The organism is Serratia marcescens subsp. marcescens ATCC 13880 (assembly GCF_017299535.1).
GTDB lineage: Bacteria > Pseudomonadota > Gammaproteobacteria > Enterobacterales > Enterobacteriaceae > Serratia > Serratia marcescens.
On sequence record NZ_CP071238.1, the window covers coordinates 4,085,636 to 4,199,092 of the forward strand.

Below are 113,457 nucleotides of genomic sequence, written 5' to 3' on the forward strand. Positions count from 1 at the left end.
ACGTTGGCGACGTGCATCAAAACCACATAACCAAATCTGTACTCGCCGGGATCTTCGCCAATGTGGCGGCCCGAAACACGGCGGGTATATGCCTGTACGTTATGTAAGACCGGGAATCACCCCAATGGTTGAATATAACCTTCGTTATTTTTACCACCTCCCGCCGTACAGCACCACCGGCGGATTGTTACCCCAGGTTATGCCGCGCCACCGGCAGCAGATAACGCTCTGTTTCGGCCAGTATTTGCGCTAAGTATTCATTATCCAATTGGCGGAACACGCGCTGCACGTAGGGATCTTCCCCTTCTCCGGGAATGCGCTGATCGCCCTGCCAAGCCTGCAGCAATTTGGCGCGTGCCTTAATTTGCGCTTCTTCCTCCCAGTCTATTTGCTGCGTTTCCGGCTGATAGCACTGACTCAGCCACGCCCAGCCGCTCTTGTTCAGCAACAGCAGCGGCTGACACAAACCGCGCTGATAGCCCGCCAGCAGTTCCGCCAGCTGCGCCTGCGCCTCTTCAGGCGCCAGCGCGGCAAAGCGCCAGGCGGAGTTCTTGCGACCGTAGATGCGGCTCTCGCCGGTGCCGCCGGCGCAGCAGTACACTAGGTGCTCCAGCCACAGCAATATGCCGTCCACCGCCGACAACGTGGCGGGCCGCCAGCGCAACAGGCCGTCATCCTGCACCTGATGCAGCCAGCCGCTGAGACGTACGCCGGCGATATCGATATCCAGCTCCAGGCTATGGCTCTCTGCGCGTTCCGCACGCACCTGCTCGGCCAGTTCGCTCATCTCTTCCTGCTGCTTTTGCCAATAGATCTCGCCGAAGGCGCCATAGGGCAAGCCGCCGGCGGCACGCACCCGTTGGAACAACCGTTCGGGATCGTCGCCGTCGATCAGGGTATTCAGCAGTTGGCTGTTGAACTGGTAGCGGCTGAGGTTATCCAGCGTGAAGGGCTCTTCGTCCGGCAACTCAGTCTCTTCCAGGATAAAACTGACGCCCAGCCGCAGCTGGAAGAAGGCGCGGATAGGATGGCGGTAAAACCGCAGCAGCTCATCCAACGATATTTGCTGCAGCGCTTCGGCGGGCAGCGGTTGGTTGAAGGCCGGGTGCGCCGCACCGCGACCATCGGCGGCGGGCAGCCACTCGGCGGCATAACTTTGCTCCTCCGAGCCCGGCAAGAAATTCTCGGCGGCGAACGGCATGCGCGCGTGCCACTTAAGCAAATGCTCACCAACCCGCCGAGCACTGTCGTCTGCGCTGAGTTCTTCATCTCCCGGCAGGCAATAGCTTTGTTCCAGGTACTCCAACAGCTCGGTGACCAGCACCGAAGGGTAGCGCGGGCTGTTGTCCTGAATGGAACGGCCGATGAAACTGATATACAACCGCTGTTGCGCGGACAAAATCGCTTCCAGGAACAGATAGCGGTCGTCATCGCGCCGGCTGCGGTCGCCGCGTTTGACCTGCTGCGCCATCAGATCGAAACCCAGCGGCGGCAGCGTGCGCGGATACACGCCGTCGTTCATGCCCAGCAGGCACACCACCTTGAACGGAATGGAGCGCATCGGCATCAGCGTGCAGAAGTTGATTTGCCCGGCAAGGAAGCGCTGGCTGATGCGCTCCTGATCGAGGCGCGCCGCCAGATCGTCGCGCAGAATGGTCAACGGCACCTCATCGGGATAGCGCGCCGCCAGGCCAAAATTGATGGCCTGCTGCCACTGCTGCTCGATCAATGCCAGCACCACTTCGGTGTCGCTCTCCGCTTCGAAGAAGGCATCCAGCAGTTGCCGGCACAGCGGTAGCCACGCCTCGAGCGGGCGCGCTTCGCTCAAAATTTGCCGCCAGTGGCTGAGCTGCGCCAGCAGGTCTGCCAACTGCCCCGCCAGTTCGGCGACCAACCCGCTCGATTCGTCGTAAGGTAAAATGCCCTGCCAATCGCCGGCATTGCTGTCCATCGCGTAGCCGAGCAGCATGCGCGTAATACCGAAGCGCCAGGTATGCTGACCGGTGGCGGGCAGATCCAGTTCGCGCACGTTATCGTCGTCCAGGCCCCAGCGCACGCCGGATTCACCGACCCAGTGGCGCAACAGACGCAGCCCCTCTTCGCCAATGGCGAAACGGGCGGCCAGGGCCGGCACCTCCAGCAGCGCCAGCACCTGTTCCGAGGTAAAGCGGCTTTGCGGCAGATCGAGCAGTGAAATGAACGCCTGCAGCGCCGGATGCGCCTGCCGCGCTTTGCGGTCAGAAATGGCGAACGGCAGGTAGCGCTCGGCGGGGGCATTGCCGAACACCGCCTGAATATAAGGCGTGTAGCTGTCGATATCCGCCACCATTACGATGATATCGCGCGGCGTCAACGCGGGATCCTGCGCCAGCATGGTCAGCAGTTGATCGTGCAGCACCTCCACTTCCCGCTGCGGGCTGTGGCAGGCGTGCAGGCTGAGGGAGCGGTCGTTCTCATCAAGCGGGCGTTTGCTGAAGCTGCTTTCCAGCGTTTCCGCGGTAATACCGATCACCGCATGATCCTCCAACTCCAGCATGTCGCGCTGAACGGCGTGCAGCATGGTATCCGCCGGGATATCGACAAAGGCGTCGACCTCTTGCGCCCCTTCCATCTGCGACAGCAAATAGAGGTGATCGCGCCCCAGCTTGCCCCAAGAGGCCAGCAGCGGGTTGCTGAGTTGCTGCTGCCCTTCGGCGTCAAACAGGCGCGCCGCGTCGGCCGGCTCGCGAAACAGCCCTTGCTCGCGAGCCTGGTGGTAATGACGACGCTTGCGGCTCTGCAAGCGGGCCAGGAAAGCGTAATCCTGAATGTCGCCCCAATAGTAGCGACAGGGGTTGGTGAACATCAGGTGGATGTCGATATGCCGCCCCAGCGCCTGCAACGCTTCCAGATAGACCGGCGGCAACGCCGAGATGCCGCAGATAAACACCCGCGGCGGCAAACCGGGCGGGCACGTTGTTGCCTGCTCGAGCGCGTGGATAAAGCGGCTGTACAGATTGGCGCGGTGCCATTCCGGCTGCCCCAATTCGCGCGTGTACTCCACCAGCCGCGCCCAGAGCGGCGCCTGCCACTGCTGAGCTTCGGGCAGACCGTCGATGCGCTCGCCGCGCTGCCAGCTCTCCAGCCACTGCGGGCGATAAACCAAATACTGGTCGAACAGGTCGGCAACCCGGCCGGCCAATTGGTGGATTTTGCGCTTGTCGCCGTCATCGGTGAGATAGTGCTGCAGTGGCGCAAACGCAGGCTGAGTCAGCATCTCCGGCAACAACCACATCAGCTTCCATGTCATGGCATCCTTGCTGAAGGCGCTCTCTTTCGGAATATCCGGCAACACCCGGGTGAACATGTCCCAAATGAAGGTCGCCGGCAGCGGAAACGCGACATTGGCTGCGATACCAAACTGTTCCGCCAGCTGCATCTGCAGCCATTGCGCCATGCCGGGGCTTTGCACCAGCACCACCTCCTGTTGAAAAGGATCGGTCAACGGATCTCTGGCTATCAGCGCGCTGGTCAGCGTTTTCAACAAATCCAGCTGATTGGAATGATAAACAGTGAACATGAAGACTCCTTTAAAACAAAAGACATACGGCTCAAAAACGGGCGCAATACCAGCGGCTCAGCGTTGCCCACTGCCGCTGCGGCGTTTGGATCCTGACCGTCAATCGGCGACAATCGCTCCCCGCATCGTCAAGTGCCGTCTCGCGCCGCCACCCTTCCGGCAGCGGTTCAGCCTCGAGCCGGCCGATGACGGCGAACGCCTCCAACTGCTGGTGCGCCAGCCCCCAGGCTTGCCGGTAGTGCCACTGGCGCTGGAACGACTGCAACAGCACCTGATGATACTGTAACAAGCCAAGCAGCGACACCGAGAACAGCAAGGCCGCCACCAACACTTCCGGCAGACTGAAGCCGTTGCGGGATATCCACGCTGCCCGAGCGTTAGCCGTCACAGTCGGCCAACCTTTTCTCGGGACAAAAATCCAGCCGACCGCCCGGCTGTGCTTGCAACTTGCCAGCAGCCTCAGCGCCGTTAAAGGTGCCCCATTGATACAGCCATACCGGTTCACCGCCGCTCATCTCACCAAGGCCGCGTACCGTCACCACCCCCGCTCTGGCTGACAGCCGAGCGCAAGCCGTCAGTTCCACGCGCTGCCTGCATAGCCAGGCCGCTGCACTCAGTTCGGCGCGCGGCCAACGCTGGCTCATGCCCCAACTCAGCGCCGAAGCGGCCTGATTGTAAGCCTGAAGGTAACGCTGCTGATCGGCGGCCAGTAACAGCGCGTTATCCAATTGCCGCTGTTGCGCATTGAGCAACATCAGCCCCAGCGCCAGCAGCAACATCACCGCCGCCAGGGTGCTGCCGCCTCGTTGGGAGTACCGCTTCATGGCAGCGCCGCCATTTCGACGCTCCCGCTCAGACTGCGCCTGATACGCGTATCGCTGGCGGAGCGCCCCGTCAGCGTCAGGCGAGCCAATGCCGCGCCGTGATCGCCCCGCTCTATCGCCACATGAAACCGCTCAATGCGCACTTCGTCATGATCGAGTAGCCGCTCCCAGCCACCGCCCTCGCATTGGCTCACGCCGCGCTGCCCTTCCAAGCCGCCATTACGTAGCCGATAACCGAAATAGCCTGCATCCTCACCCGAAGTGAGCCATTGCCCGCTGCGAGCAATGTCGTAGGCAACGATAACGCAGCTGCCAGCCGTTTCTCCCGATGCCTGGCCTATCAGCAGCGGCCGGCCAGCGCACTGCCCGGCGCAAAACCCGGCGCGGCGCAGATCTTTCTCAATGCCGAACGCCAACTGTCGCAGCGTTGACTCCAGCCGAAAGTGCTGACCGACGGCAACGTTCTGCTGGCGTAACAGCGGGTAAGTTTTCGCCGCGCCGAGCGCGATCATGCTGCCGAACACCAGCGCCAACATCACCTCCGGCAAGGTAAAACCGCGTTCGACAGTCAGCATGGCGCGATCCCCCTTATCCGGAGCCCTTCGCTGCACAAACGCAGCCGCCCACGGGCGGACAGCACCAGCCGCAGGCTGCCTGCGTCGTTGCTGAGAAGGATGTGCCCCGCCTGCGCAGTATTGCGCAAACCATAAAACCCAATCTCTTTGCCGGAGTAGCCGCTCAGCACAACGTCGCGATAAGGCGGCAAGAAAACGGAGCCTTCGGCGGAAACGCAATCCGTCGGTGGCACACCGCCGCCCAGGCACCAGGGCGTGCCATTCTTGAACCACAGCAGCGCCGTGCGGTTACGCCAGTTGGCGTCCGCCTGTAATCGCAGCAAAAACGCCAGCAGTTGTTGGGCCGTGTGTTCCAGCCGCAGCGCTTGCTGATGATAGCGCCATTGCCCGACGCCCCAGCCGGTGAGCATGGCGGCGATCAGGATCGCCGCCATTAGCTCAATCAGCGTCATGCCCCGTTGGCGATCATCGATGTTCGAGAGAGTATTGTCGTTCATGCCGCCAGTGTAAGGGCCGTAACAACGCGGTAAAGCCGCATGCGCAAGCGCTGCGGCAAGCTGCGCAATGTTTTCTCTACGATGGCGGACGGCGACAAAAAAATGCGGCGCGGTACGCAATGCGGATAAAAAAAGGGGCGCAATCGCTGCGCCCCTGGTGTGATGCGGTTAAGGTCAGATCGCGACCGGCGCCTTGATGGCCGGGTGCGGATCGTAACCTTCGATCTCGAAGTCTTCGAAACGGTAATCGAACAGTGAAGCCGGTTTGCGTTTGATCACCAGTTTCGGCAACGGACGCGGTTCACGCGTCAGCTGCAGCTGAGTCTGTTCCATGTGGTTGCTGTACAGGTGGGTATCGCCGCCGGTCCAGACGAAGTCGCCCACTTCCAGATCGCACTGCTGCGCCATCATGTGCACCAACAGCGCGTAGCTGGCGATGTTGAACGGCAGGCCGAGGAAAACGTCGCAGGAACGCTGGTACAGCTGGCAAGAGAGCTTGCCGTCCGCCACGTAGAACTGGAAGAACGCGTGGCACGGCGCCAACGCCATCTGATCCAGCTCGCCGACGTTCCAGGCGGAAACAATGATGCGACGCGAATCCGGATCTTGCTTCAGCTGTTGGAGCACGTTGCTCAGCTGATCGATCTGACGGCCGTCCGCTGCGCCCCAGGCGCGCCACTGTTTGCCGTACACCGGGCCGAGATCGCCGTTTTCATCGGCCCACTCGTCCCAAATGGTGACCTTGTTGTCACGCAGGTAGGCGATGTTGGTATCGCCGTTCAGGAACCATAACAGCTCATGAATGATCGAACGCAGATGACATTTCTTGGTGGTCACCAACGGGAAACCTTCCTGCAAGTTGAAACGCATCTGGTGGCCGAAAATCGACAATGTGCCAGTGCCGGTACGGTCGGCTTTAGGGGTGCCCTCGGCGAGCACCTTATTCATCAAATCCAGATACTGTTTCATTTGTTCCTCACGACAGTTGTTGCTGTGGGCGACGACGGTACGCCCAAATCATCATAATAATACCGGCCACCACCATCGGGATGGACAGGATCTGCCCCATGCTGATCACGCCGTCGAACAGGCCGAGCTGGGCATCCGGCTGGCGGAACGCTTCAACGATGATGCGGAATGCGCCATACCCAATCAGGAACAGGCCTGATACGGCGCCCATCGGCCGCGGCTTGCGAATAAACAGGTTCAGAATGATAAACAGCACCACGCCTTCCAGCAGCAGTTCATACAGCTGCGACGGGTGGCGCGGCAGTACGCCGTACTGATTCAGCAACGGCAACAAAGAGGGATCGGCGGCGGCGAGGGCCACGTCTTCGCTGCGCGAACTTGGGAACAACATCGCCCAAGGGGTATCGGTGGTCACGCGGCCCCACAGTTCGCCGTTGATAAAGTTGCCGAGGCGGCCGGCGCCCAGGCCGAATGGGATCAATGGCGCGATAAAATCGGAAACCTGGAAGAAGGTGCGTTTGGTGCGGCGAGCGAACCAGAACATCACCAGAATCACCCCCATCAAGCCGCCGTGGAACGACATGCCGCCATCCCAGACCTTGAACAGATAGAGCGGGTTATCCAGGAACAGCGGCAGGTTGTAGAACAGCACATAGCCGACGCGGCCGCCGACGAATACGCCCAGGAAGCCGGCGTAGAGCAGGTTTTCCACTTCGTCTTTGGTCCAGCCGCTGCCCGGCTTGTTGGCGCGACGCACCGCCAGCCACATGGCAAAAACGAAGCCGACCAGGTACATCAGGCCGTACCAATGCAGAGAAACCGGGCCAATGGAGAAAATGACCGGATCAAATTTAGGAAACGCCAGATAGCTATTGCTCATCTATCACCACAACATGTCTGTTATTTTTCCCCATGCGGGGGCGGCAGGTGCCAAGCGGCGACGGAGATTATCCCGCGCCTTGCAAACGGCGGCATTGGCCGCTGCGGTCTGCAAGGCGACGAGCATGCGCCGCGCTGAGGTTGCGCATCATAACATAGGCTTAGCGCAGTCCGGTCCGGCAGGGCGGGAAAAGTTCTGTAAAAAAATCACACCGCGCGGCGGTTATCGGCCCCCGCGGATCAGCCCGCCCATGCCGCGCCGCTCCATAAACGCCGCCACCAGATGGCGCACTTCGGTGGTCATCTGGGTGTTCAACACCCGGTGAGCCAGCATTTCGGCGTCGGCCAGGTCGATATGTCGCAGCAGGTATTTGATGCGCGCCACGCTGCGGCCATTCATGCTCAGATTGCGATAGCCCATGCCCACCAGCAACAGCGCGCCCATGGGATCGCCGGCCAACTCACCGCAGAGGCTAAGCTGCAGCCCGGCCGCTTTCCCCTGCTCGGCGATCAAGTTCAGCACCTGCAACATCGCGGGATGCAAACTGTCATACAGCGCGGCGACCCGCGTGTTATTGCGATCCACCGCCAGCAGGTACTGGGTCAAGTCGTTGGTGCCGACCGAAATGAAATCAACGCGCCCGGCCAAATGCGGGATCAGGAAAATCATCGATGGCACTTCCAGCATCACGCCGATTTTCGGTTTCGGGATCGCGTAGCCGAGCACCTCTTCCACCTCGCGCCCGGCTCGGTCAATCAGGCGTTTAGCTTCGTCGACCTCTTCAAGGCTGGTGATCATCGGCAGCAAAATACCCAGGTTGCCGGTGCCGGCATTGGCGCGCAGCATGGCGCGTACCTGAATCAAAAAGATCTCCGGCTGATCTAGAGTGATGCGGATGCCGCGCCACCCCAGGCAAGGGTTCTCTTCGCTGATCGGCATATAGGGCAGTTGCTTGTCGGCGCCGATATCCAGGGTGCGCAGCGTAACCGGCTTGCTCGGATAAAGCTGCAGCATGCCTTGATACTGCGCGACCTGTTCTTCTTCGGAGGGGAAACCGCTTTGCAACATGAACGGGATTTCGGTGCGGTACAACCCCACGCCATCCACTCGGCCGCCCAACAGTTGTTCATGTTCCGGGCTGAGGCCGGCGTTCAGCATCACCTGGATACGCTCGCCGCTTTTCAGCTGCGCCGGTTGCTCGACGTCGTCTTCCGCCAGCTTGCTCAACTCCAGCTCTTCGCTGATCAGCCGTTGATATTCCTGCACCAGCACCGGTTCAGGATCGACCAACAGTTCACCGCGATACCCATCAACGATCAGCAACCGCTGGCTGAGCAGAGAAGGCTGGATGTCGGCGCCCATCACCGTCGGCACCCCCATCGCCCGCACCAAAATCGCCGCATGCGAGTTGGCGGCGCCGTCGCGCACCACCACGCCGACCAGGCGATCCTGCGGCACTTCGGCCAGCAATGTCGCGGTCAGCTCATCCGCCACCAGCACAAAACGCGCCGGCCACTGGGTGGCGCCCTGGGTGGTGTCATCGAGGTGGAACAGCAGGCGCTGGCCCAGCGCGCGCAGATCGCTGCCGCGCTCGCGCATGTAGGTGTCCTGCAGTTTGGCGAACTGTTCGGCAAAGGCTTCTATCACCTGTTTCACCGCCCACTCCGCCACCGAGCCGTTGTCGATTTCGGCGAACAGTTCGCGCTTGAGGCGGGCGTCGTTTAACAGGTGAGAATAAAGATCGAAGATCGCCGCGCTCTCTTTTTGCGAGCTGGCGGCAAAACGCTTGCTGAAGCGGCGAAACTCCGCGCCGGCCTCTTCCAGCGCCAGCGTCAGGCGCTCGCGCTCGCTGGCGGTGTCCAGCGTCGACGCGCGGTAAACCTGATCGAGCGAAGGCTGGCTACTGTCCTGCCACCCTTCAGCCACCGCCACGCCGGGCGAGGCCGCCAGCGCGCGCACGCGCGTTTGGCGATACTGGCCGAAAATGGCGTTGAGCTGCGACTGTGACAAGATCCCGGCCATCTGCGTGGCCAGGGTGACCATGAAAGACTCTTCGCTTTCATCGAACTGGCGCAGCTCGCGCTGCTGCACCACCAGCACCCCCAGCAGTTGGCGCCGATGAATGATCGGCACCCCGAGGAAGGATCGGAAACGATCCTCTTTCACCTGCGGAACGTATTTGAAACTGGGGTGGCTTTGGGCATCGGCCAGGTTGATAGGCTCGGCTCGGCGGCCGACCAACCCGACGACGCCCTCGTCAAACGCCAATGCGATAGTGCGCCCACGCGGCTTTTTCAGCCCGCGCGTGGCCATCAGGTAGTAGCAGCGGCGATCGTTGTCCGCCAGGTAGATGGAACACACTTCGGTGTCCATCGCCAGACAGGTTTCATTGACCAGCAGATCCAGCGCATCCGTCAGACTGGCCGCCGCGGCCACCTTCTCTACAATTTCTCGCAAGCGCGTGAGCATAGTCGGCTTAACTTAACCTCTCTTTCGGCGATAAGCGGGAGCCTGCCGCGGCGCCGCCTGCTCTTGCATCGGCATCACGGTCACGGCGAATTCTTTCATCACCCGGCGGTAGACGTCGCGTTTGAACGACACCACCTGGCGCACCGGATACCAGAAGCTCACCCAGCGCCAACCGTCGAACTCCGGCGTGCTGCTGCGCTGCATATTGATATCAGCGTCATTGCACAGTAGCTGCAACAAAAACCATTTTTGCTTTTGGCCGATACAAACCGGCTTTGTGTCCCAACGCACCAAACGTTTCGGCAATTTATAGCGCAACCAGTTGCGGGTCGAAGCCAGGATGCGCACATCCTTTTTACTCAGCCCCACTTCTTCGAACAGCTCACGGTACATCGCCTGCTCCGCAGTTTCGCCAGGGTTAATCCCACCTTGGGGAAACTGCCAGGAGTGCTGACCGTAACGGCGGGCCCATAAGACCTGCCCCTGACGATTACAGATTACGATACCAACATTCGGGCGGTAGCCATCATCATCGATCACCGGACTACCTCGATAAGCTTAAATTCGCATAGATGTCCTGATTGTTTCACACAAGCTACAGGCGGTAAACCACTGCTTTACGGCGCTGCGGGCCGGATAACATTGGGATAACTCACAGATATTGGCAAAGTTATAAACATACCCCAGCCTTTCAGACCGGTTTTATTCACTTTTTCTGTGGATAGGTGTGTGCAGAACTCGAGGGATAAGCCGGTAAAACTCTCGTCCCCTAAAATCCGCCCTCATACCTAAAAACAAATATTAAGACTAAAAACATATAGTTAAGTAATATCTCGCAGTGATACACAGGACAAAAATGTGATCTATGCACGGTAAGGATCTTACCCTGGCGAAAGATCCACCAACGCCGTTTTTATCCACAGATTATCCGGGCAAGTTACGCACAAAACGGACAAGTTCGTAAAAACCCGCCTGAGTCAAGGCTGTAAATTGAACCAGTGATCGGTAAAAATTTGGGTTATCCCATAAATCTGTGGATAAATAGGTGTAAGATCCTGTTTATTGTCGGTGGCTTCAGGTGAACAAGCCCCGCGAGTGCATTGTCGCCCGCGTAAAGAAAGAAAAAAAGTCATGTAAAATCATGCTACTATTATTCTTTTCCCCAGGCGATAGCGGTTATCGCTCGCCGTGTATAATTGCAGTACGTTTTTCAACCAAATTCGACAGGCTTGATTTATGGCATTTTTATCCCCTTTGCCGCCCCCGCCGGAAAATGAACGGCAGCTGTTCGAGCGCGCTCAGGCGCTGGCCGGCTTCAGCTTTGGCGAACTGGCCGCCCGTGCGCAATTGCCGATCCCCAAGGATCTGAAACGCGATAAAGGCTGGGTGGGCATGCTGCTGGAGCTGTACCTCGGCGCCATGGCCGGCAGCAAACCGGAACAGGATTTTCCCGAGTTGGGCATTGAGCTGAAAACCATTCCTGTCGACGCCGCCGGCAAACCGCTGGAAACCACTTTCGTCTGCGTCGCCCCGCTCACCGGCAACAGCGGCGTCACCTGGGCCAGCAGCCACGTTCGCCACAAGCTGGCACGCGTGTTGTGGATACCGGTAGAAGGCGAACGGCAAATCCCGCTGGCCCAGCGCCGCGTCGGTTCGCCGCTGCTGTGGAGCCCGAGCCTTGCAGAAGAAGAGAGGTTGCGCCGCGATTGGGAAGAACTGATGGATCTGATCGTGCTCGGTCACGTAGAACGCATCACCGCACGCCACGGCGAAGTGCTGCAACTGCGCCCCAAAGCGGCCAACAACAAGGCGCTCACCGAAGCCATCGGCGAACAGGGGCAACCTATCATGACGCTGCCGCGCGGTTTCTATCTGAAAAAGGGCTTTACCGGCGCGCTGCTGGCAAGACATTTCTCAATCTAAGCGATTTCGTTTAACTCTGGTTTAGCTAACCCTGTCAGCGCCGCGATAAACGCGTATAATTCACGCTTTGCATTTATTAAGGTGTGTCGGGCAATGTTCGAATGGATTATGGATCCCAATGCCTGGTTAGCGTTAGGTACGCTAACCATTCTTGAGATCGTACTGGGTATTGATAACATCATTTTTCTGTCGCTGGTGGTAGCCAAGCTGCCCAAAGCGCAACAGAACAAAGCTCGCCGGCTCGGGCTGGCCGCCGCCATGCTGATGCGCCTGGCGCTGCTGGCCTCCATCGCCTGGGTGATCCGCTTGACGCACCCGCTGTTCACCGTGCTGGATCACGCCATTTCCGCCCGCGATTTAATCCTGCTGCTGGGGGGATTGTTCCTGATCTGGAAAGCCAGCAAAGAGATCCACGAAACCATCGAAGGTTCGGAAGAAGAGCACCACACCAAGGTGCACAGCTTCTTCGGCGCGATAGTGCAAATCATGCTGTTGGATATCATCTTCAGTCTGGATTCGGTGATTACCGCCGTGGGCCTTTCCGACCATCTGTTCATCATGATGGCGGCGGTGGTGATCGCCGTCGGCGTGATGATGTTCGCCGCCCGGCCGATCGGCGAGTTCGTCAACCGCCATCCGTCGGTAAAAATGCTGGCGCTGGCGTTCCTGATCCTGGTGGGCTTCACGCTGATGCTGGAAAGCTTCCAAGTGCACGTGCCGAAAGGCTACATCTATTTCGCCATGTTCTTCTCCATGTCGGTAGAAGCGCTCAATCTGATGCGCAGCAAAAAAAATCACGCGCCGGAATAACGCGATATGGAAGCCGCCACCGGCGGCTTCCGCCGTTTCATTGCCCCCTCATTTCACTTTTTCTTATCAGATAAAGACTTATCTGAGACGCCCCCGGCCAAGAGTTTGCTAATCTTGAAAGAACATTGTTTTCTGCATAATCGAGGATCCGCAGGATGAAAAAGTGGGTAATGGCAGTGTCTGCGCTGGTTATGGCCGCCGGTTTGGCGGGATGTTCCAGCGACTACGTCATGGCGACTAAAGACGGCAACATGATCCTGACGCAAGGCAAACCGGAGATCGACACAGACACCGGACTCATCAGTTATAAAGACGAGAAAGGCAACCACCGCCAGATCAACGGCGATCAGGTTTCCCAGGTTATCGAACGCTAATCACCGCTCGCTGGCTATCGCCCGTTCAAGCGCGGTAGCCCTCATTCGCCTGCGCACTGAATCCGCTTCCCCCATCTTCACCGCTTGGTTATAGTCAGGAAAGGCGACATCGCCGCCCGACGGACTTTGCGCCGTCTTCTGAATTGGGCTCCTGTTTCACCGGGCCGCGCGGCCCGTCAGCGCTAACAAGAAAGGAAGGCCGTTAATGCAATACCACCGTATTCCCCACAGTTCTTTAGAAGTGAGCGTGCTGGGACTGGGCACCATGACCTTTGGCGAACAGAACAGCGAAGCCGACGCCCATGCGCAACTGGACTATGCATTGGCCGCAGGCGTGAACCTGATAGACACCGCCGAACTGTACCCGGTGCCGCCCCGCCCGGAAACCCAGGGCCTGACCGAGAGCTATATCGGCAGTTGGATCAAGGCGCGCGGCAATCGCGAAAAAATCGTCCTGGCCAGCAAAGTTTCGGGGCCGGTGCGCGGCACCGACAGCAGCATCCGCCCGCAGCAGGCGCTCGATCGCAAGAACATCCGCGCCGCGCTGGACGCCAGCCTCAAACGGCTGAACACCGATTATCTCGATCTTTATCAATTGCACTGGCCGCAGCGCGCCACCAACTGCTTTGGCAAACTCAACTATCAATACACCGACGACAAAGCCACGGTCACGCTGTTGGAAACGCTGGAGGCGCTGACCGAGCAGGTGCGCGCCGGCAAGATCCGCTATATCGGGGTTTCCAATGAAACGCCCTGGGGCGTGATGCGCTACCTGCAGCTGGCGGAGAAACATGAGCTGCCGCGCATCGTGTCGATTCAAAACCCGTACAGCCTGCTGAACCGCAGCTTTGAGATTGGCCTGGCCGAGATCAGCCAGCACGAAGGGGTGGAACTGCTGGCCTATTCCAGCCTGGCGTTCGGCACCCTGAGCGGTAAATACCTCAACGGCGCAAAACCGGCCGGCGCGCGCAATACGCTGTTCACCCGCTTCAACCGTTATTCAGGGCAGCAAACCCAGTTGGCGATCGCCGAATACGTGGCGCTGGCCAAAAAACACGGACTGGATCCTTCGCAGATGGCCTTGGCCTTCGTGCGTCAGCAGCCGTTCGTCGCCAGCACCCTGTTGGGCGCCACCTCGGTGGATCAGTTGAAAATCAACCTCGACAGCCTTGACGTCATTCTGGATGAGGACGTGCTGCAGGCGCTCGAAGAAATCCACACCCGGTTTACCATTCCGGCGCCTTAATTCCTCTGAGGGCGCAGCCAGGCTGCGCCCCGTTTCACCGCCGCTGAGACCACCACAATGCGCTAATCGCCAGCGCAAACACCACGCCAAACCCTACGCCGACGCCCACCACCGGCACGCCCAGCTTCACGACTAAAGAATACAGGCCCAGCATCAGCAACATGGCGGCGTTTTCACCCAGGTTTTGCACCGCGATCGCATTGCCGGCGCCGACCGAATGCTTGCCCCGCTCCTGCAGCAACGCATTGAGCGGCACCACGAAGAAGCCCCCCAGCATGCCGATGATCGCCAGCAAGACGTAGGCATTGAGCATGGTCGTTTGCAACGCAAACACCGCGACCGCGACGCCGATCAGGATCCCGGCCGGCATGCAGCGCTTCACCGTCTTCAGCGTGACGAAGCGCGCGGCGGCGCCGGCGCCGACCACGATGCCGACGGCCACCATGGCGTTCAGCAGCGTCGGCGTGGCGTTATCGGCGATGCCAAGCGCCACCGGCACCCACAGCACCAACAGAAAACGCAGCGTCACGCCGGCCCCCCAAAACAGGCTGGTGCCGATCAAAGAGAAACGCGTCTGCCCATCGCGCCATAATGTGACGCAGGCGGTAAGGAAGCTGTTCGTCATGGCCCGCGGCCGCCATGAAGCCCCTGGGCGCGCCGCCGCCAGACGTGGAATATACAGGTTGGCGACCACCGCCCCTGCGTAAACCAACGCGCAGGCCGCCAGCGCCGCTACCACGTGCCAGTCCGCCAGAATACCGCCGGCCACCGAACCGGTGAGAATGGCGGCGATGGTCGAGGCCTCCATCAGGCCGTTAGCCTTGACCAGCTTCTCGCCGCTGGTGATCTCGCCCAGAATGCCGTATTTGGCTGGAGAATACGCGGCGGCACCCACGCCGACCAGGCTGTAACCCCAAAACGGGTTCCCCCCAAAACAGATCACCAACGCCCCCGCCAGCTTCAGGGCGTTGGCGAACATCATCACCCGCCCTTTGGCGAAGCTGTCGGCCACCTGGCCGACAAACGGCGCCAGGATGATGTAGGTGGCGACAAAGGCCATCTGCAGGATCGGCTGGCTCCAGTCCGGATACAGCTGCTGCTTGATCAGCGCCAGCGTGGCGAACAGCAACGCATTGTCGCCGAACGCCGAGAGGAACTGCGCGCTGATCACGGCGATCATGCCGCGTGACAACAAAGGGGATTCGGTCGAAGGATTCATCAGGCACTCTCCGGCTGTTCGGCCATATGACGCAGGGTGACGAAATCAGGTTTGCCGCTGCCGAGCACCGGCAGCGTTTTCAACAGGCGAATATCGCGCGGCACCGCCAGCTCCGGGCTGCCCAGCTCGCGCGCCACCCGCAGCAATGCCTCGCGGGTAATGGCGGGATCGGTGGTGAACAGCACCAGCGCCTCGCCTTTGCTGCTGTCGCTTTTGACCGTGGCGGCATGCAGCTTTTCCGGCGACAGCCGTTGCGCCAGCAATTCGACGCTCTCCAGCGACACCATCTCGCCCGCCAGCTTGGCGAAGCGCTTCACGCGCCCGCGAATGGTGCAGTAACCCTGCTCATCCAGGCTGACGATATCGCCGGTATCATACCAACCCGGCTGCAGCACGCCGTTCGCATCTTCCGCCGCCGGCGGTTCCAGCTCGCCGGGACGTTCAACCCGCAGATAGCCTTTCATGATATTCGGCCCCTTCAGCTGCAGACGGCCGCCGTTATCGATGCCCGGCACCGCGATCAAGCGCGCCTCCATCTGCGGCATGATGCGGCCGACGGTGCCCACCTTGGTCGCCAGCGGCACGTTGATCGACACTACCGGCGCGCACTCGGTCACGCCATAGCCTTCCAGAATGCGGATGCCGTATTTATCCTGATAGATCTGCTTGGTGCTGTCCGCCAGTTTCTCCGCGCCGGCCACCACATAGCGCAGGCGGGCGAAATCATACGGATGCGCGAAGCGCGCATAGTTGTTGAGGAAGGTCGCCGTGCCGAACAGCACCGTGCAGTTACGGTCATACACCAACTCCGGCACCACGCGATAGTGCAGCGGGCTGGGGTAGAGAAAAATGCGGCTACCGGTGATCAGCGGCGTAAGCAGCCCCACCGTCAGGCCGAACGAGTGAAACAATGGCAGCGATGACATGAAACGGTCGCGCGGCGTGAAATCGGCGATGGTGCGAATTTGTTCTACGTTGGCCAGCAGGCTGGCATGCGAATGCACCACGCCCTTGGGGTGGCCTTCGGAGCCGGAAGTGAACAAGATCAGCGCCGCGTCCTCCGGGCGTTGCGGCAACGCCGCGCGCTGCGGTTGCAGCAAGTGCCGCAGGATCCACAGCTTGTCCGCCAGCGTAACGGTGTCTTTCAGATCCTCCAGATACACCCAGTTGGCCTGCGTCACCTGCTCCGGCAGGTGGGTCAGTTTGCCCTTCTCCAGGAACTGGCGCGAGGTGACGATGGTCTTGATGCCGGCGGCGGTCATCGCGCTGTTCAGGCCGTTGGCGCCGGCGGTGTAGTTGAGCATCGCCGGAATGCGGTTGCGCAGCGAAGCGCCGAAGATCGCCGCCGCGGTGATGGTGGCGTTCGGCAACAGCAGCCCGACGTGTTCCCCTTCGGCGGTAAAGCGCTGCAGAATGCGGCTGACGCCCAGCGATTTCTTGATCAGCGTTTGGTAGCTGTCCTCTTTGAAAGCGATGTCTTCGATACACGGCTTGCGACGCCCATAGCGGCGCTGCGCCGCCAGCAAGGCATGGAACAGCGTCTGCGGTTCGCGCGTCTCCATGCGCGCCCGCATCATGATCTGCATCAGCCGATCGCCCGCCAGCGCCCGACGCTCGCGCGCACGCGGCGCCTCCGGCATCGGCAGCGTGGTCGGCGGCAAGATGCGGATGCTGATTTGCGGAAACCAGCGGATCTTGAACACCCCGGCCATGCGGCCGAACGGACTGAATTCGGGGCCGTCGATCCGCACCGGCACCACGGTGGCGCCCGATTTGGCGGCGATAAACGCCGCGCCGTCGTAGATTTTCATCAGCGCGCCGGTCACGGTGATGCGCCCTTCAGGGAACACGACGATCGGCCGCCCCTGTTCGACCATGCGCACCAGCTGCTTGATGGCCATCGGCTTGGTGGGATCGAGCGAGACGAAATCGATGTAGGGCCGAAGCCAGCGCATGAACCAGCTCTCGCCGATGCTGGCGTAAACCGCAAACACCGGTTTTATCGGCAGGAACAGCGCCAACAGCACGCCGTCGAGGAAAGAGACGTGGTTCGGCGTAATCAGCAGTTTTTGCCGTTCGAAGTGCTGGACGCCCCCTTCGACCCGAACCCGAAACAACAGGCGAAACAGCGCGCGCAGCAGTGAAAAGATCATGCCCTTCTCCCTTGGCCATGGAGGCGTAAATCGTTGTAGGGAAAAGAATACTATATGGCAGGCAAAAAAAAACCTACGCATCCGCGTAGGTTGGTGCAATTGAAAATGGCTTCAACATACAGAGTATGCTGATTTCTCACCAATCAATACCTCTGGGATCACCTACTCTAGAGAGATGGCGTGCAGGAAACTACCGCCGAATCGCAAGAGTTCTGCTCCAAATGCAACCAGCTGTAAATTTCCCGCGATCTGCTGTAATAACTCAATGAAACTTAAACCTTCCCGCAGCGACGAAAATAAATATAACAACGACGAGCCAGTGACCCAGACGTGAAATCTTCACTCATCGCGCGCTGACCTCGACCAGGCAGCTCATGGCGTTCGGCCCCTGCGTCAGCGGCGAGGTGCCAATATCCAGCGTCAGCACATTCGGGTTGCCCGCCTGCTCGAGCGGCCGGCGCTGCGCGTCGAAACCCGGCTCGAACCAGGCGCCGGTCGCCATCAACACCACGCCGCGCGTCACGCCATCGGTGAGCGATACCCCCGCCAGACAGCTGCCGCGCGCATTGCTGACCAGCACTTCGGCGCCGTCCGCCACCCCGCGCGGCGCCGCATCGTCCGGATGCATATACAGGGTTTCGCGCCCGGCGGTCTTGTTGCCCTGCGCCAGCGGCGCCGGATCCATCTGGCTATGCAGGCGATCGCTCGGTTGAATGGAGATCAGGTGCAGCGGCCAATTCTTGGCCTGCGGCGCGCCCAGCCACTCCACCGGCGGCCGCCACTGCGGATGCGGAGCGAAATCTTCGTAGCGATAGCCGGCGATCCGCTCGCTGAACAACTCGATCTTGCCGCTGGGCGTTTGCAGCGGGTTAACCTGGGGATCGGCGCGGAACGCGTCAAAAAATACAAACTCTTTGGCCGGCGCGGGCAGCTCGACATAGCCCCGTTGCCAGAACGCCTCAAACTCGGGCCAGGCGACGCCGGCGCGGCGCTGCGCAGCGCCGCATTGCCGGTAGATAGCTTCGATCCAGGCCCGCTCGTCGCGGTTTTCGGTAAAGCGCTCGCGATAGCCCAGGCGCTCCGCCAGATCGGCGAAGATATCGAAATCGTTGCGCGCCTGATGCTGCGGCGCAATCGCCTGATGCATCGCCAGCACGTAACGATCGCGCGACGAGCCGCCGATGTCGTTGCGCTCCAGCGAACTGGTGACCGGCAACACGATATCCGCCATTTTGGCTGCCGCCGTCCACCAGATATCTTGGACGATCACCGTATCCGGCTTCTGCCAGCCTTCCACCAGTCGGTTCAACTGCTGATGGTGATGGAACGGGTTGCCGCCGGCCCAGTGCACCAAATGGATATCCGGATAATGCCGCGTCTCGCCGCAAAATTGATAGGCTTCGCCAGGGTGCAGCAGCATGTCGCAGATGCGCGCCACCGGGATCGCCAGCCCGGCCGGGTTATCGCCTACCGGCATGGTCGGCGCGGGGGTATCCACGCGCGGGTTGCCGACGCCGTTCATTGAGCCGTGGCCGAACGAGAACCCGCCGCCCGGCAGCCCCACCTGGCCCAGCATCGCCGACAGCGCGATCATCATCCAGTACGGTTGCTCGCCACGATGCGCGCGCTGCACGGAGTAGGAACAGGTGATAAAACTGCGCACGCCGATCAGCTGCCGCGCCAGCAGCGCGATGCGCGCCGTCGGAATGCCGGTAATGTCGCTGGCCCAGGCCGGCGTTTTCGCCACGCCGTCGCTCACGCCGTTCAGGTAATCCGCCAACTGTTGATAACCCACGCAGTGGCTGTGCAGGAAGGCTTCATCCTGCGCGCCCAGCCGCTGGATTTCGTAAGCCAGCGCCAACATCAGCGCCACGTCGGTATTCGGCCGGATCGGGATCCATTCCGCATTGACGAACTCGGGGCAGTCGTCGCGCATCGGGCTGATGTTGATCACCGGCGTGCCCTTGCGCGCCAGCTTTTGCAGCCAGGGCTTGAGCGCATGCTCCGCCGCGCCGCCGGAAGACACTTGGGCGTTTTTCAGCGCCAACCCGCCAAACGCCACAAACAGTTCGCAGTGCTCCACCACGCTTGGCCAACTGGTGACGCGCCCGGTCAACGGCGAGAAAGTGCCGATCACATACGGCAGGAAAAACTGCGCCGCGCCCCAGCTGTAGTTGCCCTGCTGATCGACGCCGCCGCCGCCGCTGAAGTAGAACCGCCGCACCAGCGAGCGGGCATGGTGCAGCCGCCCGGCCGACGACCAGCCATAAGAGCCGGTAAACAGCCCGGAGGCACCGTAGCGATCGCGCACCCGGCGATTCTCCTGCGCCACCAAATCGAGCGCGAACTCCCAATCCACCTCGACGAAATCTTCCCTGCCGCGCAGCGTACGGTCGCTGCCCTCGCGCTTTTGCAGCCACGAGCGGCGCACCGCCGGCTTGCGGATGCGTTTGTCGGAGTAGACCATCGGGACGATGGAATCGAGCAGCGGCGAAGGATCGGGATCGTCGACGAAGGGTTCACAACGGATAAGCCGGCCGTCTTCAACCACGGCGGTATAAGCGCCCCAATGGGCGAGCTGCGGATAGCGTTTAATGGACATGGCGTTCTCGGCGCAAATCGGAATGCACAGACGTTACCTCAGCCCGCCGCCAGTGCCAACGTACAAATTGCGCTATCGTTCGGTCGTCGATGGTTATGCGTACAGACTCGAAGAGATTCTGCAACGGCCGCCACAAGTTGCGCACGAGACCGCTTGCAGCCCCGGTTTTTTTCCGCAAAACTGGGGGATGTAAGCGATTACCCAGGATGTGTTGACTGATATGGCTACGATAAAGGATGTTGCCAGGCTGGCGGGGGTTTCCGTGGCCACGGTATCCCGCGTGATAAACAATTCCCCCAAGGCCAGCGAAGGGTCGCGCACCGCGGTGCAGGCCGCCATGGAACAGCTGCAGTATCACCCTAACGCCAACGCACGAGCGCTGGCGCAGCAATCCACCGAGACGCTGGGCCTGATCGTCTCCGACGTTTCCGATCCCTTCTTCGGCGCGATGGTCAAGGCGGTCGAGCAGGTGGCCTACGCCACCCACAATTTTCTGCTGATTGGCAACGGTTACCACGACGCCGAAAAAGAGCGTCAGGCGATTGAACAGCTGGTGCGGCACCGCTGCGAAGCGCTGGTGGTGCACGCCAAAAGGCTGAGCGATCAGGAACTTTGCGGCTGGATGCAACAGATCCCGGGCATGGTGCTGATCAACCGCACGCTGCCGGGCTTCGAAACGCGCTGCGTGGCGCTCGACGATCGCTACGGCGCCTGGCTGGCGACCCGTCATCTGATCCAGCAAGGGCATCAGCGCATTGCCATCATCTGCTCCACCCACCAGATTTCCGACGCCACCGACCGGCTGCAGGGCTATCTCGACGCGCTGCGTGAACACGGCATCGCGGTGGATGAAAAGCTGATCGCCTATGGCGAACCGGACGAGATCGGCGGCGAACAGGCGATGACAGAATTGCTCGGCCGCGGCCGTTCGTTCTCCGCCATTACCTGCTACAACGATCCGATGGCCGCCGGCGCGCTGTCGGTGCTGAGCGATAACAGCGTCGACGTACCGGGGGAGATTTCGCTGATCGGTTTCGACGACGTGCTGATTTCGCGCTATCTTCGGCCGCGCCTGACCACCATTCGCTACCCGATTGTGGCGATGGCGACCCAGGCGGCGGAGCTGGCCCTGGCCTTGGCCAATCGCCAACCGCTGCCGGAAATCACCAACATGTTCAGCCCGACGCTGGTGCGCCGCCACTCGGTCGCCACCCTCAACAACGCGCACGAACAGCCGTAATCATGCCGCCGCATAACGCTGTGAAGCGGGCGCCAGGCGCCCGCCCGCTGATCAGATAAGTTCCAGCGCGATCAGTTCTTCGATGGTTTGGCGGCGGCGGATCAATCGCGGCTCGCCGTTTTCGAACAGCACTTCAGGCAACAGCGGACGGCTGTTGTAGTTGGAGGACATCGACGCGCCGTAGGCGCCGGTATCGTGAAACACCAGATAATCGCCGATCTGCACCGGCGGCAGCTCTCGGGTTTCCACGCCGCCGCCCGCCTGCTGGGTGAACACGTCGCCGGATTCGCACAGCGGCCCGGCGATCACCGTTTCGCGCAGCGCTTGCCCCGAGGTATCGCGCCCATCGGCCGGCAACAGCGAAATATGGTGGTAACTGCCGTACATCGCCGGGCGCATCAGATCGTTAAAACCGGCGTCCACCAGCACGAAGTGGCGGCTGCCCATGTCTTTCACCGCCCGCACCTCGGCCACCAAGACGCCCGCTTCCGCCATCAGGAAACGCCCGGGTTCAATCTCCAACTGCACCGGATGCCCCAGATGCGCGGCGATGCGTTCACGCGCCCGATTCCACAAACCGAAATAATGTTCGGTATCGATCGCCTCTTCGCCGTACTGATACGGGATAGACAGGCCGCCGCCGGCGGAAATGGCGCTGATGTCATGACCGAGATCGATCACCTGCTGCACCATCGCATCGCAGACGCGCTCCAGATGCTGGTAATCGACGCCGGAACCGATGTGCATGTGCACGCCGATCAGTTGCAGGCCATAGCGGCGGATCCTCTCCACCGCCTGCGGCAGGTCGGCATACCAGATGCCGTGCTTGCTGTTCTCGCCGCCGGTGTTGGTTTTCTGGCTGTGGCCGTGGCCAAATCCCGGGTTAACGCGCAGCCACACCGGATGCCCTGCGGAAACCTGGCCGAGCTGATCCAGCATGTCGATGGAACCGGCGTTAACCGGGATCTTCAATGCGCTGACGCGCGCCAGCGTGGCGTGATCCAACACGTCCGCGGTAAACACGATCTCGCTCGGTTCGCCGCCCGGCTGAAAACCGGCCTGCAGCGCCCGTTCGATCTCGCCCAGCGACACCGAATCCACCTTCACGCCCTGCTCGCGCATCAAGCGCAAAATATGAATGTTCGAACAGGCCTTCTGCGCGAAACGAATGGTGTCGAAATGGCGCAGCTGAGCGATGCGCTGGCTGATGATGTCCGCATCATAAGCCCAGACCGGGCAGCCGAAACGCTGCGGCAAAGCCAGCAGGTTAGCGGCGTTCAACGCGGTGGAGGTGTCGTGCAACGGGCGTGGCATGGCGAGATTCCCAATTCGAAAATGACGGCAGATAAAGCCATAGTGCCGCACGCTGAATCGAGTGGAAAATATCTATTTAGCCGTAGTCTATTCATTTATGATATGGCTTTCTCTACAGTCGAGCGGCCTCGCCATGCACAGTATCTCTTTGCGGCAAATCGAAATCTTTCGGGCGGTGATGACCACCGGCAACCTGACCGAGGCGGCGGCCCTGCTGCAAACCTCGCAACCGACCGTCAGCCGCGAGCTGGCGCGCTTTGAAAAGCTGATTCGGCTGCAGCTGTTCGACCGGGTGCGCGGGCGTTTGTCCCCTACCGTGCAAGGGTTACGGTTGTTCGAAGAGGTGCAACGCTCCTATTACGGTCTCGATCGCATCGTCAACGCCGCCGCCGGCATCCGCCAGTTTCAGCAGGCGCAGCTGTCGATCGTGTGCCTGCCGGTATTTTCCCAATCGCTGCTGCCGGCGGTGTGCCAGCCCTTTATCGAACGTTATCCGGAAGTCAGCTTCAGCGTGATCCCGCAAGAGTCGCCGCTGCTGGAAGAGTGGCTGTCTGCCCAGCGCCACGATCTTGGGCTGACGGAAACCACCCTCACGCCGGCGGGCACCGAACGGGTGACGCTGATGACGTTGAACGAAGTGTGCGTGCTGCCGACGGGCCACCCGCTGCTGGTAAAAGACCAGCTGACGCCGCAGGACTTCGCCGGGCAGAACTTCATCAGCCTGTCGAGCACCGACAGCTATCGTCACTTGCTGGATGCGCTGTTCGCCGAGCAAGGCGTCGAGCGCCGCATGGTGATGGAAACGCACAGTGCGGCGTCAGTGTGCGCCATGGTGAGAGCCGGCGTGGGGGTGTCGATCGTTAACCCGCTGACGGCGCTCGACTATGCCGGCAACGGCGTGCACGTGCGGCCCTTCAGCATCGACGTGCCGTTCACCGTCAGCCTGATCCGGCCGCTGCACCGCCCTTCATCGGCGCTGGTCACGGCCTTTATCGACCATTTGCATCAGCAGGCGGCACGCTTCTCCGCCCGGCTGGCCGCCGCTGTCAGGCGCTGAAAGCGGCGTGGGAATATTGCCGAGGCCTTAGCGCAGCGTCGCCTGCCACTGCGGATCGGTGGCAAACCACTCCACCAGAAAGTCCAGCATGGTGCGCAAGGTGGCGGGCATCTGGCGACGCGAGGTGTAGATGCCGTAGATGCCCATCGACTGCGGCCGGTAATCCGGCAACAATTCGACCAGTTCGCCGCTGGCCAGCAGCGGGGCCGCCGAATAGTAGGGCTGCATGGAAATGCCCGCGCCCTGCACCGTGCCGGCCATCAACACCACCGACTCATTGGCGCTCAGGTTGCCGCTGACCGCCACCGCCGATTTCACTCCCTGAGCATCGAAGTGCCACAGGCTTTTGCCGAAATAGGAGTAGGTCAGGCAGTTGTGCAACGCCAGATCCTGCGGTTGGCGCGGGGTGCCGTGTGCCGCCAGATACGCCGGCGCGGCGCACACCACCGATGCGCAGGTGGACAGCGGACGGGCGATCAGGTTGGGATCCAGCTCGTTGGTGATGCGCAGCGCCAGATCGATGCGCTCTTCCACCAGGTTCACCGCCCGGTTGTTCATCTGCAGATCGACCGCCACCTGCGGGTGACGCTTCAGATACTGAGCGACCGCCCCCACCAGCGCCGTTTGCCCGAGCGACTGCGAACAGGTGATGCGCAGCAGGCCGCGCAGTTCGTCGCTCTGCCCTTCCTCCACCAGATCGATTTCCCCCGCCAGCGCCAACATTTGTCGGCAACGTTCCAGAGTACGCTCACCGGCGTCGGTCAGACTAAGCTTACGGGTAGTGCGGTGCAGTAAACGCGCCCCGGCCCATTGCTCCATCTGCGCCAGGTAGCGCGTCACCATCGCGCGCGACATCTCCAGCGTTTCCGCGGCGGCGATCATGCTGCCGCGATCGACGATGGTGACAAAAACCTCAGCGGCGGTAATGCGATCCATGATTAGTCCGATTTATGCAACGAATAATTGCTTATTATCCGGTTTTTCTATCGCTTTATGCAACCTAACATCGTTACAACATTAACCGATACCTAAGGACCTCTGCCCATGTTTAAGAAATCACTGTTAACTCTGGCCTTCACCGGCGTCGCCACACTGAGCACTTACGCCACCGCTGCCGATACCCTGACCATGGAAGTGTATAACCCGGGCGAGAAAAGCGTGTTCCCGGTGTCTTCCGAAATCGTCAGCGGCCAACACGAAGTGGCGCTGATTGACGCTCAGTTCCAGCGTAACGATGCCGAAGAGCTGGTGAAAAAGATCAAGGCGACCGGCAAGAAGCTGACCACCGTCTACATCAGCCACTCAGACCCGGATTTCTATTTCGGTCTGGACGTGATTAAGGCGGCCTTCCCGGAGGCGAAAATCATCGCTTCGCCAGGCACCATCAAGGACATCAACGCCACCAAAGACGGCAAAGTCGCCTATTGGGGCCCGATCCTGAAAGACAACGCGCCGAAAACCGTGATCGTGCCGCAGCCGCTGCAGGGCGACAGCTTCACCATCGACGGCCAGAAAGTGGAAGTGAAAGGCCTGAACGGCCCGACCCCCGATCGCACCTTCGTCTGGATCCCGGCGCTGAAAGCGGTCGTGGGCGGCGTCGCGGTCGCCGGTGACAATATCCATCCGTGGATCGCCGACAACCAGACCGAGGAATCGCGCCAGCACTGGCAGCAGACGCTGAAAAACATCGAAGCGCTGAAGCCGCAGGTCGTCGTGCCGGGCCACTTCCTGCCAGGCGCCGCGCAAACGCTGGCATCGGTGCACTTTACCCAGAAATACCTGACCACGCTGGAAGCCGAACTGCCGAAGGCCAAGGACTCCGCCGCGCTGATTGAAGCGATGAAAAAGCACTACCCGACGCTGAAAGACGAATCGAGCCTGGAACTGAGCGCAAAAGTGCTGAAAGGCGAGATGAAGTGGCCGCAATAAGCGCCCCTGCGTGATTGAACCAGCCCCGGCGCCGCGGCGAGTTGCCGCGCGCCAAGCGAGGAGTAAAGATGACCGAAACCACGTTACATTACATTTTCGATCCGCTGTGTGGCTGGTGCTATGGCGCCGCGCCGCTGGTGAAAGCGGCTCAGAGCCTCCCCGGGCTGAAGATCGTGCCGCACGCCGGCGGCATGATGACCGGCAACAATCGCCGCCAGATCACCGACGAGTGGCGCAACTATGTCATTCCGCACGACAAACGCATCGCCGAAATGACGGGCCAGCCGTTCGGCGAAGCCTATTTCAACGGCCTGCTGCGCGACACCACGGCGGTGATGGATTCCGAACCGCCGATCACCGCTATCCTGGCGGCGGAAAAGCTGTCTGGACGCGGGCTGGACATGTTGCACCGCATTCAGCAGGCGCACTATAAGGAAGGTCGGCGCATCGCCGACACGCCGGTGCTGGAAGCGTTGGCGAAAGAGCTGGGGTTGCCTTCGGCGGCGTTTATCGCCGAAATGCGCTTCAACAGCGGCGCACCGACCGCGCAACACATCGCGGAAAGCCGGGCGCTGCTCGCCAAAGTGCAAGGCCAGGGCTTCCCGACCTTTGCGCTGCAGGACAGCGAAGGCCGCCTGCATCTGCTGCCGGCCGGGAACTATCTGGGCAATGTGGAAGCCTGGAAGAACCTGCTGGGCGCCGCCGCGCTGGCGTAACCCTTCTCGCCCCGCTCGCCGGGGCGAGTCATTCGACCCGCACGAACCGCCCTTCCGCCCGCACGTTGTGACCGAACCCGCAATCCCCCCGCGTATGCATCTCCAGCGCTTGTTCGCCAAACGCCATCGTCACGTCGCAGACCTGCGCGCTTTCCGCTTCATGCTGGTGGTAGACAGCCTTGCCGTGTTCGATCGGCAGCTCGGCGGTGAAGTCGCCCATGTTCGGCCCGTAATACAGTCCCATCTGCGGCATGGCGTAGCCGGAAAACGCGATCAACCAGCGCTCGCCCTGCGGCTTCACCGCCACTTCGCTCCACACGCCGCGCCCGGCGTATTGCCAATACACGCCGCCCGGCCCCTTGGGCTGCGGCTGCTGCGCCAGGCGTTGGCGCAACAGGCTCATGTTGTGCTGCGATTTGTCGTCGTGCGGCGCCAGCGCCAGATAGGCCTGCGCCTTGAGCAATTCCCCGGCGTGCATCAGCGACAGCGCCACGTTGTTGTAAGCCGTGGCGACAGCCTGCTCGCTCAGGCCGCAAAACTCGCTCCAGGCCGCCTGATCGCGAAAGATGTCGGCGGCTTTGGCGTAATCCTGCCGCTGATAGGCCTTTTTTCCCAGTTCGGCGTAGCTCGCCACCTTTTGACAGTCGGCGGCGATGTCCGGCTCGTCAATGTGCGCCCAGGCCCGGGCGCTGGCGAAGACGCCGCAGGTCAGCAACAGGGGAAACCAAGCCTTCATCGTTTATCCTTTCTGCAAAAATTCAGCGCCAGTATAACCGCCCTGCGCCGGAGTGTATGCCGCAATTGCGCCCGCCAGCGCGCCGCTGACGATTCAGCCGCCTTATTTCAAACGGTTAGCGGAGTCAAAACTGCTTACAGTCGCGGTTTGTTTGTTACCGGCCCGCAGCCCATGCTGAACAAAACATCGCAATTATCGAGCCGTTATGAACGCAACCCCCTTGCAGAAACACGCCGTGTGGCAGTTGATCAAACCCTTTTGGGTGTCTGAGGAGCGGTGGCGCGCCTGGATGATGCTAACAGCCATCGTCGTCCTGTCGCTTGGTCTGGTCTATATCAGCGTGCAGATCAACCAGTGGAACCAGGTGTTCTACGATGCGTTGCAGAACAAAAACTACCCGGTGTTCAAGGCGCAGCTGTGGCGCTTCACCTATCTGGCGCTGATCTTCATCGTGCTGGCGGTCTACAAGATCTACCTGACTCAGGGGCTGCAGATGCGCTGGCGGCGCTGGATGACGGAAAAGTTCATGGGAAAATGGCTGGCGCACCAGGCGTATTACCATACCGAGCAGCAGCAGATCGTCGATAACCCCGATCAGCGTATCGCTGAAGATCTCAACGTACTGACCCAATATACCCTGTCACTGTCGCTCGGGCTGCTCTCCAGCCTGGTGACGCTGTTTTCCTTTATCGACATTTTATGGCACGTCAGCGGGCCGATGACCTTCGCGCTCGGTCAACACGCCATCACCTTGCCCGGCTATATGGTGTGGTTCGCGCTGCTGTATGCGGTGCTGGGATCGCTGCTGATCTGGTGGGTCGGCAAACCGCTGGTCATGCTGGGCTTTAACCAGGAGCGGTATGAGGCGAACTTCCGTTTCGGCCTGATCCGCATCCGCGAAAACAACGACGCCATTGCGCTATACCACGGCGAACCGCGCGAGGCGCAACAGTTGGGTGACCGTTTCGACACCATTCGCAGCAACTGGTGGGCGATCATGCGCATCACCCGGCGGCTGAACATCGCCACCAACTTCTACGGCCAGTTCGCCATCGTGTTTCCCCTGCTGGTGGCGGCGCCGCGCTACTTCTCCGACGCCATTCAGATGGGCGGCCTGATGCAGATCGCCTCGGCCTTCGGCCAGGTGCAGGGTGCGCTGTCGTGGTTTATCGACGCGTTTAACGACTTGGCGACCTGGAAAGCCTGCGTTAACCGTTTGGCCGGCTTCAACGCCGCCGTCGATCAGGTTCACCATCAGCCGCGCGGCATTCAGCTGCGGGAAGAGACCGCCCATCCGTTGACGCTGGATAACCTCAGCCTGAACTTGCCCGACGGCCAACCGCTGCTGGCCGGCGCAGAGATGACGCTGCAACGCGGCGATCGCCTGCTGATCGTCGGCCCTTCCGGCTGCGGCAAGTCGACGCTGCTGCGGGCCATCGCCGGTATCTGGCCTTACGGCGCGGGCGCCATCGGGGTGGCGGCCAACGCCAACACGCTGTTCCTGCCCCAGCGCAGCTACATTCCGATCGGCACGCTGCGCGAGGCGCTGAGCTACCCGAGCCTGGCGTCAGAATACAGCGACGAACAGCTGATACGGGTGCTGGAAAACTGCCGTCTGAAACACCTGCAGCGCTGGCTGGATACCTCCGCCAACTGGAGCCATCGCCTGTCGCCGGGAGAGCAACAGCGGCTGGCGTTCGCCCGCGCCCTGTTGATTCGCCCGAGCATCCTGTTCCTCGACGAGGCCACCAGCGCGCTGGACGACGAAACCGAGCAGCTGATGTACTGCCTGCTGGTGGATGAACTGCCGGACATGACGCTGATCAGCGTAGCGCACCGCAACAGCGTGGCGAAGTACCATCAGACCTGCTGGCGCTTCAGCCGCGGCGAAGACCAACCGGCGCGCCTGGCGCTTAGCCCGTTGCCGGCATAACTCACGAAGCCGGGCGCGGGCGCGCCCGGTTTTCGTTCAGATGCCATCGGCCTGCGCGTCTTCGCACTTCACCCGGCGGCGTTCATGCCACAGGCTGGTCAGGCCGCGTTTACCGCACGCCAAAGCCATCTCGCGAAATTCATCCAGATTCAGCCCATCGCGCTCCAGCATCATTTCCGCCGCCAACTGCATGTTGACGCCGGTGAGCACTTCGCAATCGCCCTGCGCATCCGCCAGTTCGCAGGCGCTGCGAAACGGCGAACCGCCGAGCATATCGGTCAGGAACACCACACCGTCCGGCTGCGCCACCGCCGCCAGCGCCGAGCGTAGGGCGTCGTTGAGTTGCGCGGTGCTCATCTGTTCGGGGAAATCGACCGCCGCACAGTGCCGCTGCGGCCCCACCACCTGTTCCACCGCCTGCAACAGCCCGGTGGCAAAGCCGCCGTGGCCGGTAATCACAATGCCTGGCATAGCCCGCTCCTCACAAAATACCGATAAATTTGCCCGCCACGCCGATCGCTACGGTGACGCCAATCAGCTTCACCGGCGAGAAACCGCGCTTCATCAGGAAGAAAATGAGCAGCGTGAAGCACAGCGGCAACAAGTTGGGCATCAGCTTGTCCAGCACGTCGGTCTGCAGCGCCACGCTGGCCTTGCCGGCGTGCATCACCAGCGGCGTGGACAGGTGCACATACGAGGCCACCAGCGCGCCGATCACCGTCATGCCGACGATCGACGCGGCGTGAGAAATGCGCCGGGTGTGGGTCTTCAGCAGCGCCAGCGCGCTGGTGCCGGCCTGATAACCGTAGTGCGCCAGCCCAAAACGCAGGCCGAAGTGGAACAGATTGAACAGCAGCAGGAAGACGATCGGCCCGAACAGGCTGCCCTCCAATGCCAGCGAAGCGCCTATGCCGGCGCAGATCGGCAACAGCGTCAGCCAAAACAGCGCGTCGCCGATGCCGCCGAGCGGCCCCATCAGCGCCACTTTCACCGCGCGAATGGTGGAGATCTTCTCCTTGTTCTGCTCCATCGCCAGCACCAAACCAGACAGGAAGGTGACGTCGAACGGGTGCACGTTGATAAATTCCATGTGCATCTTCATCGAGTTGGCCAGATCCTGCGGGTTGCGGTGGATCTTGCGCAGCCCGGGGATCAACTGATACAGCCAGCCGCCCGCCTGCATGCGCTCGTAGTTGAACGACGCCTGCAACAGCAGCGAACGCCAGGCCATGCGGTTGATGTCGCCGCGCGTCAGCGCTTCGGCGGGCTGGCTGTCCAGATAATCGTCCTGCTCCACCTGGCTGGTGGCCAGCGCCTGCGCCATGCGCTGCTCGGCCTTTTGCGCCAGCAGATCGTCGGAATCGTTAAATGCCATCTTCGGCGTCCTCCTGCGGAGCGGGCCGGGCGGTCGCCTCTGCCGTGCCGCGTTGCGTGTTGAAGAAATCGATCAGGGCGATCGCCAGGGCGCCCAGCGCCACCGCCAGGATCGGCAGCTTGAGGAACGTGACCGAGATGAAACCGAGGATAAAATAGGCCACGTAGGTTTTTTTCATCATCACTTTCATCAGCAGCGAGAAGCCGATCGCCGGCATCATGCCGCCCGCCACCGCCAGCCCGTCCAGCAGCCAGCCCGGCGCCTTCTGCACCATGGCGCTGGCCGCATCGGCGCCGAAGTAAATCGGCAGGAACGCCACCACGAAATAGAAGATGAACAGAATGCTGATGCCCAGGTAATTCACCCGTTCGATGCCGCGCCAGTTCAGCGCTTTCACCATGCGATCGCAGCGGTGCATCATCGGTGAGTACAGCGTAAACAGCAGCGTGATGCAGCCCTGCACCGCAATCGAGAACGGCACCGCCACGCCGATCGCCACTTTAGGGTCGGCCTTGGTCAGAATGGCGAACGCGGTGCCGATCACTCCGCCGATCACCACGTTCGGCGGTTGGGCGCCCGCCAGCGGCACCATGCCCATCCACACCAGCTCCAGCGTGCCGCCCACCAGCAACCCGGTGTAGACGTCGCCCAAAATCAGCCCCACCAGCGGCCCCATCACCACCGGCCGGTGGAAATGGGTCAGACCGTCGAACAGGTCAACCCCGGCCAATCCGGCCAACAACGCAATCAATAGCGCATCCGTCAACATGCTTCCCCCCTGGCTCAAAAGAGCAGTTTGCCGATCGCCTCGCCCGCTTCATCCGGCACCCGGCGCACTTCGCACTCCACGCCCAGTTCCGCCAGCGCGCGGAACGCGGCCACGTCGCCGTCGTCCAGCGACACCGTTTTGTGCACCTGCCGCTTCCCCTCGGCGAAGTGCATGTTGCCGACGTTGACGAAACGGATCGGCACCCCGCCGCGCACCAGCGTCAACACATCCTGCGGCGTTTTGCACACCAGGAAGATCTTCTGCCGATCCGCCGCCTTGTGGATCACGTCGATGGTTTTCTGCAGCGTGAAATAACGGGTCTGCACCCCTTCCGCCACCACCATGTCCATCAGGTTCTGCTGCACCGGATCGGCGGCGGCCTCGTCGTTGGCCACCACTACCAGGTTGGCGCCGAGGGTATTGGTCCAGGTCACGCCCACCTGGCCGTGCACCAGACGATTGTCGATGCGAGTCATTAAAATGTTCGGCATGTCAGCGGCCCTCCGGGTAACAGGCGGCGTGGTAATCGTCGAGCACCTGCGTCACTTTATGCAGCACCCACTCCTGCGGATCGGCGCTCAATTCGCCGGCGTTCAGCGCCCGCGCCTGATCCGGCAGGTACTGGCTGAGCAGCGCCAGCGGCGCCGGGCTGCGGCGCAGGTTGTCCAGCAAACCGTCGACCGCCTGCTGCACCTGCGGCTGCGGCCAGTAGTAACGCACCCGATCGCTCAGGCTGTAGTGGCGATCGAGATACTGTTGGTGCGGCGTGCCGTGGTAATAGCGGCTCCATTGCTGCGGCTGCTCGCGCATCACCTGCTCCAGCGTGGCGCACAGCTGCGCCGACTGGCGTTCCCCCAACCATTCGCGTTCGATGCGATCGAGGGCGAACAGCGCTTCGCGCAGCGCGAAGGTCAGCGCCGGCCCCACCTTCAGGATGGCGAAGTGATCGCGCACCAGTTGGCGGTAGGCCTGCGGCGGTTGGTAATCCGTAGAGTGCGCTTCATAGATCATGCCCGGCTGCCGTTCGATGAAATGGCTCAATGCGTCGGCGCGCTGCGGTTGGTAATGCTCAACGCTGTGGTGATCGAACTCGACGCCCGGCTGCACCACCAGCGCGATAGTTCGCAGCCAGGCATCGTTCAGCTCGGCTTTTTGCCAGGCGATACGATGCGTTTCCAGCGTTTGCGCCACCGCCTGCGGCGTGGTGACCTGCAGACCCGCCAGCGCCTCCTGCGCGCCGCCCGGCACCGGCACCTCGGTGCCGATCACATAGACCGGCGCTTCGCCGCCGCTCTGCGCCCAGGCGCGTTCCGCCACCGCGCACAAACGCGCCGCCCGCTCGGCAACCGTGGCATCCCCCAGGGGCGAGGGATCATCGGCGCACGACATGGAACAATCGAGGTGAATTTTGCGAAATCCGGCGCGAACGTAATCGTCTATCAAGGTTTCCGCCAGCGCCATCGCTTCCTGAGCCGGGCGATCTTGCCAGGCGTTTGGCCCCAGATGATCGCCACCCAGCCACACGCGCTCGCGCGCCAGGCCCACTTCATCCGCCAGACGCCACAACCCATCGCGGAACTGGGCCGCCGTTTGGCCGGTATAGCCGCCGAATTGATTGACCTGGTTGGACGTCGCCTCCACCAACACCGGCGTGCCGCGGGCTTTGGCCTGCCGCAGCGCGGCCTTCAGAACCCAGGGATGGGCAGAACAGACGGAAAAGATCCCGACCGGCATACCGGCCTTGTGCTGCTCGACAAGCTGTAACAACTGCTGCATGAAGCCCCCATGCAGGCGCCCTGCTACCGATCGGCGATGATGACCTCCACGCCCAACTCGGTTAACGCCCGCTCGTAATCGTCCGGAAGACGGCTGTCGGTGATCAGCCGATGGATTTGTCCGGCTTCGCGAATCATGCAAAAGCTCTTGCGACCAAATTTGCTGGCATCCGCCACCGCGATAATCTCGCGCGCCACCTCGCACATCACACGATTGAGGTGCGCTTCACCGGGGTGAGGCGTGGTGATGCCGGCGCTCAGGTCGAACCCGTCGACGCCCAAAAACAGCTTGTCGAAGCGGTACTGACGCAATTGCTGCTCGGCAGCCGGACCGTAGAGCGAGTAAGAGTTGCGGCGTACGCTGCCCCCCAGCACCATGACTTCCACCCCGTCGTTTCCCGAAAGCTCGTAGGCAATGTTCAGCGCATTGGTCATCACCACCAGATCGCGCCGCCCCTTCAGGAACGGCACGATCTGCGCGGTGGTTGAACCGGAATCGAGGATCAGCGCATCGCCGTCGCGCACATAGCCGGCCGCCGCGTTGGCGATCAGCGTTTTGACGTCGCGATTCAACCGCCCTTTGTCCCGCAGCGGCCGATCGAAAGCGAATTGCTGATTGAGCATCGCGCCGCCGTAAGCGCGCAGCGCACACCCTTTTCGTTCCAGAAAGCGCAGATCGTTGCGGATCGTCACCGTGGATACCGCAAACTGTTTGCTGAGCTGTTCCACGCGCACGCTGCCGTGCTCGCATAACAGATCGATAATGTGTTCACGTCGCTTTGCGGTATTCACTGGCATGAGCTGCGGTCCTCAGGTTTCCGGCTTCGCCGGGGAGAAGATGGCTTTCGCTCTACTGCGCAGGCATTACAGCAAAGCGAAAGCAATGAAATTGTGATCGGGATTACAGCCCCGTTTTAGCAAAAAAACCGCCAAAAAACCTTTCGAATCGAAACGGATCGAAAAGCCCAAAAGCGGAAGGGGGAAAAAGTGAAATGCCATGACGGGCGATACCCCCGGAGCGCTGAGGCGTGGGCTGCACGGAAAGCGAAAGCGGCGCATGGTGCGCTCCGCGCCATGACTTTTAGTTCACTCAGTGACCAAGATCACATAATGGCAATTATCCGGCGGCCGGCGGGGATTAACCGCCGCCATCCCGCCGGGCCGTACCCTTGTCAGCACGAGCCATCTTCCCTACACTGGCGATCGGATACCGTCGATTTTCGGTACGTAAGCGTTAACGTCAATCAACGCATCACGCCATGCAGCACTGATTGACTGCATGCCTTGGTGCGAGGAACCCATGCCGCAACCCGCTTCACCCCCAGCGTCCACCGCGACCCCGCGTCGCCGGTTACACCGCCCTATTCTGCTTATCGTCGGCATTATGCTGATCGCGGCCAATTTGCGCGCCGCCCTGACCAGCGTCGGCCCGCTGCTGGAACAGATCCAGCAACAGCTGGCGTTGTCCGCCACCGCCGCCGGCCTGATCAATTCGCTGCCGCTGATCCTGTTCGCCATCCTCTCGCCGTTGACCCCGGCGCTGGCGAAACGCATCGGTATCGAGCGCACCCTGGGCCTCGCCCTCGCGCTGCTGATCTGCGGCATCGCCCTGCGCTCCCTGCCGCAAGACGCCATGCTATGGCCGGGCAGCATCCTGATCGGCGCCGCCATCGCCTTCGCCAACGTGGTGCTGCCGACGCTGGTGAAAAGAGATTTCCCACATCGCGCCGCCGCGATGATCGCCGCCTATGCGGCGGTGATGTCGCTGGTTGCCGCCATCGCTTCCGGTCTGGCCGTGCCGCTGGCTTCGCTGGCCGACCTTGGCTGGCGGTTCTCCTTGTTATGCTGGGGCTTGCCTGCGCTGTTGGCGCTGCTGGTGTGGTTGCCGCAACTGCGGCGCTCCGCCACTCCCGCCACTAAAGAGCCGCAGCCGACGGAGCCGCAACGCTATCGCTCTCCCTGGGGCAGCGCGCTGGGCTGGCAAGTGGCGATGTTCATGGGGCTGCAATCGATCGCCTTCTACACCATCATCGGCTGGTTCAGCGCTTTTGCCGCCAGCCACGGCACCTCCGCTCAGCAGGCGGGTTTCGAACTGTTCGTTTACCAGGTGGTAGCGATCGTCGCCAACTTTGTCATGGTGGTGATTTTGCCGCGGGCGCGCGATCAGCGGGCGATAGCGTTGGGCAGCTCACTGCTGATCTTCATCGGCGTCGGGGGATTATTGGTGCAACCCGCCAGTTCACTGGTGTGGCTGACGTTTGCCGGGTTGGGGGCGGGGAGTTCGCTGGTGCTGGCGCTGTCGTTCTTTGGATTGCGCAGTCAGCATCATCATCAGGCGACGCTGCTGTCGGGTATGGCGCAATCCGTCGGTTATCTGTTGGCGGCGCTGGGGCCCACCCTATTCGGCCTGCTGCACGATCTGACGGAAGGCTGGCGCTTGCCGTTGATCGCCCTGCTGGGCCTGACCGTCTTGCAAATGCTGTTCGGCGCGCTGGCCGGCCGCAGCCGCGTGATCAGCTAACGCTGCGGCGCAATGGGGGACGCGCCGGCTCAGAGTCGGTGTCCTGCCATAAATCTTCAATAAAGGCGCGCTGCTCATCGCTCAGCACCCATGACGGCGGAATTTTGGACTGTGCGCGACGCTCAGCGCCCTCACGGTTTTTAGCCTGCTTTTTGTTCACGAATCGCCTTCCTGCTTAACCTGCTAACTCAGTAACCAATAAATCACGGCGGCGGTTAACAGCCAGAACAGCCCGCTACCGATAAACACACACAGCCATGCTCTACGTTTGATATCAGATCCATCCTTGCTCACCACAGCGCCCTCAACCAATAGATTAAACCATTCAAACGACAATTATCGATCTGTTTTAACGATCGATAAAGTCGTTTTTTCCTATGGAAATTTAAAAAACAGCTGCTAGCCATAGACCTGCATCACCGCCTCAGTAAGAACGGCACCGTGGATATCACTGTTATCGGCAGGCGATAACTTGAATTGATAGGCGAACGAACGTGCAGTGTGCCATATCTTTAAAGGTCAAAATTAAACCACTAGTAAATAATTCAACTATCAATTACTTGACTGGCCATAAGCCAAATCGGCAACAGACAGCGCTGAAGGCGGGGGATAAAATGAAGCGACGTACTGGGATCATGCGGAGAGAAGCGCCGGCCCGCTTTAGTCTCGCTCGGGCCGGTGTGAGTTAACCGATTCTGCTGACGGAATCCCGACTGGCGTGTTCACGCTCGCTGCCGGTCAGCTCACGTAAATGACCCGAGCGCATCTCAAGCAGCCGATCGGCGTGTTCGAAATAGTGATCGTCATGGCTGATGGCAAACACCGTTTTGCCCAGCGCGCGCAGTTCTGGCAACAGCTCGCGATAGAAAATGCGCCGGAATTGCGGATCCTGATCCGCGGCCCATTCATCCAACAGCAAGATATCGCGCTGTTCCGCCACGGCCAGCAGCAAAGCCAGACGCTTGCGCTGCCCCTGCGACAGTTGCGGGTTGGTCACCCTGGCGCCGTCGAACTGCAGTTTGCTTTTCATATTCAACCGCTCGAGCCAGCCGGCGACCAGTTCCGCATCGGGCTCGCCGCCTTCCGGCCCTTGCAAACGATCGAACTGATGAAAATCGGTGAAAATCGCCGAAAACAGCCGACGATAGCCCGGCATATCCGCCGCGCTCTGTGCGACGCCATCCAGAACGATGTGCCCGCTCACCGGCCGGTACAACCCGGTCAACAGCATCGCCAGCGTTGACTTGCCGCTGCCGTTGCCGCCGATCAAAAAGACCAGCTCGCCACGCCGCAGCGTCAGATTAAGCGGCCCGACGGCAAAACCGGGCTGTTGCTCCGTATCGGCATAGTGAAAAACCACGTCGCGCAGCTCCAGCGTCTGCCAGGAACGGCCTGCGGCGGCAGGAAACGCCGGTTGGTACTCGGCCAGGCGCAGCATCTTCAGCTTGTTGAAGGCGACTTCGGCGCTGACCAGCGTCGGAAACGCCCCGACCGCCTGCAGTAATGGCGTGCGCAAGAACAGCAGCGTCAGGGAATACGTGGCGGCCACCGCCGAGTCCGCCCATCCCAGGCTGTTAGCCATAAAGAACACCAGTCCGATCGCCCCCAACATCATGATATTTGACCAGTTGAGCGCACTCAAATGGAAGGTATCGGCGCGAATGATATGGTGGCGGTAAGCTTGCGCATCGGGTTGATAGGTCTGTTCGTACAGCGCCTGCGCTCGCTTGCGGTTTAACGTCAGCTCCTTGCGACCGTCAATCACCGATTCGTAATGATGATAGAGGCGCTCTTCCGACTCGCGCAAACTGGCCATATGGCGATAAACCCGCGAGACCAGGCAGCCGCTGCCCACCACGGTGACGGCGACCCACACCGCCGTCACCGCCAGCATTTTCGGCGATAGCCACCCCAGATAGGCCGCCGACCCCAGGGTTAAAATCACCCCTTGCACCAGTTCGGGCAAGCGCACGAAGGCGACGGTGATATTGCGGACATCGCTGGAGAGGCTGGCCAACAATGAGGCGCTGCCTAACTGTTCAAGGCGTTCAATATCGGTATCCAGGATGCGCTTCACTAACTGCCCGCGCAGACGGTAGACGAAGTAATGGCCCAATGTCGTCAGCGCCAATTGCGATCCCAGCGTGACCGCCATCAGCAATGCCAGCAGGGCGAGAAACATCGGCAGCACAGCCAATGCATCGCCGCCGGCCTCCATCAGGTATTGATTGATAAACGCAATGATACCGATGCCCAAGCCGGCGCTGGTCATGGTCAATGCCATAACCGCCAGAAATGACCAACGATACTGGTGATAAACCACCCGTAGCAGTTCCATGAAAAAACCTCTGAAGTCGCGATCTGGCAGGCATTGTAAGCGGCGCGAGAATGAGATCAAGACGAATTCTCATTGTTCGCGCAGCCTCTGATTTCGACGCCAAGGGCATTTTGATGATTGCTTATTGAAACGAGAGACTTACACTGGCGCCACTTGCCGCTGAAGGGAACAGCCGATTATGCTCGCCACTCACGAATACGCCAACGACCTGATTCTGTTTGCCCTGATTGTCGACTGCGGCTCGTTCAGCAAAGCCGCGGAGAGCGCCGGCATCACCAGCTCGGTGGTCAGCAAACGCATCGGGCGGTTGGAAAAATCGCTGGGCGCCCGCCTGTTGTACCGCACCACCCGCAGCCTGACGCTGACCGAAAGCGGCCAGGCGCTCTACCAGCAGGCCAAAGAGATCGGCGCCAAAGTGCAGGAGGCGCTGTACGCCGTCAGCGAAAAGAGCGAAGAGTTGACCGGCACCATCCGCATGTCGGTGCCGACCATTTCGGGCGAGCTGCTGCTGAGCGAAAGCGTGGCGGAATTTTGCGCCCTGCATCCCAGCCTGAAGGTCGAAATGCGGCTGGAAAACCGCTTCGTCGATCTGGTGGAAGAAGGCATCGATCTGGCGATCCGTACCGGGACAATGCCGGACTCCAGCCTGATTGCCCGGCCGATCTTCGATTCCCGCTGGGTGATCGTCTGCTCGCCGGGCTACCTGGAAAGCCACCCGGAACCGCGCAGCGCCGACGATCTGCTGAGCCACAACTGCCTGACCTACACCTACCAAGAGAGCGGCACCGCCAACTGGCTGATGAAGCGGCCGGGCCGCAACGGCATCTACGAGCTGCAGGTTAACGGCAACCTGTCGGCCAACAATGCGCGGGCGATCCGCAAAGCGGTGATCGGCGGCCACGGCATCGCCATGGTGCCGCGCTGCATGGTGTATGAAGATTTGCAGGACGGTAAACTGACGGAGATCCTGGCCGGCCACTGCGGCAAAGTGCTGGGCATTTACGCCGTTTATCCTTATACCCGCAATCTGCCGTTAAAAACCCGTCTGCTGATCGAACATATCATCGGTTCCTACCAAAATATCAGCCATTATTTTTGAGTTTTCCTCTCGGATTATTTCCCCGCTACCGCAAAAGACCGCGGGGATTACGGCATTTTTGGACATAATCTATTGAACATTACCGCCTAATTAATGTGAGCTCGCGCACTTACCGCACATCCATAATCCCTATCATACTGATTTTAAATCAATTAATTTAACCTCTTCTACCGGCGTTTTTCCCTGCGCCGACGCCGTTCGCCGATGTTAAAAAATTACCGCATGGCATCATCGCCAACGTTGTGATTAGAATGAAAATGTTGCGGTAATTAACCTTTCAGCTACATCTCTCTGCCCATAAAAATAATAACCCTGAGGATCTTATGCCCCTGCTTTTCAGTATTGCGCCCATCATCCTGCTGATTTGGATGATGACCAAAAGGAATGGCGTGCCCTCTTACCTCGCCCTGCCGCTGACGGCCGCCGTGGTGTATGCCGTACAGCTCCTGTGGTTCGATGCCTCGCTGCGGCTGCTGCATGCCAATATCATCACCGCGCTGGTGTCGACGCTGACGCCGATCACCATCATTGCCGGCGCCATCCTGCTCAACAAACTGATGCAGGTAAGCGGCGCGGAAAACGTGGTGCGCCGCTGGCTGGAAACCATCAGCCCCAATCCCGTGGCCCAACTGATGATTATCGGCTGGGCATTCGCCTTTATGATCGAGGGCGCCAGCGGCTTCGGCACACCGGCCGCCATCGCCGCGCCGATTCTGGTCGGGCTGGGCTTCAACCCGCTGCGCGTCGCCCTGCTGACGCTGGTGATGAACTCGGTGCCGGTCTCCTTCGGCGCCGTAGGCACCCCCACCTGGTTCGGCTTTGCCAACCTCGGCCTGTCGGACGCCAGCCTGCTGGAGATCGGCCGGCAAACCGCGCTGATCCACGTTGTCGCCGGCTTCGTCATTCCTCTGCTGGCGCTGCGCTTTATCGTTTCCTGGCAGGATATCCGCCGCAACCTGCCGTTTATCCTGCTCAGCGTGCTGAGCTGCACCCTGCCCTATCTGCTGCTGGCCCAGGTGAACTATGAGTTCCCGGCGCTGGTCGGCGGCGCGATCGGCCTGGCGCTGTCGGTGCTGCTGGCGCGCGGTGGCATCGGCCTCGCCCGCGGCGACAAACCGCAGAGCGCCGCGCAGGCGGTGCCGTTCATGCAGGTGGTCAAGGCCATGACCCCGACCCTGCTGCTGATTGCTATTCTGATAGTGACGCGCGTCCACCAGTTGGGCCTCAAGGCGCTGCTCAACAACACCGCGCTGCTGTGGCAGGAAAACCTCGGCTGGCTCGGGGAGCTGCGCATCAGCCGGGCGCTGATCGTCGAACTGCAGCAGGTGCTGGGCACCGCCGCCGCCGCCGGCTACAAAACGCTGTATGTCCCGGCGCTGATCCCGTTCCTGTTGGTGGTGCTGCTGTGTATTCCGCTGTTCCGTCTGAATGGCGGCCAGGTGCGGCAAATGTTCAGCGAAACCGGCGGGCGCATCGCGCGGCCCTTTATCGCCCTGTTCGGCGCGCTGGTGATGGTTAACCTGATGATGCAGGGCGACGACAACGCGCCGGTGATCCTGATCGGTAAAGCGCTGGCGGCGCTGACCGGCGACAGCTGGCTGCTGTTCTCGTCGTTCCTCGGCGCGTTGGGCTCGTTCTTCTCCGGCTCCAATACCGTTTCGAACCTGACGTTCGGCGGCATTCAGCAGTCGATCGCCCAGAGCAGCGGTCTTGATGTCAACCTGACGCTGGCATTGCAGTCCGTCGGCGGCGCCATGGGCAACATGGTGTGCCTGAACAACATTATCGCGGTCTGTTCGATCCTCGGGATCGGCAACGCCGAAGGCAAAATCATCAGAAGGACCGTACTGCCGATGCTGGCGTACGGCGGGATTGCGGCCGGTATGGCAACGATCCTCACGCTCTGACCGAACACTCGTTATCGCAAGCAAGACAAGAAGGTAAACACTATGATCATCTCCGCGTCAACCGACTACCGGGCCGCCGCCCAGGCCAAACTGCCGCCGTTTCTGTTTCACTATATCGACGGCGGGGCCTACGCGGAGCATACGCTGAAGCGCAATACCGCAGATCTGGCCGATATTGCCTTGCGCCAGCGCGTGCTGCGCAATATGTCCGAACTCAGCCTGGAGACTACGTTGTTCGGCGAGCAGCTGGCGATGCCGGTGGCGCTGGGGCCGGTGGGGCTGACCGGCATGTACGCCCGCCGCGGCGAAGTGCAGGCCGCGCGCGCCGCGGCCAAAAAAGGCATCCCGTTCACGCTGTCCACCGTGTCGGTCTGCCCGATCGAAGAGGTGGCGCCGGCGATCGATCGGCCGATGTGGTTCCAGCTCTACGTGCTGAAAGATCGCGGCTTTATGCGCAACGCGCTGGAGCGCGCCAAAGCCGCCGGCGTGAAAACGCTGGTGTTTACCGTCGACATGCCGGTGCCCGGCGCCCGTTACCGCGACGCCCACTCGGGGATGAGCGGCCCCAACGCCGCCCTGCGCCGCGTGCTGCAGGCGTTTACCCATCCGCAGTGGGCCTGGGATGTCGGCCTGTTCGGCAAGCCGCACGATCTGGGCAACGTCTCGGCCTACCGCGGTAAACCGACCAGCCTGGAAGATTACATCGGCTGGCTGGGCGCCAACTTCGATCCGTCGATTTCCTGGAAAGATCTGGAGTGGATCCGCGAGTTCTGGGACGGCCCGATGATCATCAAAGGCATTCTGGATCCGGAAGACGCCAAAGACGCGGTGCGCTTCGGCGCCGATGGCATCATCGTCTCCAACCACGGCGGCCGCCAACTGGACGGCGTGCTGTCGACCGCGCGCGCCATGCCGGCGATCGCCGACGCGGTGAAAGGCGACATCACCCTGCTGGCCGACTCCGGCATCCGCAGTGGCCTGGACGTGGTGCGCATGATCGCGCTGGGCGCCGACAGCGTGCTGCTGGGGCGCGCCTTCGTCTATGCGCTGGCGGCGGCCGGCGAAGCCGGGGTGGCTAACTTGCTGGATCTGATCGACAAAGAGATGCGCGTCGCCATGACGCTCACCGGCGCGAAAACCATTGCGGAGATCAACGCCGGATCGCTGGTCAGAAACGCCTGAATCAAAGCGGCTGTACCCCTTCCGGGTAGGCGTTGTAGCTCATCTTGCTGATGAACGCCCCGGCCGGTGACACCAACACCCGGCCGGCGGCGTCCAACCCGAGGAAGGTGCCGGTGCAGCGCCCGGAGACAAAGTCGAAGAAGAACACCGAGCACACCGGGATAATCTTTTCCCGGAAGGTGAACAGGAACATCTCGTCCTCAAACTTGTAGTAAGTGGCGTAGTCCATGTCGCCGTGGCCGAATTGTTCGCCGCGCAGGTTTTGCCAGGCGTAGCGCTCGGTGTTGACGTAGAAGTGTTCGTAATAGTGGTTGGGGCTGTAGACATTCAGCGTGCGATAACCGATCAGCTCGCGGGTCAGATGCGGCGCGACGCCGCCCGGCGTGACGCCGGCAATCTGCCCAACGTGGAAGCTTTGCTTGAGGCGGGATCCCTTTTCCACCGTTTGCTCGGGCAGCAACGTGCTGCGCACCAGCAGCGCCCGGCCGCTGTCGCGGTTGAGCACCAGCGTCAGGCATTCGTTGCCCGGCGTCTGCAGCGGAATATTGAAGAAATAGCGCGCGGCGGAGGTTTGCACCTCTTCGTAAGCGTCCTCGCCGCTCTCCCCGCCCCAGGCCCACAGCACCCGCTGCCGATCGGCGCTGAAACGCAGCGTGATTTCCCCGCCGCCTTCAAAGGCGATCTGCAACGTTTTGCCGCGCCAGTCCTGAGTGCCCGGCAGCCGGTTGGTGTCGATGCCGCGCGCGAAATCGTCGTAATTCTTCCAGTCCGGTTCGGCATTTTGATTCAGTACGGATGGTTCTGCTGACATCTTCGCTCTCCTTGATTGAATGGGATGAAAATCGCCTCAGACGTCAGCGACGCCCGCCGGTTTCACCGCTCGGCGGTTCACCACGGCAGGGGCGGTTTCATCGAGAAAACAACTCAGTACCCCGGCGCACACGGCGCCGGCGGCCGCGAGCCACATCACGCTGACCAGCCCGTAGCGATCGGCGATCAGCCCGGCGATAAACGGCGCCAGGCAGCCGCCAATCACCTCGCCAATCCCCATCACCAGCCCCAACGCGGTAGCGATGCGGGCCGGCGACACCGTTTCAGACGGGATGGTGGCCATAAACAGCGTGAAACAGCCAAGGCCGGTATAAGACAGGAACACCAGCACGCCCAGCAGCCACGGATTATCGACGTAGCTCAGAAACAGCGGGCAGCACACCGCCAGCAGCGAAAAGAAGATCAGCGTCGGCTTGCGGCCGAAGCGATCGGAGATCGCCGGCACCGCCACGCCCCAGAATACCCAAGCGGCGCCGATGGCGCTCATGATGCCGCCCATCGTGCCTTCGCCGAAGCCGCGGTCGGTCACCAAAAAGTTGGGGGTGAAGGTAATGATGATCATGAACCAGGTGACGAACACACAGGAGATTAGAATGCACAGCGCCACGTTCTTGATTTTGAACAGCTCGCCGTAAGCACCTTTGTTCGCCGCCTTGTCGGCCGCCGGCGCGGCGCTGAAAGCGGGATCCTTCTTGCCGTTCACATAGCGATAGATCAGCCACGCCAGAATGACGCCCGGCACGGCGGTCAGGTGAAACGCCATGCTCCAGCCCCACTTCTGCGCCAGATAGATGATCAGCGGCGGCGCGATAATGCCGCCCAGCAGCCCCGGCGCCGCGCCCTGAATCAATCCCATGTTGAAACCGCGGCGCTGCGGCTGCGATTTTTCCACCATCAACGACTGTGCGATCGGCAATACCGGCCCTTCGGCGATCCCCATCAACGCTCGGAAGATCAATAGCATGGCAAAGCCGCTGACCAACCCCGACAGCGCGGAGAACAGCGAAAACACCAGGATCGACAAGATCAGCATCGGTTTACGGATATTAAAACGATCGGCTATCGCCCCCAGCCCGGCGCCAGACAGCGCCCAGGTTAACGCCAGCACCGCCGACAGGGTGCCGAGATGCACGTTGCTGAGCTTGAGGTCGGCGGCAATCATCGGAAACAGAAACGAGATGGTCAGACGATCGACGAACACGCAGCCGAAAACGAAAAATAAAATAATCAGCAACCGGTTCTCTTCACTTAATGCGCTGCGAGTCTCTGGCGATGTATTCATAGCGTCATGTGTCCATAAGTTAACTTATGAATGGCAAGCCGCCATGGCATAAGTGTGTTAAGCGCACGGCCAAGAGAGATATTGGCCCTCCGTCACGACAACAACTCATTAACATGTTAATGACATAAAATTATCGTAAGCCGGCGGTCTGTCAACCGGCGCTTTCTTAGAGACGAATGAAGTTTTTATTCGGTACTATTTCAAAATCGCATTATCACAAAAATATATTTTACCCCTCTGTTTTTACAGACAATAAAATAATAACGGGTATTTTTCTTCGGTTAAAAATGCCTATTCCCACGCCATTTGCGAATAATCTCAACGATCACTCTTCAGGCTTATTAATTTTTTATCCGTATTGAATGAACGCTGGGGAATATTCAGTTTTACTTTTATCTATTGAATCATTTCGTTTTATTTTATTGCCGCACAACAAACTAACTCTTATGAGGGAAAGGCTATTGGCAGGGTTACATAATTTTATCTGGACAATAGCAAAAGCGCAGAGCGTGACGTAAATCACGGCAATCATGCCGTATCCTGCAAAGCAATTATGCTCGCAACAGCAATTATCTATTGCGATTAGGGCTGTTTATCTCAATTTAGCGCCATGCAACACTTCGGGCCATCGTTCGACACCGCGCCGCAAGGCCTGAGACGGAGTGACACATGAGCATCGAAAGACTAACCCGGGAGCCGCTTTCCATCGGCATCGAGTTGCCGCTGGACAACGATTGGTCCACCAGCGGGCAGCTGAAACGCCAGCAGGACGGGCGACCGTTCGGCGTGCCGGACATGAGCGAACACGCTGCGCGCATCAAGCTGGCCGATGAGCTCGGCTTTCGCGCCGCCTGGGTTCGCGACGTGCCGCTGTACGATCCGGACTTCGGCGACGCCGCGCAGGTGTTTGAGACCTTTACCTACCTCGGCTACCTGTCCAGCCTGACGCGCAATATTCTGCTGGGCACCGCGGCCGTGGTGCTGCCGCTGCGCCAGCCGTGGCTGGTGCGCAAAGCGGCTTCCACGCTGCAAACGCTGAGCGGCGATCGTCTGCTGCTCGGCGTCGCCAGCGGCGATCGCCCCGTGGAGTACCCGCTGTTCGGCGCCGATTACGCCGCGCGCGGTGAAAACTTCCGCACCAGCGTCGGCATTCTCAAAGGGGAAGCCGACAGCGCGCTCCAGCCTGGATTGCGCCTGCTGCCGGCCACGCCGCCGCCGCCGCTGCTGGTCGCCGGGTTGGCGCAGCAAACGCCCGAGTGGGTGGGCAAAAATATGGATGGCTGGCTGTCGTATCCCGGCACGCCTGCGGACCACGTTTCGCGAGTCAAACTCTGGCGCAACGTAGCCGGTGACAAGCCTTACGTCAGCTTTATTCATCTCGACCTCACCGATAACGCCGACGCGCCGATTCAGCGCCATCGCTTCGGCATCAAGAGCGGCCGTAATGGATTGATTCAGGAACTGAGCGCCATGCGTGACGCCGGAGTCAACCACATCGGCCTGCATTTCCGCCGCAACCAGCGGCCGCTGGAAGAGACGATGCAGGAGATCGGTCAACTGGTGTTGCCGGAATTCCATCGCGCCTGACGCCCGCTTTAGCCCGCTATTCCGACCTGAGCTGGTCTTTGCCCCGTTACCGGGGCTTTTTTATTTCCGCCGCTGCTATTTCATAGCAACTCAGTCTAATCCCTGCAGCCAAACGGCGGCATGATGACGGGGAAACGAGCCACCATGAGGAATGAGCAATGACGGCAAAACTGACAGAAGCAGGCTTTTGGCGCAAAACCGCCGACTCTTCATCGCTGCGCGAGCCGCGCGTGCTGATCCGGGTCTACGTCAACGAAGGTGAAATTGACCGCGCCATCGCGTTTTACGAGCAGCTGCACGGCGTGGAAGCGGATATGCGTTTCGACTTTCCCGCGCATCGGCTGGTGCTGGCGGCGGTGGGGCCGTTTCTGATCCTGGAAGGCTCGGAAGAAAGCCTGCGCCCTTTCCGCAGCACCGTCGGCACGCTGCTGGTCGATGACATTTATCCCTACCATCAGCGGCTGCTGGCCGCCGGAGCCGATATCTTCTTTGGCCCGGTGGAAGTGCCCACCGGCGCCTGTTTCAATGCCCGCCTGCCGGACGGCACGATTATCGAATACGTGCATCACCGGCCGCGCACGGACGAATAAACCGCCTCAGGGGAGCGCCGGCGTCATGGCGTAACCGCGCAGATCCTTGCGCAGGCTGACCATGTACAACACGATCACCGCCGAGAACGGCAGGCCGCACAGCACCACCGCAGTCTGCATCGCGCTGAAACTGCCGGCGTACAGCAACCCGGCGCAGATCAACGTGGTGACCGCCGCCCAAAATACCCGCAGCCAGGCCGGCGCGTCATCGTGGGCGGAACCGCCCTGGCAGGAGAGGTTCGCTATCATCAGCGTGCCGGAATCGACCGGCGTCAGGAACAGCACGAAACTGATCGCCACCACAAAACCGGCGGTCAGCTGGGTATAGGGCAGGTATTCGAACAGCTTGAACACCGCCATCGGCGGATCGCTTTGCGCCACCTGCCCGAGGATCGCCTGCCCGCCTTCCAACACCAGGCTGATGGCGGTATTGCCGAAGATCGACAGCCACGCCAGCGTGAAGCCCAACGGGATCAGCAACACGCCGAAGATCAGTTCACGAATGGTGCGCCCTTTGGAGATGCGCGCGATGAACAGCCCGACAAACGGCGCCCACGCCACCCACCAGGCCCAATAGAATAACGTCCAGGCGCCCTGCCACTGGCGCGCCTTGCCGTACAAATACATATCGAAGCTGCGGCTGACCAGCGAAGTGAGATAATCACCGAGGTTCTGCAACATGCCGTTGAGCAGATTCAGCGTCGGGCCGGCCAGAAACACGAACAGCAGCAACAGGCACAGGAAGCCGACGTTGATGTTCGACAGCATGGCAATGCCCTTCTCGACGCCGGTGACCGCCGCCAGCGTGGCCACCACCATCATCACCACGATCAGCGCCAGCAGCACGCCGGTGCTTTGCGGAATGTCGAACAGATAAAACAGCCCCGAGTTCACCAGCAGCGCGCCGATCCCCAGGTTGGTCACCATCGAAATCACCGTCACCAGAATGCCGAAACTGTCCACCAGATGGCCGGCGCCGCCGTGGATGCGCTCGCCGAAGATCGGGTATAACGCAGAGCGCAGCGCCAACGGCAGGCCGCGGCAATAGGCGAAATAGGCCAGCGCGGTGGCGATCAGCGCATACAGCGCCCAACCGTGCAGCCCCCAGTGCAAAAAGGTGAGCGCCATCGCCTGCCGCGCCGCCTGCACGGTGCCGCCGCTGCCTTCCGGTGGCGACAGGAAGTGATCCAGCGGTTCGTAGGCGCCGTAGTACACCAGCGCAATGCCGATGCCCGACGAGAACAGCATCGCCACCCACGAGGGATAGCTGAACTGCGGCGGTTCGTCATCCTGGCTGAGGCGAATATGGCCGAAGCGCGACAGCGCCAGCCAGAAGACGAACACCATGCAGGCGACCATCAACAGCATGTAGTACCAGCCGAACACGTCGGCGACCCAGCTTTGCGCGGCGTTCAACCACTGTTTGCTGGCAGCGGGAAACAGCACGACCAGCGATCCCAGCAGCAGGATCACCGCCGCCGAGCCGAAAAATACCGGAACATTCAATCTGACAGGTTCTTCGTCAAGCGATGGAGGAGTTTTTGTTGTCATTGGCAGGCTTCCATGATGCGAAAGACAGACGATTTAAATGCAACTTTTAATTAACATTCTATCGTCATTTATTTGACATTTTCGCAGCATATAGAGTATTGATTGACCGTTCAATCAATCAAATTCAAAGTGTGATTTGCCTATCAGTTGGGGAAAATATGTACCGCAGAGACATTCCTGAGCAGCGTAAGGAGCAGTTGATTAACGCCGCCTTCGAGACCATAAACGTCGTCGGGCTGGCCGGCGTCACTCTCTCTCAGGTCGCGAAAGAAGCCGGGCTGTCGACCGGCATCGTCAGCCACTATTTTGGCGATAAAGAGGGGTTGCTGAGCGCCACCATGCGCAAGATCCTGCGCGATCTGCGCGACGCGGTGGCCGAGTGCCGCGCGCAAGCGGCGAGCGACAGCCAGTCACAGCTGTTCGCCATTATCCAGGGCAACTTCCACCCCAGCCAAACCAACGCCGTGTCCATGCGCGCCTGGCTCGACTTCTGGGCCGCCAGCATGCATCAGCCGGTGCTGCGCCGCCTGCAGCGCGCCAACGATCGGCGGCTCTATTCCAATATTTGCAGCCAGTTCCGCCGCGAGCTGCCGCTGCAGCAGGCGCGCGACGCGGCGCGCGGGCTGGCGGCGATGATCGATGGGCTTTGGCTGCGCGGCAGCCTGGCCGGCGACGAGACAGACCTAAAACAGGACTGCCGCATCGCCTGCGACTACGTGGCGCAGCGGCTCAACGCCGCCCAGCAGCAGGGGTGAACGTGAACGGCGGCTCCATCAGTGCGGTTCCTGCTCTTCACTGTACTGGGTTTGCCACATGGCGGCGTAGCGGCCGTTCGCGGCCAGCAACGCCTCGTGCCCCCCGCGCTCGACGATCTCCCCCGCCTCCAGCACGATAATTTCATCGGCGTCCACCACGGTGGAGAGCCGATGAGCGATCACCAGCGTGGTGTGGTTGCGGCTCACCTCGCGCAGGTGCCCCTGGATTTCGCGCTCGGTCTGGGTATCCAACGCGCTGGTCGCCTCGTCAAACACCAGGATGGCCGGATTTTTCAGAATGGTGCGAGCAATCGCCACCCGCTGCTTTTCCCCGCCCGACAGCTTCAGCCCGCGCTCACCCACCCGGGTGTCGTAACCGTCGGGCAGACCGACGATAAAATCATGGATATGCGCCAGCCGCGCCGCCCGCTCGATTTCTTCATCGCTGGAGCCGGTTTTGCCGTAACCGATGTTATAACGCAACGTATCGTTGAACAGCACCGTATCCTGCGGCACGATGCCGATCGCCTGCCGCAGGCTGGCCTGGGTCAGTTGGCGAATGTCCTGGCCGTCGAGGGTAATGGCGCCCCCCTGCACGTCGTAAAAGCGAAACAGCAGGCGCGACAGCGTGGACTTGCCCGCGCCGGAGGCGCCGACCACCGCCACCGTGTGGCCCGCCGGAATGGTAAAGCTCACCTGCTTGAGGATCGGCCGACGCGTGTCGTAACCGAAGCTGACCGCGTCGAACTTCACTTCGCCGCGATCGAGGCGCAGCGGCTGCGCATCCGGGCTATCGACGATCTCACGCGGTTCCTGCAGCAGATCGAACATGTTCTCCATGTCGATCAGCGCCTGGCGCACCTCGGAATAAATAAAGCCGAAGAAGTTCAGCGGCTGATACAGCTGCAGCAGATAGGCATTGACCAGCACGAAGTCGCCGACCGTCATCGTCCCCTGCGTAATGCCCTGCGCCGCCATGGTCATCATCACGATCAGTCCGATCGAAATAATGGCGGTTTGCCCCAGGTTGATCGCCGTAAAACTGAATTGGTTCTTGATGGCGGCGTATTCGTACAGCCGGCGCGAGAGGTCGAAACGCTCGGCCTCGAACTCTTCATTGCCGAAGTACTTCACGGTCTCATAGTTCAGCAGGCTGTCGATGGATTTGCTGTTGGCGTCGGCGTTGGCCTTGTTGAGCTCGCGGCGAAAGCGGGTGCGCCAGCTGACCGCCAACACGGTGAACAGGATGTAGCAGCCGACCGTCGTCAGGATCGCCAGCGCGAACCAGCCGTTCAGCATATGCCACATGATCGCCGTGACCAGCGTCAGCTCGAACAGGATCGGCACGATGGAGAACAGCAGCCGCGACAGCACCGTGGACACCGCCTGAGTGCCGCGCTCGATGGACAGCGACAATCCGCCGGTCTGGCGCTCCAGATGGAAACGCAGGCTCAGCGCATGCAGCTGGCGGAACACCCGCACGCCCAACAGGCGCGTGGCGTTCTGGCTGACGTGGATAAACATCACGTTGCGCAGTTCCTCAAACAGCGCGCCGCCCACCCGCGCCACGCCGTAGGCGACGATCAGCCCAAGCGGCACCGCCAGCATTTTCGCCGTCTCGCCGCTCAGCGCATCGACCATCGCTTTATAAGCCAGCGGCACCAGCGTGGTGCTGACCTTGGCCGCCACCATGAACACGAAGGCCACTACCAGATACCCCCGCAGCCGCGGGTTGTCTTTCGGCCACAGATAGGGCAGCAGGAATTTCAGCAAACGGGAACGATCCATCATGTAATATTCATCTTCTCGATCGGGATCGCGGCGCACAGCCGCGCGGGGTTATGAGTTTGGCCTGGCCGACGGCGAACGCCGCCCCCTCCCATTTTCCTGCGGCGACAACTCAGCATCATCCGTCAGGAGAAGCGGCGGCGGCTCGGGCAAAGTTCAGGCATGGAGGAGACAATCACATGACCCAGACGTATGCAAAGCGCTTTGCGCTGGTCTTTGACTATATCGACCGCCACCTGGACGAGGCGCTCACCGTCGAAAAACTGAGCGAAGTGGCCCACTTTTCGCGCTTTCACTTTCAACGCCAGTTTAGCGCGTATTGTGGCATCTCGGTGTGGCGTTATATCCAGTGGATGAGGCTCAAACGCGCCTCGTACCGCCTGGCGTATAACCCGCTGGAGCCGGTGATTGACATCGCGCTGGACGCCGGTTTTCAAAACCCGGAGTCCTTCAGCCGCGCCTTCAAACAGGCGTTCAGCCAAACGCCAAGCCAGTTTCGCAAACGGCCGGCCTGGATCGATTGGCAGCAGCGCTTTCCCGAGCCGAAACACAAAAGGAAACAACCCATGAAAGTAGACATTGTCGACTTCCCGGCCACGCCGGTGGCGATGATCGAACATCGCGGCCCGTCCGCGCTGGTCAACGAAACCGCCGCACGCTTTATCGAGTGGCGCAAAACCAGTGGCCTGTCGCCGGTCAGAAGCAGCCGCACTTACGGTATCGCACCGCACGATCCGGCCACCACCGAAGCGCAGGACTTCCGCTTCTTCATTTGCGGCGAGGTCACTGTGCCGATCCCGGAGGACAACGCCTTCGGCGTGGTGAACGGCACGCTGCCGGCCGGGCGCTGTGCGGTGCTGCGCCATCTCGGATCGCTGGATGGGCTCTCGGAAAGCGCCCGCTATCTTTACAGCGAGTGGTTGCCGGCCAGCGGCGAGGAGCTGCGCGATTTTCCGCTCTATTTCCACTACCACAACTTCGTGCACGAGGTGGCGGAATATGAACTGGTGACCGATCTTTATCTGCCGCTGAAATAGCTGACATCCGGCTCCGCAAGGAGCCGGATTGACGTTAACAGGACGGCGACGATCCCTGCGGCGGCAGATAGCGCTGCGGATCGAGCGCGGTGGCGCGATAGCGGATCTGGAAATGCAGGAACACCGAATCGGTGCCGGTGCTGCCCATAGTGCCAATCTTCTGCCCCGCTTTCACATCCTGGCCGTTGCGCACCAATGTAGTGTCGTTGTGCGCGTAGGCGGTAATAAAGTCTTCGCCGTGCTTAATCATGATCAGGTTGCCGTAGCCACGCAGTTGGTTGCCGACGTACACCACTTTGCCCTTGGCGGAAGCATAGATCGGCTGGCCGCGTTTACCGGCGATGTCGATGCCCTTGTTGCCGCCATCGGCATTGGAGTACGCCTGCGCGATCCGGCCGCTGGCCGGCCAGCGCCAACAGCGGGCGGCGCCCGGCGGCGGCGTTTGCTTGGCGATCGCGGAGGAAGACGTTTTACGGCGCGTGGCGGCGGTTTTGGTCGGCGCGCTGCCGCTCAGCCGCAGCTTTTGCCCCACTTCCAGGCTATAAGGCGGGCGTATCTTGTTGATTCTGGCCAGATCGCTGACTTCGCTGTCGGTGATCCAGGCGATGTAGTACAGCGTATCGCCCCGTTTGACGGTGTAGGACTTGCCGGTGTAGCTGCCCTTCGGCAGTTTGTCGTAGTCGCGGTTGTAGGTATTTTTACCCGAACACCCGGCCAACAATAGCCCCAATGTCAGACACACCGCGATGCGGCGCCACCTCGCCAGCTTGCTTCCTGTGCTCAAATCCTGTCCCCAATCGTCTTTTCGGTTCTGATACGCCTCAGCCGCACAGTGTAACATTTGCGCCGGGTCAGTCAAAAAGCGGGAAAGAGGCAACTATCGGAAAACAGCGGGCACGGAGGCCGCTGCGGCGCGATCGGCGGGAGGAAAATGGCGCCATAAGGCGCCAAACCATGCAGCGATGCCGGGATTACTGTTTACCTGAGGTCAGCAAACTGAAGCTGGTCATCAGATTGCGATAGTCAGGAATATGTTGAGAGAACAGGTTCCCCAACCCTTCGATATCATTTCGCCAATCGCGGTGCAATTCGCACGCCGCGCCAAACCAACTCATCAGCTGCGCGCCGGCCTGGGACATGCGATCCCAAGCCGCATCGCGCGTAATCGCATTGAACGTGCCGGATGCGTCGGTGATGACGAAAACCTCATACCCCTCTTCCAGCGCAGAGAGCGCAGGAAACGCCACGCAAACCTCGGTCACCACGCCGGCGATGATCAGTTGTTTCTTGCCCGTGGCCTTTACCGCCTTGACGAAATCTTCATTATCCCAGGCATTGATGTTGCCGGGACGAGCAATATAGGGGGCGTCAGGGAAAGTTTGCTTTAGCTCTGGCACCAAAGGGCCGTTCGGTCCGTTTTCAAAACTCGTGGTCAGTATCGTCGGTAAATTGAAGTATTTAGCCAGATCGGCCAGCGCCAAAACATTATTTTTGAATTTATCCGGATCCTGATCTCTAACCAGGGACAGTAGCCCCGTCTGATGATCGACTAATAAAACGGCGGCCTGTGTCTTATCTAATCGGTTATATTTAAAAGTCATTCCCTTCTCCTTTATCATCAAAATCATCAAATTCCGATCGCCCCATGCATTCCAAGCATGTAGCATGCTTTCAAACGCTCCGACATCAGGCTAGCAATGAACCAGCCGGGTAAATAGCACGATTATTGGGAATGAGTGTTTCACCACTGGGAAGGTTAATTTTATATGATAGATTTCAATGAGATGGTTATGTTTGCCAGAGTAGTTGAATGCGGTGGGTTTCTTTCCGCCAGTAAGAAATTTGGTATACCCAAATCGACGCTATCAAGACGAATATCCAATTTGGAAAAAAGGCTTAATGTCAGGCTTATTCAGCGCTCAACGCGAAACCTTATGGTCACCGATATAGGAAAAGAATATTTTCAGTACTGCCTGCAGATGATTAGCACCGCAGAGAAAGCGGAATGCCTTATTATTAACAAAAGCGAAAAACCCACTGGAAAAATAAAACTGACCTGTTCAAACATTCTCCTGGATCTTGGCCTAACGGAAGTGCTGGCGAGATTCATGCTGCAATATCCCAAGGTCAATTTGCATGTAAAAATATTTAATCGCAACGTGGATATTATTTCTGAAGGGTATGACCTCTCATTAAAACTCATCGCCGATGAGCCCAAAAACAGCAATTTGGTGATGCGTCGAATTTGCGCTGTGCCCACCGCATTTATGATCGCCCCCTCTGCAGCTATTCAGTACCAAAGTATAAATACGCCCGAAGATCTCTCCAGTTTGCCAACGGTCGGGTGGTTATCGACCCATCTTCAGGCCGCCTGGACGTTTCAACAAGCCGATCGCGAAGTCAAAATAAACAACGAGTCGCGCATGGTGTGCGATGACATTCGCCTGATCAAGGAATCGATCGTAAAAGGCGTCGGCGTTGGCTGCCTGCCGCTGAAATTAGCCCGCCAGGAACTGCTCGACGGCAGCCTGAAAACGCTGCTCGACGACTGGACATTGGAACAACACAAGATTGTCGCGTTTTACCCTTCCAGACAAGGACTCCCCCCTTCGGTAAGGGCGCTGATTGATTTCATCGTTGATGAACTGGCCGAATAACACACCGCTTCCAAGCATAAACGCCACGCCGGATTTACCGCAGCGATTAAAAAGTGACTACTATAATAGAGCGCTCGGAAAAATAGAGTGCCCCCGAGGATCGCAACAAAGAGAATGGAGCTGTAACATGCTAAACCTTGATCGCAATAATCTGCCCCTCCTGAGCGAAGAACTGCTCAAAAAGCAACGCACCACCCTGCTGATCATCGCCTTCCTGCTGCTGGCGGGCGGCATACTGTGCCTGGTCAACCCTTTCGCCTCCGGCGCGGCGCTGAGCATCGTGGTCGGCGTCCTGCTGCTGTTGAGCGGCGCCGGGCTGATTATCGCCATGATCGCCAACCGGGCGCAGAATACCTGGCCGATGATCGGCGGCATTCTGCTGGGCGTGGCTTACCTGATTATCGGCTATGTGTTCATCACCAGCCCGCTGGCGGGCATTCTGGCGCTGGCGGTGTACCTTGCCGTGCTGTTCGCGCTCGGCGGCATCGCGCGCCTGGCGGCCGGCTATATGCGCCGCGGATTGCCGGGCAACTGGCTGCAGTTCGTTATCGGCGTGCTCGATTTGATCATCGCCTGGATGCTGATCGGTTCAGGCCCGGCGGCGTCGGTCACGCTGGTGACGGCGATCGTCGGCATCGAAATGCTGGTCAGCTCCTTTGCGCTGTTCCAGGCGGCGAATCTGTTTAAACGCGCCTGACTCTACCGGCCCGCCATCGCGGGCCTCATCGATTTCGTCGCTTCCAGACACAACAAGGCGATACCCCCTCGGCTTGTCCGTGGTTATCTTCATCGGTAAGTGCCAATATAGGCGCAGACAAGGGAGCTGAAACCGATGACAACCCATTCCAACCCGTTGAACTCGCGGGAAGTCTGCCTGCAATTACGCCATTTCAATCAGGTAATCGGGCAACAATGCCGCAATATGGCGCGCCAAAATACCACCTGCCCGTGCTGCCTGACGGACATCGCCACCGGTTGCGACGCCGGTATCAAACTATGCGGCCAGCAGTTGGCCAAACCCAACCCGCAAACCCCGTTATTCCGGCAGATTCGCAACTTGCTGCTCGATCTGCGCGCAGAAGCGATAGGGGTTCACAGAATAGACGTCCTGAACCGCACCAATAACGAAATATCCTGGCTGTTGCGCGAGCTGTATTTCGAGACGTTCTGACCCCGCATGTTGTCGGGGCCGCTAAAGCGAAAACCGAAAGCGAGATACAGGCTTTTGGCGACGCGATTATGTTCATCAATCATTAACGTCACCGGCCCTACGCCATACAGCCTGAACTCCGCGAGCAGTCAGCGGGAGGAGCCCGTTTAAAAGCGGCTTTGGCAAAGGAAACGTCCACCGGCGCGGGGTTAACCGGCGGCAGCGGTTTTCGGCAACACGAAGTCAACTCGCCGATTCTTGGCCCGGCCCGTCGGCGTGTCGTTGGAAGCCACCGGTTCAGCCTCCCCTTTTCCCCGTTCACTCAGACGAGATTTTTCTACCCCATGAGCGATCAGCCAAACAGCCACCGCACGTGCGCGTCGCAGCGACAGATCCCGATTATATTTATCGCTGCCCACCGCATCGGTATGCCCCTCGATCACCACGTTCCCTACCGGTTCGGCCGCGATAAATTGCGCCACCTGTTGCAGCGCAGGCTCCGCTTTAGCAGCAATCGCATCGCTGTCGAAGGCGAACAGCACATCGCTGCGCATCGATAACGTTACGGCATTTTTGCTGTCTCTGACGGAAATGTCGGCGGATTGTTTAGCCAAATCCGCTGCCTTACTCTGCAGATCAAGGACGCCGGCATTCAGCCCCGAAGGCAAACCAACTAAATCCAGCCGGGTGGCCTTAAGATCGAGTATCACCGGTTTCCCCACGGATGCCGGCTCTCCGCTGTCAGCCCATGAACCCAATGACACCAACCCAAAGGCTAACATCCCACCCACACAGGCGGCTTTCCTGAGGCCGTTCATCGCTCAACGATCCGTAATGGCTATCGGCCCGAGCGGCTCGACGTTGGCGATCGTCAGGTACACCTCTTTCACATCAGGTGGAGGCGCAGGGAAGCTGCCAAACCAGGTGGCGACATAGGGAATGCCTGAACTTGAGCTGAATGACACGCTGGGAGAGGCCAGTGGGACATTATTGCTATCGGTAAGCAGCAGGTATTTTTTATTACCCACCAGAATATAGAAGGATTTCTCAAGACTGCTTTTATCCAGACTGCTATACAAGCCTTGTCCATTAAGGTTGTCTTTCAACCCTTTGAAACGCACTTTGATGGTCAGGATTTCACCGTGGCGCACGGCCTCGGTCACTTGCGCTTCGGCTACGCCGCTGCTGACGATCCCGGTAGCCAACGGTGTCACGGGGGGATCTTCCGCGAAGGCCATGCCGGGGAACATTATCGACGCAAACAGGCAGGAAATGACGAATTTTCTGACATGCTGCATGATCGGAGTCCTTATTCAGGGGGAATTGAAGATTGTTCTTTCAACAACCAGGCAATGCCACTGCGGTCACTCTGTCCCGGAATTATAGTAAAGCACCTCATATTCATGAGAGTTATCCCTGAAAGCGTAACCTTGGTCACGTTATGCTTGCGCATGAATTCTCCCCCGTTAGCGCTTATTTTGCTGAATGACGGCTTCATACCAGCATTCCCTTCCGCTCATCCTCTCTGCTGTTCATCCCACTTTACGACCGCCGTCACACCTCGCCACCGCTAAATTGCGTTGGTTATAGAGTCGTCTACAATTCAATCGAATTACCCCCTACAACATCAGAAATTATTATTATTAGAGGTGATTATGTTACAGAAACACGAAAACGTAATAAGTATGACTGTACTAAGCCCGCAAGCCACCCAACAGCTGATGCCATCGTTCTCCTTCTTGCCCCACACGCAACACGCCGACGGCAAATATCGCCTGCGCCGTTATTCGGTCGTTAAATACCTCAACCCCAACGTCGCCGAAGTAGGGCCGCGCACTTTCATGCAGTCGGATCAGATCAACCACTTCCAGGGCAATGTGGTGCGCCGCTTCGAACCTATCGACAGCGCCGTGTTGCAGAGCGCCGGCATGGCGGAGATGTGCAACCTGTTTGCAGAGAGCAACGACCTGCCGGAAGGCGCCGAAATAGAGATCCACCAGATGCGCGTGGTCGCTATCGAGAAAGACACCCAGGTGGCGCCGGAAGGCATACACCAGGACGGTTTCGACCATATCGCGATGATCGCCATTCACCGGCACAACATCGTCGGCGGTGAAATCATGCTGTATGACGACAGCCGCCACGATCCTTTCTTTAAAAAAGCGCTGGCGGACGGTGAGGCCGTGCTGCTGGCGGACAGCAAACTGTGGCACAACGCCACGCCGATCAACGCCGTGAGCCCGGAAGAAGAAGGTCATTTGGATCTCTTTGTCCTCACCGCGCGGGGGGAGAAAGCATGACCTTTACCCCCGAGCTCGCCCGCGCCCAGTTCAGCGCCCTGTCACAGCAGATCGACGGCAAACCGGCCATCTTTTTCGACGGCCCCGGCGGTGCGCAAGTTTCACGGGGCGTGCTGGAAAAAATGACCGACTACCTGGGAAGGTACAACGCCAACCTGGGCGGCCACTATTTCTCGAGCCGGGTCACCGGCGAGGTGATGGGCCAGGCGCGGGAATCGGTGCGCGCCTTGTTAAATGCGCCGTCGCCCGACAACATCGTCTTCGGCATGAACATGACCACGCTGACTTTTCATCTCAGCCGCATCATCAGCCGCGACTGGCAGGCCGGCGATGAAGTCATCGTCACCGCGCTGGATCACTACGCCAACGTCTCCAGCTGGCAGCAGGCCGCCGCCGACAAAGGGGCCACGGTACATCAGATACCGCTGGAGAGCGCCGACTGCGCATTGGATGCCGCGAAAGTGTGTGAGCGCATCAACGCCAACACCCGTCTGGTGGCGGTCAGCTACGCCTCCAACGTCACCGGCGGCATCGTCGATATCAAAACCATCGTTGAAGCCGCGCATCGGGTCGGCGCGCAGGTGTATGTCGACGCCGTTCATTACGCGCCGCATAACCTGATCGACGTGCAGGCGCTGGGCTGTGACTTCCTGGTGTGCTCCGCCTACAAGTTCTTTGGCCCGCACGTCGGCATGGCCTACATCGCGCCGCAGTGGCTGCAGCGCCTGCGGCCGTACAAAGTCGAGCCGGCCACCGACGTCGGCCCCGGCCGTTTCGAGACCGGCACGCAAAGCTTCGAAGCGCTGGCCGGCGTCGCGGCCGCTATCGAGTATCTGGCGCAGTGGGGCGCGCCCGGAGCGCCGTTAAGGCAGCGCTTGCAGGAGAGCTTCGCCGCCTACCACCGGCATGAAGAGGCGCTGTGCAGTCACTTTTTGCAACGGCTGCAGCAACTCGACGGCGTGCGGCTCTACGGCAATCCCCAGGCGGACAGCGCGCGCCGCACGCCAACCTTCGCCCTGACCTTCAGCGGCCATACGCCTGACGCGATCGCCCGCCGCCTGGGGCAGCACAACATCTGCGCCGGCAGCGGGCATTTCTATGCGTTGGGCTTGGTGCAACAACTGGGGCTGCAGGACGGCGGCGTGCTGCGCATCGGCATGATGCACTACAACACTCAGGGCGAGATCGATACGCTGTTCAACGTGATCGCCGAAGATATTCTCAGTTAACCCGGCCATATCGACCCGTTCATCTTATTGGGCGGGCCGAATAAGGTATCAAACTGCCCGTCTTTTCTTCCACCGCGTCCACGGCACGCAGATGCGTGCCTTTCTTTCCCCGCGTTACGAAATGCGGAGATAACGGACATATAATGCCGGAACGGGAAAAGAGGCCGGGATCGGCGCATCGTGCGGTTGTCACCGGATACAGCGGAGGCAGCGCATTGCGCGCATTCTCTTTTGGCTCAGCAGTGGGCATAATGACAAACACGGTCTGGGTCAGATGAGTATGAATGGTGAAGTCGCAGCGAATTACGTTAAATGACATTGCTGTACTGGCTGGTGTCACCAAAATGACGGTCAGTCGCTATCTGCGCACGCCGGACAGGGTTAAACCGGAAACGGCTGCGCGCATCGCCGCCGTGATCGAGGAAGTCGGCTATCAGGCCGATCCCGACAATCCCGCCCTCTATTCCAATAGCCCTCCCCTCATCGGCGTTCTGGTTCCTTCTTTTAACAATCTGATATTTGCTGATGTCCTCGCCGGCATTGAATCCGTGACGTCTATACAGGGTTATCAGACGCTGGTCGTCAATTATGACTACAACAGCAAACGCGAAGAGGAGCAAATTGCCGCGATCCTGGCTTTTAAGATTAAAGGGCTGCTGCTGACCGAGTCGGTCCATAGCCTGCGGGCGGAAAAACTCCTGAAGGCGGCAAAAATACCCGTTGCTGAAATCATGGGGCTGTCAGGCAATGCAGATCGAATTAACGTGGGTTTTGATAATGTGAAAGCCGGCTACGATATGACCACCATGTTGCTGGCCAGCGGTAAAAAACGCATTATCTATTTTGGTTCAATGTCTGATATCCGCGATGAACAGCGTTACACGGGATACTGTCAGGCAATGGCTAACCATGATTTGCCTACCGGTCGCATTTCCCCCAATAAGATCTCTTCCATTTCGATTGGGACAGGCATGATGACGCTTGCGAGCCAAATGTATCCGGATATGGACGGTATTCTCTGTACCAACGACGATCTGGCCGTGGGCGTGTTACAGGAATGCCTGGCAAACGGTATCGGCGTTCCAGCGCAAATTGCCATTGCCGGATTTCACGGTCTTGAGATCGGGCAGATCATTACCCCCCGGTTAGCCAGCGTACTGACGCCACGGTATGAGATGGGGAAAGTGGCGACAGAAATCATAATAAAAAAAATTAAAGGGCTGCCGACCATTGAACATGTCGATCTCCACTTCCGCCTGTCAATGGGGGAGACAATATAGCTTTCCCCGCCAGTGACTTCATCACTGGCCATAGCGGCCCGCGTCGTCAGAAGAACATCACTCGCTATCCCGGCCAGAAATTCGGCCAGATGGCGTCACCCACCTGACCGAATTCCCCCTCAACGTGCCTTGCGGCGCCGGAGCCAGAATAGGATCAGCAGAATAATGACGACCGCCGTGGTGGCCATGCCAGGCAGAATCATCGGCTGCGCGCGCGCCAACAGCGGTTTCGGGCCCCCGGCGCGCACCTCACTCACGTCGGCCTCGCTCACGCTCAGCGTGCTGTTGCCGTATTTCTGCAGCACGAAGTTAGCGATATCGGCAACCTGCTTATCCGTCAGTTCTCCGACATAGGAACCGGCGCCAAAGCTCGGCATCAGGACGTGCTTACCGTCAACCCGGCGATCAACCCCCTGCAAAATGGCGGCAATCAGGTTTGACGGGTTGTTCGCGGCCGTGGTGGAGTTGTTGAATAGCGAAGGGTAAGCCTGGTTCAAACTGCCGCTGCCGTCCGGCTGATGGCAACTGGCGCAGTAGCCGCTGTAGAGCGCCTCGCCGCTATTGAGCGTGTGGTTGGCGTTGGGCGAATTCATGCCGCGGAGATGGTGCTCAACGTTGTAGTGCGCCTGACTGAGGCCATTGCCCTGGCGCCCCTCGCCCTGTGACGGCACGGTCTTCAGGTAAGTTGCAATCGCCTGCAGCTGCCGGTCGGTCAGGTATTGGAAGCTGTGCTCAACGGCTTCAGCCATTGGCCCCGCAGCTTGTGCGCGCCCTTCCGCCCGACCGGTTTTCAGATAGTTCACTAACTCCTGCTCGCTCCAGTCGCCGATCCCTTCCTGGCGATCGGCGGTGATATTCGGCGCGTACCAAGAACCCAACGATGCCCCCATCAGGAAGCGCGAATTGTCTTCCGCCATCAGCACATTACGCGGCGTATGACAGGTTCCGCAGTGAGCCGGCCCCTGCACCAGCGCGGCCCCCTCGTTCCACGCCTCACCTTTCGTCACATCCGGGGTGAAACGCCGATTATCCAAATAAAGCATGTTCCACACCGCCATGGAGAGGCGGATGTTGAACGGAAACGGCAGATCGGTTTGGCGCTTGGGTGGCTCATCGACCGGGGCAACGCCATGCATGAAATAGGTATACAACGCGTGGATCTCGTCATCACTCAGACGGGTGTAGGCGGTGTAGGGCATTGCCGGATAGAGATACGTCCCATCTTGCCGGATCCCCGAGCGCAGAACGTCGGCAAACGCCGCTTCAGAATAGCCGCCGATGCCGTATTTTACCGATGGGGTTATATTCGTGGCGTAGATAGTGCCCATGGGAGAAGCAATGCCGTACCCCCCGGCAAAAGGCTTGCCCTGCTGCTGCGTATTCGTATGGCAGGCCATGCAGTCCGAGGCGATAGCCAGCGCTTGCCCTTTAGCGATCAGATCGCCGTCCTGGGCATGCGCCGCGAAGCCGCTTCCCAGCAGCAGCGTCGCTGCCAGCGAATGGGTGATTTTATTCATTTGCTCTCCAGGGCTCGAAGTACGTCATTGGCCGCCTTGAGTCCAAGCGCCGCCATCGTCAACGTGGTGTTGACAACGCTGGCTGAAACCATGGCGCCTCCACCCGGGATCCAAAGGTTGTCATGATCGTGGGCGCGGCAATTGCCGTTCACCACCGAGTTCGTGGGATCGCTGCCCATGATCGTGCCGCCCATAATGTGGTTGTTGGCATTCAGCTTGTCGTTAATCACAAACTCTTGCGCATCGAACAAGTCGCCAATCTGCCGTAGCTGGATTTTGACCACTTCCAGCCCTTTGCGCACGTAATCGCCGACGTCGTAGTGGATGTCCGGGCAGGCCAGGCCATGCTTGTCTTTGCGGGTGGAGCTCAGAGTAAGACGGTTGTTCGGATCCGGCAGCGGTTCCAGGCTAATGGAGAGATCCACCGAGCGGCTGGCGCGATCGCGCACTTCATCCTGCAGCGCCTTGCCGACCTTGCCCGATTTCAGTACTTCAAGGGCGGAGGGGATCACCCGGTTGATGTTGTTGATGATGATCTTGTTGGCGGAGTGGTCGCTGCGGAACGCGCCGTCACGATACCCCACCATGCAACTGCTCTGCGCCGGGCCGCGGCCAACCCATAGGGCCTCTCGCGCCAGGAAGGAGCAGTGCAGGCCAGAGTGATCCATCATGTTGCGCCCCACCTGATCCGAGCTGTTCGCGATGCCGTTCGGGTTCTTTTCGTTGGCCGCCAGCAGCAGTAAGCGCGGGTTCTCAATCCCATTGCAGGCCAGAACGAACGCTTTACCGATCGCCCGATGGGAGTTATGCGCCGTGTCGTACCAGTGAACGGCGGTGACGCGGTTATTGTCGTCGGTGTCAATTTTGTACACCACCGCCTCGGGGATCACCTTCGCCCCCTTGTGTTCGGCCCGTTCAACGTGGTGAATGCCGTTGTACATGGCTCCGATCGGGCAAATCGGCTGGCAATTGTTATTGCCGCAGCAGGTGGGCCGTCCATTCCAGGGCCGGGTGCTGCGGCCTTGCGGAATGGGCACCGATTTAAAGCCGTGAGGATTAACAATCTCAGCAATGCGTCTGTCGCCGTAGGCCCAGGGCACCATGTCCATCGGGTAAGGCCCGCTGCGTTCCGCAGGGGACTGCCACTCCGGATTATTCGGGCCGGCAACGCCTATTTCCTCTTCGGCTTTCGCGTACCACGGTTCGATATCTTCGTAGGAAATAGGCCAGTCTCTCCCCACGCCATAGAGGGATTTCATGCGAAAATCATTGGGATGGTTGCGCCAGCAAGAAGCGGCCCAGTGCCAGGTGGTTCCCCCCACCACACGCAAATAGCCCTGTTTAAAGCCTGAGCCATTGGGGCCGGTCAGTTTGATATAGTCGTTCTCCGGGAAATAAAGCGGCGCGGTGGCGTACTCCGATTGCGGGTAAAGCCCCTGAAAATCCGACCCCGCACGATTGTGCAGTGGCATATTGCGCCAGTTTTCCACAGCCTGTGCGCGCTCAATGCGCGGGCCTGCCTCAAGTACCAGCACCGAGTAGCCCTGGCTCACCAAAGCATCCGCCATCAGACCGCCCACAATACCGGAACCGACAATGACGACATCGGCCTCTGCATCGCCGGAAGCATTAATTATTGGGCTTTTCACACGCGATCCTCATATTTTTTATCGGCTACGGCAGGCAAATCTGTTGTGGGAATGGAAGGTTGGCGGGTAACGCCCGGCGGCAAGCCGGTCCACCACAGCGGGCCAAAATTGCACCAGGTCGGCACAATCAGGGCATCCTGAACCGTGCGATACATCAGCGCCTCTTTATAACTAATCAACTGCCCCTGCTCGGCGCTTGAAGGATCTACGGTTCCGGTATACCACGCGGTCACGATCGCCTGGATAAGCTCCCTTTGCCCCTGTTCAATCGCATGTCGGTTCAAGGTTTCCGCATCGGTGGCTTGCTGGCTCAGGATGAACAGGGCGTTGAGTTGCGAGTTCAACTGCGGAAAATGTTCGCGCAGTGCGGAAAAATAGCGGGCGGAGAGTGTGACGTCCAAATCGTCAAACTCGGTAATTCTTCTCGAAATTTGTAAAAATTGCGCGTATTCAACGGGCGAGGCGGCAATTTGCGCCCGTTCGGCATAGGTTATATTTGAATAAGGCAACAGGCTGGCGGCGACGATGACGCCCACCATTTTCCCCAGCGCCTCCCTGCGGGTAAGCACGATTTGCAACGACATTATTAGCTCCGAAATAATTTATTTTTATATAGTTTTTTTAATATCTATCAGAACGCAGGCAAACCAAAATAAAAAATTGTGCTAATGGGGAGGAATCGCATTAAAAGATCAAGGCGTTATGAGATTGGCTACATCTACGACAGAGGTAAACTCACGGCCTTTAATGATGTAATCTGAACCTGAAGCAAATATCCCTGTAAATAATACGGCGTAATCTCTGCCGTAAATTTATTCAACCCAACTCAATTTTTAAAAGTTAGGGGCTATGGCGTTGACGGGAAAGGCGTATTCTTCGGAATCGCGGCAGACGGCGGATGAGCGAGGCTTTCCGCCGGGCAGCCTGAAGTAGCGATACCAGCCGCCGCTGAACGTTTTGCTACGTCAGCAGGGCGCCGTCGATTTTCGCCACAATTTTGCGCAGAACTGCCGGTGTTGTGCAGGTACTCATCGGGCGATGCAGCTCCCCCGGAAAGATAACGGCAAGTTCACCGGGTTGCAGGTGGATGAGAGTCTCACCGGGGATCGCCGGGCTAAACCCAAGGTCGTGCGCCTCGTTAAATGGCTCACTCAGGGGCAAAGGCAGCCCCAGAACCCCGGCGCCAATCACTTCTCTCCCTTCCAGGACAAGATGGATATCCAGATACTGGCGATGAAACTCCGGCTTCTGGTCGGCCAATAGTTTGGTTTCCCCTTCAACGACGTTAAAGAACATCTGTTTACCCTGCACCTGATAGTGGCCGACAGGTAAATTGTACGGCTCACTTTCAATAATGCTGGCCAGCATTTTTCGAATGGCTGCCGGATAGAATCTATTATTTACGGCAGTGGTTAAGGCATCAATTATCATAATACTTTCTCTGGTAGATATCGGTTCGGTATTTCACTGATAAAAACAATGGCTGGGTAGTTTTATGGCAACACGCAATCTCGGCGTAATTACGGTAGAATCGCTATTAGTTCGCTCTACGGGCGCCACTATGAATAAGCAACAAAGCAAACCGCTTTGTTTCTAATATTTACAACCTATCTCCACTGTGAGTAAACTCCACCTGAAAGGCTATTCGGCATGGTGAAATAAGTCATGGCCTATCTCACGGTTTTTAGCCGCTTAAAACTGTGACAAAAGTCACTTAATTAAGTGTTACGAAACAACGTTACTTATCCTGTGATCTACGGCAGAAAATCACTGGTTATTCACCGCTCTCGCCAAAACCGATCGATTTCGCATTCTCCTCCTACGGGCATAATGGGTTATTTGCCCCGATAGTCACTGACAGAAGCCATGAAATTGCACACGAGATCACGCCAGCAGTAACATGCTTTTTTAACACTCTTTGGCGTGATGCAGATCGCAAAAATAAGCGGTAAAAAAACGTCTGATACAGGGTATCCCCTATTTTTCAGACAGGATCGCAACGATGCACACTGACACTCAACCTACCATTTTGCTTATCGCGCCGGTGATGGATGCTTTACAGGCCGCGTTGGACGCCCGTTACCGGGTATTCCGTCTCTATGAACAATCAGATATTCCAGCCTTCCTGGTTCGCCATGGCGCAGACGTTCAGGCGGTGGTCACCCGTGGTGATGTGGGGGTAACCCGGGAGACGCTGGAACAGCTGCCGCAGGTGGGCATGATTGCCGTCTTTGGCGTGGGAACTGACGCTATCGATCTCAACTACACCCGGGAACGCCATATCAGCGTCGGGATCACCGCCGGCGTGCTGACCGATGATGTGGCCGATCTGGCGATGGGGCTAATGCTGTCCGCCAGCCGCCGCCTCTGCCAAGGGGACCGATTTGTACGCGAAGGCCGCTGGGAAACGACGCCGCCACCGCTGGCGACCAAAGTGAGCGGTAAACGCATCGGTATTTTCGGCATGGGGAATATTGGCCAAGCCATCGCCCGCCGGGCGAAAGGCTTCGATATGACCATCCTGTATACTGACCGCCAGCGCAAAGACGGCCTGGATTACCAGTGGTGCGCCGATCTGCACACGCTCGCAGCACAGAGTGATTTCCTGGTGATCGCGGCATCCGGCAGTGCGGAAAACCGCGGGATTGTTGATGCCAGCGTATTTAACGCCATGCCCGAACGCGCCTGGCTTATCAATATCGCCCGCGGCAGCCTGGTCGATGAGGCGGCGCTGATAAAGGCGTTACAAAATCATGTTATCGCCGGGGCCGCTCTGGACGTCTTTGAAAACGAACCCCATGTCCCGACAGCGTTCTTTGCGCTCGAGAATGTTCTGCTTCAACCCCATGTGGCCAGCGCTACCGTAGAAACACGTCAGGGAATGAGCCAATCCGTTTTGGATAATCTGGCAGGTTATTTTTCACATCAGGATATTCCTGGGTTAATTAAATAAAAATGATCGTTTGAGTTACGAATGATCATTTTATCCGCCGACACAATATCCTTTGTGAATGGCGGATATCATCGAGACGCTATTATGACCGATAAAATACCAGGAACTCGCTGGCTGCGGGTTATCGCGCCGATCCTTATCACCTGCATTATTTCATTTATGGATCGCGTTAATATCAGCTTTGCTCTGCCGGGCGGCATGGAACAGGATTTAGGCATTACCAGCCAGATGGCTGGCGTGGCCAGCGGTATCTTTTTTATTGGTTATTTATTTCTGCAAATCCCTGGCGGACGACTTGCGGTTTACGGTAGCGGGAAACGTTTTATCGCCTGGTCGCTCGTGGCCTGGGCGGTTGTCTCTATTGCCACCGGGTTCGTCACCCATGAATATCAACTGCTCGTGCTGCGTTTTATTCTCGGGATCTCCGAAGGGGGAATGTTGCCCGTCGTGCTGACCATGGTCAGCAATTGGTTCCCGGAAAAAGAACTGGGCCGGGCCAATGCCTTTGTCATGATGTTTGCCCCACTAGGAGGGATGCTGACCGCCCCGGTTTCCGGCGCGATTATTGCCGCCCTCGACTGGCGCTGGCTGTTCATTATCGAAGGCTTATTGTCGATCGTGGTGTTGACCATTTGGTGGCTGGTGATCAGTGACCGCCCGGAAGAAGCGCGTTGGCTGCCGGCGAAGGAACGCGACTATTTATTGACCGAACTGGCCCGGGAGCGCAAAGCGCGGGAAGGGATGGCGCCGGCGGCCAAAGCGCCGCTAAAAGCGGTGTTCCGCAACAAGGGATTGATGCGTCTGGTCGTGCTGAATTTCTTTTACCAGACCGGGGACTATGGGTATACGTTGTGGCTGCCCACCATCTTGAAAAACCTGACCGGTGGCAGCATGGCCAATGTTGGGGTATTGGCGATCCTGCCGTTTGTTGCCACTCTGGCGGGGATTTATGTGATTTCGATGTTCAGCGATCGCAGCGGTAAACGCCGTTTGTGGGTCAGGATCTCCCTGTACTGTTTTGCGGCGGCGCTGATAGCCTCGGTGATCCTGCATGAGCACGTGGTGGCCGCCTATATCGCGTTGGTGGTGTGCGGCTTCTTCCTTAAAGCGGCGACCAGCCCCTTCTGGTCAATTCCCGGACGCATTGCGGCGGCAGAAGTGGCGGGCAGCGCTCGCGGGGTGATCAACGGACTGGGCAACCTCGGTGGGTTTTGCGGCCCCTATCTGGTCGGCGTCATGATTTATCTGTACGGACAGAACGCCGCGGTTTGCGCGCTGGCGGCATCGCTGCTGCTGGCGGGAAGTATCACCTTCCTGCTGCCGAAAGAATGCGATCGCACCTGCGAAGAAACGGATAACCGCCTGCCATCCGGGGCCAAACAGAAATGGAGTTGAGCGGCAATAACGCGGTGTGGGCAGCGACGGCGGCTCACACCCGCGTCAGGATTGGGCGGCGCGTTGTGTTATCGCGGTTAAATGCCAGGCCAATGGCTTGAGCGACTCACACATCAACCCGCACCAAACGGTGATGCATCGTTGAGAATCAGCTTTTCTGAAAACGGTTATAACTCAATGGGGTGATGCATAGGGAGATTTTGGAGCGGGTGAAGGGAATCGAACCCTCGTATGCAGCTTGGGAAGCTGCCGTTCTACCATTGAACTACACCCGCATCGGTGTGCGACAGGCATTATAACCGGTTATCGGCGGCGGGCAAGCGGAGATGGCGCGTAACTGCCGATGTTTTAAGCGGTTAAGTTCAGTGGGCGAAAAAAAACCGGCGCAGTTGCCTGCACCGGTTGTTTCACGCTAAACGGAATTATTTCTGTGGGCGCATCGCCGGGAACAGAATCACGTCGCGGATGGTGTGGCTGTTGGTGAACAGCATCACCATGCGGTCGATGCCGATGCCCAGACCGGCGGTCGGCGGCAGGCCGTGCTCCAGCGCGGTGACGTAGTCTTCGTCGTAGAACATCGCTTCGTCGTCGCCGGCGTCTTTGGCGTTCACCTGATCGGCGAAGCGCTGCGCCTGGTCTTCGGCGTCGTTCAGCTCGGAGAAGCCGTTGCCGATTTCACGGCCGCCGATGAAGAACTCGAAGCGGTCGGTGATTTCCGGGTTCACGTCGTTGCGGCGCGCCAGCGGCGACACTTCAGCCGGGTATTCGGTGATAAAGGTCGGCTGAATCAGATGGCTTTCCGCCACTTCTTCGAAGATCTCGGTCACGACGCGGCCCAGACCCCAGCTCTTCTCAACCTTGATGCCGATGGATTCAGCGATGGCCACCGCTTTGCCCATGTCGGCCAGGTCAGCCAGATCGGTTTCCGGACGGTATTTCTTGATCGCCTCGGTCATGGTCAGCTTCTCGAACGGCTTGCCGAAGTCGAACACTTCATCGCCGTACTGCACCTGAGAGGTGCCCAGCACTTTCTCGGTCAGGGTGCGGAACAGGGTCTCGGTCAGCTCGATCAGGTCTTTGTAATCCGCGTAAGCCATGTAGAGTTCCATCATGGTGAACTCTGGGTTATGACGCGGAGAAACGCCTTCGTTGCGGAAGTTGCGGTTGATTTCGAACACGCGCTCGAAGCCGCCGACCACCAGACGCTTCAGATACAGTTCCGGCGCGATGCGCAGGTACATGTCGATATCCAGCGCATTGTGGTGAGTGATGAATGGGCGCGCGGACGCGCCACCCGGGATCACCTGCATCATCGGGGTTTCGACTTCCATGAAGCCGCGTTCCACCATGAAGTTGCGGATAGCCGACATCACCTGCGAACGCACTTTGAAAGTGTTGCGCGATTCTTCGTTGGCGATCAGATCCAGGTAACGCTGGCGGTAACGGGTTTCCTGATCCGCCAGGCCGTGGAATTTATCCGGCAGCGGACGCAGCGCTTTGGTCAGCAGACGCAGTTCGGTGCAGTGGATCGACAGTTCGCCGGTCTTGGTTTTGAACAGCTTGCCGCGCGCGCCGAGGATATCGCCCAGGTCCCACTTCTTGAACTGCTCGTTGTACACGCCTTCAGCCAGATCGTCGCGCGCGACGTACAGCTGAATGCGGCCGCCCACGTCCTGCAGCGTGACGAAGGATGCCTTGCCCATAATGCGGCGGGTCATCATGCGGCCGGCGACGGTCACTTCTACGCCCAGCGCTTCCAGCTCTTCGTTGTCTTTATCGCCGTATGCAGCGTGCAGTTTGTCGGAGGTGGAATCGCGACGGAAGTCGTTCGGGAACGCAATGCCGTTCTCACGCAGGCCGGCCAGTTTCTCGCGGCGGGACTGCAGTTCGTTATTGAGATCCAGCGCCTGATCGGCGCCCTGTACTTGTTGTTCAGACATTTCTATTCCTCATAACCCGGCTTTCAAACTTGCCTCAATGAATTTATCCAGGTCGCCATCCAGTACGGCCTGCGTGTTACGCGTTTCGACGTTGGTGCGCAAATCCTTGATGCGGGAGTCATCCAGCACGTAAGAACGGATTTGGCTGCCCCAGCCGATGTCGGACTTGTTGTCTTCCATCGTCTGCTTATCAGCATTTTTCTTTTGCATCTCAAACTCGTACAGCTTGGCTCGCAGCTGTTTAAACGCTTGATCCTTGTTCTTATGCTGAGAACGATCGTTCTGGCACTGCACCACGATGTTGGTTGGCAGGTGAGTAATACGTACGGCGGATTCGGTTTTGTTGACGTGCTGACCGCCCGCACCGGAGGCGCGGTACACGTCGATACGCAGATCCGCCGGGTTGATTTCGATATCGATATCGTCGTCCACTTCCGGGTAGATGAACACCGAGCTGAACGAGGTGTGGCGACGGCCGCCGGAGTCGAACGGGCTCTTGCGCACCAGGCGATGCACGCCGGTTTCAGTGCGCAACCAGCCGAACGCGTAGTCGCCGATGATCTTGATGGTGGCCGATTTCAGGCCCGCGACGTCGCCGTCGGACTCTTCGATCACTTCGGTCTTGAAGCCCTTGGCTTCGGCCCAGCGCAGGTACATGCGCAGCAGCATGCTGGCCCAGTCCTGCGCTTCAGTGCCGCCGGAACCGGCCTGGATATCCAGGTAGCAGTCGGCGCTGTCGTACTCGCCGGAGAACATGCGGCGGAATTCCAACTGATCCAGCTTGCTCATCAGTTGATCCAGCTCGGCGACCGCTTCGTTGAAGGTCTCTTCGTCGTCGGCTTCCACCGCCAGTTCCAGCAGCCCGCCGACGTCTTCGCCGCCCTGCTCCAGCTGATCGATGGTTTCAACGATGGCTTCCAGCGCGGCGCGCTCTTTGCCGAGCGCCTGCGCGCGCTCCGGCTCGTTCCAAACGTCCGGCTGCTCCAGCTCGGCGTTGACTTCTTCTAGGCGTTCCTTCTTGGCATCATAGTCAAAGATACCCCCTAAGAACCGCAGTCCGCTCGGACAGGTCCTGAATTCGGTTTTTTACCGGGTTAATTTCAAACATGGTTTCGTTCTTTTACGTTGATGTCGTCGATGGCGGAATGCCATTGGAACCGCTAATTCTAACGGATCCGGGCGGCAGTTTATAGCGAGTTGGTCAGTTTTTGTGGCGATCGGGAAGGATGCCGGGGATTGGAGAGCCCAATCCCCGAATTGTGTTCAATTTCGCCTCAGCGCGGCCAAAGATGCTGGATCAGCAGCTGCACGTTGCGGTTGCCGCGAAACTCGTTGACGTCGAGCTTGTAGGCCAGTTCCACTTCGCGCACGCTGCTGTCCGGCCACAGCGTGGTGTCCACGTTGAACGCGATGCCGTCGAGCAGCGGGCCGCCGCCGAGCGGCTCCACCATCAGCTTCAGGTGTTTCTCGCCCACCAACCGCTGCTGCAGGATGCGGAACTTGCCGTCGAAGGTCGGTTCCGGAAACGCCTGGCCCCACGGGCCGCCCTCGCGCAGCAGCTCCGCCGTGGTCAGCGACAGCTCCTGCATCGCCAGTTCGCCGTCGGACCAGATCACCCCTTCCAGCATCGCCGGATCGAGCCATTCGCCCACCAGCTCGCCGAAACGCTGGCGGAACTCGTCGAATTTGGCTTCTTCCAGCGACAGCCCGGCCGCCATCGCGTGGCCGCCGAACTTCATCATCAGCCCGGGGTTCAGCATATCCAGCCGCTCCAGCGCGTCGCGCATGTGCAGGCCGGGCACCGAACGGCCGGAGCCTTTCAGGATGCCGTCACCCGCCGGCGCGAACGCGATCACCGGGCGGTGGAAACGCTCTTTGATGCGCGAAGCGAGGATGCCCACCACGCCCTGGTGCCATTCCGGGTGATACATCGCCAATCCGTAAGGCAGCTCGGTGCTGGTGCGCTCCAGCTGATCGCACAGCTGCAGGGCTTCCACCTGCATGCCCTGCTCTATCTCGCGTCGCGTCTGGTTCAGCGCATCGAGATCGTTGGCCAGCATGCGCGCCTGCGCGATGTCGTCGCTCAGCAGCAGCGCCACGCCGATCGACATGTCGTCCAGCCGGCCGGCGGCGTTGAGCCGCGGCCCGAGCGCAAAACCGAGATCGTTGGCCGCCAGTTGACGGGCGTCGCGGTTGGCCACCTCAAGCAGCGCGCGGATGCCCGGTCGGCATTTGCCGGCGCGGATGCGGTTTAATCCCTGATACACCAGAATGCGGTTGTTGGCGTCCAGCGGCACCACGTCGGCCACGGTGCCGAGCGCCACCAGGTCCAGCAGCTCCGCCAGATTGGGCATCGCCAGCGCGCGCTGCTCGAACCAGCCGCTGTCCCGCAGGCGGGCGCGCAGCGCCAGCATCAGGTAGAACGCGACGCCTACCCCCGCCAGCGATTTGGACGGGAAGGCGCAGCCGCGCAGGTTGGGGTTAACGATCGCTTCGGCCGCCGGCAGGGTCTCGCCCGGCAGGTGGTGATCGGTCACCAGCACCTGCATGCCCTTGGCGTGCGCCACGTCGACGCCGGCGTGGGAGGAGATGCCGTTATCGACGGTGACAATGAGTTCTGCGCCGCGCGCCGCCGCCTGCTCCACCACTTCGGGGCTCAGGCCATAACCGTCTTCGAAACGGTTAGGCACCAGATAATCGACGGCTGCGCCGCCCATGCTGCGCAGCGCCAACACCGTCAGTGCGGTGCTGGTGGCACCGTCGGCGTCGAAATCGCCCACCACCATGATGCGGCGGCCGTCGGCCAGCGCCTGTTGCAGCAGGCTGACGGCGTCGTCGATGCCGTCCAGCTGTTGCCAGGGCAGCATGCCTTTGACGCCGCGTTCCAGCTCTTGCTCAGCCTGCACGCCGCGCAGGGCGTAAAGCCGACGCAGCAGCGGCGGCAAACTGGCGGGCAGATGCGTGTCGTCCGCCGCCGGGCGGCGGCGTAGTTGCGTTTTGATACTCACCGGCGATTAACCACCGGCTTTGGTGGCGGCCTGGTGCGCATCCAGCATGGCGGCCATCTCTTTCGGCCCCTGATAGCCCGGGATCATCATGCCGTTCTCCAGGATGATGGCCGGCGTGCCCTGAATGCCGAACTGCACGCCCAGCTCGTAATGCTTGCTGATGTCGGTTTTGCAGGTCGCCGGAGAAACGGCGTCGCCTTTCATGGCGGCGTCAAACGCCTTGGCCTTGTCGGCGGTGCACCAGATCGACTGCATGTCTTTTTCAGCCTGGGAAGCCAGCCCCTGGCGCGGGAATGCCAGATAACGCACGGTAATGCCCAGATCGTTGTACTCTTTCATCTGCTGATGCAGTTTGTGGCAGTAACCGCAGGTGATATCGGTGAACACGGTGATCACGTGTTTCTCTTTCGGCGCTTTGTAAACGATCATCTGATCTTTCAGCGCGTCCATTTTGCTGCTCAGCAGTTGGTTGGTCACGTTGACCGGCTCTTTGCCGCTGACGTCGAACAGCGGGCCCTGCAGGATATGCTTGCCGTCTTCGGAGGCGTACAGCACGCCGCTGTCGGTCAGCACGGTTTTCAGGCCGTTGACCGGCGAAGGCTGCACGTCCGCCTGCTGGATGCCCAGGCTGGCGAGCGCTTTTTTGATCGCCGCGTCATCGGCATGGGCGGCGCCGGCCACCGAAGCCACCAGCAGAGAGAGCAGCATTAAACCTTTTTTCATTGTTCCAATCCTTTCGAACCCGCCGCTCAGGCGCGCGGGTGATGCTGTTGATGTAGCTGTTTCAGTCGTTCGGTCGCTACATGTGTATAAATTTGCGTGGTCGAGAGATCGCTGTGCCCTAACAACATCTGTACGACACGGAGATCGGCCCCATGGTTCAGCAAATGGGTAGCGAACGCGTGCCGCAACACGTGCGGCGACAGACGCTCGCTGTCGATGCCCGCAAGGATGGCATAGTGTTTGATGCGATGCCAGAACGTCTGTCGGGTCATTTGCTGGCAGCGGGTGCTGGGGAACAGCACATCCAGCGTCTGGCCGTTGACCAGCCATGGGCGGCCGTGCTCCAGATAATTTTCGATCCAGTAGACCGCCTCTTCGCCCAGCGGCACCAGCCGCTCCTTGTTGCCCTTGCCGATCACCCGCACCACGCCCTGGCGCAGGCTGACGTCGCTGATGTTCAGCCCCACCAGCTCGGAAACCCGCAGCCCGGTGGCGTACAACACTTCGAGCATCGCCTTGTCGCGCAGCTCCAGCGGTTGATCGACGCAGGGCGCCTGCAACAGCGCATCGACCTGCGCCTCGCTCAGATCCTTCGGCAAACGCTGCGGCAACTTGGGAGACGCCAGCTGCGCGGTGGGATCGTCGGCGCGCAGCTTTTCGCGGTACAGATATTGAAACAGGCGCCTCATGGCGCTCAACAAACGCGCGGAGCTGGTGGCCTTGTAACCGCCATCCACACGCTCGGCGAGAAACGCCTGCAGATCCAACGCCTGCGCCTGCAGCAAATCGGTCTTCTGCTGGCCAAGCCAGGCGCCCAGTGCCTGCAAATCCAGCCGATAGGAGGCCAGCGTATTTTCCGCCAGATTGCGCTCAAGCCACAGCGCATCCAGGAATTGTTCAATCAGCGCATTGTCTTGCTGTTGCACGCGGTCCTCTCTTTGTTGCATTTCCACCCGCGCCATTATGCCTTAAGCCGGAGCAAATCAGGTATACTCGCTGCAATTCTCTAAACAGCAACGTAACGGTTTACACATGAAGATTGGTCTGTTTTACGGCTCCAGCACCTGCTACACCGAAATGGCGGCAGAAAAAATCCGTGAGATTCTGGGTGAAGACCTGGTCGACCTGCACAACCTGAAAGACGTCTCGCCCAAGCTGATGGAGGACTATTCCATTCTGATCCTCGGCATCCCGACCTGGGATTTCGGCGAACTGCAGGAAGACTGGGAAGCGATCTGGCCGCAGCTGGCGGCGCTGGATCTGAAAGGCAAGATCGTCGCCATGTACGGCATGGGCGATCAGCTCGGCTACGGTGAGTGGTTCCTAGACGCGCTGGGCATGCTGTACGATCACATCGCGCCGCTGGGCGTACAGTTCATCGGCTTCTGGCCAACTGAGGGCTTCGAGTTCACCAGCCCCAAACCGCTGAGCGCCGACGGCAAACACTTCGTCGGCCTGGCGCTCGATGAGGTCAACCAATACGATCTGAGCGAAGAGCGCCTGCAGCAATGGTGCGAACAGATCCTGTTGGAGATGGAGCCGCTGCTGTAGCCGCTATCGGGCGCGTAACGCGCCCGATTTTCCTCACTTATTTCCACAGCCGGAAGCGTGGCTCGTCTTCCCCGGCCGGCGTTTCCTTGGTCAAACGCGCCGGATCGGCCACCTGATACCAGTCCAGCTTGCGCGTCAATAGCATAATGCCCGCCAGAATGGCGAACAGCAGCCCCGCCCCCAGCACCAACGCATTGTCCTCCGACTGCAACAGCAAATAGAGCACGCCGTACAACAGCAATAGGCTCGCGGCGAACAGCGCACCGCGCAGCTTGCCGCGCAGCACGGCGCTTAGATAGAAGCCGATCAGTCCGCTGCAGGCGATGCCGGCCGCCAGGTAAGCGAGAGCGAATCCCAGGTGTTCGGAGAAGGCCAGCAGAATCAGGTAGAACAGCACCAGCGCCGCGCCGACCAGCAGGTACTGAATCGGGTGCACCCGCAGCCCGGTCAGGGTTTCGAACAGGAAAAACGCCATAAACGTCAGCCCGATAAACAGCAGCGCATATTTGACCGCGCGCTCGGTCAGCTGATAGTGATCGACCGGTTCGACCAGGCTGGCGCTGAAGGCCGGCAGTTTATCCTCGTCGATAATGCCATCGTCGTAATGGAACGCACTGTTGATGTTGTTGGCGAACCAGGTGCTGCGCCAGCGAGCGCTAAACCCTTGATCCGTCACCTTGCGTTCGTCCGGCAGGAAGTTGCCGAGAAAATTCGGGTGTGGCCAGTTGCTTTGCAGTTGCAGCTCGCTGCTGCGCCCCAACGGCACCAGCGACAGGCTGCTGGTGCCCGCCAGCGTCAGGGTGAAGTCGGCGTTCAGCCCCTCTTTTTGTTGCAGCGCCGCCAGCGTCAGCGGTGCGTGGATCCCCTGGCGCAACGAACCCACGCCGGTGCCCGGCTCAAACGCCACCGGCTGCGGTGTTGCCAGCGGGGAAATGCGCTTGATGCCGCGCGAGTCGCTCAGCGCCACCAGCAGGAACGGTTGGCCGACGGTCACGTTGGCGCGCTGCAAATCCGTCAGCTCCGGCTGGCCGAAACGCACCTTGAAGTTCAGCGGCCCCTGATAAACCTGCGTCTGATAGATGCCCAGCTTGCGCACTTCCACATTCGGCGCGCCCTGCACCTGAAGCGACTCCGGCAGCAAATAGCGGTAATGCTGCACCCGCTGCACCACCGTTTGCCCTTTCTCGTCTTTCTTCTCTTCGCGTTCGACATAGGGAATGACAATCAACGGGCCGAGCACGCGCTGCGCCCCGCTGGTGCTTTCGCTCACCTGCCCGACCACGCTTTGCCGATAGCCGCTGCGTTCGTCGATCACGCTCATCAGTTGGGCGATGGGGATCAACATCACCACCATCAATCCCAGCAACGTGGTTATTTTCCAGAAAAGTACCGATTTCATCATGCTCGCTCCTCATAGGTAATGAGGCCACGATAAAACCCGCAGGTGAAATCAGAATGTGGTTATGTGAAGGGAAGGTGAAGTCACAGCGATAACATGAAAGTCGCTTCCACCCCGTGCGGCCGGCGGTTGCGCAGGCGAATGCCGCCATGATGCAGACGGGCGACCTCCTGCACGAAGTTCAGGCCCAGCCCGCTGCTTTTAGGCCGTTCGGCGCGCGGCAGCGAATAAAAACGCTCGAACACTTTATCGAGCGCATAGTCCGGAATGCCGCTGCCGTCGTCACAGACGCTGATGCAGTAATGCTGTTCTCGCCGTTCGCCTCGCACGCTGACGCAACCGCCCGGCGGGGTAAAGTCGATCGCGTTGTCCAGCAGGTTGGTCAGCGCCTGGCTGATCAGCAACGCATCGCCGTTCAGCGTCACCTCCGCCAACGCCTCCAGTTGCAATCTGACGCCGCGCTGCGTCGCCTGCGCCTCTTTGCCCGCCATCGTCTGGCCGATCAGCGCCGCGATCGCGATGGGCGCGGTCTCCATTTCTGGCCGGCTCTCCAGCCGCGCCTGCACCAGCAGTTTATCCACCAGTTGCTGGATGCGTGCGCTTTGCTGCTCGATATTGGTGAGAAAACGCCGGGCGGTCTCCGGCGGTGGCAGCTCCTGCAACAGTTCCGCCGCCCCCCGGATCGCCGCCAGCGGGCTTTTCAGCTCATGCGTCAGGGTATGTGCATACTGTTCGATATAAGCTTTGCCTTCCAGCTTCAGACGCATGCTCTCCAACGCCTGCGCCAACTGCGTCAATTCCCGGCCGCCCACTTTGGGCAACGGCGCGTTTTCTCCCTGCGCCACCCCATCGGCATAACGCACCAGACGGCCTATGGAACGGTTGATCCACCAGACGAATACCGCCCCGATCAGCAGCGCAATCCCCAGCAGCAATGCGCCGGCCCACAGAATGCGCCGTTCGCTGCGTTTGATCACCGGCGCCATGGTGCTGTTGGGTTTGCCCACGGTAAGCACGCCGATAATGCGCCCTTGTTCTATCACCGGCGCGGCCACATACATCACCGAACTGTTTTCATCTTCTGGATCGCTACGGGTGCTGCGGGCGCCGTACTGGCCGCGCAGCGTCCGATAAACGTCATTCCAGCGCGAATAATCCTGCCCCTGCGCGCGGCCGGCGGAATCGAAGATGACCTTGCCTCGCGCATCGGTAAGATAGACGTGGTATTCACTGCGATCCTTGCGGATGCCGGAGATATTGGCGCCAATCGGCCGCTGGTTCAGCTGCGTAAACGCCTGCGCCAGTTGGCCATGCGCCGCATCGCCGCGCTGCATGTCCTGACGGGCGATCTGCGCCAGCAGGTTGGCGGTGTCCACCAGCGTGCCTTCGGTAGCGCGCCGCACGCCGGGCTTCACTTCCTGGACGAAAATGCTCAGCACGAAGTACCCGGCCACCGCCACGATCAGAAAATATCCCAGCAGCAGGCGCAGGCCAATTTTCATGGCTGGCGGCTCACGCTGTAGCCCAATCCGCGGTGGGTGTGGATCGGCGGCTCAGCGGGATCCACCGCACGCAGCTTGGCGCGCAGGGTTTTGATGTGGGTATCGACGGTGCGATCCAGGCTTTCTTCCGCCTGCGCCCAAACGCTTTCCATCAGTTGCTGCCGCGAGAACACCCGTCCAGGCGCCAACAACAGCGTCTTCAGCAGCAGGTATTCGTAACGGGTCAGCGGCAGCGGCCGCTGATGGTAGGAGATGGTGGCCGCGTCTTCGTCGAGGGCGAAAGCGCCGAAATGGTAGCACGCGTTCTGTTGCAGGCGCTGCTGCTTATGCAGGCGGCGCAAAATGGTGCGCACCCGGGCGCTGACCTCGCGAGGGGAGAACGGCTTGGCGACATAGTCGTCGGCGCCGATCTCCAGCCCGATCAGGCGATCCACTTCATCACTGCGGGCGGTAAGAAACAGAATCGGCAGGTCGGCCGCCTGAGCCAGCAGGCGGCGACACAATTCAAAGCCGTTGATATCCGGCAAACCGACATCGAGGATAGCGAGCGCTGGCGCGCCTTCTTGCGCCAGCGCCTGCAACGCCGGCTCCGCGCGTTCGAACCAGCGGACTTCGAAGCCTTCGCTCTCCAGCGTGTAAACCAGCGTATCGGCAATGCTGGGTTCATCCTCCACCAACCAGAGTACGGGTTTCATCAGGGTTCCTCGCCGTTACCCGCCGGCGGATGCAGCAACAGCTGCCGCAGGTGGCGCCACTCCTCTTTGCTCATGCAGTCGGAAGCCAGCCACAGCCGGCGGCGCTTTTTGCCCTCCATCGGCTGCAGCGTCAACAGCATGCCGTAACCCGGCATCCACGGTTTTTTCGCCAGCCGCCACTCGCGGCCGTGCCAGCTGAAACGCCTGTCCGCCAGCAGCCGCAGCTCACCCTGCACCGCGGCGATGCGCTTCTGGCTGCGAATGCACTGAAACACCACCAGCGTCAGCAGCACCAGCCAGAGCGGGCCAAAGCCCTCCGGCCAGGGCGAAATCAGGATCAGCAGGATCAGAACGCCGTGGGTCAACAGTGAAAACAGCTGGGTGCGCCAGGAAATGCGGATATCACATCGCCACTGGGCCACGGTCTTTATTTCGCGTTTGGATCAGGGTCACCATTCTCTGCAGCTCGCCATCCTGCGGCGCGCCATGATTCATCAGCCAGTTGAACAAATCGGGATCGTCACACTCCAGCAGGCGGATAAACAGCGCCTTGTCCGCGTCATTCAGGCTGTCGTATTCGTATTCGAAGAACGGCATGATGGAGATGTCCAGCTCGCGCATGCCACGACGGCAAGCCCAGTGAATACGTGCTTTGTTGTTAATATCCATGTTGTTATGACTCACCTCTTTTCAGCGCGGCAGCGCCAGCGCAGGGTTCAAATGACACACTGTATGGCAACGCCGTCGCAATATAATTCCATCAGCCGGGGATCTGTCTGCAAGGGTGCCCTGGCCGCAAGCCTATAGAGTAACAATTTGACATACACGCCGGGAAGGCGCTTTGCTGCGGAAAACGCAATAAAGCGCAAAATGCCAAAAAAAGCGCACCCCGGCGCCACGGCGCGAATAACAGTTTGCAAAGCCCGCCGCCTCTTTTACCATGGGCTCAATACCCTTCAGGTAAGCTAAACGTTGAGCAGGAACTTACTATGGCGCATAACATTCCATTCCCACCCCGTCAGCCCTCCGCTTCCACCCATCTTCCCCTGACGCTGATCTCGCTGGAAGATTGGGCGCTGGTGACGCTGAACGGGCCGGACACGGTGAAATATCTCCAGGGCCAGGTGACGGCGGACATCGACGCGCTGTCGGCCGATCAACACGTGCTGTGCGCCCACTGCGACGCCAAGGGCAAAATGTGGAGCAACCTGCGTCTGTTCCACCGAGGCGAAGGCTTCGCCTATCTGGAACGCCGCAGCGTGCTGGACAGCCAACTGGCGGAAATCAAAAAATACGCGGTGTTCTCCAAAGTCACTATCGCCGCCGATAATGACGTGGTATTGCTGGGCGTCGCCGGTTTCCAGGCGCGCGCCGCGCTGACGGGCCTGTTCGCCACATTGCCGGACGCCGAGCACCCGGTGGTGCAGGACGGCGAGACCACGATTCTGCACTTCGCTGCGCCGGCGGAACGTTTTCTGCTGGTGACCCGCCCCGCCGTAGCCGAACAGCTGATCGGCAAATTGCATGACCAGGCGGAACTGAATGACAGCAGCCAATGGCTGGCGCTGGAGATCGAAGCCGGTTATCCGGTTATCGACGCCGCCAACAGCGCGCAGCTGATCCCGCAGGCCACCAACCTGCAGGCGCTGGAAGGCATCAGCTTCAGCAAGGGTTGCTATACCGGTCAGGAGATGGTGGCGCGCGCCAAATTCCGCGGCGCCAACAAGCGGGCGCTCTACTGGCTGGAAGGTAAAGCGGCCCGCGCCCCGCAGGCGGCGGAGGATCTGGAGCTGCAGTTGGGGGAAAACTGGCGCCGCACCGGCACCGTACTGGCGTCGAGTCAGTTGGCCGACGGCACGCTGTGGGTACAGGTGGTGATGAACAACGATCTGGATGCCGACAGCAAGCTGCGGGTGCGCGATGATGCCGCCAGCCAGCTGGCGATCAAACCGTTGCCCTACTCGCTGGCCGAAGAGAAATAATCCGTCGGCCGCAGGCCCCCTGCCTGCGGCCATCTTCGTTACTCGTCCAATTCCCCGTCGCGCTGCACCAGATAAATCAGCACCAGAATGATGGTGACGAAGAAGCGAAACGCGCTCGGCACGCCGTTCCATTGCGGCGACATCCACATGCCGAACCACTCGCCCCCAATCGACATAAAACCGACTTGCCAGGTAAGGAAGCCCAGCGTCAGCCCCGCTACCGCCCATTTTTTTCGGCCGTTGAAAGCTTTGGCGGGCAGTTTCAGGCCGCCCAGCAGGCGCAGGCCGCCAATCCAGCACAGCAGCGCGGTCAGGCTCTCCAGCGCAATGATGAAAATATAACCGGCGTGATGCAGCCACGGCGTCTGTATCGAGCGGTAGCCGATGGTGGCGTCGGGGAAAATCGTGTCCATCATAAAGACGTGGCGCACGAAGGCGAAGTTGGAGCCGTAGTCGGTGAGATTACCGAAGGCCACCAGCGAAGCGAACAAGGCGATAGCGCAGACCAGCAGCGCTTTGGATAAGCGAACGATCATCTTGGTGAGTCCTGAACAGAGGTTAAAGAAACGGTATGCGGGCTCAGAAATGAAGGAACGGGCTTGCTGGATACCCGAAAGAAGCAAGCGCCTCTTTTTTAAAACAAAAGAGGCGCCTGTTCAATACGCATTCAGATGTAGCGGCAGCGCTTAGACGTACAGGTAGATCGCCATGAAGTGGCAGGCGCTGCCGCCGAGCACGAAGGCGTGCCAGATGGCGTGGCCAAAGCGAATGCGCTTGGAGGCGTAGAAAATCACGCCCAGGGTATAGACCACCCCGCCGATCGCCAGCAGCGTGACGCCGCCGGCCTCCAGCCGCGTAACCAGCTGATAAATCACGATCAGCGACAGCCAGCCCATCGTCAGATAGGTCACCAGCGACAGGGCTTCAAAACGGTGGGCGAAGGCCAGCTTGAACAGCACGCCGAGCAGCGCCAACCCCCAGATTACCGCCATCAGGCCCTTCGCCAGCGGCGAATCCAGCCCTACCAGCAAGAACGGGGTGTAAGTGCCGGCGATCAGGAGATAAATGGCGCAGTGGTCAAATTTTTTCAGCCAATGCTTGGCCTTTTGATGCGGAATCGCATGGTACAGCGTAGAAGCGAGAAACAGCAGGATCATGCTGCCGCCGTACAGGCTGTAACTGGTGATGGCCGTCGCATCGGCGCCGGTATTCACCGCCTGCACCAACAGCAATACCAGGCCGACGATGCCGAACACCAGCCCGATGCCGTGGCTGATGCTGTTGGCGATCTCTTCCGCCCACGGATAAGCCGCGGCGACAATCTTATTGCTCCCGGCTTTCACTACGTCCGTTTTCCCCATAACGCGCAACCCCTCAAAATGCCCTGCTTTGTGCGAAATTAACGCAAAGCAGCTTAACTGAGAATAATTCCAGTGTACACGTGTACGCTAAAATAAAAATGTGAACGCGTGTAACCATCGAAATCCCCCGCCCGGTGGTCTACAATCGTCAGGCTTCAACCCACCCACCTTGAGGTTTACACCATGTCATCCGCTGTACCCGCGTTAGATTTCGGTTCAATGACCCAGACCATCCAGTTCCTGATGGAAATCGATAAGTTGAAAGGCGTACAACGCCGCACCAAGGTGCTGGGCACCCAGCGCCAGGAAAACTCCGCCGAACACAGCTGGCACTTCGCCATCGCCGCCATGAGCCTGGCCCCGTACGCCGGTGATGACGTAGACATTCAGCGCGTGATCCAGATGGCGCTGCTGCATGACATCGTGGAAATCGACGCCGGCGACGTGCTGGTCTACGATCTGGCGGCCCGCGCGGCGATCCACGATCAGGAAGTAGCGGCGGCGCGCCGTCTGTTCGGCATGTTGCCGGAGGCTCAGCGCGAGTATTTCACCGCTTTATGGCAGGAATATGAAGACGGCGAAAGCGCCGATGCGCGCTTCGCCTTGCTGCTGGATCGCACCATGCCGATGCTGATGAATCTGCACAATGAAGGCCAGAGCTGGGTGGAAAACGGCATCAGCCTGGAGCAGGTGCTGGCGCGCAATGCGTCTATCGCCGACGTACACCCCGAGCTGTGGCACCATATGGAGCAACATCTGCGGGACGCGCAGCGCAAAGGCTGGTTGAAGTAAGGGAACCGGGCTGCCGCTTCTTGGTCGCAGCCCGTCTTCGTCACGCGAACGCCTGCTGGCGTTCCAACGCCTCCTCATAGCTCGGCATCGACCCCGCCGCCCCGGCCCGTTCCACGCAGACCGCCGCGTAGGCGGCGGCGAAGCGCACCGCATCGGCTAACGGCACCTGATTCGCCAGCTGCGCCGCCAGGGCGCCGTTAAACGCATCCCCCGCGCCGGTGGTGTCTTTCGGCTGCGCCGGAAACGCCGGGATCAGCTCACTGTGTTCCCCATCCGAGAACAACGCCCCCTGCGTGCCCAAGGTCACGATCAGCAAACGAATGCCCTTGGCGTGCAGCACCTGCGCCGCCTGGCGCGCCGAAGCCACATCCCGTACCGGCACGCCGGTCAGCAACGTGCATTCGGTGGCGTTGGGCGTCAGCAGATCGACCTGCGCCAACAGGCTGTCCGGCACCGGTTGAAACGGCGCCGGGTTGAGAATGATGAACGTCCGCGCCTCGCGGGCGATGGCGATCACTTGTTCGATCGCCGGCAAGTTGTTCTCCAGTTGGGTCAACAGAATATCTGCCGCGGCGATCGCCGGGCGGCACTGGCGCACCTCGTCCTCGCTGACCGTCAGGTTGGCGCCGGGATCGACGGCGATCATGTTCTCCGCATCCTCGCCGGCAACGTAGATAAGCGCATTGCCGGTCGGGCAATCGCCGGTCGAGAACAGCGTCACCGCATCGAAACCGGCCGCGGCGAGATGGCGCCGGGCGAAGGTGCCGAAGTCGTCGCGCCCCACCTTGCCGATATAATGTACCCGCGCCCCGGCGCGCAGGGCGGCGGTGGCCTGGTTGGCGCCCTTGCCGCCCGCGCCCATCATGCTGTTACGGGCGATCAGCGATTCGCCGGGCTGCGGAAACCGCGCCATGCCGGCGACGATATCCAGGTTAAACGAACCGAACACGCAAACTTTGCCTTTCATTGCTGGTACTCCCTGCTTAATTGGAAGTGGCGCCGTGCGGCCAGACAGGCGCCTTTGCTGCCGGTTTCATCGGTCAGGCGGCTGATGGAGATCGCCAGCCCCTGTGCCGGCTGCGGCCCGCGCAGATGACGGCGGATCTCTTGCTCCAGCCGCGCCAACGGAAAACCGCGCATGGCGATCACACCGCCGCCCAGGATCAGCCGTTGGGGGTCGATCACATTCATTTCGATGGCGATGGTCTGCGCCAATCGTTCGACGAAACGCTGCAAATCCGGATGATCGCTATGGCGCTCGAACAGCCGGTCGAACGGCGTTTGCGCCGCGTTGGCGCGCGCCCAGCCGGTCAGCCAATGGCCGGAGGTCAAACTCTCGACGCAGCCCCGTTTGCCGCACCGGCACTCGCCCAGATGGCCCGGCCAGGGAATGTGCCCCAACTCGCCGGCGGCGCCGTGCGCCCCGTGGTAAAAGTCGCCGTTAAGCCACAGGCTGTTGCCCATGCCGGTGCCCAGATACAGCCCCACCGCCACCTGCGGCAACGCCGGCAACTGCTGCAAATCCCACCACAGCAGATGGTTGACGTCCTTGTCCATTCGCACCGGCAGCGCCAGCAAATCGGCCAACAGCGCCGCCACCGGCTGGGCGTCCAGCGCCGGGATAAACGGCAGTGACAGCACCCGCGAGCGATCGCGGCTGAGGATCCCCGGCAACCCCAGCATCACCTGCGCCACCTGACGATCCTGGCTATGCCCGGCGATCAGGCGGCCCAGCGCCGCCAGCGGATCGGCCTGCTGCGCCCAGTCGGCGGTCGCTATCTTGCGGTACCCGCTGAACTCGCCGTCATCATTCATCAACAACAGGCGGGTATTGGTGCCGCCGACGTCAACGCCAAGAAAATGCCGCATCATGTCCCCCGCCTCAGGCCGCCTGCCGCATTTGATCCAGCATTTTTTCCCATGCCGTCTCCAGATCCGGATCGAGGTTGAACAACCCGGAGCTGCCGACGATCAACACCTCCGCGCCGGCGCCCATCAGATCGCGGTAGGTCCGCTGATTGCAGGATCCGTCGATCTCGATCAGATAACGCAGATTTTGCTGGCGTTTCAGATCGCGCAACTGGCGGATCTTTTCCAGCATTTCGGGAATGAACGGCTGCCCGGCATAGCCCGGATCGACGGTCATGACGGTGACCTTGTCCAGCAGGTGAAGGTAGTGGCGAATAAACTCCACCGGCGTGGCCGGGTTCAGCACCACCCCCACTTTTTTGCCCAGCGCGCGGATTTGATTGATCACCCGAAACGCGTCGCGGTTGATGGTTTCGGCGTGCGGGCAGATAAAATCCGCCCCGGCGCGGGCGATCGGGTCGATGAAATCGGTCGGGTTCTCCACCATCAAATGCACATCCAGCAACAACGAGGTGTGCGGGCGGATCTGTTCGATAAAGAACGGCGACAGCGTGATGTTTTTAACGTAGTGCCCGTCCATGATGTCGATATGCAGCATATCGGCGCGGCGATTCAGCACCGCCAATTGCTGGCGGATATCCATCAGGTTCATGCACATCAGTGAAGGTGAAATCTGGTATTTCATTAGCGTTATCCTGCGCAAAAGGGAAAAGGGATCAGTGGCCCGCCGCGGTTCTGGCCTGGGCCGCGCTGCGGCGCATCGCCCGCCGCTGCCGATAGCGATGCCGGAAAAACTTCATCGCCAGCACCGCGATCAGCACCGCGCCCCACATCGCCAGACTGAAATGCGGGCTGACGTTCATCAGGTTCAAACCGGTCGCGATCACCTGCAGCACGATCAGCGCCAGCACCACGCCGCTGACCCGGCCAAAACCGCCGAACGGATCGGTGCCGCCCAGAATGATCGCCAGCACCGTGAGCAGCAGGTAGGAGTCGCCGTAGCCCATGCGCGCCGAGTTGAAGCGCGCCATCATCACCAGCCCGGCAATGACGCACAGCAGGCTGGAGAGGGTGTAAATGGCGATCAGCACCCGATGGGTATTCACGCCGCTGAAATGGGTGGCGTTGATGTTGCTGCCGCTCATGTAGATGCATTTGCCGAGCCGGGTTTTCTGCAAGAACAGCGCCAGCAAGGCGGCGACCGCCAGGAAGATCCACAGCGGTACCGGCACGCCCAGCACGCGCTCTGCGCCGATAAACCGCACGATCTCCGGCATGCCGCTCAGGGCCGCGCCGCGCGTCAGGTAGATGCCGATGCCGTTGACCATGGTCATGGTGGCCAGCGTCACCAGAATCGGATGCGCGCCGACGTAGGCAACCAATGCGCCGGTCGCCGCGCCGATAAGCCCGGCCAACAGCATCGCCGCCGCCAGCGCCAACGCCAGCCACAGCGCCTGTAAACCCAGCCCGGCATCCGCCGGCAGGTAGCTGATGAACAGCCAGGCCATCAGCAGGCTGGTCAGGTTGGCGCTGGCGATAATGCACAGGTTCAGGCCGCCGCTGAGGATCGGAATGAACATCGCCAACGTCAGCAGGCCCAGCTCCGGCAGCTGGAAGGCCACGCTGGTGAAGGTGGCGCCGCTTAAGAAGCGCCCCGGCATCAGCAGGCTAAAGGCCAGCACCACCGCCAGCAGCAATGCCAGCAGACCGACGGCGCCCCCGTCCGGACGAAATTTCAGGTTGTTGCCCATCAGGCGCTCCTCAGGCGAAACCGACGTCGGTTTCTTTGCGTTTCTTGTAGTGAGTGACGGTGATCGCCGCGACGATCACCAGACCGATCACCACGTTCATGAAGTAGCTGGACACGCCGATCAGGTTGAGGCCGTTTTTCAGCACGCCGATCAGGAAGACGCCCATCAGCGTGCCGACCACGCTGCCCTTGCCGCCGTTCAGGCTGGCGCCGCCCAGTACCGCCGCCGCCAGCACGTCGAGCTCCCCGCCCACCAGCGCGTTGGGCACCACTTCCCCCATGCGATACACCTGCACCAGGCCGCCGATCGCCGCCATCGCGCCCAGATAGCCATAGGCGAACAGATGCAGCAGGCCGACGCGGATGCCGATGCGCCGCGCCGACTCCGCATCACCGCCCACGGCAAACAGCTGGCGCCCGAGGTGCGTTTTGTTCAGCAGCAGCCAGGTCAACAGCGCCACCGCCAGCATCACCAGCGTCGGCAAACCGAGCTGATAGCTCTGTTCACCCAGTTGGAACGGCAGCACGCTGCGTGGCAACGTCCACCAGTCCGGCAATGCGTACAGGCTGCGGCCGTTGGTCAACCACATCAGCATGCCGAACAAAAACGCCTGCATGCTGATGGTGACAATGATCGAGACGATACGCAGGCAGTAGATCAGCAGCGCGTTGACCATGCCGAGCGCGGCGCCGAACGCCAACGCCAGCAAAATGCTGCCCGCCGGGCTGGCCAGGCCGTAGTGCGTCGCCAGCGTGGCGATCAGGTACTGCACCACCGAGGCGACCGCGGCGAAGGAGATATCGATGCCGCCGGTCACCAGCACCACAAACAGGCCGAGGGCGAATATGCCGCTCACCGCGTAGCTTTCGCTGAGATCGAGCAGGTTTTGCACCGTCAAAAACCGATCGCTAAGCAGTGAAAAGACGATGACCGTCAGCAGCAGTACCCAGGCCAGATAGCCTTCGTTGCCGCGCGGTTTCAAACTGAATCTACGCATTGACCGCCTCCGCCAGCTGTTGCTGGCTCACCTGCCCCGGCAGGTATTCGCCGATCACGCTGCCGCCGCTGAAGTGCAGCACCCGATCGCAGTTGTAATACACCTCCGGCACCTCGTCGGAGATCAGCAAAATGGCGATCCCCTCCTGCGCCAGCAGATGGATCAGTTGGTAGATGCTGGCCTTGGCGCCGACGTCGACGCCGACGGTCGGCGAATCGAGGATCAGGATCCGCGGCTGGGTCAGCACCCACTTGGCCAGCACGATCTTTTGCTGATTGCCGCCGGACAGCGTCGAAACCGCCTGATCCGGATCCGCCACCCGCACGCCGAGTTTGGCGATCCACTCCGCGACGATGCGATTCTTGCGGTAGTCGTCGATCAGGCGAAAGCGCCCGCGCAGCTTATCGAGAATGGTCAGCACCGCGTTATCCGCCACCGACTGTTGCTGCACCAGCCCCAGCGTCAGGCGATCCTCCGAGACGTAGCCGATGCCGGCCTTGATCGCGTCCTCATGGCCGCGAAAGCGCACCGGTTTGCTGTCGAGATAAAGCTTGCCGCTGTCCGGCCGGGTCATGCCGAACAGGCTCAGCGCCAGCTCGGTGCGCCCGGAGCCGAGCAACCCGCACAGCCCGAGCACCTCCCCCTGATGCAGCCGGAAGCTCACATCCTGATACTGCCCGGCGCGGCTTAGGCGATCCGCCTCCAGCATCACCCGATCCTTATTCATGCTCGGTGACTTCAGGCGATAATCCAGCTTCAAGCCGGTCATCAGCTCGGTCAGACGATCGCCGGTGATCTCCGCCGCCGGCCAGGTGCCGACTTTGTTACCGTCGCGGATCACCGTGACGCGATCCGAGATCTCCAGCACTTCGTCCAGCCGGTGGCTGACGAACACCACGCAGATGCCCTGCGCTTTCAGATAGTCCACCGTACGCAGCAGCTGGTTGACTTCGGTGCGGGTCAGCGAGGCGGTCGGTTCATCCATGATCACCAGCCGCGCTTCCGCCACCAGCGCGCGGCAGATCGCCACCTGCTGGCGCTGGGCGATCGGCAGCTCCGCCACCCGTTTGTCGAGATCCAGATTAAAACTCAGCGCCTGCAGCAGGCGCTCGGCGGCGCGCCGCAGCCTGGCCGGGCGGTGCCAACCCAACAGCCCGCGCAGGTTGTGCTCAAAGGCGATGTTTTCCGCCACCGTCAGGTTGGGAAACAGCGACAGATCCTGATAGATCACCTGAATGCCGAAGGCGCGCGCCTGATCCGGCGACAGCCGGCCGAAGGTTTGCCCATCAAGGGTAATGCGGCTGCCATCATCCGGTTGATACACGCCGGCGATCGCCTTGATCAGCGTGCTCTTGCCGCAGCCATTGGTGCCGGCCAGGCAGTGCACCTCCCCCGGCATCAGCGCCAATGAAATATCGTTCAGCGCGCGCTGCCCGCCAAAGGTCATCGACAGCTGTTGCAGTTCGATAAGCGGCGCGCCCTGCATTGCCGTATTGCCGGAAATCGCCATGATTACAGCCCCATCTTCACCAGCTTCGGCAAGTTTTGCTTATCCAGGCTTTCGGTGGCGTTGCCGAGAATGGTGTGCTGCTGCGCATCCACCTGCACCTTGCCCATGCCTTCGATGGTCATGCCATCGGTGATTTTTTCGCCCTTGTGCATCATGTCGGCGATGCGCACGAACACTTCGCCCGCCACCATCGGATTCCAGATATAACCGCCCTTGATGGCGCCGCGATTGACCAGCGAAGCGCCCTGCCCCGGGCTGAACGGCCCGATGACGCAGATATCGTTGCTTTTGCCGCGGTTGAGCACCGCACGCCCGGCGCCGATCGGCCCCTGCGAACCGAACGCCAGCACGCCTTTCAGATCGGGATACTTGGCCATCAGATCGTTGGTGGTGCGCACGCTGTCATCCAGCGATTCCCCCACGCCGAACTTGTCGCCCACCAGCTGCATGTTCGGGTAGTGCTGCTTCTGGTAGTTGATGGCCGAGTCCGACCAGGTGATGTGCAGCGGCACCGTCAGGCTGCCGACGTATACCGCGTACTTGCCCTGCTCTTTCATGCAGGCGGCCAGCGCTTTCATGTGGTTGACCCCGTGCTGCGAGGCGTCCACCAGCTCAAAATCCCAGTCGGCGTACTTCTGGCCGGGGGATTCGTGCACGATCACCTTGATGCCCGCTTCCTGCGCGCGCTTGAGCACCGGCTCCAGCACCCGGGCGTCGTTCGGCACCACGCCGATGATGTCCACCTTCTGCGCGATCAGATCCTCGATGGCGCGCACCTGCAGCGCCGGATCCGCCGCCGTCGGCCCGACCATCCAGGCGTCGATGCCGCGTTTGGCGCTCTCGCTTTTGATGCCGGCCTCCATGGCGTTGAACCAGGGAATGCCGCCGATCTTCACCACCACGCCCATTTTCAGCTTGTCCGCCGCCTGCGCGGAGACCGACAGCAGCAGCGAGGCAAACAGACCGACCAGTACGGATTTTTTCATTGTTCTCTCTCCACAAGTGTTGGCTGTAATAAAGGGTTTTCGTTGTTGTTATCGCGCCGCCCTTTTCGCGGCGGGTGAAACTTCAATCACGTCGACGTTGTTCCAGGCCAGTTCCTGACGAAATTCGTCGTCGCCAAGCCTGTCGGTGATCAGCGTGTCTATTTCCCGGTAATGGCAAATGCGGGCGAACGAGCGGCGGCCGAACTTGTTGCTGTCCACCAGCAGGAACTTGCGCTCCGAGGCCAGCAGCATCTGTTGCTTCAACCGCGCATGGTGCTCGTTGCTCTCGCGGATGCCGCCGTCCTGGCAAATGCCGTGGCAGGAGAAGAACAGCTTGTTGATCACGAACTCTTTCAGCATCTGCTCCGCCAGCACGCCGATAAAATCCTCGTACTTGGCGGAATACTCGCCCCCCAGGCCGATGGTGCGCACGTTGGCCTTGCAGGCCAGCGTCTGGATGATGTGCAGCGAGTTGGTCAGCACCACCAGCGAGATATCCGGCAGCTGGCGCGCCAAAAACCAGCTGGTGGAGCTGCTGTCCAGCAGCAGGCAATCCCCCGGCGCGATAAACTCCAGCGCGCGTTTGGCGATGCGCGTCTTCTGCTCCGGCGCCTCGTTGCTGCGCTGGCGGAAAGATTCCCCCTGGTCTATCTCGGCGGGCACATAGGTTTTCTCCGCCGCCGGCGGCTCGACGAATACCGCGCCGCCGTGGCTGCGCAGCAGCAGGCCGCGCCGTTCAAGCAGGGCCAGATCACGCCGCGCCGTCTCGATAGAGATCTGGCACAGCTGCGCCACCTCCTGCACCATCACGCGGCCGCGCTGGCTCAAGACTTCGGTAATAAAGCGATGACGTTCTACAGGCAGCATGTTTCTTTTCTCCTCCACGACGATGATTACGATATCGATTTGCCGCGCCGCGTTTTGCGCGCAGACGCAAAGCGCATCGCCCCGCGATCGGGCAACGATCGCGCTGTGATAGTTGTCAAAAAAATCGGGAAGAAAATGAAATGAATAATTACGAAAGTGTGGAGTAACAGACAGTTATGATGCGCGACCATCTGAGGCAGACTGGCGAGAAACGGTAAACGGTCACAATTCCACGTTCCGCAGCATGACCGTTAATGACCGTTTGTGTGGTTTTGACCGAACGCCGGGCCCAAAGTAGCCCGGCGTTCTATTTACAGCGGCTTATGCGCCGTTTCCCGCGCCGCCCATACCGCCCAAAGCGTGATAAGCAGAGCCAACGCGACATAGGCGGAAATCGCCAGCGTGCTGTCGTAAGATTTAAACAAAGAAGTGATGATCAGCGGGGCAAAGCCGCCACCGATAATCCCCGCCAAGGTATAGGCTAACGAAGATCCGGCATAACGCACCCGTGTCGGGAACTGTTCCGTGATGAATGCCGCCTGTGGCCCATACATCGCCGCATGGATCAACAGCCCAATCACCACAGCCATGCAGATCAACACCGGTTGACTGCTGTCGAGCAGGACGAAGAACGCAAACGCCCACACTATCGCCGCCAATGCACCGCCGATATACACCGGACGACGGCCGAAGCGATCCGACAACGCGCCGAACAGCGGTACTGCGACGGCGTTGCCTATCGCCCCCAGCATGGTGGCGCCCAGCGCCAGAGGGCGCGGCAGATTCAGCACGGTGGTGACGTAGGTCAACGTGAACACGACCACCAACGCATAGAGCACGTCAGAGCCGATTCGCGATCCGCCGGCGATCAGCAGTGGACGCATGTGCTGCGTGAAGACTTCGCGGATCGGCGACTGCGTAACATCTTTCGACGCCTCCAGCTGTAAAAATGCCGGCGTCTCACCCACACCCCGGCGCAGCCACAAACCGAAGATGACCAGCACCAGACTCAGCAGGAACGGGATCCGCCAGCCCCATTGCTGGAAATCGTCCGCCGACATCGCCAACGTCACCAGCGTAATGAGGCCTGTGCCGATCAACGAACCGCAGGACGGCCCTACCTGAGCAAAGGACGCGTTGCGCCCGCGCTGATGCGGCTTGCCGTGTTCCATCGACAACAGTACCGCACCCGCCCATTCTCCGCCCAGCGCAATGCCCTGAATAAAGCGCAGCGTCACCAGCAGCAGCGGGCTCCAAATCCCCCAGTTGGCGTAGCCGGGCAGCAATCCCATCAGCGCCGTGGTCACGCCCATGATCACCAGCGTGGTGACCAGTACAAAGCGCCGTCCCAACACATCGCCAAGGTGGCCGAATACGATGCCACCGATCGGCCGGGAAACATAACCCACCGCATAAGTGGAGAAAGCCAGGATCGTGCCCACCAGAGGATCGAACGATGGGAAGAATACATGGTTGAAAATCAACGCGGCCATGATGTTGTAGACGGTGAAATCGTACCATTCCAGCGCCGTGCCGATCGAGCTGGCCGCCGCCAGTTTGCCGGTATTGGGCGGTGCGGCGGCGCTTTCTGCGGCCGGTGCGGCAGCCTGTGCCGTTTCAGTGGTGTATGCATTCATGATGTCAGCTCCTGTGCGGTCAGTTGCCAGCCAAGGGCATAATGCCAGGCATCGGCGGCGGGCATGTTCAGCGCTTCAGCGGCCTGCTCGCTTAAACGCAGGCCGGCTTCGGCGTCGCTGCTTTCGATCAATAGCATCGGCAACATTCGGCGGTTTTCTCGCGATTCTTTCGGCAGCGGGGAACTGAGTTCGGCATCCGGCGTCAACAGGCTGCTGCGCACGAATCCGGGCTGTTCAGCCAGTTGCGCGCCCAATTGCAAGACGCGGGCATGCAGCGCTTCCGATGCCGCCGACGGCAGCACAAAGATACAGAGATGACTGCCGCACCCTTGGCCAGTGACCGCCTCCACCGCACACACTCTGCGCATTGGATCACGCATTTTCTCCAGGCTCGCCACCGACCATGGCGTTTGGTGTTGAAACGCGGCGCGATAGGCTTCGGAGGTAAAACTGGCCAACGATTCGGTTTTATACAACCCCAAATATTGACGCCCCCCCTGCAATGCCCGATAGCGGGTGCCGGATAAAAAGCCGGGCACCCGCACTCGCTCCTCCACATGTTCGCGGTCATACCAGCGATTGAAATCCGCATCATCCTGCGTGGCGACATCCGTCGCGACAAACAGCATTCCGTTCTGGGAATCGTTCATGGATATTCTCCTGGTCATCTCAAAAGGCAGGCCTGCGCCCACCGGAAAATCACGCGTCGGCGAGGCAGCGTTCGATCGCCAGCGCCCACCCCAACAACGCCTCATCACGCATCGGCAACCCAGCCAGCATCAGTCCGACCGGCGCCTCTCCTGGCTGTTGGCAAGGCAAGGACAACGCGCAACCGTCGAGGAAATTGATGATCGCGGGATTGCGCAGCATCAGTCCGTTGCAACGGAAGTAGGCATCATCCGCCGCCAGCTCGCCGATAGTTGGCGCAATCATCGGCACGGTCGGCATCAGCAAAGCGTCAAAACTCTGCAGCTCCGCCGTAACTCGCCGCTGCCAGCCGGCGCGTTGTCGCTGCAACAGCTGCAGCTCGGCGTCGCCCAAGGATGCGCCGCGGCGAATGCGCGACAGCACCCTTGGGTCATAACCATCGGCCCGTTCAGCGATCAACGCTTGATGCCAGCGCCAGGACTCCAGCGCGGTGAAACCGCCGTCGGCATTGATCGCCGCCAGCTCGGCGAACGCCGTGGCGGGGATAAATTCAATACGTGCGCCTGCCTGACTCAGGCATTGCAGGCTGCGCTGGAACGCCCCGGCGACTTCCGGCTGCAGTTCATCCAGCACCACCGCTTGCGGCACGGCAAAATGCGCCTGCGCCAACGTTTTTTGCGGCACCCGCAGCGGACAGTCGGCAATCAGTGCATCCAGCGCAATACAGCTGGCGACGTCATGAGCGATCACGCCGATCGAATCCAGCGAAGGCGACAGCGGCAGTAAGCCGGCGTCATTGATGCGCCGTGCAGTGGGTTTATAACCGGTCAACCCGCACAGCGCGGCGGGAATGCGTACCGACCCGCCGGTATCGCTGCCAATCGCGCCCAGGCACATGCCGTCGGCCACCGCCACCGCCGCACCGGAAGAGGAGCCGCCGGGAATGCGCGCCGCCTGGCGCTCCCAAGGATTGGCCGGCGTCCCGTAATGCGGATTGATGCCCAGACCGGAATAGGCGAACTCCGTCATCGTCGTTTTGCCAACCACCACCGCGCCGGCTTGCAACAGCCGTTCCACTACCGCAGCGTGTTTTTCAGCGGCTGGCGCGTCCGCTAATACGCGCGAACCGGCCGTAGTCACCTCACCGGCCACGTCAAACAGATCCTTGACCGAGATCGGCACGCCATCCAGCGCCGACAGAGGCGAGCCGGCGGCGCGTCGCCGATCGGAGGCCTGCGCTTGCCGTTGCGCCCACTCGGTGTAGGTTCGCGTAAATGCGCGCCCCCCCTCTCCCCGCTCATCGACGATCTGCGCCAAAGCGGCGGCGGTGAGTTGCACTGCGGTGAGCTCACCGCTAGCCAGCCCGGCGGTGGCCTGCATCAAAGTCAGCTTTTTCATTACGCCACCACCGGCAGTTCGATGCTGCGGTAGCGATGACTGATGGTTCGCCCAAGCACGTCGTCCACCAGTTCCATGCGAAACTCGCCAGCCGGCCGAATGCCGCCGATCGCCGCCACCGTGCCGCAAGTCATCGCCAACCCGTCGGGCGTTTGCGGCTGCGCCAGCCCGCACTCCGGCGGCTGCATACCGGTGAAGTAACGTTCCAGCAAATCACCGGGCGTACGCAACGCGGCAAGGCAGCCCTGTTGATACAATCGCCATTCGCCCTCTTCTCTGATCCACGAACGCAAGATCAAACTGTCCCAATGTTCCAACACCTCCTGCAGCGGCCAGGCGGCTCGCGCCACCGGTTTAACGCAAATCTGTTTCGACAGCGCCACACTGTGCGCTTCGAGTTGACGATCGGTGTGATCGGACGCCAATGACACGAACAGTTCGCCGCGGTGGGCAAAAATCAGCGGCTCCACTTCGCCGGACGTCGCGTTGCCAATGACTTCAATGGTCTCTTGCTGGCTCAACTGATTGGCGGCAACGCGGTAAAACAGGGGGATTGCACTGGGCTGGGGCACGCCCAGCTCGGCCAATTCACGAATATGGTGCAAGATCGCCTCGCGATCGCGTCCGGTCCAACCGGCGATCACCAGATGATCAATCTCAACATTCAACGTCGCCGCGCCGCAGGATTCAGGTAAAGTGAAGGTCAGTCTCATGGCAGTTTCGCTCCTTTTGTTAAAACACTGTGAAATTTCACTATATCTTTAGTTACCAAATAAGCGATTTCCATGCCATGTTTTTGTGTACTATGTCTAAAAACTTTCTTCTTGCAGGAGCAAAACGTGAAGACTGTTGACGCAGAAAGCCCGCAGCGCCCGATGACGGAAGAAGCCGGCGTGTCACTGAACGAGCTGGCCTACCGGCGTTTCAAACAGGCGCTGGTCACACTCAGCTACAAGCCGGGCGAATATCTCAATACCGCGCAGGTGATGAACGACCTGGATATGGGCAGAACGCCGATCAATCAGGCAATCCACCGCTTGGCCAACGAGGGGTTATTGCAGGTCATCCCGCGCAAAGGCGTGATGGTTTCACCGTTGTCGATGGACGATGCGTTGGAATTGATCGAAGTAAGGCTGGCTAACGAGATGCTGTGTATGCGGCTGGCAAGCCAGAAGATTACCGAGAGGCAGATAGCGACGCTGACCGAACTCAATCGGCAAATCGAAGCCGCGAGCCAGGAGCGAGATAGGGTGCGCATGATGACACTCGACCATGAATTTCACCAGGAACTGGCGCAGATCGCCGGCAATAACATGCTGGCGGATATCCTGAGTGTACTGCACGCCAGGGCGCAGCGTTTTTGGGCCAGCACCCTGTCGCGGGAAGGACATATGCGCGAAGTGATCGACGAACACCGGGCAATTATCGCCGCGCTGGCCGCACAAGACAGCGCCGCCGCCGCCGAGGCCGCGCAGGCGCATATCCTGTCATTCCGCACTGCGCTGCTGCACGACGGGTAACCCCGCGGCGCAGGATATTACCGGGAAGAGTTATGATGACCCTGTTCTGCCGATGAGCAGGAGATAAACGGTAAACGGTCATATTTCACGCTCCGCGGAATGACCGTTTTTATAGTTTTGATCGAGCTCCATCGAGAGGTGGCCGACGTTGGCAGGTGTTGCCTTAAAAAACAGCAAAAAAATCCGGTGAGAATCTCACCGGATCGTTAGCCGCCTGACACACATTATTCCTCGTGCTCATGCTCTTTCAACATCGCCTCACGCAACACGGCGTTCAGGCGTTTCTGATAGCCTTTGCCTGGTCGCTGAAGCCAGGCCAACACATCCGCATCGATTCGGATGGTCTTCGATACTTTCATCGGCTTATAAAAACGCCCCTGAACCGCAGTCTGCCACGTTTCTTCCCCCAGCGCCGGCGCATCGGCATAATCGATGTCCTCGTCCGGCAACGCATTCAGTGAAGCAATTTGCGCTTTCTGCTCCTCCGTCAACGGCGGGAGTACGCTATGGGCCAGATTTTTGGCGGAATTTTTGCGCTTCATATCTTCCCCTCTCTTTGGCATCGGCCTTGCGTGCTGAAATGAAATGGTTGGGATCCAGAAAAACCCGTTGCGCTATCTCAAAACTGACACGGTGTTTACGCTGGTTGCTGTGATTTTTATCCTGATTCCATTCAAAATAAACATACATTTTTGTAACTACATTTTGATTGTTATTTAATCAAAATGCACTCCGCACGACGGGATGTCAAAACCCCCTCATGCATTCAACGCCCGCCTGCTGCCTCGATAAAAGTACCGGTCACGTAAGACGCAGAGTCAGACAGCAGCCAAGCGATCGCCTCCGCCACTTCCTGCGGCTGCCCGCCGCGCTGCATCGGTAAACTGTCCTTCACGCGATCCACCCGGCCGGGCTCGCCGCCGCTGGCGTGCATCTCGGTATAGATGAATCCGGGCCGTACGCCGTTGACGCGGATGCCCTGCGCCGCCACCTCGCGCGATAACCCGATGGTCAGGGTATCGACGGCGCCTTTCGAGGCGGCGTAATCGACGTATTCCCCCGCGGCCCCCAACCGGGACGCCGCGGAGGAAACGTTGACGATAGCGCCGCCCTGCCCGCCATGGCGCCGCGCCATGCGTTTCACCGCCTCGCGGCAACACAGGAAGTAACCGGTGACGTTGGTACCGAGCACCTGATTGATGCGCTCGGCGGTCAACTGTTCAATGTTCGCCTGCCGGAACAGAATGCCGGCGTTGTTGACCAGCGCGCTGAGCGTGCCCAGCCCGGCATCCAGCGCCCTGAACATCGCCATCACCTGCGCTTCATCGGCCACATCGGCCTGCAGCGCCAGCGCCTTGCCGCCCTGCGCCTCGATCTCCGCCACCACCTGGCGCGCCGCATTTTCGTCACGCAGGTAATTCACGCCCACCGCATAGCCCTGCCGGGCCAGCAGCAAGGCGGTCGCGCGGCCAATCCCCCGGCTTGCGCCGGTCACCAATGCCACTTTCGTCATACTGTTTTTTCTCTGGTTAGCGATATCAACACAGCGGCCTGCGCGCAGGCGCCCCGTATGCCCGTCAGAGTATAGAGCGGCTCCCTAAAAACCGCTTCAAAGCTGAGCCAGGCGGCGCAGCTGCTTTTTAATGCGCGACTTGGCGCAGCCGTAAGCATCCGTCGCCGCCGCCTGATGCACCCGCTGCAAAGCGGAAGCATGATGGCCGCCGTGGCTATGGCTCTGCGCATCGCCGCGAAAAGACAACAGCAACAAAACGAGCAGCGTCGCCACGCCTACATACATCAGCCGCCGCGAGGCGCCCGCGTTCGGGAAACCTTCAGTCTGCATGTTTCGCTCCCCCAGCCATAATTTCGAATGGCAGCAAAATAACTGAAATTCTTCCGCGCTCCCTTAACGCGAGATTAAAGCCAGATTAAGGTTTGCTTAAGAACGCGCAGGCCGAGCAGGTTTGCCCGTTGTCTTCCCGTCAGCGTTATAGTTAGATAAGCGCGACTCAAGGATCTCAGCGGAAATAACGTGAACATACTGTTGGTGGAAGACGACCTGCAATTAGGCAAGGCGCTGTGCCGCGCATTGGAGCTGGCCGGCTTTAATTTGTGCTGGGTGCGCCTGATCGCCGACGCGGAAAATAAACTTTCATCCGGCGGATTCGATCTGATGCTGCTGGATCTCACGCTGCCGGACGGCGACGGTTTGCAGAAGCTGATCGCCTGGCGCGCCGCCGGGCAAAATATCCCGATCATCATCCTGACCGCCCGCGACCGCATTGAAAGCCTGGTGAACAGCCTGGACTCCGGCGCGGACGACTTTCTGGCCAAACCCTTTGCGCTGCCCGAACTCATCTCGCGCGTCAAGGCGGTCAACCGGCGCATGGCGGGCTTCGCGTCACAAACCTGGAGCCTCGGCGCGCTGTATCTCGATCCGGTCAACCATCAGGTCATGCTGGATAACGAATTGCTGATGCTGTCGAAAAAAGAGTATCACCTGCTGCACGAACTGATGCGTTGCGCCGGCACCGTGGTGCGCAAAGCGGTGTTGGAACAGCGGCTGTTCGGCCACGGCGATAGCGTGGAAAGCAACTCGCTGGAAGTGCACATGCATAATTTACGGCGCAAGATCGGTAAAGAAAGAGTGATTACCGTACGCGGCATTGGCTATTTGCTGAAGAAAGAGTAGCGGAATGATCGGTTTCAAATCCTTCTTTATGCGCACCATTATTTTCCAGGTGCTGGCCATTTTATTATTGTGGGGGCTCCTCGTCGCCTGGGTGAAATATTGGTATTACCCCGACATGGAGAAATATTTCGATAACCAGCAACGCATCGTCGCTGCAGGCATCGCCAATATTCTCGACGAAACAGGCACTGACAATATCGATTACCGCGGCATCATCAAGACCATTGAAGGCATGTACATTGATTCCATCAATAACGGCATGCAGGATGAAATCGACTATCACCCGCTGTTTGTGGTTTACGATCGAGACAACCGGGTGCTTTACAGTTCGCAAACGCAGGGAGAGCCACTGCGCCTGCCGCCTTCGGTGCTGTCCGGTTCCGTCAATTACGCCGGCGCTAACTGGCATCTCGCCGGCAGCTGGAGCGAAAAGCGCCAGTACCGGGTGATCGTCGGCGAATCGTTCAACGATCGCACCACGCTGTTCGGCAATCCGGCGGAGAGCACCGCCGTACCGCTGCTGGGCATTCTGGCGGCCATCATCGTCACCTTGCTGTTTACCGCCTATTTCAGCCTGCGGCCGCTGCGCCAGATCGCCCGCACCATCTCCGATCGCCAGCCTGGCAACCTGTCGCCGATCAACGTCAGCGAGCAGTATCAGGAAATCCGGCCGGTGGTGATGGAGGTCAACAAACTGATGGCGCGCATCGACGCCGCCAATCAGCGCGAGAAACGGTTTATGGCCGACGCCGCGCACGAACTGCGCACGCCGATCGCCGCCGTGCTGGCGCAGCTGCATTTGCTGACCCAGGTCACCGAGCAGCAGGAGCGCCGGGAGATCATCGGCGACATGCAGCAAGGGCTGGATCGCGCGGCGTCGCTGTCACGCCAGCTGATCAACCTGGCCAAGCTGGAGGCGGAAGATTTTCCGCTGAAGATTGAGGCGGTGGACATCTACGCCGAAATTGGCAAATGCATCGCGCAGCACGTTCCCTATGCATTGGAAAAGGATGTGGAACTGTCGCTCGACGGCAGCGAGGATGTGGTGGTGAGCACCGATCGCCGTGCGCTGATCGCCATCTTCACCAATCTGCTGGACAATGCGCTCAAATACGCGCCGCCCGGCAGCCGCATCGAAGCCAATATCCGCTCGCTGGCGCCGCTCGGCTGCTATATTACGTTGCGCGACAACGGCCCAGGAGTAAGCGAAGAACACCGTTCCCGCCTGTTTGAGCGCTTTTACCGCGTGCCCGGCACGCAGCAAACCGGCAGCGGGCTCGGATTGGCCATCGCCCGCAACCTGGCCGACAAAATCGGCGCGCAGCTGCGCGTCACCGAAGGCCTCGACGATCGCGGCATCGGCTTCATCATCGATTTGCCGGAAAGTTACCGGCCACAGACTGAGAGTGAACCACGACCATGATTGCCCCTGTTCTGCTGCAACGGCAGCAACTCGACCGGCTATGGGATATCGACCGCAGCGAAATTATCGACACTCTGTATCGCCTGCAGGACGGCAAGTTGCACCCCTACCCGGACTACTACGATGTACGCGGCTGGGATCCGCACGATCGGGAAACCTATACGCCGATCCACGAAGCGTGCTTCGATCGCGGCGGGGCGTTCTTCGCGCTGTTCGAAGGCGAGGAGATCGCGGCGGCGGCGGCGCTGGACACCGAACCGCGCGGCCCACAGCGGGATCTGCGCCAGCTGCTGTTCTTTTACGTCAGCGCGCACAAACGCGGCCAGGGGTTAGGCAGGCAGCTGTTCCAGCTCTGCCTGCGTCAGGCGGCGCAAGACGGCGCCGCCGGGCTGTATGTCTCCTCCATCCCCAATAAAAGCACCGTAGACTTCTATCTGGCGCAAGGGTGCCGACTCATCGAACAGCCGGATACGGAATTGTTCGCCCGTGAGCCGGAGGATATTCATCTGGTCTGCCCTTGCCGCTAACGGCCGGGGCTTAACGGGCGATGCGTATCACCGAACGCACGTCACTTTTCTTGTTCAGATCCCACACCTCGGCGATCTCCGCCAACGCGTGTTCCTGCGTCTCGATAGTGAGCGCTCCGGTCGCCGCCAGCGTCAGAATCTCGGTCGCGTAGCGCTGCATTTCCGGGATCGGCGGGAAGTTGCCGGTGCCGCTGCCGAGGATCTGCAGCTGATTGCTGCGCAACACCGCCGCCGGCAGCCGGATGTCCGGCGCGGCCATCGAACCGACGTTGACCAAGCGAAAGCCGCGTCCGCCGGCGTAAGACGAGAGATCGTGATTATTGAGGGTCGCGAGCAGCGCTTCGGTCGCCGGCCCCCAGATGTAATCGACGATCACCTGATAACCGCCCGGCCCCGCCGCCGCCGCGAAGGCCTGCGTCAGCGCCTCGCCCTGCAGGCTCAGATCTACCGTGGCATCCACGCCCAACGCTTCCAGCACGCTCAGCCGACGGCCGGCGGCAACGATACGCCCTGCCCCTGCCTGACGCGCCGCGGCAACCGCCAGCTTGCCTGAGGTGCCGGTGGCGCCGATGATCAGCACCGTTTCACCGGGCTGCAGATCCGCCCGCCAACGCAGCGGCAGCCAGGCGGCGAAGGCCGGATTGATCAGCGCTGCCGCCGTGGCGTCGTCCACCGCCTCCGGCACCGGCACCGTCCATGACGCGACGCTGCGCTCAGCCATCGCACCGTAAGGACGGCGGAAGGAGGCAAAGTACACCCGTTTTCCGTCCGCCGTACGGCCCACGCCGTCGGTGCCGGGCACAATCGGCAATTGCTTCGGGCTGGAATAGTGGGTGCCGGCGACGGTGGCGCGATCCAGCTGTTTGATGCCGGCCGCCAGAACGTCGATCGGCACTTCATTCGCCTGCGCCTGGGGCTCCTCAAAGGTGCCGAAAACCGGGGCTTGCCCCAGCGCTGTTACGATTGCCGCTTGCATGGTGACGCCTCAAATCGTGGGAACGTACAGGAAAGAATAGGCCGCTATAAAATAAAAAGGGACACCGCATGATGCGGTGTCCCCCAAACACAAACTTTGCCGAACGTGTTATTCGTAATCGCTCATCGGCACGCAAGAGCAGAACAGGTTACGGTCGCCGTACACGTCGTCCAGACGCTTAACGCTCGGCCAGTACTTGTTCTCGCGTACGCCGGCCACCGGGAACACCGCCAGCTCGCGGCTGTACGGGTGCTGCCAGTCGTTGACCAGCTCCGCCTGCACGTGCGGCGCATTCACCAGCGGGTTGTCTTCCAGCGGCCATTCGCCTTTGGCGACGCGGTCGATCTCGCTGCGGATCGCCAGCATCGCATCGATAAAGCGATCCAGCTCCACTTTGCTTTCCGACTCGGTCGGCTCGACCATCAGCGTGCCCGCCACCGGGAACGACATGGTCGGCGCGTGGAAGCCGAAGTCAATCAGGCGCTTGGCGATGTCCATTTCGCTGATGCCGGTCTCTTCCTTCAGCGGACGAATGTCGAGGATGCATTCGTGCGCCACGCGGTGATCGCGGCCGGTATACAGAATCGGATACGCGTCTTTCAGACGGGTAGCGATGTAGTTGGCGTTCAGGATCGCCATCTGGCTGGCCTGCTTCAGGCCTTCCGCGCCCATCATGCGGATGTACATCCAGCTGATCGGCAGGATGGAGGCGCTGCCGAACGGCGCCGCGGAGACCGCGCCCTGCTGGGTGGTTACGCCGTCGATCTGCACGACGCTGTGGCCCGGTACGAACGGCGCCAGGTGCGCTTTCACGCCGATAGGGCCCATGCCCGGGCCGCCGCCGCCGTGCGGGATGCAGAAGGTTTTATGCAGGTTGAGGTGCGAAACATCCGCGCCGATGTAGCCCGGCGTGGTGATGCCCACCTGGGCGTTCATGTTGGCGCCGTCCAGATACACCTGACCGCCGAACTGATGCACGATCTGGCACACTTCACGGATGGTTTCTTCATACACGCCGTGGGTCGACGGGTAGGTCACCATGATGCAAGAGAGTTCTTCGCCTGCCTGCTCCGCCTTGACGCGCAGATCGTGCAGATCGATGTTGCCGTTCTTGTCGCAGGCGACCACGACCACGCTCATGCCCGCCATCTGGGCGGAGGCCGGGTTGGTGCCGTGCGCCGAGCTCGGGATCAGGCAGACGTGACGGCCCGCTTCGTTGCGGCTTTCGTGGTAGCGGCGGATCGCCAGCAGGCCGGCGTATTCGCCCTGCGCGCCGGAGTTCGGCTGCATGCACACCGCGTCATAGCCGGTCAGCTGCACCAGCCACTGAGACAGTTGGCCGATCATCTGTTGGTAACCGGCAGCCTGCTCCGGCGGGCAGAACGGGTGCAGTTCGGAGAATTCAGGCCAGGTGATCGGGATCATTTCCGCCGCGGCGTTCAATTTCATGGTGCAGGAACCCAGCGGGATCATCGCCTGGTTCAGCGCCAGATCCTTACGCTCCAAGCGATGCATGTAACGCATCATCTCGGTTTCGCTGTGATAACGGTTGAATACCGGGTGGGTCAGGATCGGATCCTGGCGCAGCATGGCGGCCGGGATCGATTGACTGTTTTTGCTCACCGCCGCGTCCAACGCGTCGATGTCCAGACCGTGATTGTCGCCGGCCAGCAGTGCGAACAGCGTTTGCACGTCTTCACGCGAGGTGGCTTCATCCAGCGTGATGCCCACGGCGCCGTGGATGTCGGTACGCAGGTTGATGCCGAAGCTCAGCGCACGTTCCAGCACGGCGGCCTTGTCTTTCACTTCAACGGTCAGGGTGTCGAACCAGGTGTTGTGGCGCAGCGTCAGGCCGGCCTTCTGCAGCCCGGCGGCCAGAATGTCGGTCAGGCGATGGATGCGCCCGGCGATGCGCTGCAGCCCTTGCGGGCCGTGATACACCGCATACAGGCTGGCGATGTTGGCCAGCAGCACCTGCGAAGTACAGATATTCGAGTTGGCCTTCTCGCGGCGGATATGCTGCTCGCGGGTCTGCATCGCCATGCGCAGCGCGGTGTTGCCGGCGGCATCGCGGGAAACGCCGATGATGCGGCCCGGCATCGAACGCTTGAACTCGTCGCGGCAGGCGAAGAAGGCGGCATGCGGGCCGCCGTAGCCCATCGGCACGCCGAAGCGCTGCGCGGAGCCGAACACCACGTCGGCGCCCTGCTTGCCCGGCGCGGTCAGCAGCACCAGGGCCATGATGTCGGCGGCCACGCTGGTGATGATTTTGCGCGATTTCAGTTCGGCCAGCAGCGCGCTGTAATCGTGCAGTTCACCGGTGGTGCCCACCTGCTGCAGCAGCACGCCGAACACGCCGTCCAGCTCCAGCACTTTTTCCGCTTTATCGACGATGACGTCGAAGCCGAAGGTTTCGGCGCGGGTGCGCACCACGTCCAGCGTCTGCGGATGCACGTCGTCAGCCACGAAGAAGCGGTTGGCGTCTTTCAGCTTGCTGGCGCGTTTGGCCAACGCCATCGCCTCGGCGGCGGCGGTGGCTTCATCCAGCAGCGATGCGGAGGCCAGATCCAGGCCGGTCAGATCGAGGGTCACGGTCTGGAAGTTCAGCAGCGCTTCCAGACGGCCCTGCGACACTTCCGGCTGATAAGGGGTGTAAGCGGTGTACCAGCCCGGGTTTTCCAGCATGTTGCGCAGGATCACCGGCGGCGTCAGCACGGCGCTGTAGCCCATGCCGATATAGGATTTGTAGCGCTGATTCTGCGAGGCGATCGCCTTCAGCTCAGCCAGCGCCTGGTGTTCGGTCGCCGCGTCGCCAACCGGCGGCGGCCCCGGCAGCTGAATGTCCGCCGGCACGATCTGTTGGATCAGCGCGCTGAGCGAGCGAGCGCCCACCGCTGCCAGCAACTCCTGGCGTTGTTCCGCAGAAGAGCCGATGTGGCGTTCGATGAACGCTTCGCTGTGTTCGAGTTGGCTGAGTGTCTGAGTCATTGCTACAAATTCCTGAATGCTTGCGTGATACGGGATATAGCTTGAACGGTAACTAAAACGCCCCGGCCGAAAGGCCTGGGGCGTGGGCACGATTACTCGTCGATCGAGGCCTGATAAGCCGCGGCGTCCAGCAGGTTCGCCAGCTCGCCTTCGTCGGAGGCTTTAATCTGGAACAGGAAGCCGTCACCGTAAGGTTCGCTGTTCACCAGCTCCGGGGAGCTTTCCAGCTCGCCGTTCACCGCCACGATTTCACCGCTGATTGGTGCGTAAATGTCCGACGCAGCCTTGACGGATTCCGCCACGGCGCAATCTTCACCGGCGGCGACTGTGCGGCCCACTTCCGGCAGATCGACAAATACCATATCGCCCAGCAGTTCCTGCGCGTGTTCGGTGATGCCTACGGTGTAAACGCCGTTACCTTCTGAACGAACCCACTCGTGGGAGGATGCGTATTTCAATTCTGTTGGCACATTGCTCATCGCCGGTTACTCCTTCGAAGAAATAAAAAATCAATCAATAAAAATTAATTTGCCAGCGGCTTGCCGGCGCGAACGAAACCGGGCTTGGTCACTTTGACCGGCATCTCGCGGTTGCGGATCTGCACGATAGCCTGCTCGCCGATGCCCGCCGGCACGCGCGCCAGCGCGATGCTGAAGCCCAGCGTCGGGGAGAACGAACCGCTGGTGATCACGCCTTCGCGGGTTTGCCCCGCCGCGTCGGTGAAACGCACCGGCAGCTCATTACGTAATACGCCTTTTTCCGTCATGATCAAGCCGACCAGTTGCTCGGTGCCCTGCTCGCGCTGTTGCTCCAGCGCTTCGCGGCCGATGAAACGGCGATCTTCCGGCTGCCAGGCGATGGTCCAGCCCATGTTGGCGGCCAGCGGCGAAACGCCTTCATCCATCTCTTGCCCGTAGAGGTTCATGCCCGCTTCCAGACGCAGCGTGTCGCGCGCGCCCAGACCGGCCGGCTTGACGCCCGCGGCCAGCAATTTTTGCCAGAAATCCGCCGCCTGCTCTTTCGGCAGCGCGATCTCATAGCCGGCCTCGCCAGTGTAACCGGTGGTGGCGATGAACAGCTCGCCGGCCTGCACGCCGAAGAACGGCTTCATGCCTTCGACCGCGCTTTTTTGTTCCGGGGTGAACAGGGTGCCGGCGCGCTCTTTGGCCTGCGGGCCCTGCACTGCGATCAGCGCCAGATCGTCGCGCACCGTCAGCGCGACGCCATACGGCGCGGCGTGCTCTTCGATCCAGGCCAGGTCTTTGTCGCGGGTGGCGGAGTTCACCACCAGGCGGAAATAGTCTTCAGTGAGGAAATAAACGATCAGGTCGTCGATCACGCCGCCGGAGGCATTCAGCATGCCGGTGTACAGCGCTTTGCCGGGTTGGGTCAGTTTGGCGACGTCGTTCGCCAGCAGGTAGCGCAGGAACTCGCGGGTGCGGGCGCCGTGCAGATCCACAATGGTCATGTGAGACACGTCGAACATGCCGGCATCCTGACGCACCGCGTGGTGCTCATCGAGCTGCGAGCCGTAGTGCAGCGGCATCATCCAGCCGTGAAAGTCTACCATGCGCGCACCGCACGCCACGTGCTGGTCGTACAGTGGGGTTTGCTTTGCCATCTTTTCCCTCTTTCCACTCGTCGCTAGAAGTTAGGGTGCTGCCACGCAATGCGGCGGAGACTGGCTCGCGGCCCGATCGCCATGGCGCACTGACTGCTCAACACAAATGCTGCGCCGGGACGGGCGGAAACTGCGTGCAACCGCCGTGACGCAAACGATACCTTTCCCTCGAACTTATCACCGAACGACCACATTAACCATAAGTTAAAATAGGCTCATCGCCGTTCCCGGGCGGTAAAACGCCGGGCTAGTGTGCAGAGTTTTTCACTGGAAAAATGCGCCTTAAGGCACAAAATTAACAATTAAAGCGGCAAAACACCGAACTTATATAACAAACCTATGGCCGCACATGGGATCCGGACTTTTGATAACCGAACATGGAATTAGAAAAAGTAATGATAAAAAGCGGCTGAAATTAGATTATTTCAAATGAGGGGTTATATAAGGAAACGCGATGGCATAAGGCGAGAAGCGCGAGCCCGCTGCGGGCTCGCAGAAGGCAGGTGTCAGGCAAGCCACTCGGGCAGATCGTTCAGGCCCATCGCCTGACGCACCAGCTTCGGTTTGACGCCCGGCAGGCTGTCCGCCAGCCGCAGCCCCACGTCGCGCAACAGCTTTTTGGCCGGGTGGTTGCCGTCGAACAATTCGCGGAAACCCTGCATGCTGGCCAGCATCACCGCCGCGCCGTGTTTGCGGCGGCGCTCATAGCGGCGCAGATAGAGGTGCTGGCCAATATCCTTGCCCTGCCGTTGCAGGCGACGCAGTTCGGAAATCAGCTCGGCGGCGTCCATAAAGCCCAGGTTCACGCCCTGTCCGGCCAGCGGATGCACGGTATGCGCCGCATCGCCCACCAGCGCCAGGCGGTGCGCCGCGAAGCTGCGCGCATAGCGGCCGGTCAGCGGGAACGCCAGCCGTTCGCTTTCCAGGCTGCAGGCGCCCAGACGCATATCGAAGGCCATCGCCAGTTCGCGGTTGAATTGTTCCGGCTCCAACTGCTTGAGACGCTCGGCCTCTTCCGGCGCGACCGACCAGACGATGGAGCTCAAATGCGGATCGCTGAACGGCAGGAACGCCAGAATGCCGTCGCCGTGGAAAATTTGCCGCGCCGTGGCCTGATGCGGCTCTTCGGTGCGGATGGTGGCCACCAGCGCGTGGTGGCGATAGTCCCAGAAGGTAAGCGGGATATCGGCATGCTGGCGCAGCCACGACTGGGCGCCGTCGGCGCCAATCACCAACCGCGCGGTCAGCATACGGCCGTCCTCCAGCGTGATGAAGGCGTCATTCTCGCCCCACGCCACCTGCTTGAGCGCGGCCGGGGTAATCAGCGTGATGTCCGACAGGCTTTCGGCGCGTTTCCACAGCGCCTGCTGGATCACCGAATTTTCGATGATGTGGCCGAGATGGCTGAAGCCGCACTCATCGCCGCGGAAGGCGATTTTGCCGAAGCTGTCGCGATCCCACACTTCCATCGCGTTGTAGGCGCTGGCGCGCTGCTGGAGGATGTCGTCCCACACGCCGATGTGCTGCAGCAAACGCTCGCTGGCGGCATTGATGGCGGAGACGCGCAGCGCAGGCTGCTCCGACGGCGGCGCCATCTCCGGCTGGCGCTGCTCCAGCACCGCCACGCGCAGCCCGCTGCCCTGCAAGCCGCAGGCCAACGCCAGCCCCACCATACCGCCACCGGCGATAATCACGTCAAATGATTGCATGCTGCTCGATTTCCTTAAATAACGCGCGACGCCTTGCCGCGCCGCGTTTTTGGGCGCGCCACAGGGCGCCCGATTCTGTGTCTAACGTTCCACCCAGCCCAGCGTACGCTTGGCGAAGGCGTCGCGCACCGCCGGCAAACGCGCCATCGCCATCAGCCCCAGATTGCGGCCGACCACCAGCGGGCTATAACGATTGGCGAACAGGTGGATCAACCCATCGGTCACGCCGATCGTCGCCTGCTGATCGTTTTGCCGCCGCTGCTGATAACGGCTCAGCAATGCGTAACCGCCGGCGTCTTCGCCGCTGTCTGCCGCTTCCGCCAACGTTTCCGCCAGCGACATCACGTCGCGCAGACCCAGGTTGAACCCCTGCCCGGCGATCGGATGCAGCGTCTGCGCCGCGTTGCCCACCAGCGCCAGCCGGTGGCTGACATGGCGATCGGCGGTCAGCAGGCCAAGTGGATAACTGTGCCGCTTACCGGCCTTGAGGATGCGCCCCAGCCGCCAGCCGAAAGCCTGTTGCAGCTCGGCGATAAAACGCGCGTCGTCCCAGGCATCCACCCGGGCGCGATCTTCGCGCGCATGGCACCACACCAGCGAACTGCGCCCCTGCGACATCGGCAACAGCGCCAGCGGCCCATAACGGGTAAAGCGCTCGAAAGCTCGCCCCTGCGGATCTTCCGCCGTGGTGACATTGGCGATGGTGGCGAACTGCGGATAGTCCTCCTGCCGCCACTGCACGTTGCAGGCCTGCGCCAGCGCCGAACGCGAACCGTCGGCCGCCACCAGCAGCTGCCCGCGCAGACGCTGGCCGTTGTCCAGCAGCACTTCCGCCCGCTCCGCGGTGCGGATCACGTCCACCACCCGCGCGGGGCAGTGCAGCGTGACGCCCGGCGCCTTCGCCAGCAGCGCAAACAGCCGCTGCCCGGCGTCGTGCAGTTCGATCACCTGGCCGAGCGCATCGACCTGATAATCCTGCGCCTGCAGATTAACGAAACCGGCGTGACCGCGATCGCTGACGTGCACCTGAGTGATCGGCGTGGCGCAGTCGCGCAGCGCCGGCCAAACGCCGATGCGCGCCAGCTGTTGGCAGGTGCCCTGCGCCAAAGCGATGGCGCGGGCGTCAAAACCAGGATGGCTGCGGTCGTCCGGCCGGGTCGCCTCGACCAGATCCACCGCCATTCTTCCCTGAGTAAGCGACGAGATAGCCAGCGCCAGCGTCGCGCCCGCCATACCGCCGCCAACGATAATTACGCTCATGCTATGACCTTGCCGCCGCCATCAACGCTTCGATGGCATCGGCATCTTTCACTACGGTGGCGGTCAGGTTTTCATTGCCGTCGGCGGTGATCACGATGTCGTCCTCGATGCGGATGCCAATGCCGCGGTATTCCTCCGGCACGTCCGCATCCGGCGCGATGTACAGCCCCGGTTCCACGGTCAGCACCATGCCCGGCTCCAGCAGCCGATCGCGGCTCGGCGTGCCGTAGTGGCCGACGTCATGCACATCGAGCCCCAACCAGTGGCTCAACCCGTGCATAAAGAACTGACGGTGGGCCTGCTCGGCGATCAATTGATCGACTTCACCTTTCAATACGCCCAGCTCCACCAGCCCGACCACCATGATGCGCACCACTTCGTCATTGACTTCGCGGATGCTGGTGCCGGGCTTGAACAGTTCCAAAGCGCGCTGCAGCGACGCCAGCACAATGTCGTACACCGCGCGCTGCGGCCGGCTGAACTTGCCGTTGACCGGGAAGGTGCGGGTGATGTCGCCGGCGTACCCCTGGTACTCGCAACCGGCGTCGATCAACACCAGATCGCCGTCGCGCATCGGGCTCTCGTTCTCGGTGTAGTGCAGGATGCAGCCGTTTTCGCCGCTGCCGACGATGGTGTTGTAAGACGGATAACGGGCGCCGAGGCGGGTGAATTCATGATGAATTTCCGCTTCCAGCTGGTATTCGAACATGCCCGGGCGGCATTTTTCCATCGCGCGGGTATGCGCCAACGCGCTGATCTCACCGGCGCGGCGCATCACCGCCAGCTCTTCCGGCGATTTGAACAGGCGCATGTCGTGCAGCCACGGCCGCCAGTCGGTAACGGTGGCCGGCGCCTGCAGATTCTGGCGGAACCCCTTGCGCAGCTTGTCCAGCGCGCCGAACAGGATCTGATCGGCATAGGCGTATTCGCCCTGCGCGTGGTAGACCGCATCCAGGCCGTTGAGCAGCAGGTGCAGTTGGTCATTGATTTCATCGAACGGCAGCGCGCGATCCACGCCCAGCTTCGCCGGCGCGGCGTCTTGCCCCAGGCGGCGGCCAAACCAGATTTCCGCCGTCAAATCGCGCACCCGGTTGAACAACACGCTGTGGTTGTGCGTTTCATCGCTTTTAATCAGCACCAGCACCGCTTCGGGCTCATTGAAGCCGGTCAGGTACCAAAAGTCGCTGTTCTGCCGGTAGGGATAGTCTGAATCTGCACTGCGCGTCGTTTCCGGCGCAGAGAAAATAACCGCCGCGCTGGCCGGCGCCATTTTCGCCAACAGCGCCTGGCGGCGGTTGTTGAATTCCTGCTGAGTCATTGCCTTCTCCTGAAATCATGCCATCCGCACCGCCGGCGGAGGGGCGATAAAACGTTTAGTGCAACGTCGGTTTGATGTTTTCCGGCGCCGTCGGCTTGTGACGGGCGAATTCGCCGTGGCACATGATGGCGGCGACCCGCACATACTCCGCCACTTCTTCCAGCGACTGTTCCAATTCTTCCTGATCTTCGTCTTCGTCGTAGCCCAGTTGCGCGATGTTGCGCAGGTCGTCGATCGCTTCACCGACTTCGTCTTTCACCTGGGCCAGCTTCGGCTGCATCATGCCCAGCCCGAGCAGGAAGTGGTTGACCCAACCGGCCAGCGCGTCGGCGCGATCGAACACGCTGACGATCTCTCCTTCGGGCAGCATCAGTTGGAACAGGAACTCGTCATCTTCCAGCGTGTCGCGCGTCGCTTCATACAGCTGTTGCAGCGGTTGGCTGAGCGCCTGCGGGAAGGCGACGCCTTCGTTGGTCAGATCGTGCACCAGCGCCTGCCAGCCGGCGTCACGGCTGCCGCCGCACAGCAGGCCGCTGATCAGGCCGTGCATTTCTGCCGCGGTCAACGCCACCGACTGCTGGTTGAGGGCCACGGTTAAAGATTGGTAACTTGGAAATGTATTCTGTATAGACATGCGCATTCGTCATCGTTGGCAGGATAAGTTCGTGTTATGCTACCACCAAGGTCCGTCGCTATACCAGATAAGCGCGACACCTCAGTGGCTAGTTATAATCGCGATGTGGCAGGTTTCACACTGCGCCGGCGGGGGGCGAAAGTGCGGTAAATACGCATTTTGAAACCCTTTTTTGACTGGCAATGTGCGCCACAGTAGATTACAACCAGGTACTGAAAAAGGGGTTGTATCTTGGTACCGAGGTATATATAGTGGCGCCCGCTTTGACGGCCCGGCCAGGGCGGACAAGGCTGGCGCGAAATTTAGGCAGGAAGGTGGCATGTCTGCACAACCGGTAGATATTCAAATTTTTGGCCGCTCGTTAAGAGTCAATTGCCCGCCAGAACAACAAGATGCGTTGAATATGGCGGCGGACGATCTTAACCAGCGGTTGCAAGATCTTAAAGTTCGCACTAGAGTCTCCAATACTGAGCAACTGGTTTTCATCGCGGCATTGAACGTCTGTCACGAACTTGCTCAAGAACGGTTGAAAACCCGTGACTATGCGTCCAATATGGAACAACGCATACGGATGCTGCAGCAGACCATTGAACAAGCGCTGCTTGAACAAGGTCGCATCTCTGAACGTCAGGATGCACAATTCGAATAACTTAAGTTGTTGAAATCAAAGTTTCGGCAACGAGTACAAAATTTCTCTGAGATGTTCGCCAGCGGGCCAGTCCCCTGAGCCGATATTTAGTACAAACAGAATGTGTTGCTCCGCGATCGGTGAGCACGCTCGGTGCGCCGAGAAGCCTTAAGATTGCGACGGCACGTTCACCTTGAACCATGGGTTCAAGGGTTACAGCCTGCGACGGCATCTCGGAGATTCCCCTTCTCAGCGGTTTATGTGTGCTGAACGCCACACTGAGCAAGCCTGATACGATGCCTTTTCAACCCCAATTCGCGCAGCAGCGCCAAGCCATTCGTCAACTCATTCGCCAACGTCGGCGCGAGCTTACGCCGGGCCAGCAACGCTTTGCCGCAGACAAGATAGCCGAACGCCTCGTCGCGCATGAACGCATTCAGGCGGCGCACAGCATCGCGGTGTTTTTGTCGTTTGACGGCGAACTCGATACCGGGCCGCTGATCGAGCGGCTGTGGACGCTCGGCAAACGGGTTTACCTGCCGGTGCTGCATCCGTTCAGCCCAGGCCACCTGCTGTTCCTGCGCTATGCGCCGAAAACGCCGCTGGTGCGCAACCGCTTCAATATTCTCGAACCGCGCCTCGATGTGCGCCAGGTGTTGCCGCTGGGTGAACTGGAGGTGGTGCTGACGCCGCTGGTGGCGTTCGATCACACCGGGCAGCGTCTGGGCATGGGCGGCGGCTTTTACGATCGCACCCTGCAAAACTGGCGCAGCGGCGGCCCCTATCCCATCGGCCTGGCCCATGATTGCCAGCAGGTGGAGCACCTGCCGACCGAACATTGGGATATCCCGCTGCCGGAAATCCTCACCCCGCTCTGCAGCTGGGCGTGGCATGAGCCCAAATAGCAAAAGGCCGGATCGCTCCGGCCTTTTTCGTTGCGGCATGCCGCCGAATCAGAACAGCAGGCGGGCGCGGATGGTGCCGTCGATGGCCTTCATACGCTGCAGCGCGGCGTCGGCGCGCGCGGTTTCCGCTTCGATGTCGATCACCACATAGCCGATTTCCGGCCCGGTTTGCAGATACTGCGCGGCGATGTTAACCCCCTCTTCGGCGAAGATCTGGTTAATCTGCGTCAGCACGCCCGGACGGTTTTCGTGGATGTGCAGCAAACGGCTGGCGTTCGGGCCATGCGCCGGCAGCGACACTTCCGGGAAGTTGACGGCGGACAGAGTCGATCCGTTGTCGGAGTATTTCGCCAGCTTGCCGGCCACTTCGTCGCCGATGTTCTCCTGCGCTTCCTGCGTGGAACCGCCGATGTGCGGCGTCAGCAGCACGTTGTCGAACTCACACAGCGGCGAGTTGAACGGATCGCTGTTGGTCGCAGGCTCTTCCGGGAAGACGTCGATCGCCGCGCCCGCCAGGTGATTGCTGGCCAGCGCGTCGCACAGCGCGGGAATATCGACCACGGTGCCGCGCGAGGCGTTGATCAGAATGGCGCCCGGTTTCATCAGCGCCAGCTCTTCCGCCCCCATCATATTTTTGGTCGATGGCGTTTCCGGCACGTGCAGCGTCACCACGTCGCTCATATTGAGCAAATCGGACAGATGGCGCACCTGCTGCGCATTGCCCAGCGGCAGCTTATTCTCGATGTCGTAGAAGAACACCTTCATGCCCAGCCCTTCGGCCAGAATGCCCAATTGGGTGCCGATATGGCCGTAGCCGATGATGCCCAGCTTTTTGCCGCGCGCCTCATAGGAGCCCACGGCCAGTTTGTGCCACACGCCGCGGTGCGCCTTGGCGTTGGCGGCCGGAATGCCACGCAGCATCAACAGCAGCTCGCCCAGCACCATTTCGGCCACGGATCGGGTATTGGAGAAGGGGGCGTTGAAGACCGGAATACCGCGTTTGGTCGCCGCTTTCAGCTCAACCTGGTTGGTGCCGATGCAGAAGCAGCCCACCGCCACCAGTTTTTCTGCGGCGGCGAACACCTCTTCGGTCAGATG

The 113,457-nt window shown here is 60.3% G+C and carries 106 protein-coding genes, 1 tRNA gene and 1 other RNA gene (1 of these 108 running past the window's edge); 35 read left to right on the top strand and 73 right to left on the bottom strand.

Annotated features, from left to right (window positions below; all coding sequences use genetic code 11):
• Positions 1–187: 187 nt before the first annotated feature.
• The 9 genes from recC to rppH all read right to left on the bottom strand — a co-directional run bounded on the left by recC (position 188) and on the right by rppH (position 10,313).
• A complete protein-coding gene (recC, locus tag J0F90_RS19535) occupies positions 188–3,559 on the bottom strand; it encodes an exodeoxyribonuclease V subunit gamma (RefSeq protein ID WP_033639508.1) in 3,372 nt (1,123 codons plus the stop codon).
• Between the two features lie 31 nt (positions 3,560–3,590).
• A complete protein-coding gene (locus J0F90_RS19540; RefSeq protein WP_033639507.1) occupies positions 3,591–3,947 on the bottom strand; it encodes a prepilin-type N-terminal cleavage/methylation domain-containing protein in 357 nt (118 codons plus the stop codon).
• Positions 3,937–4,383 (bottom strand): YgdB family protein, encoded by a 447-nt coding sequence (locus J0F90_RS19545; RefSeq protein WP_033639506.1) that lies wholly within the window; start codon positions 4,381–4,383, stop codon positions 3,937–3,939. The genes J0F90_RS19540 and J0F90_RS19545 overlap by 11 nt, the downstream gene beginning before the upstream one ends.
• The gene (locus J0F90_RS19550) at positions 4,380–4,958 is read right to left on the bottom strand and encodes a prepilin peptidase-dependent protein (RefSeq protein WP_033639505.1); all 579 of its coding nucleotides are present in this window, start codon (positions 4,956–4,958) and stop codon (positions 4,380–4,382) included. The genes J0F90_RS19545 and J0F90_RS19550 overlap by 4 nt, the downstream gene beginning before the upstream one ends.
• The gene (locus tag J0F90_RS19555; protein WP_033639503.1) at positions 4,952–5,455 is read right to left on the bottom strand and encodes a prepilin peptidase-dependent protein; all 504 of its coding nucleotides are present in this window, start codon (positions 5,453–5,455) and stop codon (positions 4,952–4,954) included. Before J0F90_RS19555 ends, J0F90_RS19550 begins: the two co-directional genes overlap by 7 nt.
• Positions 5,456–5,629: 174 nt before the next feature.
• The gene (thyA, locus tag J0F90_RS19560; protein WP_016929918.1) at positions 5,630–6,424 is read right to left on the bottom strand and encodes a thymidylate synthase; all 795 of its coding nucleotides are present in this window, start codon (positions 6,422–6,424) and stop codon (positions 5,630–5,632) included.
• A 7-nt stretch (positions 6,425–6,431) separates the two neighbouring features.
• Positions 6,432–7,304 carry a prolipoprotein diacylglyceryl transferase gene (lgt, locus tag J0F90_RS19565; protein ID WP_016929919.1) on the bottom strand — a complete coding sequence of 291 codons (873 nt, stop codon included), beginning with the start codon at positions 7,302–7,304 and terminating at the stop codon, positions 6,432–6,434.
• A 222-nt stretch (positions 7,305–7,526) separates the two neighbouring features.
• Positions 7,527–9,773, bottom strand: coding sequence for a phosphoenolpyruvate--protein phosphotransferase (gene ptsP / locus J0F90_RS19570; protein WP_016929920.1), 2,247 nt, complete (start codon positions 9,771–9,773; stop codon positions 7,527–7,529).
• A gap of 12 nt (positions 9,774–9,785) precedes the next feature.
• Positions 9,786–10,313 (bottom strand): RNA pyrophosphohydrolase, encoded by a 528-nt coding sequence (gene rppH, locus J0F90_RS19575; protein WP_004931849.1) that lies wholly within the window; start codon positions 10,311–10,313, stop codon positions 9,786–9,788.
• A 696-nt stretch (positions 10,314–11,009) separates the two neighbouring features.
• Here rppH and mutH point away from each other — a divergent pair.
• The 4 genes from mutH (at position 11,010) to J0F90_RS19595 (ending at position 14,126) form a co-directional block, all read left to right on the top strand.
• Positions 11,010–11,696, top strand: coding sequence for a DNA mismatch repair endonuclease MutH (gene mutH, locus J0F90_RS19580; RefSeq protein WP_033632226.1), 687 nt, complete (start codon positions 11,010–11,012; stop codon positions 11,694–11,696).
• 93 nt (positions 11,697–11,789) lie between these two features.
• A complete protein-coding gene (locus J0F90_RS19585) occupies positions 11,790–12,506 on the top strand; it encodes a TerC family protein (RefSeq protein WP_016929922.1) in 717 nt (238 codons plus the stop codon).
• Between the two features lie 155 nt (positions 12,507–12,661).
• Positions 12,662–12,880 carry a YgdI/YgdR family lipoprotein gene (locus tag J0F90_RS19590; protein WP_016929923.1) on the top strand — a complete coding sequence of 73 codons (219 nt, stop codon included), beginning with the start codon at positions 12,662–12,664 and terminating at the stop codon, positions 12,878–12,880.
• Between the two features lie 205 nt (positions 12,881–13,085).
• Complete coding sequence (locus J0F90_RS19595; RefSeq protein ID WP_016929924.1) at positions 13,086–14,126, top strand: NADP(H)-dependent aldo-keto reductase; 1,041 nt, start codon at positions 13,086–13,088, stop codon at positions 14,124–14,126.
• Positions 14,127–14,160: 34 nt separating this feature from the next.
• On the opposite strand, the gene lplT is transcribed toward J0F90_RS19595, so the two are convergent.
• The 3 genes from lplT to J0F90_RS19610 form a co-directional block, all read right to left on the bottom strand.
• Entirely contained in the window at positions 14,161–15,345 is a 1,185-nt protein-coding gene (gene lplT, locus J0F90_RS19600) for a lysophospholipid transporter LplT (RefSeq protein WP_033639502.1), read from the bottom strand.
• Positions 15,345–17,498, bottom strand: coding sequence for a bifunctional acyl-ACP--phospholipid O-acyltransferase/long-chain-fatty-acid--ACP ligase (gene aas, locus J0F90_RS19605; protein ID WP_016929926.1), 2,154 nt, complete (start codon positions 17,496–17,498; stop codon positions 15,345–15,347). Before aas ends, lplT begins: the two co-directional genes overlap by 1 nt.
• 343 nt (positions 17,499–17,841) lie before the next feature.
• Entirely contained in the window at positions 17,842–20,100 is a 2,259-nt protein-coding gene (locus J0F90_RS19610) for a molybdopterin guanine dinucleotide-containing S/N-oxide reductase (protein ID WP_033639501.1), read from the bottom strand.
• A 220-nt stretch (positions 20,101–20,320) separates the two neighbouring features.
• Between J0F90_RS19610 and galR the strand changes: the two genes are divergently transcribed.
• Positions 20,321–21,340: an HTH-type transcriptional regulator GalR gene (gene galR, locus J0F90_RS19615; RefSeq protein ID WP_004931832.1), complete on the top strand. Its 1,020-nt coding sequence runs from the start codon at positions 20,321–20,323 to the stop codon at positions 21,338–21,340.
• 51 nt (positions 21,341–21,391) lie between these two features.
• On the opposite strand, the gene lysA is transcribed toward galR, so the two are convergent.
• Positions 21,392–22,654 carry a diaminopimelate decarboxylase gene (gene lysA, locus J0F90_RS19620; RefSeq protein WP_033639500.1) on the bottom strand — a complete coding sequence of 421 codons (1,263 nt, stop codon included), beginning with the start codon at positions 22,652–22,654 and terminating at the stop codon, positions 21,392–21,394.
• A gap of 133 nt (positions 22,655–22,787) precedes the next feature.
• On the opposite strand from lysA, the gene J0F90_RS19625 reads away from it, so the two are divergent.
• Positions 22,788–23,711, top strand: coding sequence for a LysR family transcriptional regulator (locus J0F90_RS19625; RefSeq protein ID WP_033639499.1), 924 nt, complete (start codon positions 22,788–22,790; stop codon positions 23,709–23,711).
• 27 nt (positions 23,712–23,738) lie between these two features.
• On the opposite strand, the gene J0F90_RS19630 is transcribed toward J0F90_RS19625, so the two are convergent.
• A complete protein-coding gene (locus tag J0F90_RS19630) occupies positions 23,739–24,647 on the bottom strand; it encodes a LysR family transcriptional regulator (protein ID WP_015378928.1) in 909 nt (302 codons plus the stop codon).
• A gap of 108 nt (positions 24,648–24,755) precedes the next feature.
• On the opposite strand from J0F90_RS19630, the gene J0F90_RS19635 reads away from it, so the two are divergent.
• Both J0F90_RS19635 and J0F90_RS19640 read left to right on the top strand, forming a co-directional pair.
• On the top strand, positions 24,756–25,640 hold the full coding sequence (locus tag J0F90_RS19635) for an MBL fold metallo-hydrolase (RefSeq protein ID WP_016929931.1): 885 nt from the start codon (positions 24,756–24,758) through the stop codon (positions 25,638–25,640).
• A 68-nt stretch (positions 25,641–25,708) separates the two neighbouring features.
• Complete coding sequence (locus J0F90_RS19640; protein ID WP_016929932.1) at positions 25,709–26,356, top strand: DsbA family protein; 648 nt, start codon at positions 25,709–25,711, stop codon at positions 26,354–26,356.
• A gap of 28 nt (positions 26,357–26,384) precedes the next feature.
• On the opposite strand, the gene J0F90_RS19645 is transcribed toward J0F90_RS19640, so the two are convergent.
• Positions 26,385–27,092, bottom strand: a complete 708-nt coding sequence (locus J0F90_RS19645; RefSeq protein WP_033639498.1) for a hypothetical protein — start codon at positions 27,090–27,092, stop codon at positions 26,385–26,387.
• A 205-nt stretch (positions 27,093–27,297) separates the two neighbouring features.
• On the opposite strand from J0F90_RS19645, the gene J0F90_RS19650 reads away from it, so the two are divergent.
• Positions 27,298–29,025 carry an ABC transporter ATP-binding protein/permease gene (locus J0F90_RS19650; protein ID WP_033639497.1) on the top strand — a complete coding sequence of 576 codons (1,728 nt, stop codon included), beginning with the start codon at positions 27,298–27,300 and terminating at the stop codon, positions 29,023–29,025.
• Positions 29,026–29,061: 36 nt separating this feature from the next.
• Here J0F90_RS19650 and agaF read toward each other — a convergent pair whose 3' ends face one another.
• The 6 genes from agaF to agaR are packed head-to-tail and all read right to left on the bottom strand — an operon-like array spanning position 29,062 to position 33,742.
• Entirely contained in the window at positions 29,062–29,496 is a 435-nt protein-coding gene (gene agaF, locus J0F90_RS19655; RefSeq protein ID WP_016929935.1) for a PTS galactosamine/N-acetylgalactosamine transporter subunit IIA, read from the bottom strand.
• 10 nt (positions 29,497–29,506) lie between these two features.
• A complete protein-coding gene (locus J0F90_RS19660; RefSeq protein ID WP_016929936.1) occupies positions 29,507–30,400 on the bottom strand; it encodes a PTS system mannose/fructose/sorbose family transporter subunit IID in 894 nt (297 codons plus the stop codon).
• Entirely contained in the window at positions 30,390–31,169 is a 780-nt protein-coding gene (agaW, locus tag J0F90_RS19665; protein ID WP_016929937.1) for a PTS N-acetylgalactosamine transporter subunit IIC, read from the bottom strand. Before agaW ends, J0F90_RS19660 begins: the two co-directional genes overlap by 11 nt.
• Positions 31,170–31,183: 14 nt before the next feature.
• Entirely contained in the window at positions 31,184–31,660 is a 477-nt protein-coding gene (gene agaV, locus J0F90_RS19670; RefSeq protein ID WP_004931808.1) for a PTS N-acetylgalactosamine transporter subunit IIB, read from the bottom strand.
• Position 31,661: 1 nt separating this feature from the next.
• Complete coding sequence (locus tag J0F90_RS19675; protein WP_033639496.1) at positions 31,662–32,945, bottom strand: D-tagatose-bisphosphate aldolase, class II, non-catalytic subunit; 1,284 nt, start codon at positions 32,943–32,945, stop codon at positions 31,662–31,664.
• Between the two features lie 23 nt (positions 32,946–32,968).
• Positions 32,969–33,742 (bottom strand): transcriptional repressor AgaR, encoded by a 774-nt coding sequence (gene agaR / locus J0F90_RS19680; RefSeq protein WP_004931804.1) that lies wholly within the window; start codon positions 33,740–33,742, stop codon positions 32,969–32,971.
• 502 nt (positions 33,743–34,244) lie between these two features.
• On the opposite strand from agaR, the gene J0F90_RS19685 reads away from it, so the two are divergent.
• Complete coding sequence (locus J0F90_RS19685) at positions 34,245–35,465, top strand: CynX/NimT family MFS transporter (RefSeq protein WP_033639495.1); 1,221 nt, start codon at positions 34,245–34,247, stop codon at positions 35,463–35,465.
• Here the strand turns inward: J0F90_RS19685 and J0F90_RS19690 are convergent.
• The 3 genes from J0F90_RS19690 to J0F90_RS19700 form a co-directional block, all read right to left on the bottom strand.
• Positions 35,458–35,625, bottom strand: a complete 168-nt coding sequence (locus J0F90_RS19690) for a hypothetical protein (RefSeq protein WP_016929940.1) — start codon at positions 35,623–35,625, stop codon at positions 35,458–35,460. The two genes, J0F90_RS19685 and J0F90_RS19690, sit on opposite strands and share 8 nt — an antisense overlap.
• A 23-nt stretch (positions 35,626–35,648) precedes the next feature.
• Entirely contained in the window at positions 35,649–35,762 is a 114-nt protein-coding gene (locus tag J0F90_RS19695) for a YmiA family putative membrane protein (RefSeq protein WP_049232362.1), read from the bottom strand.
• Between the two features lie 388 nt (positions 35,763–36,150).
• Positions 36,151–37,803 (bottom strand): multidrug ABC transporter permease/ATP-binding protein, encoded by a 1,653-nt coding sequence (locus J0F90_RS19700; protein ID WP_033641360.1) that lies wholly within the window; start codon positions 37,801–37,803, stop codon positions 36,151–36,153.
• Positions 37,804–37,981: 178 nt separating this feature from the next.
• Here J0F90_RS19700 and J0F90_RS19705 point away from each other — a divergent pair, with 178 nt between their 5' ends.
• The 3 genes from J0F90_RS19705 to lldD all read left to right on the top strand — a co-directional run bounded on the left by J0F90_RS19705 (position 37,982) and on the right by lldD (position 41,991).
• A complete protein-coding gene (locus tag J0F90_RS19705) occupies positions 37,982–38,902 on the top strand; it encodes a LysR family transcriptional regulator (protein WP_033639493.1) in 921 nt (306 codons plus the stop codon).
• Between the two features lie 323 nt (positions 38,903–39,225).
• A complete protein-coding gene (locus tag J0F90_RS19710; RefSeq protein WP_033639492.1) occupies positions 39,226–40,809 on the top strand; it encodes an L-lactate permease in 1,584 nt (527 codons plus the stop codon).
• Between the two features lie 42 nt (positions 40,810–40,851).
• Positions 40,852–41,991, top strand: coding sequence for an FMN-dependent L-lactate dehydrogenase LldD (lldD, locus tag J0F90_RS19715; RefSeq protein WP_033632193.1), 1,140 nt, complete (start codon positions 40,852–40,854; stop codon positions 41,989–41,991).
• Between the two features lies 1 nt (position 41,992).
• Here lldD and J0F90_RS19720 read toward each other — a convergent pair whose 3' ends face one another.
• Both J0F90_RS19720 and J0F90_RS19725 read right to left on the bottom strand, forming a co-directional pair.
• Positions 41,993–42,802: a MoaF C-terminal domain-containing protein gene (locus tag J0F90_RS19720; protein WP_016929945.1), complete on the bottom strand. Its 810-nt coding sequence runs from the start codon at positions 42,800–42,802 to the stop codon at positions 41,993–41,995.
• 36 nt (positions 42,803–42,838) lie between these two features.
• A complete protein-coding gene (locus J0F90_RS19725; protein ID WP_042705908.1) occupies positions 42,839–44,104 on the bottom strand; it encodes an MFS transporter in 1,266 nt (421 codons plus the stop codon).
• A gap of 669 nt (positions 44,105–44,773) precedes the next feature.
• Here J0F90_RS19725 and J0F90_RS19730 point away from each other — a divergent pair.
• A complete protein-coding gene (locus tag J0F90_RS19730) occupies positions 44,774–45,691 on the top strand; it encodes a TIGR03571 family LLM class oxidoreductase (RefSeq protein ID WP_004931740.1) in 918 nt (305 codons plus the stop codon).
• Between the two features lie 158 nt (positions 45,692–45,849).
• The gene (locus J0F90_RS19735) at positions 45,850–46,281 is read left to right on the top strand and encodes a VOC family protein (RefSeq protein ID WP_033639491.1); all 432 of its coding nucleotides are present in this window, start codon (positions 45,850–45,852) and stop codon (positions 46,279–46,281) included.
• A 6-nt stretch (positions 46,282–46,287) separates the two neighbouring features.
• On the opposite strand, the gene J0F90_RS19740 is transcribed toward J0F90_RS19735, so the two are convergent.
• Positions 46,288–47,832, bottom strand: coding sequence for a BCCT family transporter (locus J0F90_RS19740; protein WP_033639490.1), 1,545 nt, complete (start codon positions 47,830–47,832; stop codon positions 46,288–46,290).
• Positions 47,833–47,990: 158 nt separating this feature from the next.
• On the opposite strand from J0F90_RS19740, the gene betI reads away from it, so the two are divergent.
• Positions 47,991–48,587 carry a transcriptional regulator BetI gene (gene betI, locus J0F90_RS19745; protein ID WP_033639489.1) on the top strand — a complete coding sequence of 199 codons (597 nt, stop codon included), beginning with the start codon at positions 47,991–47,993 and terminating at the stop codon, positions 48,585–48,587.
• Between the two features lie 18 nt (positions 48,588–48,605).
• On the opposite strand, the gene J0F90_RS19750 is transcribed toward betI, so the two are convergent.
• Positions 48,606–50,375, bottom strand: a complete 1,770-nt coding sequence (locus J0F90_RS19750) for an ABCB family ABC transporter ATP-binding protein/permease (protein ID WP_033641359.1) — start codon at positions 50,373–50,375, stop codon at positions 48,606–48,608.
• Between the two features lie 179 nt (positions 50,376–50,554).
• On the opposite strand from J0F90_RS19750, the gene J0F90_RS19755 reads away from it, so the two are divergent.
• Positions 50,555–51,412: an AraC family transcriptional regulator gene (locus J0F90_RS19755; RefSeq protein WP_033639488.1), complete on the top strand. Its 858-nt coding sequence runs from the start codon at positions 50,555–50,557 to the stop codon at positions 51,410–51,412.
• Between the two features lie 34 nt (positions 51,413–51,446).
• Here J0F90_RS19755 and actS read toward each other — a convergent pair whose 3' ends face one another.
• On the bottom strand, positions 51,447–52,196 hold the full coding sequence (gene actS, locus J0F90_RS19760; protein WP_028127683.1) for an amidase activator ActS: 750 nt from the start codon (positions 52,194–52,196) through the stop codon (positions 51,447–51,449).
• Positions 52,197–52,383: 187 nt separating this feature from the next.
• A complete protein-coding gene (gene ycaC, locus J0F90_RS19765; protein WP_016929953.1) occupies positions 52,384–53,013 on the bottom strand; it encodes an isochorismate family cysteine hydrolase YcaC in 630 nt (209 codons plus the stop codon).
• Positions 53,014–53,202: 189 nt separating this feature from the next.
• On the opposite strand from ycaC, the gene J0F90_RS19770 reads away from it, so the two are divergent.
• The 3 genes from J0F90_RS19770 to J0F90_RS19780 all read left to right on the top strand — a co-directional run bounded on the left by J0F90_RS19770 (position 53,203) and on the right by J0F90_RS19780 (position 55,240).
• Positions 53,203–54,069 carry a LysR substrate-binding domain-containing protein gene (locus J0F90_RS19770; protein WP_161781917.1) on the top strand — a complete coding sequence of 289 codons (867 nt, stop codon included), beginning with the start codon at positions 53,203–53,205 and terminating at the stop codon, positions 54,067–54,069.
• A 127-nt stretch (positions 54,070–54,196) separates the two neighbouring features.
• The gene (locus J0F90_RS19775) at positions 54,197–54,766 is read left to right on the top strand and encodes an HdeD family acid-resistance protein (RefSeq protein ID WP_004931723.1); all 570 of its coding nucleotides are present in this window, start codon (positions 54,197–54,199) and stop codon (positions 54,764–54,766) included.
• 135 nt (positions 54,767–54,901) lie between these two features.
• Entirely contained in the window at positions 54,902–55,240 is a 339-nt protein-coding gene (locus J0F90_RS19780) for a hypothetical protein (RefSeq protein ID WP_015378954.1), read from the top strand.
• A 188-nt stretch (positions 55,241–55,428) separates the two neighbouring features.
• Here J0F90_RS19780 and J0F90_RS19785 read toward each other — a convergent pair whose 3' ends face one another.
• A complete protein-coding gene (locus J0F90_RS19785) occupies positions 55,429–56,037 on the bottom strand; it encodes an OmpA family protein (RefSeq protein ID WP_016929955.1) in 609 nt (202 codons plus the stop codon).
• Positions 56,038–56,040: 3 nt separating this feature from the next.
• Positions 56,041–56,517 (bottom strand): hypothetical protein, encoded by a 477-nt coding sequence (locus J0F90_RS19790; protein WP_004931717.1) that lies wholly within the window; start codon positions 56,515–56,517, stop codon positions 56,041–56,043.
• Between the two features lie 387 nt (positions 56,518–56,904).
• On the opposite strand from J0F90_RS19790, the gene J0F90_RS19795 reads away from it, so the two are divergent.
• The 3 genes from J0F90_RS19795 to J0F90_RS19805 all read left to right on the top strand — a co-directional run bounded on the left by J0F90_RS19795 (position 56,905) and on the right by J0F90_RS19805 (position 60,028).
• Complete coding sequence (locus J0F90_RS19795; RefSeq protein ID WP_227944643.1) at positions 56,905–57,519, top strand: 2OG-Fe dioxygenase family protein; 615 nt, start codon at positions 56,905–56,907, stop codon at positions 57,517–57,519.
• Complete coding sequence (locus J0F90_RS19800; protein WP_033639485.1) at positions 57,516–58,748, top strand: cysteine desulfurase-like protein; 1,233 nt, start codon at positions 57,516–57,518, stop codon at positions 58,746–58,748. The genes J0F90_RS19795 and J0F90_RS19800 overlap by 4 nt, the downstream gene beginning before the upstream one ends.
• A 287-nt stretch (positions 58,749–59,035) precedes the next feature.
• Positions 59,036–60,028 (top strand): LacI family DNA-binding transcriptional regulator, encoded by a 993-nt coding sequence (locus tag J0F90_RS19805; protein WP_004931713.1) that lies wholly within the window; start codon positions 59,036–59,038, stop codon positions 60,026–60,028.
• Between the two features lie 119 nt (positions 60,029–60,147).
• On the opposite strand, the gene J0F90_RS19810 is transcribed toward J0F90_RS19805, so the two are convergent.
• The 4 genes from J0F90_RS19810 to J0F90_RS19825 form a co-directional block, all read right to left on the bottom strand.
• Positions 60,148–61,545 (bottom strand): c-type cytochrome, encoded by a 1,398-nt coding sequence (locus J0F90_RS19810; RefSeq protein WP_033639484.1) that lies wholly within the window; start codon positions 61,543–61,545, stop codon positions 60,148–60,150.
• Positions 61,542–63,194, bottom strand: a complete 1,653-nt coding sequence (locus J0F90_RS19815) for a GMC family oxidoreductase (RefSeq protein ID WP_033639483.1) — start codon at positions 63,192–63,194, stop codon at positions 61,542–61,544. Before J0F90_RS19815 ends, J0F90_RS19810 begins: the two co-directional genes overlap by 4 nt.
• Complete coding sequence (locus tag J0F90_RS19820) at positions 63,191–63,778, bottom strand: sugar dehydrogenase complex small subunit (protein WP_033639482.1); 588 nt, start codon at positions 63,776–63,778, stop codon at positions 63,191–63,193. Before J0F90_RS19820 ends, J0F90_RS19815 begins: the two co-directional genes overlap by 4 nt.
• Positions 63,779–64,154: 376 nt before the next feature.
• Complete coding sequence (locus J0F90_RS19825) at positions 64,155–64,625, bottom strand: NanQ anomerase/TabA/YiaL family protein (RefSeq protein WP_033639481.1); 471 nt, start codon at positions 64,623–64,625, stop codon at positions 64,155–64,157.
• Between the two features lie 571 nt (positions 64,626–65,196).
• Here J0F90_RS19825 and J0F90_RS19830 point away from each other — a divergent pair.
• Positions 65,197–66,147 (top strand): 2-hydroxyacid dehydrogenase, encoded by a 951-nt coding sequence (locus J0F90_RS19830; protein WP_033639480.1) that lies wholly within the window; start codon positions 65,197–65,199, stop codon positions 66,145–66,147.
• A gap of 84 nt (positions 66,148–66,231) precedes the next feature.
• A complete protein-coding gene (locus J0F90_RS19835) occupies positions 66,232–67,542 on the top strand; it encodes an MFS transporter (RefSeq protein ID WP_033639479.1) in 1,311 nt (436 codons plus the stop codon).
• Between the two features lie 201 nt (positions 67,543–67,743).
• On the opposite strand, the gene J0F90_RS19840 is transcribed toward J0F90_RS19835, so the two are convergent.
• From J0F90_RS19840 to xerD, 6 genes are all read right to left on the bottom strand, one after another.
• Positions 67,744–67,817, bottom strand: a tRNA-Gly gene (locus J0F90_RS19840).
• A gap of 147 nt (positions 67,818–67,964) precedes the next feature.
• The gene (gene lysS / locus J0F90_RS19845; protein WP_004931697.1) at positions 67,965–69,482 is read right to left on the bottom strand and encodes a lysine--tRNA ligase; all 1,518 of its coding nucleotides are present in this window, start codon (positions 69,480–69,482) and stop codon (positions 67,965–67,967) included.
• A gap of 9 nt (positions 69,483–69,491) precedes the next feature.
• A protein-coding gene (gene prfB / locus J0F90_RS19850) for a peptide chain release factor 2 (protein ID WP_096242572.1) occupies positions 69,492–70,590 on the bottom strand; the annotation gives its coding sequence in 2 pieces (ribosomal slippage) (positions 69,492–70,514 and positions 70,516–70,590; 1,098 coding nt in all).
• A 166-nt stretch (positions 70,591–70,756) separates the two neighbouring features.
• The gene (recJ, locus tag J0F90_RS19855) at positions 70,757–72,490 is read right to left on the bottom strand and encodes a single-stranded-DNA-specific exonuclease RecJ (RefSeq protein ID WP_033639478.1); all 1,734 of its coding nucleotides are present in this window, start codon (positions 72,488–72,490) and stop codon (positions 70,757–70,759) included.
• A gap of 6 nt (positions 72,491–72,496) precedes the next feature.
• The gene (gene dsbC / locus J0F90_RS19860; RefSeq protein WP_004931688.1) at positions 72,497–73,213 is read right to left on the bottom strand and encodes a bifunctional protein-disulfide isomerase/oxidoreductase DsbC; all 717 of its coding nucleotides are present in this window, start codon (positions 73,211–73,213) and stop codon (positions 72,497–72,499) included.
• Between the two features lie 26 nt (positions 73,214–73,239).
• Complete coding sequence (gene xerD / locus J0F90_RS19865; protein ID WP_004931685.1) at positions 73,240–74,139, bottom strand: site-specific tyrosine recombinase XerD; 900 nt, start codon at positions 74,137–74,139, stop codon at positions 73,240–73,242.
• A gap of 106 nt (positions 74,140–74,245) precedes the next feature.
• On the opposite strand from xerD, the gene fldB reads away from it, so the two are divergent.
• Complete coding sequence (gene fldB / locus J0F90_RS19870) at positions 74,246–74,764, top strand: flavodoxin FldB (protein WP_033639477.1); 519 nt, start codon at positions 74,246–74,248, stop codon at positions 74,762–74,764.
• A gap of 37 nt (positions 74,765–74,801) precedes the next feature.
• On the opposite strand, the gene creD is transcribed toward fldB, so the two are convergent.
• The 5 genes from creD to sdhE all read right to left on the bottom strand — a co-directional run bounded on the left by creD (position 74,802) and on the right by sdhE (position 79,029).
• On the bottom strand, positions 74,802–76,166 hold the full coding sequence (gene creD / locus J0F90_RS19875) for a cell envelope integrity protein CreD (RefSeq protein ID WP_033639476.1): 1,365 nt from the start codon (positions 76,164–76,166) through the stop codon (positions 74,802–74,804).
• 80 nt (positions 76,167–76,246) lie between these two features.
• Positions 76,247–77,665 (bottom strand): two-component system sensor histidine kinase CreC, encoded by a 1,419-nt coding sequence (gene creC, locus J0F90_RS19880; RefSeq protein ID WP_033639474.1) that lies wholly within the window; start codon positions 77,663–77,665, stop codon positions 76,247–76,249.
• Complete coding sequence (gene creB / locus J0F90_RS19885) at positions 77,662–78,360, bottom strand: two-component system response regulator CreB (RefSeq protein ID WP_033639472.1); 699 nt, start codon at positions 78,358–78,360, stop codon at positions 77,662–77,664. The genes creC and creB overlap by 4 nt, the downstream gene beginning before the upstream one ends.
• Positions 78,360–78,782 (bottom strand): protein YgfX, encoded by a 423-nt coding sequence (locus J0F90_RS19890; protein WP_016929976.1) that lies wholly within the window; start codon positions 78,780–78,782, stop codon positions 78,360–78,362. The genes creB and J0F90_RS19890 overlap by 1 nt, the downstream gene beginning before the upstream one ends.
• Positions 78,763–79,029, bottom strand: a complete 267-nt coding sequence (gene sdhE / locus J0F90_RS19895; protein WP_004931679.1) for an FAD assembly factor SdhE — start codon at positions 79,027–79,029, stop codon at positions 78,763–78,765. The genes J0F90_RS19890 and sdhE overlap by 20 nt, the downstream gene beginning before the upstream one ends.
• Positions 79,030–79,349: 320 nt before the next feature.
• On the opposite strand from sdhE, the gene ygfZ reads away from it, so the two are divergent.
• Entirely contained in the window at positions 79,350–80,342 is a 993-nt protein-coding gene (ygfZ, locus tag J0F90_RS19900; protein ID WP_033639470.1) for a tRNA-modifying protein YgfZ, read from the top strand.
• A gap of 38 nt (positions 80,343–80,380) precedes the next feature.
• Here ygfZ and J0F90_RS19905 read toward each other — a convergent pair whose 3' ends face one another.
• Positions 80,381–80,878, bottom strand: a complete 498-nt coding sequence (locus tag J0F90_RS19905) for a DUF2165 family protein (protein ID WP_033639468.1) — start codon at positions 80,876–80,878, stop codon at positions 80,381–80,383.
• A 150-nt stretch (positions 80,879–81,028) separates the two neighbouring features.
• Positions 81,029–81,703, bottom strand: a complete 675-nt coding sequence (gene trhA / locus J0F90_RS19910; protein WP_033639467.1) for a PAQR family membrane homeostasis protein TrhA — start codon at positions 81,701–81,703, stop codon at positions 81,029–81,031.
• Positions 81,704–81,886: 183 nt separating this feature from the next.
• On the opposite strand from trhA, the gene J0F90_RS19915 reads away from it, so the two are divergent.
• Entirely contained in the window at positions 81,887–82,495 is a 609-nt protein-coding gene (locus J0F90_RS19915) for an HD domain-containing protein (RefSeq protein WP_028127691.1), read from the top strand.
• Between the two features lie 40 nt (positions 82,496–82,535).
• On the opposite strand, the gene rbsK is transcribed toward J0F90_RS19915, so the two are convergent.
• The 12 genes from rbsK to J0F90_RS19975 all read right to left on the bottom strand — a co-directional run bounded on the left by rbsK (position 82,536) and on the right by J0F90_RS19975 (position 94,871).
• Positions 82,536–83,462: a ribokinase gene (gene rbsK, locus J0F90_RS19920; RefSeq protein ID WP_033639466.1), complete on the bottom strand. Its 927-nt coding sequence runs from the start codon at positions 83,460–83,462 to the stop codon at positions 82,536–82,538.
• A complete protein-coding gene (gene alsK, locus J0F90_RS19925; RefSeq protein WP_033639464.1) occupies positions 83,459–84,367 on the bottom strand; it encodes an allose kinase in 909 nt (302 codons plus the stop codon). Before alsK ends, rbsK begins: the two co-directional genes overlap by 4 nt.
• Positions 84,368–84,377: 10 nt before the next feature.
• Positions 84,378–85,049 carry a D-allulose 6-phosphate 3-epimerase gene (alsE, locus tag J0F90_RS19930; RefSeq protein WP_033639463.1) on the bottom strand — a complete coding sequence of 224 codons (672 nt, stop codon included), beginning with the start codon at positions 85,047–85,049 and terminating at the stop codon, positions 84,378–84,380.
• Positions 85,050–85,080: 31 nt separating this feature from the next.
• Positions 85,081–86,115, bottom strand: a complete 1,035-nt coding sequence (locus J0F90_RS19935) for an ABC transporter permease (protein WP_033639462.1) — start codon at positions 86,113–86,115, stop codon at positions 85,081–85,083.
• 10 nt (positions 86,116–86,125) lie between these two features.
• Entirely contained in the window at positions 86,126–87,112 is a 987-nt protein-coding gene (locus tag J0F90_RS19940; RefSeq protein WP_033639461.1) for an ABC transporter permease, read from the bottom strand.
• Positions 87,105–88,622, bottom strand: a complete 1,518-nt coding sequence (locus J0F90_RS19945) for a sugar ABC transporter ATP-binding protein (RefSeq protein ID WP_028127692.1) — start codon at positions 88,620–88,622, stop codon at positions 87,105–87,107. Before J0F90_RS19945 ends, J0F90_RS19940 begins: the two co-directional genes overlap by 8 nt.
• Before the next feature lie 2 nt (positions 88,623–88,624).
• Positions 88,625–89,608: a substrate-binding domain-containing protein gene (locus J0F90_RS19950; protein ID WP_025304134.1), complete on the bottom strand. Its 984-nt coding sequence runs from the start codon at positions 89,606–89,608 to the stop codon at positions 88,625–88,627.
• A gap of 48 nt (positions 89,609–89,656) precedes the next feature.
• Complete coding sequence (locus tag J0F90_RS19955) at positions 89,657–90,475, bottom strand: DeoR/GlpR family DNA-binding transcription regulator (protein WP_033639460.1); 819 nt, start codon at positions 90,473–90,475, stop codon at positions 89,657–89,659.
• Between the two features lie 311 nt (positions 90,476–90,786).
• On the bottom strand, positions 90,787–92,112 hold the full coding sequence (locus J0F90_RS19960) for an MFS transporter (RefSeq protein WP_033639458.1): 1,326 nt from the start codon (positions 92,110–92,112) through the stop codon (positions 90,787–90,789).
• Positions 92,109–92,762: a DUF4286 family protein gene (locus J0F90_RS19965; RefSeq protein WP_016929991.1), complete on the bottom strand. Its 654-nt coding sequence runs from the start codon at positions 92,760–92,762 to the stop codon at positions 92,109–92,111. The genes J0F90_RS19960 and J0F90_RS19965 overlap by 4 nt, the downstream gene beginning before the upstream one ends.
• A 49-nt stretch (positions 92,763–92,811) precedes the next feature.
• Positions 92,812–94,158 (bottom strand): amidase, encoded by a 1,347-nt coding sequence (locus tag J0F90_RS19970; protein WP_033639457.1) that lies wholly within the window; start codon positions 94,156–94,158, stop codon positions 92,812–92,814.
• Complete coding sequence (locus J0F90_RS19975; protein ID WP_025304139.1) at positions 94,158–94,871, bottom strand: DUF2848 domain-containing protein; 714 nt, start codon at positions 94,869–94,871, stop codon at positions 94,158–94,160. The genes J0F90_RS19970 and J0F90_RS19975 overlap by 1 nt, the downstream gene beginning before the upstream one ends.
• A gap of 162 nt (positions 94,872–95,033) precedes the next feature.
• On the opposite strand from J0F90_RS19975, the gene J0F90_RS19980 reads away from it, so the two are divergent.
• Positions 95,034–95,678, top strand: coding sequence for a GntR family transcriptional regulator (locus tag J0F90_RS19980; protein ID WP_169540627.1), 645 nt, complete (start codon positions 95,034–95,036; stop codon positions 95,676–95,678).
• Between the two features lie 224 nt (positions 95,679–95,902).
• Here the strand turns inward: J0F90_RS19980 and J0F90_RS19985 are convergent, their stop codons facing one another.
• The 3 genes from J0F90_RS19985 to J0F90_RS20000 form a co-directional block, all read right to left on the bottom strand.
• Complete coding sequence (locus J0F90_RS19985; protein WP_033639455.1) at positions 95,903–96,220, bottom strand: BrnA antitoxin family protein; 318 nt, start codon at positions 96,218–96,220, stop codon at positions 95,903–95,905.
• A gap of 224 nt (positions 96,221–96,444) precedes the next feature.
• Positions 96,445–97,191: an SDR family oxidoreductase gene (locus J0F90_RS19995; RefSeq protein WP_033639454.1), complete on the bottom strand. Its 747-nt coding sequence runs from the start codon at positions 97,189–97,191 to the stop codon at positions 96,445–96,447.
• A 96-nt stretch (positions 97,192–97,287) separates the two neighbouring features.
• Positions 97,288–97,521: a hypothetical protein gene (locus tag J0F90_RS20000; RefSeq protein ID WP_025304144.1), complete on the bottom strand. Its 234-nt coding sequence runs from the start codon at positions 97,519–97,521 to the stop codon at positions 97,288–97,290.
• A 189-nt stretch (positions 97,522–97,710) separates the two neighbouring features.
• On the opposite strand from J0F90_RS20000, the gene J0F90_RS20005 reads away from it, so the two are divergent.
• Genes J0F90_RS20005 through J0F90_RS20015 form a run of 3 tightly spaced genes read left to right on the top strand, consistent with a single transcriptional unit; the run spans position 97,711 to position 100,320 of the window.
• Positions 97,711–98,370, top strand: coding sequence for a response regulator (locus J0F90_RS20005; RefSeq protein ID WP_016929999.1), 660 nt, complete (start codon positions 97,711–97,713; stop codon positions 98,368–98,370).
• Positions 98,371–98,374: 4 nt separating this feature from the next.
• Positions 98,375–99,793 (top strand): ATP-binding protein, encoded by a 1,419-nt coding sequence (locus tag J0F90_RS20010; protein WP_033639452.1) that lies wholly within the window; start codon positions 98,375–98,377, stop codon positions 99,791–99,793.
• Complete coding sequence (locus tag J0F90_RS20015; protein ID WP_028127694.1) at positions 99,793–100,320, top strand: GNAT family N-acetyltransferase; 528 nt, start codon at positions 99,793–99,795, stop codon at positions 100,318–100,320. Before J0F90_RS20010 ends, J0F90_RS20015 begins: the two co-directional genes overlap by 1 nt.
• Positions 100,321–100,330: 10 nt before the next feature.
• Here J0F90_RS20015 and J0F90_RS20020 read toward each other — a convergent pair whose 3' ends face one another.
• From J0F90_RS20020 to J0F90_RS20055, 8 genes are all read right to left on the bottom strand, one after another.
• Positions 100,331–101,296 carry a quinone oxidoreductase family protein gene (locus J0F90_RS20020; RefSeq protein ID WP_033639450.1) on the bottom strand — a complete coding sequence of 322 codons (966 nt, stop codon included), beginning with the start codon at positions 101,294–101,296 and terminating at the stop codon, positions 100,331–100,333.
• A gap of 108 nt (positions 101,297–101,404) precedes the next feature.
• Positions 101,405–104,284 (bottom strand): aminomethyl-transferring glycine dehydrogenase, encoded by a 2,880-nt coding sequence (gcvP, locus tag J0F90_RS20025; RefSeq protein ID WP_004931634.1) that lies wholly within the window; start codon positions 104,282–104,284, stop codon positions 101,405–101,407.
• A 92-nt stretch (positions 104,285–104,376) separates the two neighbouring features.
• A complete protein-coding gene (gene gcvH / locus J0F90_RS20030) occupies positions 104,377–104,763 on the bottom strand; it encodes a glycine cleavage system protein GcvH (RefSeq protein ID WP_016930003.1) in 387 nt (128 codons plus the stop codon).
• 44 nt (positions 104,764–104,807) lie between these two features.
• Positions 104,808–105,905: a glycine cleavage system aminomethyltransferase GcvT gene (gcvT, locus tag J0F90_RS20035; RefSeq protein ID WP_033639449.1), complete on the bottom strand. Its 1,098-nt coding sequence runs from the start codon at positions 105,903–105,905 to the stop codon at positions 104,808–104,810.
• Positions 105,906–106,411: 506 nt separating this feature from the next.
• Positions 106,412–107,614 (bottom strand): FAD-dependent 2-octaprenylphenol hydroxylase, encoded by a 1,203-nt coding sequence (ubiI, locus tag J0F90_RS20040; protein ID WP_033639448.1) that lies wholly within the window; start codon positions 107,612–107,614, stop codon positions 106,412–106,414.
• A gap of 81 nt (positions 107,615–107,695) precedes the next feature.
• Positions 107,696–108,874, bottom strand: coding sequence for a 2-octaprenyl-6-methoxyphenyl hydroxylase (gene ubiH / locus J0F90_RS20045; RefSeq protein ID WP_028128314.1), 1,179 nt, complete (start codon positions 108,872–108,874; stop codon positions 107,696–107,698).
• A 1-nt stretch (position 108,875) separates the two neighbouring features.
• Positions 108,876–110,192: a Xaa-Pro aminopeptidase gene (pepP, locus tag J0F90_RS20050; protein WP_033639447.1), complete on the bottom strand. Its 1,317-nt coding sequence runs from the start codon at positions 110,190–110,192 to the stop codon at positions 108,876–108,878.
• Between the two features lie 55 nt (positions 110,193–110,247).
• Complete coding sequence (locus J0F90_RS20055) at positions 110,248–110,826, bottom strand: YecA/YgfB family protein (RefSeq protein WP_028127696.1); 579 nt, start codon at positions 110,824–110,826, stop codon at positions 110,248–110,250.
• A gap of 319 nt (positions 110,827–111,145) precedes the next feature.
• Here J0F90_RS20055 and zapA point away from each other — a divergent pair, with 319 nt between their 5' ends.
• From zapA to J0F90_RS20070, 3 genes are all read left to right on the top strand, one after another.
• Entirely contained in the window at positions 111,146–111,475 is a 330-nt protein-coding gene (zapA, locus tag J0F90_RS20060; protein ID WP_004931621.1) for a cell division protein ZapA, read from the top strand.
• A 40-nt stretch (positions 111,476–111,515) separates the two neighbouring features.
• Positions 111,516–111,698: non-coding RNA, 6S RNA (gene ssrS / locus J0F90_RS20065), on the top strand.
• A gap of 52 nt (positions 111,699–111,750) precedes the next feature.
• A complete protein-coding gene (locus J0F90_RS20070) occupies positions 111,751–112,359 on the top strand; it encodes a 5-formyltetrahydrofolate cyclo-ligase (RefSeq protein WP_033639445.1) in 609 nt (202 codons plus the stop codon).
• Positions 112,360–112,407: 48 nt separating this feature from the next.
• Here the strand turns inward: J0F90_RS20070 and serA are convergent, their stop codons facing one another.
• On the bottom strand, positions 112,408–113,457 hold the 3' portion of the coding sequence (serA, locus tag J0F90_RS20075) for a phosphoglycerate dehydrogenase (RefSeq protein WP_028127697.1). 189 nt of this gene lie beyond the right edge of the window; 1,050 of the gene's 1,239 nt are visible here — the last part of the coding sequence; the start codon falls outside the window, past its right edge; it ends in the stop codon at positions 112,408–112,410.

What these genes read in the sequence shown, in the direction of transcription:
- recC (WP_033639508.1), bottom strand. Translation starts at nt 3,559, where the DNA reads ATGTTCACTGTTTATCATTCCAATCAGCTGGATTTGTTGAAAACGCTG.
- J0F90_RS19545 (WP_033639506.1), bottom strand. Translation starts at nt 4,383, where the DNA reads ATGAAGCGGTACTCCCAACGAGGCGGCAGCACCCTGGCGGCGGTGATG.
- J0F90_RS19550 (WP_033639505.1), bottom strand. Translation starts at nt 4,958, where the DNA reads ATGCTGACTGTCGAACGCGGTTTTACCTTGCCGGAGGTGATGTTGGCG.
- J0F90_RS19555 (WP_033639503.1), bottom strand. Translation starts at nt 5,455, where the DNA reads ATGAACGACAATACTCTCTCGAACATCGATGATCGCCAACGGGGCATG.
- thyA (WP_016929918.1), bottom strand. Translation starts at nt 6,424, where the DNA reads ATGAAACAGTATCTGGATTTGATGAATAAGGTGCTCGCCGAGGGCACC.
- lgt (WP_016929919.1), bottom strand. Translation starts at nt 7,304, where the DNA reads ATGAGCAATAGCTATCTGGCGTTTCCTAAATTTGATCCGGTCATTTTC.
- ptsP (WP_016929920.1), bottom strand. Translation starts at nt 9,773, where the DNA reads ATGCTCACGCGCTTGCGAGAAATTGTAGAGAAGGTGGCCGCGGCGGCC.
- mutH (WP_033632226.1), top strand. Translation starts at nt 11,010, where the DNA reads ATGGCATTTTTATCCCCTTTGCCGCCCCCGCCGGAAAATGAACGGCAG.
- J0F90_RS19585 (WP_016929922.1), top strand. Translation starts at nt 11,790, where the DNA reads ATGTTCGAATGGATTATGGATCCCAATGCCTGGTTAGCGTTAGGTACG.
- J0F90_RS19590 (WP_016929923.1), top strand. Translation starts at nt 12,662, where the DNA reads ATGAAAAAGTGGGTAATGGCAGTGTCTGCGCTGGTTATGGCCGCCGGT.
- J0F90_RS19595 (WP_016929924.1), top strand. Translation starts at nt 13,086, where the DNA reads ATGCAATACCACCGTATTCCCCACAGTTCTTTAGAAGTGAGCGTGCTG.
- lplT (WP_033639502.1), bottom strand. Translation starts at nt 15,345, where the DNA reads ATGAATCCTTCGACCGAATCCCCTTTGTTGTCACGCGGCATGATCGCC.
- aas (WP_016929926.1), bottom strand. Translation starts at nt 17,498, where the DNA reads ATGATCTTTTCACTGCTGCGCGCGCTGTTTCGCCTGTTGTTTCGGGTT.
- J0F90_RS19610 (WP_033639501.1), bottom strand. Translation starts at nt 20,100, where the DNA reads ATGTCCATTAAACGCTATCCGCAGCTCGCCCATTGGGGCGCTTATACC.
- galR (WP_004931832.1), top strand. Translation starts at nt 20,321, where the DNA reads ATGGCTACGATAAAGGATGTTGCCAGGCTGGCGGGGGTTTCCGTGGCC.
- lysA (WP_033639500.1), bottom strand. Translation starts at nt 22,654, where the DNA reads ATGCCACGCCCGTTGCACGACACCTCCACCGCGTTGAACGCCGCTAAC.
- J0F90_RS19625 (WP_033639499.1), top strand. Translation starts at nt 22,788, where the DNA reads ATGCACAGTATCTCTTTGCGGCAAATCGAAATCTTTCGGGCGGTGATG.
- J0F90_RS19630 (WP_015378928.1), bottom strand. Translation starts at nt 24,647, where the DNA reads ATGGATCGCATTACCGCCGCTGAGGTTTTTGTCACCATCGTCGATCGC.
- J0F90_RS19635 (WP_016929931.1), top strand. Translation starts at nt 24,756, where the DNA reads ATGTTTAAGAAATCACTGTTAACTCTGGCCTTCACCGGCGTCGCCACA.
- J0F90_RS19640 (WP_016929932.1), top strand. Translation starts at nt 25,709, where the DNA reads ATGACCGAAACCACGTTACATTACATTTTCGATCCGCTGTGTGGCTGG.
- J0F90_RS19645 (WP_033639498.1), bottom strand. Translation starts at nt 27,092, where the DNA reads ATGAAGGCTTGGTTTCCCCTGTTGCTGACCTGCGGCGTCTTCGCCAGC.
- J0F90_RS19650 (WP_033639497.1), top strand. Translation starts at nt 27,298, where the DNA reads ATGAACGCAACCCCCTTGCAGAAACACGCCGTGTGGCAGTTGATCAAA.
- agaF (WP_016929935.1), bottom strand. Translation starts at nt 29,496, where the DNA reads ATGCCAGGCATTGTGATTACCGGCCACGGCGGCTTTGCCACCGGGCTG.
- J0F90_RS19660 (WP_016929936.1), bottom strand. Translation starts at nt 30,400, where the DNA reads ATGGCATTTAACGATTCCGACGATCTGCTGGCGCAAAAGGCCGAGCAG.
- agaW (WP_016929937.1), bottom strand. Translation starts at nt 31,169, where the DNA reads ATGTTGACGGATGCGCTATTGATTGCGTTGTTGGCCGGATTGGCCGGG.
- agaV (WP_004931808.1), bottom strand. Translation starts at nt 31,660, where the DNA reads ATGCCGAACATTTTAATGACTCGCATCGACAATCGTCTGGTGCACGGC.
- J0F90_RS19675 (WP_033639496.1), bottom strand. Translation starts at nt 32,945, where the DNA reads ATGCAGCAGTTGTTACAGCTTGTCGAGCAGCACAAGGCCGGTATGCCG.
- agaR (WP_004931804.1), bottom strand. Translation starts at nt 33,742, where the DNA reads ATGCCAGTGAATACCGCAAAGCGACGTGAACACATTATCGATCTGTTA.
- J0F90_RS19685 (WP_033639495.1), top strand. Translation starts at nt 34,245, where the DNA reads ATGCCGCAACCCGCTTCACCCCCAGCGTCCACCGCGACCCCGCGTCGC.
- J0F90_RS19700 (WP_033641360.1), bottom strand. Translation starts at nt 37,803, where the DNA reads ATGGAACTGCTACGGGTGGTTTATCACCAGTATCGTTGGTCATTTCTG.
- J0F90_RS19705 (WP_033639493.1), top strand. Translation starts at nt 37,982, where the DNA reads ATGCTCGCCACTCACGAATACGCCAACGACCTGATTCTGTTTGCCCTG.
- J0F90_RS19710 (WP_033639492.1), top strand. Translation starts at nt 39,226, where the DNA reads ATGCCCCTGCTTTTCAGTATTGCGCCCATCATCCTGCTGATTTGGATG.
- lldD (WP_033632193.1), top strand. Translation starts at nt 40,852, where the DNA reads ATGATCATCTCCGCGTCAACCGACTACCGGGCCGCCGCCCAGGCCAAA.
- J0F90_RS19720 (WP_016929945.1), bottom strand. Translation starts at nt 42,802, where the DNA reads ATGTCAGCAGAACCATCCGTACTGAATCAAAATGCCGAACCGGACTGG.
- J0F90_RS19725 (WP_042705908.1), bottom strand. Translation starts at nt 44,104, where the DNA reads ATGAATACATCGCCAGAGACTCGCAGCGCATTAAGTGAAGAGAACCGG.
- J0F90_RS19730 (WP_004931740.1), top strand. Translation starts at nt 44,774, where the DNA reads ATGAGCATCGAAAGACTAACCCGGGAGCCGCTTTCCATCGGCATCGAG.
- J0F90_RS19735 (WP_033639491.1), top strand. Translation starts at nt 45,850, where the DNA reads ATGACGGCAAAACTGACAGAAGCAGGCTTTTGGCGCAAAACCGCCGAC.
- J0F90_RS19740 (WP_033639490.1), bottom strand. Translation starts at nt 47,832, where the DNA reads ATGACAACAAAAACTCCTCCATCGCTTGACGAAGAACCTGTCAGATTG.
- betI (WP_033639489.1), top strand. Translation starts at nt 47,991, where the DNA reads ATGTACCGCAGAGACATTCCTGAGCAGCGTAAGGAGCAGTTGATTAAC.
- J0F90_RS19750 (WP_033641359.1), bottom strand. Translation starts at nt 50,375, where the DNA reads ATGGATCGTTCCCGTTTGCTGAAATTCCTGCTGCCCTATCTGTGGCCG.
- J0F90_RS19755 (WP_033639488.1), top strand. Translation starts at nt 50,555, where the DNA reads ATGACCCAGACGTATGCAAAGCGCTTTGCGCTGGTCTTTGACTATATC.
- ycaC (WP_016929953.1), bottom strand. Translation starts at nt 53,013, where the DNA reads ATGACTTTTAAATATAACCGATTAGATAAGACACAGGCCGCCGTTTTA.
- J0F90_RS19770 (WP_161781917.1), top strand. Translation starts at nt 53,203, where the DNA reads ATGTTTGCCAGAGTAGTTGAATGCGGTGGGTTTCTTTCCGCCAGTAAG.
- J0F90_RS19775 (WP_004931723.1), top strand. Translation starts at nt 54,197, where the DNA reads ATGCTAAACCTTGATCGCAATAATCTGCCCCTCCTGAGCGAAGAACTG.
- J0F90_RS19780 (WP_015378954.1), top strand. Translation starts at nt 54,902, where the DNA reads ATGACAACCCATTCCAACCCGTTGAACTCGCGGGAAGTCTGCCTGCAA.
- J0F90_RS19785 (WP_016929955.1), bottom strand. Translation starts at nt 56,037, where the DNA reads ATGAACGGCCTCAGGAAAGCCGCCTGTGTGGGTGGGATGTTAGCCTTT.
- J0F90_RS19790 (WP_004931717.1), bottom strand. Translation starts at nt 56,517, where the DNA reads ATGCAGCATGTCAGAAAATTCGTCATTTCCTGCCTGTTTGCGTCGATA.
- J0F90_RS19795 (WP_227944643.1), top strand. Translation starts at nt 56,905, where the DNA reads ATGACTGTACTAAGCCCGCAAGCCACCCAACAGCTGATGCCATCGTTC.
- J0F90_RS19800 (WP_033639485.1), top strand. Translation starts at nt 57,516, where the DNA reads ATGACCTTTACCCCCGAGCTCGCCCGCGCCCAGTTCAGCGCCCTGTCA.
- J0F90_RS19810 (WP_033639484.1), bottom strand. Translation starts at nt 61,545, where the DNA reads ATGAATAAAATCACCCATTCGCTGGCAGCGACGCTGCTGCTGGGAAGC.
- J0F90_RS19820 (WP_033639482.1), bottom strand. Translation starts at nt 63,778, where the DNA reads ATGTCGTTGCAAATCGTGCTTACCCGCAGGGAGGCGCTGGGGAAAATG.
- J0F90_RS19825 (WP_033639481.1), bottom strand. Translation starts at nt 64,625, where the DNA reads ATGATAATTGATGCCTTAACCACTGCCGTAAATAATAGATTCTATCCG.
- J0F90_RS19830 (WP_033639480.1), top strand. Translation starts at nt 65,197, where the DNA reads ATGCACACTGACACTCAACCTACCATTTTGCTTATCGCGCCGGTGATG.
- J0F90_RS19835 (WP_033639479.1), top strand. Translation starts at nt 66,232, where the DNA reads ATGACCGATAAAATACCAGGAACTCGCTGGCTGCGGGTTATCGCGCCG.
- lysS (WP_004931697.1), bottom strand. Translation starts at nt 69,482, where the DNA reads ATGTCTGAACAACAAGTACAGGGCGCCGATCAGGCGCTGGATCTCAAT.
- dsbC (WP_004931688.1), bottom strand. Translation starts at nt 73,213, where the DNA reads ATGAAAAAAGGTTTAATGCTGCTCTCTCTGCTGGTGGCTTCGGTGGCC.
- fldB (WP_033639477.1), top strand. Translation starts at nt 74,246, where the DNA reads ATGAAGATTGGTCTGTTTTACGGCTCCAGCACCTGCTACACCGAAATG.
- creD (WP_033639476.1), bottom strand. Translation starts at nt 76,166, where the DNA reads ATGATGAAATCGGTACTTTTCTGGAAAATAACCACGTTGCTGGGATTG.
- creC (WP_033639474.1), bottom strand. Translation starts at nt 77,665, where the DNA reads ATGAAAATTGGCCTGCGCCTGCTGCTGGGATATTTTCTGATCGTGGCG.
- creB (WP_033639472.1), bottom strand. Translation starts at nt 78,360, where the DNA reads ATGAAACCCGTACTCTGGTTGGTGGAGGATGAACCCAGCATTGCCGAT.
- sdhE (WP_004931679.1), bottom strand. Translation starts at nt 79,029, where the DNA reads ATGGATATTAACAACAAAGCACGTATTCACTGGGCTTGCCGTCGTGGC.
- ygfZ (WP_033639470.1), top strand. Translation starts at nt 79,350, where the DNA reads ATGGCGCATAACATTCCATTCCCACCCCGTCAGCCCTCCGCTTCCACC.
- J0F90_RS19905 (WP_033639468.1), bottom strand. Translation starts at nt 80,878, where the DNA reads ATGATCGTTCGCTTATCCAAAGCGCTGCTGGTCTGCGCTATCGCCTTG.
- trhA (WP_033639467.1), bottom strand. Translation starts at nt 81,703, where the DNA reads ATGGGGAAAACGGACGTAGTGAAAGCCGGGAGCAATAAGATTGTCGCC.
- J0F90_RS19915 (WP_028127691.1), top strand. Translation starts at nt 81,887, where the DNA reads ATGTCATCCGCTGTACCCGCGTTAGATTTCGGTTCAATGACCCAGACC.
- rbsK (WP_033639466.1), bottom strand. Translation starts at nt 83,462, where the DNA reads ATGAAAGGCAAAGTTTGCGTGTTCGGTTCGTTTAACCTGGATATCGTC.
- alsK (WP_033639464.1), bottom strand. Translation starts at nt 84,367, where the DNA reads ATGATGCGGCATTTTCTTGGCGTTGACGTCGGCGGCACCAATACCCGC.
- alsE (WP_033639463.1), bottom strand. Translation starts at nt 85,049, where the DNA reads ATGAAATACCAGATTTCACCTTCACTGATGTGCATGAACCTGATGGAT.
- J0F90_RS19935 (WP_033639462.1), bottom strand. Translation starts at nt 86,115, where the DNA reads ATGGGCAACAACCTGAAATTTCGTCCGGACGGGGGCGCCGTCGGTCTG.
- J0F90_RS19940 (WP_033639461.1), bottom strand. Translation starts at nt 87,112, where the DNA reads ATGCGTAGATTCAGTTTGAAACCGCGCGGCAACGAAGGCTATCTGGCC.
- J0F90_RS19945 (WP_028127692.1), bottom strand. Translation starts at nt 88,622, where the DNA reads ATGGCGATTTCCGGCAATACGGCAATGCAGGGCGCGCCGCTTATCGAA.
- J0F90_RS19950 (WP_025304134.1), bottom strand. Translation starts at nt 89,608, where the DNA reads ATGAAAAAATCCGTACTGGTCGGTCTGTTTGCCTCGCTGCTGCTGTCG.
- J0F90_RS19955 (WP_033639460.1), bottom strand. Translation starts at nt 90,475, where the DNA reads ATGCTGCCTGTAGAACGTCATCGCTTTATTACCGAAGTCTTGAGCCAG.
- J0F90_RS19960 (WP_033639458.1), bottom strand. Translation starts at nt 92,112, where the DNA reads ATGAATGCATACACCACTGAAACGGCACAGGCTGCCGCACCGGCCGCA.
- J0F90_RS19965 (WP_016929991.1), bottom strand. Translation starts at nt 92,762, where the DNA reads ATGAACGATTCCCAGAACGGAATGCTGTTTGTCGCGACGGATGTCGCC.
- J0F90_RS19970 (WP_033639457.1), bottom strand. Translation starts at nt 94,158, where the DNA reads ATGAAAAAGCTGACTTTGATGCAGGCCACCGCCGGGCTGGCTAGCGGT.
- J0F90_RS19975 (WP_025304139.1), bottom strand. Translation starts at nt 94,871, where the DNA reads ATGAGACTGACCTTCACTTTACCTGAATCCTGCGGCGCGGCGACGTTG.
- J0F90_RS19980 (WP_169540627.1), top strand. Translation starts at nt 95,034, where the DNA reads ATGACGGAAGAAGCCGGCGTGTCACTGAACGAGCTGGCCTACCGGCGT.
- J0F90_RS19985 (WP_033639455.1), bottom strand. Translation starts at nt 96,220, where the DNA reads ATGAAGCGCAAAAATTCCGCCAAAAATCTGGCCCATAGCGTACTCCCG.
- J0F90_RS19995 (WP_033639454.1), bottom strand. Translation starts at nt 97,191, where the DNA reads ATGACGAAAGTGGCATTGGTGACCGGCGCAAGCCGGGGGATTGGCCGC.
- J0F90_RS20000 (WP_025304144.1), bottom strand. Translation starts at nt 97,521, where the DNA reads ATGCAGACTGAAGGTTTCCCGAACGCGGGCGCCTCGCGGCGGCTGATG.
- J0F90_RS20010 (WP_033639452.1), top strand. Translation starts at nt 98,375, where the DNA reads ATGATCGGTTTCAAATCCTTCTTTATGCGCACCATTATTTTCCAGGTG.
- J0F90_RS20020 (WP_033639450.1), bottom strand. Translation starts at nt 101,296, where the DNA reads ATGCAAGCGGCAATCGTAACAGCGCTGGGGCAAGCCCCGGTTTTCGGC.
- gcvP (WP_004931634.1), bottom strand. Translation starts at nt 104,284, where the DNA reads ATGACTCAGACACTCAGCCAACTCGAACACAGCGAAGCGTTCATCGAA.
- gcvH (WP_016930003.1), bottom strand. Translation starts at nt 104,763, where the DNA reads ATGAGCAATGTGCCAACAGAATTGAAATACGCATCCTCCCACGAGTGG.
- gcvT (WP_033639449.1), bottom strand. Translation starts at nt 105,905, where the DNA reads ATGGCAAAGCAAACCCCACTGTACGACCAGCACGTGGCGTGCGGTGCG.
- ubiI (WP_033639448.1), bottom strand. Translation starts at nt 107,614, where the DNA reads ATGCAATCATTTGACGTGATTATCGCCGGTGGCGGTATGGTGGGGCTG.
- ubiH (WP_028128314.1), bottom strand. Translation starts at nt 108,874, where the DNA reads ATGAGCGTAATTATCGTTGGCGGCGGTATGGCGGGCGCGACGCTGGCG.
- pepP (WP_033639447.1), bottom strand. Translation starts at nt 110,192, where the DNA reads ATGACTCAGCAGGAATTCAACAACCGCCGCCAGGCGCTGTTGGCGAAA.
- J0F90_RS20055 (WP_028127696.1), bottom strand. Translation starts at nt 110,826, where the DNA reads ATGTCTATACAGAATACATTTCCAAGTTACCAATCTTTAACCGTGGCC.
- zapA (WP_004931621.1), top strand. Translation starts at nt 111,146, where the DNA reads ATGTCTGCACAACCGGTAGATATTCAAATTTTTGGCCGCTCGTTAAGA.
- J0F90_RS20070 (WP_033639445.1), top strand. Translation starts at nt 111,751, where the DNA reads ATGCCTTTTCAACCCCAATTCGCGCAGCAGCGCCAAGCCATTCGTCAA.